At 38.1% G+C, this 115,343-nt stretch carries 85 protein-coding genes, 3 tRNA genes and 1 pseudogene (2 of these 89 cut by a window edge); 60 read left to right on the plus strand and 29 right to left on the minus strand.

Annotated elements, in window-relative coordinates; translation table 11 throughout:
- Both Q360_RS0117040 and Q360_RS0117045 read left to right on the plus strand, forming a co-directional pair.
- A protein-coding gene (locus tag Q360_RS0117040; RefSeq protein WP_027078149.1) for a MutS-related protein crosses the window boundary here: on the plus strand, positions 1 to 1,382 show its 3' portion. Its footprint begins 391 nt before the window's first position; the window shows 1,382 of its 1,773 coding nt (coding positions 392-1,773); its start codon lies beyond the left edge, outside the window; its stop codon occupies positions 1,380 to 1,382.
- Between the two features lie 50 nt (positions 1,383 to 1,432).
- Positions 1,433 to 2,434, plus strand: a complete 1,002-nt coding sequence (locus tag Q360_RS0117045; RefSeq protein ID WP_027078150.1) for a metal-dependent hydrolase — start codon at positions 1,433 to 1,435, stop codon at positions 2,432 to 2,434.
- 368 nt (positions 2,435 to 2,802) lie between these two features.
- Here Q360_RS0117045 and Q360_RS0117050 read toward each other — a convergent pair whose 3' ends face one another.
- The 4 genes from Q360_RS0117050 to Q360_RS0117065 all read right to left on the minus strand — a co-directional run bounded on the left by Q360_RS0117050 (position 2,803) and on the right by Q360_RS0117065 (position 7,013).
- The gene (locus tag Q360_RS0117050) at positions 2,803 to 3,906 is read right to left on the minus strand and encodes a DUF4407 domain-containing protein (RefSeq protein ID WP_027078151.1); all 1,104 of its coding nucleotides are present in this window, start codon (positions 3,904 to 3,906) and stop codon (positions 2,803 to 2,805) included.
- Between the two features lie 118 nt (positions 3,907 to 4,024).
- Positions 4,025 to 6,178 carry a M56 family metallopeptidase gene (locus Q360_RS0117055; RefSeq protein WP_027078152.1) on the minus strand — a complete coding sequence of 718 codons (2,154 nt, stop codon included), beginning with the start codon at positions 6,176 to 6,178 and terminating at the stop codon, positions 4,025 to 4,027.
- A gap of 83 nt (positions 6,179 to 6,261) precedes the next feature.
- The gene (locus tag Q360_RS0117060; protein ID WP_027078153.1) at positions 6,262 to 6,627 is read right to left on the minus strand and encodes a BlaI/MecI/CopY family transcriptional regulator; all 366 of its coding nucleotides are present in this window, start codon (positions 6,625 to 6,627) and stop codon (positions 6,262 to 6,264) included.
- A 164-nt stretch (positions 6,628 to 6,791) separates the two neighbouring features.
- Positions 6,792 to 7,013 carry a hypothetical protein gene (locus Q360_RS0117065; protein ID WP_027078154.1) on the minus strand — a complete coding sequence of 74 codons (222 nt, stop codon included), beginning with the start codon at positions 7,011 to 7,013 and terminating at the stop codon, positions 6,792 to 6,794.
- Positions 7,014 to 7,272: 259 nt separating this feature from the next.
- Here Q360_RS0117065 and Q360_RS0117070 point away from each other — a divergent pair, with 259 nt between their 5' ends.
- Positions 7,273 to 7,854 carry a PhnA domain-containing protein gene (locus Q360_RS0117070; RefSeq protein WP_027078155.1) on the plus strand — a complete coding sequence of 194 codons (582 nt, stop codon included), beginning with the start codon at positions 7,273 to 7,275 and terminating at the stop codon, positions 7,852 to 7,854.
- A 225-nt stretch (positions 7,855 to 8,079) separates the two neighbouring features.
- The gene (locus Q360_RS0117075; protein ID WP_027078156.1) at positions 8,080 to 8,454 is read left to right on the plus strand and encodes a response regulator; all 375 of its coding nucleotides are present in this window, start codon (positions 8,080 to 8,082) and stop codon (positions 8,452 to 8,454) included.
- A gap of 368 nt (positions 8,455 to 8,822) precedes the next feature.
- Here the strand turns inward: Q360_RS0117075 and Q360_RS0117080 are convergent, their stop codons facing one another.
- On the minus strand, positions 8,823 to 10,220 hold the full coding sequence (locus tag Q360_RS0117080) for a dipeptidase (protein ID WP_027078157.1): 1,398 nt from the start codon (positions 10,218 to 10,220) through the stop codon (positions 8,823 to 8,825).
- A 192-nt stretch (positions 10,221 to 10,412) separates the two neighbouring features.
- Here Q360_RS0117080 and Q360_RS0117085 point away from each other — a divergent pair, with 192 nt between their 5' ends.
- The 9 genes from Q360_RS0117085 (at position 10,413) to Q360_RS0117125 (ending at position 20,418) form a co-directional block, all read left to right on the plus strand.
- Positions 10,413 to 14,789, plus strand: coding sequence for a response regulator (locus Q360_RS0117085; protein WP_027078158.1), 4,377 nt, complete (start codon positions 10,413 to 10,415; stop codon positions 14,787 to 14,789).
- Between the two features lie 33 nt (positions 14,790 to 14,822).
- Positions 14,823 to 15,200 (plus strand): response regulator transcription factor, encoded by a 378-nt coding sequence (locus Q360_RS0117090; protein ID WP_027078159.1) that lies wholly within the window; start codon positions 14,823 to 14,825, stop codon positions 15,198 to 15,200.
- Positions 15,201 to 15,206: 6 nt separating this feature from the next.
- Positions 15,207 to 16,904 carry an adenylate/guanylate cyclase domain-containing protein gene (locus tag Q360_RS0117095; RefSeq protein WP_027078160.1) on the plus strand — a complete coding sequence of 566 codons (1,698 nt, stop codon included), beginning with the start codon at positions 15,207 to 15,209 and terminating at the stop codon, positions 16,902 to 16,904.
- A 113-nt stretch (positions 16,905 to 17,017) separates the two neighbouring features.
- Positions 17,018 to 17,099: transfer RNA gene (locus Q360_RS0117100), tRNA-Leu, on the plus strand.
- Between the two features lie 996 nt (positions 17,100 to 18,095).
- Entirely contained in the window at positions 18,096 to 18,290 is a 195-nt protein-coding gene (locus tag Q360_RS0117105) for an ABC transporter permease (protein ID WP_027078161.1), read from the plus strand.
- Positions 18,291 to 18,308: 18 nt separating this feature from the next.
- A complete protein-coding gene (locus tag Q360_RS0117110; RefSeq protein WP_156950155.1) occupies positions 18,309 to 18,830 on the plus strand; it encodes an ABC transporter permease in 522 nt (173 codons plus the stop codon).
- Positions 18,831 to 18,939: 109 nt separating this feature from the next.
- Entirely contained in the window at positions 18,940 to 19,431 is a 492-nt protein-coding gene (locus Q360_RS26200; protein WP_316931543.1) for an ABC transporter permease, read from the plus strand.
- A gap of 66 nt (positions 19,432 to 19,497) precedes the next feature.
- A complete protein-coding gene (locus tag Q360_RS0117120; RefSeq protein ID WP_169734669.1) occupies positions 19,498 to 19,932 on the plus strand; it encodes an ABC transporter permease in 435 nt (144 codons plus the stop codon).
- Between the two features lie 45 nt (positions 19,933 to 19,977).
- Positions 19,978 to 20,418, plus strand: coding sequence for an ABC transporter permease (locus Q360_RS0117125; protein ID WP_211251602.1), 441 nt, complete (start codon positions 19,978 to 19,980; stop codon positions 20,416 to 20,418).
- Between the two features lie 114 nt (positions 20,419 to 20,532).
- On the opposite strand, the gene Q360_RS0117130 is transcribed toward Q360_RS0117125, so the two are convergent.
- Complete coding sequence (locus Q360_RS0117130; RefSeq protein WP_027078166.1) at positions 20,533 to 21,177, minus strand: 4'-phosphopantetheinyl transferase family protein; 645 nt, start codon at positions 21,175 to 21,177, stop codon at positions 20,533 to 20,535.
- Between the two features lie 127 nt (positions 21,178 to 21,304).
- Here Q360_RS0117130 and Q360_RS0117135 point away from each other — a divergent pair, with 127 nt between their 5' ends.
- The 6 genes and pseudogenes from Q360_RS0117135 (at position 21,305) to Q360_RS25430 (ending at position 38,680) form a co-directional block, all read left to right on the plus strand.
- On the plus strand, positions 21,305 to 21,922 hold the full coding sequence (locus tag Q360_RS0117135; protein ID WP_027078167.1) for a TetR/AcrR family transcriptional regulator: 618 nt from the start codon (positions 21,305 to 21,307) through the stop codon (positions 21,920 to 21,922).
- A 5-nt stretch (positions 21,923 to 21,927) separates the two neighbouring features.
- The gene (locus Q360_RS23780) at positions 21,928 to 26,520 is read left to right on the plus strand and encodes a type I polyketide synthase (RefSeq protein ID WP_051554791.1); all 4,593 of its coding nucleotides are present in this window, start codon (positions 21,928 to 21,930) and stop codon (positions 26,518 to 26,520) included.
- A 56-nt stretch (positions 26,521 to 26,576) separates the two neighbouring features.
- On the plus strand, positions 26,577 to 29,015 hold the full coding sequence (locus Q360_RS23785) for an SDR family NAD(P)-dependent oxidoreductase (RefSeq protein WP_245603284.1): 2,439 nt from the start codon (positions 26,577 to 26,579) through the stop codon (positions 29,013 to 29,015).
- A 30-nt stretch (positions 29,016 to 29,045) separates the two neighbouring features.
- Positions 29,046 to 35,744 (plus strand): PfaB family protein, encoded by a 6,699-nt coding sequence (locus Q360_RS0117145; protein ID WP_027078168.1) that lies wholly within the window; start codon positions 29,046 to 29,048, stop codon positions 35,742 to 35,744.
- A gap of 85 nt (positions 35,745 to 35,829) precedes the next feature.
- Positions 35,830 to 37,428, plus strand: coding sequence for a PfaD family polyunsaturated fatty acid/polyketide biosynthesis protein (locus Q360_RS0117150; RefSeq protein ID WP_027078169.1), 1,599 nt, complete (start codon positions 35,830 to 35,832; stop codon positions 37,426 to 37,428).
- A gap of 353 nt (positions 37,429 to 37,781) precedes the next feature.
- Positions 37,782 to 38,680: pseudogene (locus Q360_RS25430) on the plus strand (IS1595 family transposase).
- A 242-nt stretch (positions 38,681 to 38,922) separates the two neighbouring features.
- On the opposite strand, the gene Q360_RS25930 reads toward Q360_RS25430, so the two are convergent.
- From Q360_RS25930 to Q360_RS0117165, 3 genes are all read right to left on the minus strand, one after another.
- The gene (locus Q360_RS25930; RefSeq protein WP_156950157.1) at positions 38,923 to 39,090 is read right to left on the minus strand and encodes a hypothetical protein; all 168 of its coding nucleotides are present in this window, start codon (positions 39,088 to 39,090) and stop codon (positions 38,923 to 38,925) included.
- A 521-nt stretch (positions 39,091 to 39,611) separates the two neighbouring features.
- Positions 39,612 to 39,734: a hypothetical protein gene (locus Q360_RS27025; protein WP_262493237.1), complete on the minus strand. Its 123-nt coding sequence runs from the start codon at positions 39,732 to 39,734 to the stop codon at positions 39,612 to 39,614.
- A 793-nt stretch (positions 39,735 to 40,527) separates the two neighbouring features.
- A complete protein-coding gene (locus Q360_RS0117165) occupies positions 40,528 to 41,763 on the minus strand; it encodes a 3-deoxy-D-manno-octulosonic acid transferase (RefSeq protein ID WP_027078170.1) in 1,236 nt (411 codons plus the stop codon).
- Between the two features lie 221 nt (positions 41,764 to 41,984).
- Between Q360_RS0117165 and Q360_RS0117170 the strand changes: the two genes are divergently transcribed.
- From Q360_RS0117170 to Q360_RS0117185, 4 genes are all read left to right on the plus strand, one after another.
- Complete coding sequence (locus tag Q360_RS0117170; RefSeq protein WP_027078171.1) at positions 41,985 to 43,115, plus strand: DegT/DnrJ/EryC1/StrS family aminotransferase; 1,131 nt, start codon at positions 41,985 to 41,987, stop codon at positions 43,113 to 43,115.
- Positions 43,116 to 43,164: 49 nt separating this feature from the next.
- The gene (gene galE / locus Q360_RS0117175; RefSeq protein ID WP_027078172.1) at positions 43,165 to 44,184 is read left to right on the plus strand and encodes a UDP-glucose 4-epimerase GalE; all 1,020 of its coding nucleotides are present in this window, start codon (positions 43,165 to 43,167) and stop codon (positions 44,182 to 44,184) included.
- A 204-nt stretch (positions 44,185 to 44,388) separates the two neighbouring features.
- The gene (locus Q360_RS0117180) at positions 44,389 to 45,666 is read left to right on the plus strand and encodes a metal-dependent hydrolase family protein (RefSeq protein WP_027078173.1); all 1,278 of its coding nucleotides are present in this window, start codon (positions 44,389 to 44,391) and stop codon (positions 45,664 to 45,666) included.
- 24 nt (positions 45,667 to 45,690) lie between these two features.
- Positions 45,691 to 46,056, plus strand: coding sequence for a hypothetical protein (locus tag Q360_RS0117185; protein WP_027078174.1), 366 nt, complete (start codon positions 45,691 to 45,693; stop codon positions 46,054 to 46,056).
- On the opposite strand, the gene Q360_RS0117190 is transcribed toward Q360_RS0117185, so the two are convergent.
- Positions 46,053 to 46,595, minus strand: coding sequence for a hypothetical protein (locus Q360_RS0117190; RefSeq protein ID WP_051554793.1), 543 nt, complete (start codon positions 46,593 to 46,595; stop codon positions 46,053 to 46,055). The genes Q360_RS0117185 and Q360_RS0117190 overlap by 4 nt on opposite strands.
- 84 nt (positions 46,596 to 46,679) lie before the next feature.
- Between Q360_RS0117190 and Q360_RS0117195 the strand changes: the two genes are divergently transcribed.
- Positions 46,680 to 49,481: a 2-oxoglutarate dehydrogenase E1 component gene (locus tag Q360_RS0117195; RefSeq protein ID WP_027078176.1), complete on the plus strand. Its 2,802-nt coding sequence runs from the start codon at positions 46,680 to 46,682 to the stop codon at positions 49,479 to 49,481.
- Between the two features lie 20 nt (positions 49,482 to 49,501).
- On the plus strand, positions 49,502 to 50,725 hold the full coding sequence (gene odhB / locus Q360_RS0117200; protein WP_027078177.1) for a 2-oxoglutarate dehydrogenase complex dihydrolipoyllysine-residue succinyltransferase: 1,224 nt from the start codon (positions 49,502 to 49,504) through the stop codon (positions 50,723 to 50,725).
- 79 nt (positions 50,726 to 50,804) lie between these two features.
- Here the strand turns inward: odhB and Q360_RS0117205 are convergent, their stop codons facing one another.
- The gene (locus tag Q360_RS0117205; RefSeq protein ID WP_027078178.1) at positions 50,805 to 52,142 is read right to left on the minus strand and encodes a cytochrome-c peroxidase; all 1,338 of its coding nucleotides are present in this window, start codon (positions 52,140 to 52,142) and stop codon (positions 50,805 to 50,807) included.
- Between the two features lie 102 nt (positions 52,143 to 52,244).
- On the minus strand, positions 52,245 to 52,706 hold the full coding sequence (locus Q360_RS0117210; protein WP_027078179.1) for an aspartyl protease family protein: 462 nt from the start codon (positions 52,704 to 52,706) through the stop codon (positions 52,245 to 52,247).
- Between the two features lie 107 nt (positions 52,707 to 52,813).
- Here Q360_RS0117210 and Q360_RS0117215 point away from each other — a divergent pair, with 107 nt between their 5' ends.
- From Q360_RS0117215 to Q360_RS0117250, 8 genes are all read left to right on the plus strand, one after another.
- Positions 52,814 to 53,581, plus strand: a complete 768-nt coding sequence (locus tag Q360_RS0117215; RefSeq protein WP_027078180.1) for a TatD family hydrolase — start codon at positions 52,814 to 52,816, stop codon at positions 53,579 to 53,581.
- A gap of 20 nt (positions 53,582 to 53,601) precedes the next feature.
- Positions 53,602 to 54,633 carry an asparaginase gene (locus tag Q360_RS0117220; RefSeq protein WP_027078181.1) on the plus strand — a complete coding sequence of 344 codons (1,032 nt, stop codon included), beginning with the start codon at positions 53,602 to 53,604 and terminating at the stop codon, positions 54,631 to 54,633.
- Between the two features lie 69 nt (positions 54,634 to 54,702).
- Positions 54,703 to 54,790, plus strand: a tRNA-Ser gene (locus Q360_RS0117225).
- A 79-nt stretch (positions 54,791 to 54,869) separates the two neighbouring features.
- On the plus strand, positions 54,870 to 55,619 hold the full coding sequence (locus tag Q360_RS0117230) for a MotA/TolQ/ExbB proton channel family protein (RefSeq protein WP_027078182.1): 750 nt from the start codon (positions 54,870 to 54,872) through the stop codon (positions 55,617 to 55,619).
- 27 nt (positions 55,620 to 55,646) lie between these two features.
- Positions 55,647 to 56,078, plus strand: a complete 432-nt coding sequence (locus Q360_RS0117235; protein WP_027078183.1) for a hypothetical protein — start codon at positions 55,647 to 55,649, stop codon at positions 56,076 to 56,078.
- A gap of 13 nt (positions 56,079 to 56,091) precedes the next feature.
- Positions 56,092 to 56,715 (plus strand): ExbD/TolR family protein, encoded by a 624-nt coding sequence (locus tag Q360_RS0117240; RefSeq protein ID WP_027078184.1) that lies wholly within the window; start codon positions 56,092 to 56,094, stop codon positions 56,713 to 56,715.
- Positions 56,716 to 56,735: 20 nt separating this feature from the next.
- Positions 56,736 to 57,215 (plus strand): ExbD/TolR family protein, encoded by a 480-nt coding sequence (locus Q360_RS0117245; protein ID WP_027078185.1) that lies wholly within the window; start codon positions 56,736 to 56,738, stop codon positions 57,213 to 57,215.
- Between the two features lie 83 nt (positions 57,216 to 57,298).
- Complete coding sequence (locus Q360_RS0117250) at positions 57,299 to 57,985, plus strand: porin family protein (protein ID WP_027078186.1); 687 nt, start codon at positions 57,299 to 57,301, stop codon at positions 57,983 to 57,985.
- Here the strand turns inward: Q360_RS0117250 and Q360_RS0117255 are convergent.
- The 6 genes from Q360_RS0117255 to pyrH form a co-directional block, all read right to left on the minus strand.
- Entirely contained in the window at positions 57,980 to 58,585 is a 606-nt protein-coding gene (locus Q360_RS0117255) for a hypothetical protein (protein WP_027078187.1), read from the minus strand. The two genes, Q360_RS0117250 and Q360_RS0117255, sit on opposite strands and share 6 nt — an antisense overlap.
- Positions 58,585 to 60,039, minus strand: a complete 1,455-nt coding sequence (gene rpoN / locus Q360_RS0117260; RefSeq protein WP_027078188.1) for an RNA polymerase factor sigma-54 — start codon at positions 60,037 to 60,039, stop codon at positions 58,585 to 58,587. Before rpoN ends, Q360_RS0117255 begins: the two co-directional genes overlap by 1 nt.
- A gap of 38 nt (positions 60,040 to 60,077) precedes the next feature.
- Positions 60,078 to 61,511 carry an asparagine--tRNA ligase gene (gene asnS / locus Q360_RS0117265; RefSeq protein WP_027078189.1) on the minus strand — a complete coding sequence of 478 codons (1,434 nt, stop codon included), beginning with the start codon at positions 61,509 to 61,511 and terminating at the stop codon, positions 60,078 to 60,080.
- A 98-nt stretch (positions 61,512 to 61,609) separates the two neighbouring features.
- A complete protein-coding gene (locus Q360_RS0117270) occupies positions 61,610 to 63,997 on the minus strand; it encodes an efflux RND transporter permease subunit (RefSeq protein WP_027078190.1) in 2,388 nt (795 codons plus the stop codon).
- 281 nt (positions 63,998 to 64,278) lie between these two features.
- Positions 64,279 to 64,833, minus strand: a complete 555-nt coding sequence (gene frr / locus Q360_RS0117275; RefSeq protein WP_027078191.1) for a ribosome recycling factor — start codon at positions 64,831 to 64,833, stop codon at positions 64,279 to 64,281.
- 40 nt (positions 64,834 to 64,873) lie between these two features.
- Positions 64,874 to 65,581 carry a UMP kinase gene (pyrH, locus tag Q360_RS0117280; protein WP_027078192.1) on the minus strand — a complete coding sequence of 236 codons (708 nt, stop codon included), beginning with the start codon at positions 65,579 to 65,581 and terminating at the stop codon, positions 64,874 to 64,876.
- 176 nt (positions 65,582 to 65,757) lie between these two features.
- Between pyrH and Q360_RS0117285 the strand changes: the two genes are divergently transcribed.
- Positions 65,758 to 67,629 (plus strand): M61 family metallopeptidase, encoded by a 1,872-nt coding sequence (locus tag Q360_RS0117285; protein ID WP_027078193.1) that lies wholly within the window; start codon positions 65,758 to 65,760, stop codon positions 67,627 to 67,629.
- A 76-nt stretch (positions 67,630 to 67,705) separates the two neighbouring features.
- On the opposite strand, the gene tsf is transcribed toward Q360_RS0117285, so the two are convergent.
- The 4 genes from tsf to rplM all read right to left on the minus strand — a co-directional run bounded on the left by tsf (position 67,706) and on the right by rplM (position 71,060).
- Positions 67,706 to 68,671 carry a translation elongation factor Ts gene (gene tsf / locus Q360_RS0117290; RefSeq protein WP_027078194.1) on the minus strand — a complete coding sequence of 322 codons (966 nt, stop codon included), beginning with the start codon at positions 68,669 to 68,671 and terminating at the stop codon, positions 67,706 to 67,708.
- A 145-nt stretch (positions 68,672 to 68,816) separates the two neighbouring features.
- Positions 68,817 to 69,962, minus strand: a complete 1,146-nt coding sequence (gene rpsB, locus Q360_RS0117295; RefSeq protein ID WP_027078195.1) for a 30S ribosomal protein S2 — start codon at positions 69,960 to 69,962, stop codon at positions 68,817 to 68,819.
- A 256-nt stretch (positions 69,963 to 70,218) separates the two neighbouring features.
- The gene (gene rpsI / locus Q360_RS0117300; protein ID WP_027078196.1) at positions 70,219 to 70,605 is read right to left on the minus strand and encodes a 30S ribosomal protein S9; all 387 of its coding nucleotides are present in this window, start codon (positions 70,603 to 70,605) and stop codon (positions 70,219 to 70,221) included.
- Positions 70,605 to 71,060, minus strand: coding sequence for a 50S ribosomal protein L13 (gene rplM, locus Q360_RS0117305; RefSeq protein ID WP_027078197.1), 456 nt, complete (start codon positions 71,058 to 71,060; stop codon positions 70,605 to 70,607). The genes rpsI and rplM overlap by 1 nt, the downstream gene beginning before the upstream one ends.
- A gap of 320 nt (positions 71,061 to 71,380) precedes the next feature.
- Here rplM and Q360_RS0117310 point away from each other — a divergent pair, with 320 nt between their 5' ends.
- The gene (locus tag Q360_RS0117310) at positions 71,381 to 71,875 is read left to right on the plus strand and encodes a hypothetical protein (RefSeq protein ID WP_027078198.1); all 495 of its coding nucleotides are present in this window, start codon (positions 71,381 to 71,383) and stop codon (positions 71,873 to 71,875) included.
- Positions 71,876 to 71,932: 57 nt separating this feature from the next.
- On the opposite strand, the gene Q360_RS0117315 is transcribed toward Q360_RS0117310, so the two are convergent.
- On the minus strand, positions 71,933 to 72,181 hold the full coding sequence (locus tag Q360_RS0117315; RefSeq protein WP_027078199.1) for a hypothetical protein: 249 nt from the start codon (positions 72,179 to 72,181) through the stop codon (positions 71,933 to 71,935).
- A 467-nt stretch (positions 72,182 to 72,648) separates the two neighbouring features.
- Between Q360_RS0117315 and Q360_RS0117320 the strand changes: the two genes are divergently transcribed.
- The gene (locus tag Q360_RS0117320; RefSeq protein WP_156950158.1) at positions 72,649 to 73,209 is read left to right on the plus strand and encodes a hypothetical protein; all 561 of its coding nucleotides are present in this window, start codon (positions 72,649 to 72,651) and stop codon (positions 73,207 to 73,209) included.
- 65 nt (positions 73,210 to 73,274) lie between these two features.
- Here the strand turns inward: Q360_RS0117320 and polA are convergent, their stop codons facing one another.
- On the minus strand, positions 73,275 to 76,109 hold the full coding sequence (polA, locus tag Q360_RS0117325; RefSeq protein ID WP_027078201.1) for a DNA polymerase I: 2,835 nt from the start codon (positions 76,107 to 76,109) through the stop codon (positions 73,275 to 73,277).
- A 283-nt stretch (positions 76,110 to 76,392) separates the two neighbouring features.
- Entirely contained in the window at positions 76,393 to 77,388 is a 996-nt protein-coding gene (locus Q360_RS0117330) for an isoaspartyl peptidase/L-asparaginase family protein (protein WP_027078202.1), read from the minus strand.
- A 40-nt stretch (positions 77,389 to 77,428) separates the two neighbouring features.
- Here Q360_RS0117330 and Q360_RS0117335 point away from each other — a divergent pair, with 40 nt between their 5' ends.
- From Q360_RS0117335 to Q360_RS0117345, 3 genes are all read left to right on the plus strand, one after another.
- Positions 77,429 to 78,151, plus strand: coding sequence for a copper homeostasis protein CutC (locus Q360_RS0117335; RefSeq protein WP_027078203.1), 723 nt, complete (start codon positions 77,429 to 77,431; stop codon positions 78,149 to 78,151).
- Positions 78,152 to 78,207: 56 nt separating this feature from the next.
- Positions 78,208 to 79,437, plus strand: a complete 1,230-nt coding sequence (locus Q360_RS0117340) for a metallophosphoesterase (protein ID WP_027078204.1) — start codon at positions 78,208 to 78,210, stop codon at positions 79,435 to 79,437.
- Between the two features lie 92 nt (positions 79,438 to 79,529).
- A complete protein-coding gene (locus Q360_RS0117345) occupies positions 79,530 to 79,826 on the plus strand; it encodes a thioredoxin family protein (protein ID WP_027078205.1) in 297 nt (98 codons plus the stop codon).
- Positions 79,827 to 80,093: 267 nt separating this feature from the next.
- Here the strand turns inward: Q360_RS0117345 and Q360_RS0117350 are convergent, their stop codons facing one another.
- Positions 80,094 to 83,432: a glycosyltransferase family 117 protein gene (locus tag Q360_RS0117350; protein WP_027078206.1), complete on the minus strand. Its 3,339-nt coding sequence runs from the start codon at positions 83,430 to 83,432 to the stop codon at positions 80,094 to 80,096.
- A 188-nt stretch (positions 83,433 to 83,620) separates the two neighbouring features.
- Here Q360_RS0117350 and Q360_RS0117355 point away from each other — a divergent pair.
- Both Q360_RS0117355 and Q360_RS23790 read left to right on the plus strand, forming a co-directional pair.
- Positions 83,621 to 83,692 (plus strand) — tRNA-Gln (locus Q360_RS0117355).
- A gap of 386 nt (positions 83,693 to 84,078) precedes the next feature.
- Complete coding sequence (locus Q360_RS23790) at positions 84,079 to 84,420, plus strand: hypothetical protein (protein ID WP_156950159.1); 342 nt, start codon at positions 84,079 to 84,081, stop codon at positions 84,418 to 84,420.
- A 35-nt stretch (positions 84,421 to 84,455) separates the two neighbouring features.
- On the opposite strand, the gene Q360_RS23795 is transcribed toward Q360_RS23790, so the two are convergent.
- Entirely contained in the window at positions 84,456 to 85,787 is a 1,332-nt protein-coding gene (locus Q360_RS23795; protein WP_036196379.1) for a cation:proton antiporter domain-containing protein, read from the minus strand.
- A 273-nt stretch (positions 85,788 to 86,060) separates the two neighbouring features.
- On the opposite strand from Q360_RS23795, the gene rimP reads away from it, so the two are divergent.
- From rimP to infB, 3 genes are read left to right on the plus strand one after another with little or no spacing between them, the layout of a single operon-like run.
- A complete protein-coding gene (rimP, locus tag Q360_RS0117370) occupies positions 86,061 to 86,522 on the plus strand; it encodes a ribosome assembly cofactor RimP (protein ID WP_027078207.1) in 462 nt (153 codons plus the stop codon).
- 13 nt (positions 86,523 to 86,535) lie between these two features.
- The gene (nusA, locus tag Q360_RS0117375) at positions 86,536 to 87,768 is read left to right on the plus strand and encodes a transcription termination factor NusA (protein WP_027078208.1); all 1,233 of its coding nucleotides are present in this window, start codon (positions 86,536 to 86,538) and stop codon (positions 87,766 to 87,768) included.
- 41 nt (positions 87,769 to 87,809) lie between these two features.
- Positions 87,810 to 90,653, plus strand: coding sequence for a translation initiation factor IF-2 (gene infB, locus Q360_RS0117380; RefSeq protein WP_027078209.1), 2,844 nt, complete (start codon positions 87,810 to 87,812; stop codon positions 90,651 to 90,653).
- Between the two features lie 28 nt (positions 90,654 to 90,681).
- On the opposite strand, the gene Q360_RS23800 is transcribed toward infB, so the two are convergent.
- Complete coding sequence (locus Q360_RS23800) at positions 90,682 to 91,053, minus strand: SPOR domain-containing protein (RefSeq protein WP_036196380.1); 372 nt, start codon at positions 91,051 to 91,053, stop codon at positions 90,682 to 90,684.
- Positions 91,054 to 91,289: 236 nt separating this feature from the next.
- Here Q360_RS23800 and Q360_RS0117390 point away from each other — a divergent pair, with 236 nt between their 5' ends.
- The 9 genes from Q360_RS0117390 to Q360_RS23815 all read left to right on the plus strand — a co-directional run bounded on the left by Q360_RS0117390 (position 91,290) and on the right by Q360_RS23815 (position 103,944).
- Entirely contained in the window at positions 91,290 to 92,630 is a 1,341-nt protein-coding gene (locus Q360_RS0117390) for a cytochrome c3 family protein (RefSeq protein WP_027078210.1), read from the plus strand.
- A 30-nt stretch (positions 92,631 to 92,660) separates the two neighbouring features.
- Positions 92,661 to 95,771, plus strand: coding sequence for a TAT-variant-translocated molybdopterin oxidoreductase (locus Q360_RS0117395; RefSeq protein ID WP_027078211.1), 3,111 nt, complete (start codon positions 92,661 to 92,663; stop codon positions 95,769 to 95,771).
- Between the two features lie 31 nt (positions 95,772 to 95,802).
- Positions 95,803 to 97,545, plus strand: coding sequence for an NrfD/PsrC family molybdoenzyme membrane anchor subunit (gene nrfD / locus Q360_RS23805; RefSeq protein ID WP_084273497.1), 1,743 nt, complete (start codon positions 95,803 to 95,805; stop codon positions 97,543 to 97,545).
- 2 nt (positions 97,546 to 97,547) lie between these two features.
- Positions 97,548 to 98,078: a DUF3341 domain-containing protein gene (locus Q360_RS0117405; protein ID WP_027078212.1), complete on the plus strand. Its 531-nt coding sequence runs from the start codon at positions 97,548 to 97,550 to the stop codon at positions 98,076 to 98,078.
- Positions 98,079 to 98,080: 2 nt separating this feature from the next.
- Complete coding sequence (locus tag Q360_RS0117410) at positions 98,081 to 98,641, plus strand: c-type cytochrome (RefSeq protein WP_027078213.1); 561 nt, start codon at positions 98,081 to 98,083, stop codon at positions 98,639 to 98,641.
- Positions 98,642 to 98,656: 15 nt separating this feature from the next.
- Positions 98,657 to 99,958 carry a hypothetical protein gene (locus tag Q360_RS0117415; RefSeq protein WP_027078214.1) on the plus strand — a complete coding sequence of 434 codons (1,302 nt, stop codon included), beginning with the start codon at positions 98,657 to 98,659 and terminating at the stop codon, positions 99,956 to 99,958.
- Between the two features lie 30 nt (positions 99,959 to 99,988).
- Positions 99,989 to 101,092: a cytochrome c oxidase subunit II gene (locus Q360_RS23810; RefSeq protein WP_036196267.1), complete on the plus strand. Its 1,104-nt coding sequence runs from the start codon at positions 99,989 to 99,991 to the stop codon at positions 101,090 to 101,092.
- A gap of 54 nt (positions 101,093 to 101,146) precedes the next feature.
- The gene (locus Q360_RS0117425) at positions 101,147 to 102,976 is read left to right on the plus strand and encodes a cytochrome c oxidase subunit I (RefSeq protein ID WP_036196270.1); all 1,830 of its coding nucleotides are present in this window, start codon (positions 101,147 to 101,149) and stop codon (positions 102,974 to 102,976) included.
- Positions 102,977 to 103,107: 131 nt separating this feature from the next.
- Positions 103,108 to 103,944: a GIN domain-containing protein gene (locus Q360_RS23815; RefSeq protein WP_036196272.1), complete on the plus strand. Its 837-nt coding sequence runs from the start codon at positions 103,108 to 103,110 to the stop codon at positions 103,942 to 103,944.
- 51 nt (positions 103,945 to 103,995) lie between these two features.
- Here Q360_RS23815 and Q360_RS0117435 read toward each other — a convergent pair whose 3' ends face one another.
- Positions 103,996 to 106,260 carry an acyl-CoA dehydrogenase family protein gene (locus Q360_RS0117435; protein ID WP_027078216.1) on the minus strand — a complete coding sequence of 755 codons (2,265 nt, stop codon included), beginning with the start codon at positions 106,258 to 106,260 and terminating at the stop codon, positions 103,996 to 103,998.
- A 95-nt stretch (positions 106,261 to 106,355) separates the two neighbouring features.
- Between Q360_RS0117435 and ruvB the strand changes: the two genes are divergently transcribed.
- From ruvB to sov, 7 genes are all read left to right on the plus strand, one after another.
- The gene (gene ruvB, locus Q360_RS0117440) at positions 106,356 to 107,378 is read left to right on the plus strand and encodes a Holliday junction branch migration DNA helicase RuvB (RefSeq protein ID WP_027078217.1); all 1,023 of its coding nucleotides are present in this window, start codon (positions 106,356 to 106,358) and stop codon (positions 107,376 to 107,378) included.
- Positions 107,378 to 108,703: a cytochrome P450 gene (locus Q360_RS0117445; RefSeq protein ID WP_027078218.1), complete on the plus strand. Its 1,326-nt coding sequence runs from the start codon at positions 107,378 to 107,380 to the stop codon at positions 108,701 to 108,703. The genes ruvB and Q360_RS0117445 overlap by 1 nt, the downstream gene beginning before the upstream one ends.
- On the plus strand, positions 108,700 to 109,617 hold the full coding sequence (queG, locus tag Q360_RS0117450; RefSeq protein WP_027078219.1) for a tRNA epoxyqueuosine(34) reductase QueG: 918 nt from the start codon (positions 108,700 to 108,702) through the stop codon (positions 109,615 to 109,617). Before Q360_RS0117445 ends, queG begins: the two co-directional genes overlap by 4 nt.
- 178 nt (positions 109,618 to 109,795) lie before the next feature.
- Complete coding sequence (locus Q360_RS0117455) at positions 109,796 to 111,097, plus strand: MFS transporter (protein ID WP_027078220.1); 1,302 nt, start codon at positions 109,796 to 109,798, stop codon at positions 111,095 to 111,097.
- 112 nt (positions 111,098 to 111,209) lie between these two features.
- Positions 111,210 to 113,507 carry an NADP-dependent malic enzyme gene (locus tag Q360_RS0117460; protein ID WP_027078221.1) on the plus strand — a complete coding sequence of 766 codons (2,298 nt, stop codon included), beginning with the start codon at positions 111,210 to 111,212 and terminating at the stop codon, positions 113,505 to 113,507.
- A 128-nt stretch (positions 113,508 to 113,635) separates the two neighbouring features.
- A complete protein-coding gene (gene ruvA / locus Q360_RS0117465; protein ID WP_027078222.1) occupies positions 113,636 to 114,217 on the plus strand; it encodes a Holliday junction branch migration protein RuvA in 582 nt (193 codons plus the stop codon).
- A gap of 5 nt (positions 114,218 to 114,222) precedes the next feature.
- Positions 114,223 to 115,343: the start of a T9SS outer membrane translocon Sov/SprA gene (gene sov, locus Q360_RS0117470; protein ID WP_027078223.1), read on the plus strand. Its footprint extends 6,043 nt past the window's final position; only the first 1,121 of its 7,164 coding nucleotides appear in the window; it begins with the start codon at positions 114,223 to 114,225; its stop codon lies off the right edge, out of view.

Here is a 115,343-nt window from a genome sequence, read left to right on the forward strand (position 1 = left end):
ACATAAATAGAACGGCATTACCACAGGGCAGCGATACATTGGCAGCTGCACTTACGGAGAACAGTATAGATGGCATAGCCCAAAAGCAGGAAAGTATTTCGGAATTGGCCAAATATGCTGAATGGAGACAAAATTTTTCAGCCACTGCTGCCTTAGCAAAAACAGAAACGAGTACGCAAACTATTGTTTCTTGGTTGAAAACGTATACGCCCTTTGTGCCTAAGTTGATGCGGTTTTTGCCTTGGATTTTTTCAGGGTTTTCCGTGGTCGTGTTAGTCTTATATTTTTTGGATATAATTTGGGAATCTATTTTAATATATTGGGTGTTTTTTGGGGTGTTTATTTCGGGTGTGTTTTTTAAAAAAATAATGAATTTAGGCCTGTCCACTGGTGAAATTCAATCTACGTTTAAGCAATACAATCAGGTATTGAAATTAATAGAGGAAAAGGACTTCACTTCGGAAATTTTGAGTGCTAAGAAGGAGCAAATATTAAGTCAAGGAAGAAAAACATCCTTGGTACTAGCCGATTTTTCAAAGCTCTTATCCAGTTTAGATCAGAATAATAACATTATCTACGCAATATTTGGAAACGGTTTGTTCCTTACTGGTCTTGCTACAAGTTTTAAGATTGAAAAATGGATTGCCGACCACGGCACATCTGTTGCAGCATGGTTTGATGTGATTGCCTTTTTCGATGCGCAGAACAGTCTTGGAAATTACGTATTTAACCATCCTAACTATACATTTCCGGAGATTGTAGCAGAAGGTACGACCATAAAAGCTGAAAATTCAGGGCATCCGCTTCTAGATCCACAAAAGAGCGTGTTGAATGATTTTGAAATTAAAAACGAGGAATTTTTTATTATTACTGGTGCGAATATGGCGGGGAAAAGCACTTTTTTACGCACGGTTTCCTTACAGATTGTTATGGCCAATGTGGGTCTGCCTGTTTGTGCAACTTCGGTCTGCTATGCCCCCATTAAATTAATAACCAGTATGCGGACCACAGATTCCCTTACAGATGATGAATCGTATTTCTTTTCGGAATTAAAAAGGTTAAAGTTTATTGTAGACGAAATTCAGCACGATCACTATTTTATTGTATTGGACGAAATTCTAAAAGGAACCAACAGCACCGATAAGGCCAAAGGCTCCCGAAAATTTGTAGAACGTTTAGTGGCCTCTAATGCTACAGGGATAATTGCAACGCATGACCTAAGTCTTTGTGAGGTGGCTAAAGAATTATCAGAGGTTAAAAATTACTATTTTGATGCCGAGATTATAGATGATGAATTGCATTTTGACTATACGTTTAAAGAGGGTATTTGTCAGAATATGAACGCTTCATTTTTACTAAAGAAGATGGGGATTGTAAATTAGTTTGTAGCGCGTATTAGAAGTACAGCGAGCATCAAAATTGAACTTTAAAAATGGATTCATTAACTCAAATTGTATTAGGAGCGGCGGTAGGAGAAGCCGTGTTAGGAAAGAAGGTCGGCAATAAAGCTATGCTGTACGGAGCCATTGCAGGGACCATTCCAGATTTAGATGTCATTGCACGCTATTTTGTAGATACCGTTACCGCTACGGAATGGCATCGAGGTTTTAGTCATTCCATTCTTTTTTCAGTACTGTTTGCTCCGTTGTTCGGTTACTTGGTTTGGAAACTACATCGCAAAGCAGAAGCTACATGGCGCGATTGGTCATTGTTGTTCTTTTTGGGTCTGTTTACCCATCCTATTCTAGATGCGTTTACGACGTGGGGCACGCAGCTATTCTGGCCCTTTACAACCAGATTGGCCTTTCAAAGTATTTTTGTAGTAGACCCTTTATATACGATCCCTTTTCTATTCTTATTGATTTTAGCCGCATTTCAAAAGCGAACTTCGGCCAAGCGTAGGCTTTACAATTGCCTGGGTCTAGTGATTAGTAGCGCGTACTTGATATTGACGCTGATACTGAAAGGAGTGGCTTACCAATCCTTTACCACAAGTTTAGATGCCCAAAAAATTGTGTATACCGATATCGACATAAGGCCCAGCCCTTTGAATACCATTTTGTGGACGGCCAATATCGATACAGAAGATGTTTATATGATTGGAAACTATTCTTTTTTTGATAGTCAGGAAATTGATTTTGAGGCCTACCCGAAGAACCACCAGTTGTTGGGTGATTTAAAAGAAGCAGATAAGGTAAAACGCCTTATTGCAATCAGTGAAGGATGGTATACCATAAGCGAGAATAAAGATATGCTTCATTTTAACGATTTACGCTTCGGTCTTATGAGTTTAGACCCTAAGGAAACACAGTTTGCTTTTAGTTATCAGCTGGATGGGACTAATAGTCAGTTAATGGTTAAGGAAACACCAAAATTTCGTGGAGATGCAGAAAAATTACTACCCCTGCTTTGGGAAAGAATTTGGGGCAATTAGCTAAGGTTATGCGCTTAACTATTCTTGTTGTATAAACGGATTATAAATTCTTTTCGTTCAGCTATACTTTTTTGCCATTCACCTATTCTTATTGCGGTACTCATCGAATCCTTAGTAACCTTCTTTGATTAAGGGGCTAACTTAGCGGTATAACTAAAACTAATAAGCGTACTACTAAACATAAAAACACCTAGGATATGTACAAAATAATGGTCCTAAAAAAGTATACCAGATAGGTGATGTGAGCATAACCGCAAATGAAATAACACGAAGTACACGGACGCCTATTGCATCATAAATGTACGATAAGAATTAAACGATAGTTCCCCCGTATCTGTCTTAAAGGCGGTATTCGTACTGCCTTTTTTTTATTTTAATCCTTTAACCTGAATATCATGAAAAGTATCTGCTTGGAGGCGCAGTAGCTCCTCGGCTCTTTTCTTTTTATACCCGTACAACTCTTCCTCTCCTTTTAAATCTTCGTAGATTTTCTGGTTGATGTCATTGTCTGTCGTCACGATAAGTGCGCGTTGTGCCATCTTTTGAGCAACCCAAGAAGCTAAAATACTTTCTTCTTCTTCCAATTTAATATCGTATTCCCCTTTTGGTGCCAGTAGTTTGGCGATTATTGGGGAAGTCTCAATGGCAAGAAATAGTAAAAAAATAAAGAAAGAAGGAAACCAAGGTAGTTCTCTGAGTGCTGTAATGCGTGCCATGAGTCCGTCGAAACCATCTATAATGGGTTGGGAGTTTTGGACTGCCGTTGCATATGCTGTGTCTAAATTCGTGATTTGAATCTCCAATCCACTGATTTTTTCAGCGTTGGTCGTTTTTAAGTTTTGGAGATCGGCCAATGCCGCATCATGTTTTTGTCGTTTTTCTTCATAAACAGGACCTTTACCCAATAATTTTGTACCGGCTGTGCCTTCTGCTTCGGAGATGTAGGTATTATATAGGGCATTTGTCTCTGCTTCCTTTGTAGCTATCTCGTTTTTTAAAAGGCGTATGTTTTGATTAAGTTCGTCTATTTTAGGGCTGTATTGCAAGGCCAACTGGTCTTTGTTTGCTAAGGTTAGCGCGTTCTTTTGTACTAGCAATACCTGAGTAATTTCTTTTTCGAATATTTTCATTTCTAGGGGTTTGGAAATGACGACAGCAATAATGATGGCCAAAATAATACGTGGCGTAGCTTGTAGTAGTTCGCTTTTTAAACGATCCCTTTTTTTAATGGTAGATACTATAAACCGGTCTAGATTAAAGATAAGTAGGCCCCAAATCGCACCAAAAAACACCGCTGCATATACATTATCAAAAACTGTAAATAAGGCATAACTGCTGGCAATAAGGGCCATGATAGCGGTAAAGAAAACGGTAGCGCCAATACCGGCATATTTGTTCTGTTCCCCTTTGGAACAGGTTTTTAATAGCTCGGAATCTGCTCCCGAGCAAAGGATGAAAAAGCGTTGTAACATGATGAATCGTTTTTTGATTGATGATTGACTTACCTGTTAGAACGTTGTTTCTACGGAATTGTTACACGAAAGCCCTGAAAATTGGGGCTCGGATTCTTAATGTTATACCTAGTGTTGCTTAATGGGGCATAGCTGTGGCGGATATGTTCACTACAGGTTGCTTTCCTTTGGACGTTCTACTATCTATATGTAAGTCCTTATTCGTTTTTATAAGGTCAATGGCCTTATCCGAACTAATCTCTTCACCCTCGTAAAGGAACTGCGCGTCTTTTTTCGCCATGGCTATTACATGGTCTAAAGGTATTATGGTTTTTGGTGGAGCAGGTATAGCACTGACTGTTCCTTTTAGCACTACTGGACTAGGTGGCGGTGGAATAGCGCTGACCTTTCCTTTGAGGACGTTTGGCCTGTGCGGTGGGTGCGGCGGCGGCGGAATAGACCCTCTGCTTTCTGATTTATAAATACGCACTTCGGGTTGCTTAGTTGTATGCGGTATAGTTTCAACTTTTATGTCTTTTTTATTTTTAATTATTTCTAAGCCTTGTTTGGACGAAACTTTCTTTCCTTCAAAATAGTATTGAGCGTTTTTTAGCTCTGGGCCGTTTAAATACGTCGTAAGTCCTGGTGAGTTGTTCGGACTCGTTCCTTTATTATATTGATATACCTTCGTGTTTTTAGGGAAAACTATTTTTTTACCCTTAGGGCTTATCCTAATAACGGAATTCACAACATCATAAGGGTCCCGCTCCTTAATTACTTTTTGAATGGTGTTTGTAGCTTCTTCTCTTTCATTTGGAGCATCAGGCGCTCTAGGTGGCGGAGGGGGTTCAGGAAAATCTGGAAAAGGTGCTGAAGTGGTCTTTTGGTTGTCAGACATTTTAGAGAAAAGATACTCCAGTCGCTTCACGTCTTTTTTATAAATCTTCATCTTGCTGCTAGACATACTATTGTAGTGCTTGGCCAGTTTGTTATATTCGGCTAGTTCTTTTGTAGTAGCACTATCTTGTTTGGTATTAGCAGCGTTTTGCGTTTTAGAGTTAACAGGATTTTCTTTGGTTGTAAACCCTAATACAGATGTGCCATCAGCTTGTTTTATTTGAAGGATGTCCCTAGCAATAAACGCTATTCCACTATAGTTCTCCAAGGTTTTATTCGTTCCTTTTATTACATCTGCAGTAACCTTTGTTAAGCTACTACCTTCCGTTGTTACTTGTTCTTTAATCAATTTCAGCAGCTGTATAGTAAGATTTCCTTTGGCCTCAATATGAACTTCCCGCACGGAATTTGGTTTGGTGCTAACTGATTTGATAATTTGAGATAATTTTTTCGAGATATCCTCGACCGCTATAATTTCTTCGGCGATAGTTATTTCTTGTTTTTCGGTGATATAGATTTTTATAGGAGGTAGTACTTCGTTTATTTGTTCGTTAATATGGGTGCTAGATTTGAGTTGCTTTTGAACCACCTTGGTTTCACTAAATCCAAGGAGGAGTAAACTGAATAGCGGCAGCACCAGAAGACTGCGGAGTAGGATTGCTTTTTTAGAGGTTTTTGTTTTCATGATGTTAAATCGTTTTTTGATTGATGAATAATTGATGGCGTTTGCAATACTGGTGGATTCCTGTTTTTCAAAGCTGTCATGTGATAAGTAAGACAGTAAGGTGTTTTTGTAGTTGGTCTGCGATATGCCTTTTTTAATAACCGCTTGGTCTGCCAAGAACTCATGATTGAGTTTTATAGATTTTTTTAGGAAGTAAATGAAAGGGTTTACCCAAAAAATGACTTGTAGCAACTCTACAAAAATGATATCATAGCTATGTTTTTGACTTGCGTGTGTTTGTTCGTGCAGTAGTACTTCTTTTGGGATTTCGTTCGTTTCAAATTTTGATTTATTCAGAAAAATATAGCTTAGAAACGTATGGGGTGGTAATGGTTCTTTTAATAATACATAGAAAAATTGTTGCCACCGCTGTTTTGGATTGCCGTATATTCTCCTAAGGATTTGAACTAGATTTGTAAGGAACTTAACTCCGAAGAATGCCAATCCAATAAAGTAAATGGCCCATAAGAGAGGTGCTATGTCCAACACCTCTTTCTTTAAGGCCATAGGTATGCTAATTAGTTCATGCAAGCTTGCTTGTGGTATTGTGTATTCTTGGTTTGATGTGTAGTTGATAAGAGGTGCCTCAACATATTCTGTAAATACGAGTGCAGGGATAATCAATGCTCCTACCAAGGATGCCAAAAGATAAATGCGTTTGAAGGTGTGCATATTCTCATTTTCTAAACATATTTTGTAGAAAAAGTAGAATAGTGCTAGGCAGGCCGTAAATTTTAAAAGGTAGATGACCATGATTATTTCTTTTGAATTTCGCTATCAATTAGGTTTTTTAATTCCTCTAATTCCGTTTTACTCAAATTGGTTTCTTGGGTAAAGAAAGATGCAAATTGTCCTGGACTGTCGTTAAAGAAATTTTTTATGAGTCCGTTTACATGTTTAGCGAAGTAGTCTTTTTTTTTTACTAGTGGAAAGTATTCCCTACTTCTACCTAAGCTTTCATAACCTACAAAACCCTTGTCTGTCATTCTTTTTAATAGGGTGGCTACTGTAGTGGTGGCGGGTTTTGGTTGTGGATGCGCGTCTAGAAGGTCTTTCATGAAAGCCTTTTTTAACTTCCAGATGATGTTCATGAGTTCTTCTTCAGATTTTGATAGCTGCATTTGGATATGTTTATATATTACTCTACAAACATAGAGTAAATATTTTAATTCTACAAATGTAGAGTATAAAAAGTAGCGTGTTGACAAAGGGATGACTACTTAAAACAGCTATTTGTAAAGGAAAAGGAAGAGCAGTACCGCTAAGGTTAGCCGTATCGGAGAGGCTATAATGGTGGTTGTGCGGTCTTTTTGTTCCGTTCGAGTAGCTGCTTTTTAAAAACTTCCATTTGTTCTTCGGAAAAGGTGGGTAAATTGTAGGGCGTAGTTTCATGAGTACCTACCGATAGGAGTATTTTTCTATTGGCGCCTTGGAACTTCTTTCTTTTCGAAAGCTTGTTCTGCTTTAGGCGATTTATCATATCGAATATGTGTCCTCCTCCGCTCATTACTAGCTTGAGATAATGTTTATCTGTTTATAAAACTAGGTTGAATTATTTTTGTGCTTTGTAGCGGTATGTTATAGCGTGTAAATTTTAATTTTTCTACTGTCTTTTAACACCTTAGGGATAGGAATGAAAAGCCCGCATTTGCTTTTTTAGGCAAAGCGTACTTGTAATGTATAGCCCGACCCCTTTTTTAGGGGTAACGTCCTGCTGTTTCAATTCTTTTTAAAAGGCTAAGTTTGCAAGTGTAAAAGAGAGAAACATGGATGTAGCGGAACAGTTGAAAGATAGAAGTGGCGGGATATGTGAATTATGTACGGCAAGTACAGATTTGAAGGTATACGAAGTGCCACCAAAATCTACCGGAGGTGTAGATGGTAGTATGCTAATCTGTGAAACATGTAGCGGCCAAGTAGCCGATGCAGAAACCATGGATGCTAACCATTGGAGGTGTTTAAACGATAGTATGTGGAGCGAACATGACGCGGTAAAAGCTGTGGTTTGGAGAATGCTATCTCGCCTAAAGGGCGAGGGCTGGCCCAAAGATTTGTTAGAGATGATGTATTTAGATGATGCAACCTTAGAATGGGCAAAAGCCACAGGAGAGGGTGAGGATGAGTCTGAAAGAATAATTCATAGAGATGTTAACGGTGTTATCTTACAAAATGGGGATAATGTGGTACTTATAAAAGACCTCAAAATAAAAGGGTCGAGTCAAATTGCCAAGCAAGGTACAGCGGTACGCAGAATTTCTGTCGATAGAGAGAACGCGGAATATATTGAGGGTAAAGTAGGGCCCACACTCACGGTGATTATTACGAAATATGTAAAGAAGACTTCCTAGTCGCTATTTAATTCAAGGTTATTTTTTTAATGGGCTGTATTCCCTAGGTTTATGTACTTCGGTTATCTTTTTGTTCTATTCGATGAACGGATACAATAAAGGTGTCTTTTTTTTAGTTATAAGTAAGAATTAACCTACATTTTTATTATCAAATACCTTTTAGGAAACCGAGGTTAGGTAAAAAATGCAATTAAGTTATGTTGAACCCCCCAATTAGCGACATATATGAAAATATTGACCATAGACGATCAGTTTTTAGCAACCTATTTTGTACAGCGTATACTAAGTAATAGAGGGTATACGGTTAAAACCGCATCTGACGGTTTGGAAGGTGTTAAAATGTTTGAGCAATTTAAGCCAGATCTTGTAATCGTGGATTATCATATGCCTATAATGAATGGGGTTGAGGTTATAGAGTACATTAGAACTAAGAAAAACTCTAATATTCCAATTCTTATCATGTCCGGTAGTACGGATATAAACATAAAAGAAAAGGGATTTGAATTAGGTATTGCTGATTATTTGGAGAAACCAGTAGATCTAGACAAACTGGTGAGAGTCGTTTCTAGTCTTTTTGAACGCGCTAGTATTGCTATTTAGTTGTATTGTTATTCGTTCAAATGTGTTTTGTTGATTTGCTAAAAACTACCAGGTTTTAAACTAAAACAACTTAAAATGCCATACTTAATGGCGATTTCCCACGTTAGCCAATCCGCTTCGATTACGTTTAGCCAATATTTTTTATTGGCCTGATGAAATTATCATTTAAGTAAGGTGTGGTCTCCAGTCCCTTTTATTCCCTTCCAAATCTGGAATACATCCTTGCAATCCCCCTTTTTGAGTGGAATCAATCTGTTGCCTAGGAAGACCTAGTCAAAAGAGTACTTCGTTGGCTTTATTCTTTTAGGTAACTTAAACGATAGATTACCTTCTCGCAAAGACAATCGCTATAATAGCGCTTAGCCAGCTTAATTTTCATCTTTCATCAATTCCGTAAAATAGGTATAGAAATAAGGTATGGTCTCAATACCTTTTAAGTAGTTCCACACCCCAAAATGTTCGTTGGGAGAGTGTATCGCATCGCTATCCAAACCAAAGCCCATTAGAATAGTTTTACTGCCCAATTCTTGCTCGAAAAGAGCAACAATGGGAATACTACCGCCGCTGCGCTGGGGAATAGGTTTTTTGCCAAAGGTAGTTTGGTACGCTTTTGAGGCTGCTTTGTAGCCAATGGTATCTATTGGCGTTACATACCCCTGGCCGCCATGATGCGGTGTTACTTTTACGGTTACCCCTACTGGCGCGATACTTTCGAAATGTGTTTTAAACAGTTCCGTAATTTCTCTCCAATCTTGATGTGGTACCAATCGCATGGAAATTTTTGCATAGGCTTTACTGGCAATAACAGTTTTTGCACCTTCGCCTGTGTAGCCGCCCCATATACCGTTTACATCTAGTGTAGGCCTTATGGAATTCCGTTCATTCGTAGTATATCCTTTTTCCCCATAAACCGACTCAATATCCAAGGCTTTTTGATAGGCACCTAAGGAGAAAGGTGCTTTGGCCATTTCCGCACGTTCTTCCTTGGATAGTTCTTCTACTTTATCGTAAAAACCGGGAATAGTAATATGATTGTCCTCATCTTGCAATGACGTAATCATTTTGGTGAGGATATTAATGGGATTGGCCACCGCCCCGCCATAGAGTCCAGAATGCAAGTCCCTATTCGGACCTGTAACTTCTACTTCTACATAGCTCAATCCTCTTAGGCCAGTGGTTATACTGGGCACTTCATTAGCAATCATTCCGGTGTCAGAAATAAGGATGATATCGTTGGCTAGTTTTTCCTTGTTTTCGGCAACATAAACTGCTAAGTTATTGCTCCCAACTTCCTCCTCACCCTCAATCATGAATTTTACGTTACACGGAAGCTGATTTGTGTTGACCATAAGCTCCATGGCTTTTACGTGCATGTACATCTGCCCCTTGTCATCACAAGCACCTCTTGCAAATATCGCGCCTTCTGGATGTAATTCTGTTTTTTGAATAACCGGTTCAAATGGTGGTGAGTTCCAAAGATCTATGGGGTCTGGTGGTTGCACATCATAGTGCCCGTAGACCAAAATGGTAGGAAGGTCTTTATCGATAAATTTTTCTCCGTAGACAATGGGGTATCCTTTTGTTTCGTGAACCTCTACAGTGTCGCATCCTGCTTTTTCTAAGGATAATTTCACAAAGTTGGCTGCATCTAATACATTTTTCGAGTAGGCAGGGTCTGCACTTATGGACGGGATTTTAAGAAGGGATATGAGTTCGTTTAAAAAACGTTGTTTATGATTTGTAATGTAATCTGTAATTTGCTTCATAGAATATTTTAGAAAGTTTTAAAAGTACGAAAAAGAAGCTTTTTAACTAATTCTGTTTAAATAGTAATTGTAAATGGTATCGAATACTGTAGTTGCATTCTTTTTTTATTAAACAAATAAAGTCGGTTATTCTTTATTTTGTATATTTAAGTACTTCATTCCCCTCCATTATTTTTAATAATACCGACCAACATGCAAAAGAACTGTTACAGTATTGCTATGGGCAATTTTCCTTGTCTAGCTTTTATCTTCATTTTTTCATTTTTTACTTCTGCACTAGCCCAAGAACAGGTGGGCAGGCCATTGATAAACCATTATACGTACCAAGAGTATGATGGCGCACCTATAAATTGGTGGGCAATCGAAGGGGAAAACGGGTTTATGTACTTTGCCAATCAAGACAAAGTATTACAATTTGATGGCGTCAACTGGGAGTCCGTTGAAATTCCCGGTAGTTCGGTAAGATGTTTGGTGAAGGATGATAACGGGGTAATCCATGTTGGGGGTTCAAGTGAGCTCGGTTATTTGGAACCTTCCGATACAGGCATCCTAAAATTTGTATCACTACTTGATAAAATTCCAGAAGAGCATAGAAATATTACCGAGGTATGGGAAGTTAATTATTATAAGGGAAGGGTAATTTTTAGAACCGAATTCAAGCTTTATGCATGGGACGGGGAAGTTATGAAAGTAATAACCTCGGAGAATGGGCTGCATGTTGGTGACGTTGTTAATGGTGTTTATTATTTGAGAATTTGGGATGTGGGCCTCACAAGACTTACGGACGATGATACGTTTGAGCTGGTGCCCAATGGGGATAAATTTACAAGTGAACGAATCTATACGGTGCTACCTTATGATGACAAGGTGCTCGTAGGAACTAGGACCCAAGGTTTTTTTCTGTATGATGGCGTTGATTTTATCCCCTTCAAAACAGAGATAGATGAATATGTAAGAGGACAACTATATCTACCTGGATTTGCTTTGGATGACGGGCGTTACGTTTTTAACACCTTTGGAAACGGGGCCTATCTTATGGGTCATGACGGTAAGCTGTTACAGAAATATACAAAGGCAAATGGCCTACCTGACAATAGCGTTAATTATGCCTATGTGGATTCTAGGGGAGTATTATGGATGATGCACTTTAATGGGATATCGAGCACCAACTTAAATTCTAAGCTAACCTTGTTAGATGATACGGTTGGCATTTCTACTTTTGTTCGTGAAGTAAAAAGAAATGATGGGGTACTTTATTTTGCTACTAACAACGGTGTTGCGTATTTGGATGAAACTGAAAATAAGATAAAAGAGATTGCAGGGACTTTTGGCCAATTCACTAAATTTCTAAAATTCCGAAACCGGTTGTACGCTGTTAGCAACGGCATGGGGTTAGTAGAAATAAAGGACAAAGCTTGGGAGTATGTAAGGGAAAGTATCAATTATGATTTTAGGGCAGGATGGATGGCCCAATCAAAAATTGACAGTAGCAGGGTGTTTATATGGCACCAGCAAGGATTGATGAGTTTATATTTTAATGAAAATACCCGGCAGTTTGAGGAAGAATCAAATACGGGCAAGCTGAATAATTTGAATGGTTATTTTGAGAAAAAAGATGGTACGCTATGGATTAGTAATTCCGTAGCTGGCGAAGTTTTTAAAATTTTACCCAAGTATATAGATGGTCGGCTTGATTTAGACGAATCAGAATATATACCCTTTGGTGAAAACGCCGGGCTCCCAACATCTGGTGTAAGTATAAGAGGCGACGAAGAGGAAGATGAAGTATGGGTTTTTGCCTGGACTGAAAAGGAGACTTATGCATTTAATGAAGAAAACCAGCGCTTTGAGAAAAAGAAGTTCTTTTTTGATGAATTTTTAGATTGGGATAAACAAGATACCCGTGGAGACAAAACAAAAGATGGTAAAATTTGGTTTAATGCGGGATCCGGGATAATGATTGCCGAAAAAAATAAAAACGGGGAGTATGCATTTAATACAGATACGTTTAGGGAACTAAAGAATACGGTTATAGTTGCTATTAACCCAGAAGACCCTAAGCCCGACGGGTCAAGGGTTGTCTGGTTACCTGGCCCAGATGGTGTCTTTAGATATGAAGGCAAGTTGGAAAAGCCTAGTTTTCCAAAGTTTCAAGTGGCCATTAGAAAAATAACTATTGCCGGGGACTCCTTGGTTTATGGCGGTAATATTGATCTTCCTGAAAATCTTAATATTCCCTTTGATAAGAATTCAGTAACCCTAAACTATGCGGCACCCTTATTTATCGGTCAAAAGGATATAAAATACAGCACACAATTAAGCGGTTTGGACGACAAATGGTCTGAGTGGACTGCGCAAACCACACGGGAATACATAAACCTACCTGCTGGGTACTATACGTTTAAAACAAAGGCCCAAAATACTTATGGGGATATTACCGATGAAGCATCGGTTTCTTTTTCCATAAAGGCTCCTTGGTACGCAACTTGGTGGGCCTTGCTCTTATACGGATTAGCGTTTTTGGGAACAATATACCTAATTGTAAAGGCCCGCACTAGTATACTTCTAAACCAACAAAAGGTATTGGAAGATACGGTGAAAGAGCGCACCAAAGAAGCGAATCAACGTTTGAAAGAATTAGCAACTGTAAATCAGGTAAGTCAAGCTCTTACCGAAAAATTACAGCTGAACGATTTAATTCAACTGGTAGGCGATGAAATGAAAAAGCTCTTTAAATCGGACATTACCTATTTGGCCATTTTAGACCCTGATACAAACATTATTAACTTCCCGTACCAAGATGGTGATGTAATGGAACCCATGACCTACGGGCAGGGTCTGACTTCCCAAATTATTAAAACAAGGCAGCCTTTATTGCATAACAAGGATGCGGATATTAATGCGGAGTTTGATAAAATAGGGGTGAAGAACACCGGAAAGCAGGCAGTTTCCTATTTGGGTGTTCCCATTCCTGTAGAAGATTCGGTCATTGGGGTCTTAAGCGTACAGAGTATTCAACAAGAAAGTAGGTTTAACGAGCAAGATAAAAACCTCCTAAAAACCATAGCCATAAATGTAGGTATTGCACTGCATAATGCGGAATTATACGAAGAGGCTAAAGAAGCAAAGGCGAAGGCAGAGGATGCCAACGAGGCAAAAAGTGCCTTCCTATCTACCGTAAGTCACGAGCTTAGAACGCCCCTGACATCCGTTCTCGGTTTTGCTAAAATTATACGTAAACGTTTGGATGATAAGATATTTCCCGCGGTTACCGTTCAAAATCAAAAAATCAAACGAACCATGAAACAGGTTAGCGAAAACCTAAATGTGGTGGTATCTGAAGGGGAACGCCTTACCAATCTTATCAATGATGTGCTAGATCTCGCAAAAATAGAATCTGGCAAGATGGAGTGGAATATGCGGCCCGTATTTCTGCAAGATGTTATACACCGTGGCATAGCGGCTACGTCAGCATTGTTCGAGCAAAAAGGGCTGAAGCTAAAGAAGAATATTCCCGAAGATTTACCTATTATAAAAGCGGATGAAGATAAATTAATTCAAGTAATCATCAACCTTTTATCCAATGCCGTAAAGTTTACGGAGAAAGGAACCGTGATGCTTGAAGCCTATCAAGAGAAAGGACAACTTATTTTTGAGGTTCAGGATACCGGTATTGGGGTTGCTGAAGAAGACAGACACAAGATATTTGAACGTTTTAGGCAGGCTGGCGATACCTTAACAGATAAGCCACAGGGAACCGGGCTAGGGCTTCCTATTTGTAGAGAAATTATTGAGCACCATGGTGGTATCATCTGGATGAAGAGTGAGTTTAACGTAGGCAGTACCTTTTTCTTTTCCATACCTATGTTGGGAGAAGCGGCCGCGCAAGAACCCATACAATTAGATCGAATTCTTAGAAGTCTTAAGAAACAGATCAGCCATACATCAAAGAAAAAGGCAGATGGCAAGGCCACTATTTTGGTTGTGGACGACGATACGCCCATACGATCCCTATTGCGCCAAGAACTGACGGATACTGGCTACAGAGTTCGTGAGGCTGCAAATGGCAAAGCGGCTTTGGATATGGTACGATTAGAGAAGCCCGATCTGATAATTCTAGATGTTATGATGCCGGAAATCAATGGTTTTGATGTAGCGGCTGTATTAAAGAACGATCCAGCTACCATGGATATTCCTATTATTATTCTATCTATTGTTCAAGACAAGGAACGTGGTTTTAGAATTGGGGTAGACCGCTATTTAACCAAGCCTATAGATACCGAAAAACTGTTTCGCGAAGTAGATGAATTATTGGAGCAAGGGGTGTCTAAAAAGAAAGTGCTTGTGGTTGATGAGGATGCCTCTGCCGTAAAGTCATTGACAGATGTGCTTAGCGCAAGGGGCTACAAAGTAATGGAGGCGAGTTCGAAAAACTTGTTGGAGACCGCCAGTGAATCTAGACCAGATATTATTATGTTGAATTCCGTTTACAATGGCGATAAAAACTTTATAAAGGATCTAAAGATTCAAAAAGGGATGGAGAATGTGATGTTCTTTGTTTATGAATAAAGGACCAAACCACAACGGCTAAAAAAACAATCTATGAATAAAAAAGTATTAATTGTTGACGATGAACCCCATATTAGAATGCTTATTGAGCAAACGTTAGAGGATTTGGAAGATGAGGGCGTAGAGCTGTTGATGGCTGAAAACGGAGAACAAGCGCTACAAATTATTGAAAAGGAAAGGCCCAATTTAGTTTTTCTAGATGTGATGATGCCTAAAATGAACGGTATGGAAGTATGCCAAAAGGTAAAGAAAGAGTTACATCTAACGGAAGTTTATATTATCCTCTTAACGGCAAAAGGGCAAGAAGTAGATCGACAAAAGGGCTTAGATATGGGAGCAGATAAATATATGACGAAGCCCTTTGATCCGGACGAGATGTTGGCCATTGCAGAAGAAATTATAAATAGCTAATGCGGTATGAATCAAAAATCAAACTCCTTGTGGACTAGGGCATTGAAAAATGTGCTTCAAAAAGACAAAGAATCCATATCCTTGTTAGCGCAATCAGCTGCTTTGTTAAAGGTAGATTTTTTAGTGGTAGACGCAACGAATAGGGTGCTTTGGGGTACGGTTAGTAAAGAGCACACGTACAGTGTTGAAATCATCTGTGATTCTTTATCCTTAGGTATATTCAAGTCCACTACGAAAGCAGGGAAATATATTTTTGATTTAATAAAAATTTTTCTATCCAAAGAGTTTGAAAAGAAAAGTATTGGTAAGGAAGTACTGAGTTTGTACCGAGAAATAAATATGATTTACGATTTATCAGAGATGATTTCCGAAAAAATCGATACGATTTCAATTGCAGAGATTGCTTTGCGAGAATCTTCACAGATTATAGGGTCTACCCATGGTCTATTTCTTATGTATGATCCTGATGAAGATAAAGTAACGGAGTTGGCATCGTTTGGGGATAACCCCAATAGCCAAAAAAATATAAAAGACCAGAACGAAGTGCTGAAAGCACTTATTTTAAGAGGTAGCGCTGCCATAGTGCCAGAGAATAGGATTAAGGATAATCTTCCCATTCAACACCTAAAGGCAGTTATGTATGCCCCGTTAAAGGTGAAGCATAGAACCTTAGGTATGGTAATTTTAGGCCATGAGGAGAAAAAAGAATTTACTGCAGCAGAGCTTAAATTACTAACTACAATTACCTTGCAATCGGCATCTGCTATAGAAAGTGCCCATCTTTATCAAAAAGGACTAAAAGAGGCAAATGACAGGGAGGAAGCTATACGCGAGATACATGAGGTAAGTCAGAAATTTGTGCCTTCCGAATTTTTAAAATCCCTAGGCAAGGATAATATTACGGAGGTGCGCTTGGGCGATTTGGTAGAAAGAGAAGTAACGGTGGTGTTTGCAGATATTAGGGAATTTACTGCGGTATCGGAGAAGATGAGCCCCAAGGAAAATTTTTTGTTCGTCAATGCATTCAACAATAAAATGGGCCCCATTATCAGAAAGAATAATGGGTTTATATTGCAATATTTGGGAGATGGCTTTATGGCGCTCTTTCCTAAGGGGTCTCAAAATGCAATTACGGCTTCAGTTGAAATGCAAAAGGAGTTGCATGACTATAATACAGAGCGCAAAGCAAAAAGCAGGCTACCCATTAAAGTTGGTGTGGGCATGCAGAACGGCAAGCTGATTATGGGGATTACAGGAGATATAAAGCGTTTAGATGCCGCGATTATTTCCGATACGGTGAATACCGCTGCAAGGGTCGAAGGTCTTTCCAAACATTACGGAACCTCTATTTTATTGACAAAAGAGTGCAAGGATGATCTTACCCATCCAGATGAATTTGATTTTAGATATTTAGGACCTGTGCAGCTAAAGGGAAAACAAAACTCCATAGACCTTTATGAATGTATAAATGGGGACACTGAACTACTATTTAACCACAAGCTGAATACCCTGTCTACATTTAATGAGGCCATGAACTTGTTTTTTAATAAGGAGTTTGCCATGGCGGCCGTTACGTTTCAGCAGATATTTAAAATGAATACTGACGACCAGACTTCAAAATTATTTCTTAATAAATCGGCACATCTTATCACACAGGAAATAGAGGAGAATTGGAAAGGTGTAGAACTGATGAATACCAAATAATTTCTAATTTATTGTTTGGATTCTTACTATGAATTCTCTTCAAAAGTTTTTATCTATACGTTTTAAAACTGAAAAATTACTTTATATTTGCACTCCGTTAATAAAACGGAAATGCAGGCGTGGTGGAATTGGTAGACACGCTAGACTTAGGATCTAGTGCCGCAAGGTGTGAGAGTTCGAGTCTCTCCGCCTGTACAAAGGGAAAGCCGACTTTTAGGAGTTGGCTTTTTTAGTTCTGGGTACAACATTTTGATAATTGGTTACCCATAATTAAAGAAGAGTGAAGTAGTAGTTTGAAAATGAAGTGAATCAAAACACGACTTATAATCAGGGAGTTCATAGTCCAATCCTATGTCTGACTTATTAAGTACCAATCGGTTAAAGTAAAATGTAACTGCTTTTTTAATTCAATGGCGTGCTTATTGTGTGCTTTTTTAAATTTGAACATCCGCGTTTTCTTATCATAATCCAATTCTGGCAGGCAAGAGCTCACCGGTTCGACTCCTGTATTCTCCATCAAGTATAACAGGGCTCCCAAGAAATTGGAAGTTTTTTTGTTTTAGCGTTGCACGCAGATTGCACGCGGATTTTTAAGTATTCCTTTGATCATTCAAGTCTATCTGAAATAAAACCAATTAAGTCTTCTTGATAATTATTGGTACCAAAACCAACAGTTGGGATTCTTTGAATATTTTAAATTTCGGGTGTTCAATACAGTGTTTATAGAAAAAAATGAGAATTAGTCATAAAGAAACCGTCTTTTTAAGAGAACATATATCTTTTATTATCGCTAACCGTAGAATAAAGATGATAGAAAGAAATCGAATAACGATTAGAGGGAACTTCGCAACTATTGATCAAACCGATAAGCATAATTTAAAGTTATTCTGTCCTAGTGAATAATCATCTTTTATAGCCTTTTAAGTCACCTGAAAAATGCTAGCTTTTTACGGAAGATGTATTCTGTAAAGAGTAACTTCATCATACGTGTCGTAACAATTGTAACTGCACGGCTTTTCTGAACCCTATGAAAATTCATGGTTCAGAAAAGCCGTGCGTAAACAAATTAGACAACTGTTGTAAAATATTTTAACGACATTATATATGCTGTAAAAGTAGTGTCCTGATTATCAATAGGTTGTTTTATGGTATGATATTGGCCCCAATATTTTAAAATACGGATGCAAATTTATGAACAAACTTTTTCTAAAAATTGCTGTGCGGTATTTATTAAAGAATAAATGCTACTCCTTCATTAATATTTTTGGATTGGCTATCGGCATAGCCACTTTTTTGTTCATTATATTCTATGTGAATTATGAACAGAGCTATGACAAATTTGAGGGTTCTGGGAATGTTTATAGCACCTATCTTGATAATTTGTAGGGCGACACTTTTATGCCAATGGCACAAACCTATAATTCATCCGGACCTACCTTAAAACAGAAATTCCCAGAAGTCTTGGATTATGTTCGTTTCTTTTATTTTAAAAAAATGACTTTTAAAGTTGGAGATATGATACTGGAACAATCCTTAGGTTCATTGGCTGATCCATCTTACTTTAATATTTTTAATTATCCGCTTTTAAAGGGTGAAAAGAAGTCCACGCTAATTGAACCTTATACTATTCTCCTTTCTGAATCCTTTGCTAAAAAAATTTTTGGTGAGCAGAATCCAATGCAAAAAACAATTACAGCATATAGGGATGGGGTAGAAGCACTACTCCCTGTTACTGGGGTTATAAAAGATGTGCCTGAAAATGCACACTACAGAAATACATTCCTGATTTCTTATGAAATAGAGAAAACATGGATATACTATGGCCAAGAGATACACAAACTTAATTGGAATTTTGAGAACTATTGTACGTACATCAAATTAGCTAACAATACCAGCCCAGCCCTTTTACGTCAAAAAAATACTTGATAGTATATTAAAAAAAAATGTCCAACGGCATATCATAGAGGCAATTGAAGAGATATATTTAAACTCTGATAAAAGATATGAAGTTTTAGTAAATGGCAGTGTTGCCAGAGTGAAGTTGCTGCAGGCCATAGCCTTTATCATTCTTATTCTTTCCTGGCTGGACTTTGTCAATTTATCTGCCACAAAATCAATGGAACGAGCCAAAGAAACCGGAATCATAAAAGTGGCAGGAGCTCAGAAATCACAACGTATCATCCAATCCCTTGTAGAATCAACTCTAATTAATTTAATTTCTATTTCTATTGCTCTAATTTTAGTTGTAATATTTTTGCCGCTATACAATAGCACTACAGGAAAAGAGCTGAGCTTTGAGCTTATAAATATCACCTCTATTTTGCCCTATTTTCTGTTAGTTCTCTTTGGAATAATTGTGGCTGGTATTTATCCTGCCCTATTGCTAAGTAGTTATGCACCCGTAAAAGCATTGAAAGGTAAAATACAGACTTCTTCACAAGGTTTAAATATCAGGAAAGGTCTAATTATCACTCAATTTTCAGCAACAATCATTTTATTGATAGGAACCATAGTGGTGACCAAATAGATTAATTTTTTAGAGAACCAGCCTATCGGTACCAATATTAATCCAGTTATTGCCTTAAAAGGAGACGTGTTAACGGGCGTGTCGGATTCGTTGATTTTCAATGACTTTAAAGTGTTGGAGGATGAGCTAAATAACGTAGCTTTTATAGACAAAATAGCCATCACACAAACCTATCCTGGTGATAGTTTTGATAATCTACCGTCATTCAAGGGTATCGTACTTCCGAATGGTTTAGAGAACAAAACCTTTTATACGTACCATGCGCAACCAGATTATTTTGATTTAGTTGGCATCTCTTTTGTAGCAGGCAAAACTTTTATACCGTCAGCGAGTGGCAGTAGTAATCAAGTTGTGGTGAATGAAACTTTTCTAAAAGAGATGGGAATTACATCTGGTGAGGAAATAATTGGTAAAACATTGGCATTTTGGGGGAATGACGAATGGATAGTAACCGGAGTATTGAAAGACCATCACCATTTTGGACTAAAAAATAAGATTTAACCTATGTTGATACGGCATACAAAACAAGTTATTAAGCTTAACCTTTTGGTTAAACTTACCGTATCCAAGGCATCGGTTACCGGATTAAATAATTCAATAGCTCAGATTCAAGGAAAATGGAATCAGATTTTTCCAGAAAGCACCTTCAATTATACTTTTTTAGACCAGAATTTTGAAGCACAGTACAAGAAAGATATGGCTTTTGGAGCTGCCTTTCAGATTTTTACCGCTTTAGCTATACTGATTGCAGCCATGGGGCTTTTTGGGCTTACTTCTTACACAGTAGTGCAACGAAAAAAGGAAATAGGCATGCCTAAGGTAAACGGAGGGACAATACCACAAGTGCTTGCACTTTTAAATAAGGATTTTATAAAATGGGTGGGCGTTGCTTTTGTTATTGCAGTTCCTATTTCTTGGTATGCCATGAACCAATGGTTAGAAGGTTTTGGTAACTATATAAGTAGTGAGTCTTCCCATAGATTCTAGCAGTTGCTTTACTGCACAGCTTCTGAAGAAATTATTTCAATGAGTAAAGCTGCAACTTTATCCAATCAAAACGTAGAAGTATTTAGAAAAGAGTGTATTGCTATATGGGAATAATTACTCCTCCAATAAATCCTTTATTTCAACAAATTCCACATCAATAGCAGTTTTAGTCTCCATCGCGACTATTCCATTAAAATTAGAATCAAAATCAAAGGATTTAAAATAAAAACGTTTATTATAATACATACCGTATTCTTCAAAAACTTTTAGTTGTTTCAAGTCTATCAAAGTACAGCCAGCTGCTTTTAACAACGCTTCTTTACGTACCCAAAACCAATAAAACCGCTCTAAAGAATCTGTAGCATCTAAAATAGAATTCCACTCAACTTCTGTAAATAAATAGTTGAATAATTTTAAATCAACAGTCTTTTTTCTCTCAATATCAATACCTACAGAAAAATCGGTACTAAATATTATAGCAACGTACCCATTACTATGAGAAATAGAGAAATTATGATGAATAAAACTCGGTTTTCCTTGTTCAGAATAGCGTATTTCTTCTAACAAAGAGGCTGGAAGTCCGTTTTCAAACAATACTTTTCTTAACAAGAGGCGCCCAGTACTATAACTCAATGAACTCTCTTCGTCTAAATACCTCTGTGCCCTTTCTTGATAAGCCTTTGGAAGGTTTTTAAGTAACAGTTCCTTCGTGATAACAGCTCTGTTTTTAGGTATCTTAACGATTTTTACTTTTTGCATTTGCTAGGTATTAAGAAATATTTATAATAAAACATAAAGCACTTTGATTTATAATTTATTTCTTTGTTACCTAGACGGTACCATTATTAAAAAAACAGTACCATTTAAACAAATTTAGGGAAATTATATGATTACGAAAGAATATATCGTAGCGATAACCACTCAATTATACTTAAAAAATGGTGTAAAAGCGGTCACTATTGCAGACATCACTAAAGAATTGAGTACTTCTAAACGGACGATATATAATCATTTTATAGATAAAACTGATTTAATGCAAACCTGTATAGAACAATATTTGGCTGGTATTAGGAGTAATAACGATGAAATTATAAACACCTGTAATTCTGCTATTGAAGCGTTGGGAATGATTCATCAACAGATTTTAAAAAGAGCGGATTATAGCAATGCCAACTTTTACAAGGAGATACTAAAGTATTTTCCTAGTGTCCTAAAAGATTCTTATGAAAAGAATTCAAAATTCGCCTTTCGCGAATTACTTTATTTAGCAAAATGGGGCGTAAAAGAGGGTTTATTTAGAAAAGATTTAGATCCTGAAGTTACAATGGCTACGGTTCAAACATTGCTGAAATTATGTAACAATTCAAAAGTATTTTCGTCAGGACAATTTTCTAAAGCCAGGCTTACTGAAGGCATTATGGTCGTTTACCTAAGAGGCTTGTGTACCGAAAAAGGCCTTTTAGAAGTTGAAAAACAGAAACATCTATACTTAACAATAGACTAAAAATTATGGACACTATTAACAGTTCACTTAAAAAAACACCAGTAGCAATTATTGGTCTGTCGGCAATGTTTGCTGATGCCAGCAATGTAGAAGAATATTGGAATAATATTATCAATCAGAAAGATAGTATTGTCGATGTTCCAGAATCGCGTTGGAAAATAGAGGATTACTACGATGCAGACCCTACAACAGCAGATAAAACCTATTGTAAAAGAGGAGGGTTTATTCCTGATGTTAACTTTAATCCAATGGAATTTGGTTTACCCCCCAATATTTTAGAAGTTACGGATGTGTCTCAATTATTGTCCTTAATAGGGGCTAGAGATGCATTTGAAGATGCTGGTTATGGCAGGGAATCGGCCAAGTTTACAGCGTTGTTAAAAGAAAAAACCGGCGTGATTTTAGGTGTTGGTGGTGGTCAAAAATTAATTACGCCGCTGACCTCAAGATTACAAGCTCCTATTTGGGAAAAAGCCCTAAAAAGTAGTGGCATCAGCGATGCTGATATTCCACATATTATAGAAAAAATGAAGAAAGCATATGTTGGATGGAATGAAAATTCCTTTCCTGGTATGTTAGGGAATGTTATCTCTGGTCGAATTACAAATCGTTTTGACTTAGGGGGCATTAATTCTGTTGTGGATGCAGCTTGTGCGGCCTCACTTTCTGCTATAAAAATGGCGGTCTCGGAATTGATTGAAGGACGATGTGATATGATGCTTACTGGAGGTGTCGATACAGATAACTCTCCTTTTATGTATATGTCCTTCTCAAAAACTCCGGCGTTTTCTCAAAAAGGAAGTATTCGTCCTTTTGATACCGACTCTGACGGCATGTTGATTGGAGAAGGAATTGGAATGTTAGTCTTAAAAAGATTAGAAGATGCAGAACGTGATGGGGATCGAATTTACGGTTTACTTACTGGAGTAGGTTCTTCTAGTGATGGCCGCTATAAATCGGTTTATGCGCCACGTCCTCACGGTCAGGCTTTGGCGATGCAACGTGCTTATGACGAGGCAGGCTACGATGCTTCTACGGTAAAATTAATTGAAGGTCACGGCACTGCAACAGGAGCCGGAGATGCTGCTGAGTTTGAGTCAATGTCTATGGTTTTTGGCAAAAGTGACACGACAAAAAATCATATTGCCATTGGTTCTGTAAAATCGCAAATAGGGCATACAAAATCGGCTGCAGGTGCTGCTGGAATGATAAAAGCGGCTTTAGCTTTATATCATAAAGTGTTGCCAGGTACCATAAACGTTACCAAGCCTCATGAAAAATTCGGGATTGAAAATTCTCCTTTTTATGTCAATGCAGAAACCAGACCTTGGTTTAAAAACGGTGTACCTCGTAGAGCTGGGATATCCGCTTTTGGATTTGGTGGTGTGAACGTCCATTTTGCTATGGAAGAATATGAAAACAAAACGTCCTTTACAGATAGAATACATCAAACATTTCACAGTATTTACTTAAAAGCGTCTGACGCTAGTGGTTTATTAACGCATCTGAAAAACACAATTGTTGGGTTGAATTCGAATGAAGCAACTACGGCGTTTTATAAGTTAAAAGAGAGTTCTAAGCAAGGCACTGCAAAACAAAACGAAGCGCGTTTAGGTTTTGTTGCAGAATCTTTAGAGGATTGTATTTCTAAACTAGAAATTGCAGTCAAACAATTAGAAAATAATAAGGACGCTTGGTCGCACCCAAAGGAAATATTCTTTAGACCAAACGGAGTTTCAAGCAGCATAAAAGTGGCTTCATTATTCTCTGGTCAGGGTTCTCAATATGCTAATATGGCAAAAGAGGCGACGAGTAGTTTTGAAACACTACAACAAACAATTGCTGCTTTTGATGCTAAAAAAGGATACGATTTAGCAACTAAAATATATCCAAAACCTGTGTTTACAGCGGAGGATAAAGAGAGCTTAGAAAAAAATATTACAAATACAGAGTTTGCGCAACCTGCAATAGGTGCCATAAGTTTAGGGTACTACAAAATCTTTAAAAATGCAGGTCTTGTAAGTGATATGATGGCCGGGCATAGTTTTGGTGAGCTTACGGCACTTTGTGCATCGGGCGCACTCAGCGAAAGTGATTATATGACACTAGCGATTGCTCGTGGTAAGGCTATGGCAGGTAAAAATGCAAGTGGAGATGCTGGTATGATGTTAGCTGTTAAAGCTGCTACTTCTGAAATTCAGCCATTAATTGCTGGTAATCCGGGGGTTTCTATTGCAAATATTAATGCCTCAAACCAACTCGTTTTAGGCGGAACAACAGAAGGTATAACGAAAGCAAAAACGCTGTTAGATACTAGAAACTACCGTTCTGTTATATTACCTGTTTCTGCAGCTTTTCATACGGACTGTGTTGGTCATGCACAACAGCCTTTTGAAAAAAGCATACAGGCTATAGAATTCTCAAGCCCAGTGATTCCTGTGTATTCAAATTCGACAGGAAATGCCTACCCAACGGAGACTCCTGAAATTAAAAATATCTTAGCGCAACATATTTTAAATACGGTCGATTTTAAAACTGAAATTGAAAATATGTACGCTGCTGGTGCGCGCGTTTTTGTTGAATTTGGGCCTAAGTCTATTTTGACTAATCTCGTAAAAGACATCTTAGCTGATAAAGAACATTTCGTGGTGGCAACAAATGCAAAAGCAACTAAAAACAGTGATTTACAAATTAGAGAGGCTGCCGTACAATTACAAGTTTTAGGATGTGAATTAGGTGCCATTGACAGTAATGCACGTCGGGTAGCAATACCTTTAGTACAACCAAAAATGGCGGTGAAAATAGCGGGTAATAATTATGTGAGTCCTGCAACGCAAAAAGTGTATAATGACGTTTTAAACAACGGATTTAAAGTGAGCGGCGCTACAGAAATTATTAGAACCGTAGAAGTGATTAAGGAAGTGATAAAAGAGGTTCCTGTCGCTATAAATAAAATCAGTACAGACCAAGTTACAGAAGAAGATATGACGGCAACGATTATTAAAAGCGCTATTGATGGCATTAAGGAAAATCAATCTAAAACATTAGATATGTTCCAAACCATTTTGACGGAACAGAACAAACAAACGGCGCAATTATTAGCCCTTTTATCAGATAATTTTGGAGGGGAACAAAACCCTGAAAATACTGCTGCAGTTGCTATTAAAACACCCGCTGCCGCTAGTCCTTCAGCTCCTCCAGCTACAGCTACAGCTCAAATAGTTGAACCTATTAAGCCTGCTGCGATACCCGTAATTGAATCCACCTTACCACCCCAAGGGAATTCAGAAATGTTAGACCTTATGTTAAGCGTCGTTGCGGACAAAACAGGCTATCCTGCTGAAATGTTAGAATTGAGTATGGATATGGAAGCGGATTTAGGAATCGATTCTATCAAACGTGTGGAGATTTTTGGCGCGATCACTGAGCAATCAGATAAATTATCAGACATCAACCCTAACGACTTAACAGAACTAAGGACGCTACAAGAAATTGTGGATTATATTTCTGCTAAAGCAGGAATTAGCGCTACCACAAGCACTGCTGCTCCTAGTGTTGTTCCAGTAGCTCAAACAGATGAAACCACCAAGCCTATTGCAACACCAGTCGTTGAACACGTTGTATCTACTGAAGGAAATTCAGAAATGCTCGACCTTATGTTAACCGTCGTTGCCGATAAAACAGGCTACCCCGCTGAAATGTTAGAACTAAGTATGGATATGGAGGCCGATTTAGGAATCGACTCTATCAAACGTGTGGAGATTTTTGGTGCGATTACTGAGCAATCAGATAAATTAACAGACATCAACCCTAACGATTTAACAGAGCTTAGAACATTGCAAGAAATTGTGGATTATATTTCTACAAAAGCTGGAATTAGTACTACTACTAGAACTGCTGCACCTAGTGTTGCTCCAGTAAATCAAATAGTTGAAGCAATGAATTCTGTGGCCACGCCAGTCGTTGAACACGTGGTGCCTACGGAAGGAAATTCGGAAATGTTAAACCTTATGCTAAGCGTTGTTGCTGACAAAACAGGCTACCCTGCTGAAATGTTAGAATTAAGTATGGATATGGAAGCCGATTTAGGAATCGATTCTATCAAACGTGTGGAGATTTTTGGTGCGATTACTGAGCAATCAGATAAATTAACCGATATCAACCCTAACGACCTAACAGAATTAAGAACGTTACAAGAAATTGTGGATTATATTTCTACAAAGGCCGGAATTAGCCCTACTTCTGCACCTGTTGCTGAACCTCTTGTAAATACAGATTCTATTGCAATACCGATCGTAGAAACAGCCGTGCCGACTGAAGGAAACTCCGAAATGCTAGACCTTATGCTAAGCGTCGTTGCTGACAAAACAGGCTACCCTGCTGAAATGTTAGAGCTAAGTATGGATATGGAAGCAGATTTAGGAATCGACTCTATCAAACGTGTGGAGATTTTTGGCGCGATTACTGAGCAATCAGATAAATTAACAGACATCAACCCGAATGACCTCACAGAACTTAGAACATTACAAGAGATTGTGGATTACATTTCTGCCAAAGCAGGAGGGGTTATTAAAAAAAAAAATCTCAGCCTAGCTTAAGTGTAGAGCAAAACAATACGGTAATCAAGGAGACTACCTCAAAACAGGAATTCTCCTTGCCTACCAAATTCTACAATGTGCCTCGGAAATCTATCGGCTTAAAATTTATTCCTAAAGTAGATCTTCTAGTACAGGACATTTCGGCATTAAAACCTGTTGTAATTACAGACGAAGGAAGCGATTTGACTTTGGCTGTAAAAGCAAAATTAGAAAGCGAAGGCCATACCGTTATTGTCATTCAATTTGACGCTTTTAAAAAGAATCCTACTCTAAAAAATGGGATTTCTATTTCAGAAATAAACGACCAAAATATAAAAACGGCTATCGATACAATCTTAGCTAAAAATGACATTGGTTCTTTTATTTATTTACACCCACATTTCACTTTTTCAGGATCTAATTTCACGCAACATTTTGATACGGAGCGTGCATTGCTAAAAGCCACTTTCTTGCTGGCAAAACAGCTACAAGCACCATTAAATGCCAACAGCAAAACACAACGAACTGCTTTTATGACCGTGTCTCGTTTAGACGGAAAATTTGGAATGGACAAACGTTCTAATATGTCTATCATTGCTGGTGGATTATCTGGATTAACGAAATGTATGAATCTAGAATGGTCTCCTGTATTTTGCAGAGCAATCGATGCAAAACCTGAATTAGCGGCAAAGGAAATTGCAGCTGCTTTATTCTTAGAATTACACGATGCAGATGTACGCTATGTCGATGTCGCCATCACTGAAAATGGACGGATGACTTATGAGGTTACAACGAATGAAGTAAGTGCTGCAGAAGACTACCAACAAACGGTTACAGATAAAGACGTTTTTTTAGTTGCTGGAGGTGGTAGAGGGGTTACCGCGACCTGTATCAAAGAAATGAACATTGCTTTTAAATCTAAATTTATCCTTTTAGGGAGATCCGCTTTAGATTTTGAATTACCAGCTTTTGCATTAAATGGAGTGAGCCCTGCAGCTCTTAAAAATGAGATTATGCAGGAGATGAAATCTAGTGGAGAAAAAGTTTCAATTAAAGGTCTAAACAGTAGGTTTAATAAATACGTTGCTAAAAAGGAAATTGAAGAAACTATTGCGCACATCAAAGCAAATGGAGGCGATGCTATTTATGTGGCGGGTGATGTTACGAAGTTAACCATCAAACCCGAATTACTTGAGATTGAAAAAAAATGGGGTAAAATTACTGGTATCATTCACGGTGCTGGTCGGTTAGCGGATAAGCTCATTCAAGATAAAACTGAACAGATTTTTGATGATGTGACTTCCGTGAAATTAGATGGTTTAACTAGCCTTTTAAAAATGGTAAACGTGAACGAATTAAGGCATTTAATTATGTTTTCTTCCGTGGCGGGTTTCTACGGAAATGTTGGCCAATCAGATTATGCGATGGCCAACGAAATTTTAAGTGCCGCGGCACATTTGTTTAGTACCAACCATCCTAACACTAAAGTTACCTCAATTAATTGGGGCGCTTGGGAAGGCGGTATGGTGAGTCCTGAGTTGCAAAAAATGTTTGAAGAAGCAGGTGTTTCTTTGGTCAACCATCCTGGTGGCGCTGCTCGTTTTGTTCAAGAATTAAACGGAGCGTATCACCACCAACCCCAAGTTATAATTGGAGGCACATTACCTGCAGGTATTTCGGATATTTCTGGCCCTTTAAAAACCTATACTATTCAACGACATTTAAGTTTAAAAGACAATGCGTTTTTAAAGGATCACGTTATTCAAGGTAGTTCTGTTTTACCAATGGTAAACGCCACAGCGTGGATGGCAGATTCTTGTGTAAAACTATTTCCAGATTATAAATTGGCGCGGATAGCACATGTAAAACTGTTTAAAGGGATTGTTTTTGATGGCACTGAAAAAGAAGTTTATTTTACAGAAATTAAAGAACAAAGTAAAACAGCAGACCATATTGTTTGTGATGTCACTGTGTATAGTAAAGGGGTGAAGCTATCGTTAAATCATTACCGTTCAACCATTACGCTTTCGCGAAAAAGAAGCGATAAACCTAAATTTCAAACCCCTATACTAAAAGAGAACAAAATAGATGGCGCTACTTTTTATAAAGACGGTTCTTTATTTCAAGGTCCTTTTTACCAAGGTATAGAAGCGGTTTTGTCGATAGATAAAGATCAAGTTTTACTAAAATGTAAAGCACCAGTAGTTTCTTTTGAAACACAAGGGCAGTTTCCTAGCACGAGTTTAAACGCATTTTTCTTAGATATACAATATCAAGGTATGATTCTATGGGTGCAAAAGTATCATAACGGTGCTAATAGTTTGCCTTTACAAACAATAGAAGGACTGGTTTATGGGGAGATTCCTGCAAATAAAAGTTTCTATGTACATATGAAAATACAAGAAAATTCAGCCACAAAAATGATCGCAGACATTACCGTATACGACGAAAATAGAGCTGTTTTTTTATTCACAGAAGGCGCTGGATTAACCGTTTCAGAAGGGTTAACCTGGTAGTATGCTTAACGCCCCAATCAACACTAAAGAATGAAAGAAAAAATAGCAATCATCGGCATGTCGTCTCTTTTTCCTGGGTCTAAAACGGTACAAGAGTTTTGGAATAACCTTATGGATAAAAAGGACTTGACTGGTATGGCAACAAAAGAAGATTTTGGTGCCGACCCCGAACTCTTCTATAAAAAAGATAAAGGAACTATAGATCGCTGTTATTCCTTACGTGGAGGCTATATCCGTGATTATAATTTTAACAGCGCAGACTTTGGCTCTGAAGACTTAAATGATTTAGACCAAATGTATCAGTGGGGCTTGCAAGTAACAAAAGATGCTTTAATGCACGGCGGTTACTGGAATAAAACTGAAGCTTTAGACCACTGTGGCGTCATCTTTGGAAATTTATCTTTTCCAACAAAATCGTCCCATAAAATTATGGCGCCTATTTATACAAAAACGCTTGAAAAAGGAATTAAGACTCTTTTAAAAGATGACAGTTTTGAAATTCCAGCAACAACATATGAAATTCCAAAAAACAATCCTCTTGAAGGTGATGTCTCGGAATTGGTTAAAAATGTAATTGGTTTAAAAGGCACAAATTTTGACTTAGACGCCGCTTGTGCTTCTTCGCTCTATGCTATAAAAATGGCTTGTGACGAATTGTTAATCGGCAAGGCCGATATGATGTTAGCAGGAGCCGTTTGCTCGTCAGACCAATTGTTTATCCACATGGGATTTTCAATTTTACATGCCTATGCAGGTCATGATCATAAATACTCGCCATTAGATAAGGACTCTGCTGGATTAGTATCGTCGGAAGGCGCCGGTATGATTCTTATGAAACGCTTATCAGATGCGGAAAAAGATGGCGATAATATCATCGGTGTTATTTCAGGAATTGGTTTATCTAATGACGGCGGTGGTAAATACTTATTAAGTCCTAATCCAAAAGGCCAAACATTAGCTTATGAAAGAGCGTATAATGGAACTGTTTCTAAAGAAAACACCTCTTATATAGAATGCCACGCAACAGGCACGCCTCTTGGCGACGTTACTGAAATCAATTCTCTCGAAACTTTCTTTGGGGACAATCCAGACAAATTACGTTTAGGTTCTGTAAAATCAAATATTGGGCATATGCTCACGGCAGCAGGAATGCCTAGTTTAATGAAAGTGTTACTTTCTATGGAGCATCATAAGATTCCACCCGGAATTAATTTGTCCACCGCAATTCAATCTAAAAAAGGCTGGTTTACGCAAGAGCAAATCATAGAAGAGCCCTTAAAATGGGAAACAAACGATAAGCAAGCAGCAGTAAATTCTTTTGGCTTTGGAGGTACCAATGCCCATTTAGTTGTGGAAAGCCATTATAAAGAAAAAAGTAAGAAACACACAGGCGTCAAACTCAAGGAAATGGCCATCACAAGTATGGAAGTTCATTTTGGTGATTGCGTTAACCTAGATGCTTTTTACCAATCTATTTTTGAAGGAACTCAGCATTTTTCTGAGATGCCAATTGATAGATGGAAGGGTTTTGAAAAAAATAATGACTTATTATCCAGTTTTGGTTTAGATACAAAAAAGCCACCTAGAGGCAACTTTATAGCTGATTTTGACATGGATTTAATGCGCTATAAAATCCAGCCGAACGAAGTTGGCACTATGGAACCACAGCAAGCTTTAATCTTAAAGGTTGCCGATCAAGCCATCCAAAAATCAAGCTTAAAAAAAGGGGAAAACGTAGCGGTTTTAATTGCGATGAATCCCGAACTTGCGATACATCATTACTTAGCGCGTTGGGACAGCCAGTGGCAATTAGATAAAGCATTAGATCGTGCCGGAATTGATTTAGAAGCCACACAAAAAGCAACACTTTTAGGCGAATGTCGTAATATATTGTACACGATAGGGAACGCACAGACTCCGAGTCAGCATACGAGTTTTGTTGGTAATATTATGTCGAGTCGTATTTCGGCTTTATGGGATTTTAACGGCCCCTCATTTACAATTACCAATGGAAATAACGGAACAACAAGAGCCTTAGAAGTCGCTCAGAATATGTTGTCTTTAGGCGAAGTTGATGCTGTTGTTGTGGGAGCAGTTGAGTTCTCGGGAGGTATGGAAGCCGTTCTTTTACGGAATCTGATTGCCACCGTAAACCAAAATAAACAACCAAGTTTGTCCTTTAATGCAGACGATTATGGTTGGTTGATTGGCGAAGGGGCATCGGTTATTGTTTTAAAGGCTGATGACAAGATAACAGAAAAAGACACTGTTTATGCTACTATTGATGCTATCGGAGATTTGTCAACAGGTAAAAATATCGCCTTACAAGAATTAGTAGCTTCTGGATTTAAGCAAGAAGATGACTTAGAAAAAGCCCAATTATTAGCGCAAAAAGCGGATCATAAAATTGCATTAGGGTCTGTAAAAACGAATATCGGACATACGTTTTCGGCAGCGGGATTAGCTTCTGTTGTAAAAACAGCCCTTTGTTTGTACCATCAATTTATTCCGGGCATTCCAAATTGGAAATCTGTAAAAAATGAGGCTCTAAAAAATAGCAATTACTATTTTCCAAGCCAATCAAGACCTTGGATTAATGAGACGGATTACCCGAGAGAGGCACTCGTAAATTTGAGTCCATATTCTCGTGTAAAACTATCAGAAGTTACACATCCTAAGCACCCTAAAATTGATAATTTCTTAAAAAAGCATCTGTTTATTTTAAAAGGAAATACGCAAAATGAGCTTAGAGAAGACCTAAGCCTAATTAGCAAAGATATTCTTGTTGATGACTTGGGATTTATAGCACAGGGCTATTATGACAAAACAGCCAAAACCAAAGCAATATATAGCATTGTTTTAGTTGCTTCTAGTCAGAAATCGCTACTACAAGATATCGGGTTTATAGAAAAAAAATTAGCGGTAGCCTTTGATAAAAAGACAGATATCAAACTCCCTAGTGGTTCTTTCTTTAGTCCAAACCCAAGCGCAGCTAAAGGTGATTTAGCATTTGTATATCCAGGCTCCGCAACGAGTTATGAGGGATTAGGACACGATTTATTTCAGTTTTTTCCAAACCTTTTAAGCGATTTTGAAAACAAAATTCCAAACCTTAAAGAGTTCTTTGGCTTAGACTATTTATTTCCTAAGAAGCAAGACCGTGCAACAGCGTCTCCAAACATTCAGACTGATGCTATTTCTATGATGTCTGCCGGGGTGCTATATTCGACCTTGTACACGCACATATTAAGAGCATATTTTGGCGTAAAGCCAAAGGCAGCTATGGGTTATTCTATGGGGGAGTGCAGCTCTATGTGGTATTCATTTGGCATTTGGAATCCCGGTGAGGGGACGAAAATATTCCGCAACTCTCCAATTTTTAAAAATAAATTTTCTGGCGATTTGGAATTATTAGCCGAAGAATGGAATATTAGTACAAAAGAAGCAAAAGCCAGATGGCAAAGCTGGATTTTATTAGACACAAGGGAGAGGGTAGAAGCCCATATCTCGAAATTTGATAAGGTCTTCATCACTTTTGTAAACTCTGAAAAGGAGTTGATAATTTCTGGTGATAAAAGTCAGTGTGAAGGGTTGATTAAGGCCTTGAATTGTCCATCAGTACTAGTGCCTTTCCAAAATGTTATCCATAACGAGTTCTGTAAAAAGGAATGCGATGGATTGATCGAAATGCATAATTTCCCATTAGAAAACCATCCAGAAGTTGACTTTTATTCTAGTTTAACAGGTGAAAAAATTCCTATGGAGTCGTTAAGAATAGCCGAGAATTCCACAAAAGTGTGCTATAAAACAGTTGACTTTCCCGCTTTTGCAAAAAAAATGTCAACAAATGGATTTAGTACGTTTGTAGAACTCGGTCCTAATAGCACCTGTACCAATTGGCTTAAAGATACGCTGAACTTACAGCAACATGTTGCTTGTGCTATTGATAAAAAAGGCACGAGTTCTATTCAGTCCCTATACGAATGTTTGGCGCAATTAATTTCTAACGGAATTGATATTGATTTAGGTTTATTATATCCGAATACCAATCAGAAACAACTCAAAAAGCACTTTACTAAAAAGGTAAAAACAGGGGGGAGTCCTGTGTATGATGTGTTACTATCTGAGGATATTCAACGCCAGTTTGCTACCGTAAAAAGAAAAGAGAAATTACAAAACACAACAAAAAACAAAGGGGCTAGTCAGCCTATTACAACAAAACATACCTTAGAAAAAATAGCTAGTATGATAGATACTTCAATACGAAAAAAGGATCCTAAAACGACTGTTAAAATTGCAGAAAATGGTTTAAAATTACAGGATTATAATGACCCAAATCACTTAAAAGATAAGAACGTCATTTACACGAAAGAAGATTTAATTGAATTTTCAGAAGGAAAAATCGGCAATGTGTTTGGCGCAGAATACAATGTTATTGACCAATACAAACGCAGGGTGATGTTGCCAATGGATCCTTATTTATTGGTGAGTAGAGTTACTGGTTTAGATGCGAAACTCGGCGAATACAAACCCTCTACCATGCAAACCGAATACGACATTCCGTATAACTCAGGGTATGCAACCGATACACAAATTCCTTGGGCAGTGTCTGTAGAATCTGGACAATGCGATTTAATGTTGATTTCTTATTTGGGAATCGATTTAGAAAACAAAGGAGATTATGTGTATCGTTTATTGGATTGCACCTTAGAATTTATCGACGATTTACCTTTTGAAGGGCAAACTTTGCGCTATGATATTTCTATTAATTCATTCGTTAGAAACGGACGTAATTTATTGTTTTTCTTTAGCTACGAGTGTTTTGTAGAAGACCGTATGGTTTTAAAAATGACCAATGGCGTTGCTGGTTTCTTTACTGATGAAGAATTGAGTAAAGGAAATGGGGTGGTTTATACAGACAGTGAAAAGAAAGTTTTGGCAGAGGTAGAAAAGAAAAAATTTATTCCTTTTTTAACCACAAAAAAGACTGCTTTTGATATTGAGGATTTAAGACATCTGATCAATGGAGATGCCCATAAATGTTTTGAAGATATTTCTTATTTCCCTAATGGAAAAAATAAATCGATACGATTAGCTCCAGAAAAAATGCTGATGTTAGATCGTATTGTTAAGGCAGATGTCAATGGGGGTGCTTATGGTTTGGGAGAAGTTATAGCAGAAAAAGACTTGAGTCCAGACGATTGGTATTTTCCTTGTCATTTTAGAGATGACCAAGTATTGGCAGGTTCTTTACAAGCAGAAGGTGGCGGAAATCTACTGCGTTTCTTTATGATGATGCTCGGTTTGCAGCGCCTTAAAAAAGATGCGCGTTTCCAACCCATTTATGGACTCCAACAAAAGGTAAGATGTAGAAAAGAAGTCACTCCTAACGATAAAATATTAACCTATCGCCTTGTCATTAAAGAAATCGGCTTATTGCCTGACCCTTATGTGATCGGTGATTTAGAAATTATTGTAGATGGTGTTATTACCGTTCATTTTGCTAATTTAGGATTGCAATTAAGAGAAAAAGACAATCCAAAATACTTGGAGCAACCTAAGAAGGTGACTGAAAATGTTTTGTTAAATGAAACTGACATCGAAATATTTGCTTTGGGAAGATTAGCCGACTGTTTTGGGCCAGAGTATGCCGTTTATGACAATAGAGCCTTATCGCGTCAACCAAACACAGATTTACAAGTCGTAAGCCGCGTGATTAAAATTGACGGAGAGCGTTTTGATTTCTCAAAACCAACAAATATCTGGACAGAGTACGACGTGCCTCAAGATGTTTGGTATTACAAACAAAATGCGTCCATGACAATGCCTTATACGATATTGATGGAAATTGCACTACAACCTTGTGGACTATTGGGTGCTTATTTAGGAAGTACCTTATTATTTCCTGACAAAGATTTATACCTTAGAAATCTAGATGGTGACGGTGAATTATTAGAACTTCCTGTAGGCACAGATTTTAGAGGGAAAGTGATTAAAAATAAATCAACCTTAACGTCTTCTACGTCATTAGGTGGTTTTGTAATTCAGAAATATCTGTTCGAAGTCTCGGTCGATGGGCACGTTTTTTATAAAGGATTTTCTTCATTTGGATTTTTCCCTAAGGAAGCCTTAGCGCAACAAGTAGGTTTAGATAAAGGAGAGGATATCCCAGCTTGGTATGTGCAAAACAACTTGACGACCAAAGATTATTTCCAAATAAAACTAGATTCTTTATACGCAAAAATGAAATTGTATAAAGAAAATGATAAAGCAAACAACTTCCGCTTGGCAGAAGACCAGCTTAATTTACTAGACAGGGGTGTCGTTGTGAAAAACGGAGGTGAATTTGGTAAAGGCTATATCCATTGTTCCAAAGCAATTCATACCTATGACTGGTTCTTTACCTGCCATTTTTATTCTGATCCCGTAATGCCAGGGTCTTTAGGTGTCGAAGCTATTTCGCAGGCCATGCAGTTATTTGCATTACAACAAGATTTAGGGAAAGACTTTAATAAACCACGATTTGTACAAGTTGAAAACAATAAAACCGAATGGAAATACCGTGGACAAATAAGAGTAAATGTAGAAAACATGCATCTAGAAGTCCATTTTAAAACCATAGAAAAACGAGGCGCCATTTTGGTTTTGATAGCTAATGCCTACCTCTGGAACGAAGGCACAAGAATTTACCAAGTCACAGATTTGGCATTGGGTATTCAAGAAGCATAAACGGAGGTCGCAACAAAAAAAACAGGCTTAATTAAACGGGCAGTAGTGTTGTTTGTCTGGATTAAATTTATAAAAAATATTAAAAATGATTGACTTAAAATGGATAGGATCTCCCAGAGAGATTTCATTTGATATCACAGGAATGTTTGATAAACTAAAAAACACCGCCGTACCTTGTTATGTGGTGAAAGATTTGTCAGGTCGCATTGGAATTACCAATACGGGAACCATTCAATCAGAAGGAAAGGGCTTATTTTTAAAAGCTATAGTGCCTGCGTTCACAGCAGAAGATTTAGGGGATGCCTCGTTTAAAGAAGACTACAAATTAAAATATGCCTATAAAGCAGGTGCCATGGCAAACGGAATTGCCTCTACAGACCTGGTCATTGCTTTAGGGAAAAACCAAATGATGGGATCTTTTGGCGCTGCGGGGATGATTCCATCGCGCGTTAAAGAAGCCATTGCCACGATTCAAAAAGCATTGCCGACTCAAGCTTATGCTTGCAATCTTATCCATAGTCCCATTGAAAAAGCCTTAGAAGAAGGTGCCGTTAACTTGTTTATAGAACACGGTGTAAAAGTGGTAGAAGCTTCCGCTTATATGAACCTGTCAGAGCAAATTGTAAAATATAGGGCTGTAGGATTGAGTTTAGATGCGCAAGGCGAAATTATCATTGCCAATAAAGTGATTGGTAAAATTTCTAGAAAAGAAGTGGCTGAACGTTTTATGTCACCTGCACCTATACAATTTTTAGACAAATTATTGGCTGCTGGAAAAATTACCCAGCAACAGTACGAATTGGCTCAAAAAGTTCCCATGGCAGATGATATTACTGTGGAAGCAGATTCTGGCGGACATACAGACAACCGTCCTATGGTCGTTGTATTGCCTATCATTTTACAATTGAGAGACGAAATTCAGAAAAAATACCAGTACAAAAAACAAATTAGAGTGGGTGCCGCTGGAGGAATAGGGACTCCTGCTTCTGCCTTAGCAGCTTTTGCTATGGGAGCTGCCTATGTGGTAACGGGTTCTGTCAACCAAGCCTGTGTAGAATCTGGGACTTCAGAAGCTGTGAAGGACTTACTTGCCAAAGTAACCTCTACAGATATCACCATGGCTCCTGCTTCAGATATGTTTGAATTAGGCGTAGAACTGCAAGTCTTAAAACGAGGGACTTTATTTGGTGCCAGAGCAAAGAAATTATACGAAATCTATAACCGCTATCAGGGCATTGATGCCATTCCTAAAGACGAAAGACTAAAGTTAGAAACAAAAACGTTTAGAATGCCTTTAGAAGAGGTATGGGATGGTTGTGTCAGTTTCTTTGAAGAACGAGATCCAGAGCAAATAAAAAATGCCCAAGGAAATCCAAAACGTAAGATGGCTTTGATTTTTCGTTGGTATTTAGGGCTTTCCTCTAATTGGGCCAATGCAGGTGATATAGACAGAGTGATGGATTATCAAATTTGGTGTGGCCCTGCGATGGGCGCTTTTAACGAATGGACTAAAAATTCCTATTTAAGCGAAACAAAAAACAGAAAAGTTGCCGATGTAGCTACCCACTTATTAGAAGCTGCTGCGTATTTACATAGGATCAATACCATCAAAAATCAAGGTGTGGATTTGCCGCTTGAGGTGATGCACTTAGGTATTGAAGATAAACATTTTGCCATGGTTTAGTTGGTGTCTTGATTTATTGAAAACAGAATCTGTTTGTAAAAAACAGGAAAAGTAAATTTAGTTTTGCAAATTCGTTGTGGTCTATATATGGGCGAAAATATCAATTCCTGCCTAGTTAAATTCTCGTTTGTAAGAAAAGTAGAGTACCGTTTTCTGATTTTAGAAGTTCAAGTACTTGTTTCCTATTAAAAACAATGACTTTAAAAATAGAAGATGGTTTTTATTTGTGTAGGCTTACACTAGGTGTTTTGAGAATAAAAGTTTACAACGAAAAGAAAGCGTAAAATATTAAACAACCTTTTAGAGGTCAGTAGTTAAGTTCGTCTCTTAACTGTTGGTAAGTGTATAATAGTATGGATGTATTTAAACGTTAAAAGCTTCTAGAGTTCTCTGGTCGCTTAAAAACGGACAACGATAGTAAGGAATATCCAGTTTCAATCAAGGCCAGAACGGCATTCAAATGTTTAAGATGTAATCATATACGGCTTGTCAGACACGGGGCGGCTTTTCCAGATAATGTGACATCTGTAGACATATCGAATCAGCAACTGCTGATACACTTTTTCACAAGGTTAAGTTTGGTGTTCTTAAAGCATTCTTTACCTGTTTTGAAATGGCTACATCGACCAAGGCTCTATCGGCCTGTTACACGGTAGTTCGTTATGGAGTACCCAAAAAGACGTCTCGATTGTTCATGCTTAAGGTGCCGGAGGCAATAGCCTTGTGGAGGGAGAGGTTCACGTTGATGAGTTCGTTCTGGGTGGTCACGAGAAAGGTAAAATAGGAAGAAGCTACCACGGTAAGAAAAAAATAGGTGATTACAGCGGTCCACCTTAATAAGGTAGGAAATATTTAAAGGAGGTATGCCATGAAGAGAGAAGACTTCTCCGCTGAATTATTATAATTTATATGTACCGGCTACATAAGTCGAGAATCCAAGGTAACGACCGACAAATGGAGAGGTTACAGACCTATAGCAAAGGCGTACGATATAAAATAGACAGAAAGTAATAAAGTATTGAACTTCAAGATGCTCCATACTATGATACATCAAGTTAAATCTTGGATAAGAACTACCTATTCTTGGGTCAGTGATGATACCCTAAATAGGTATTTTAATGAATTCTGTTTTAGAATAAACCGCTCACAAAGTAAGTCAATAATTTTCTGTAACCTGATTACTAGAATGGTTAGCGTTGATAAAATAGATTCATCAGAAATAATAAGTAACAAACTACTAACCTCTATATAATTAATTAAAACTTAACTCAATAGTTTAGAATTGATTAGTCCTCTTTTTTGGCTAACATTTGCCTTCTTTAATGTGAAAATAGTATTAAATGCTTCGTTATATGATGTTAGATATTTAATTTTAAAAAAGGTTTTTTTTATTTAATACCAATTCTCCAAAATTTGGAGATACTCCTTGTGACTAAGATAATATGCCTGTGTTAACTCCTATCTTTGTTTCTTTGAATTTTATGTCCTTTATGGTTAACTGTATCTTTTGTACTTAACTTCCACTTCCACTTCCACTTCCACTTCGACAAAGGTTGTAATTGGGTTATAGTAAGAACCACCTTTAATAGTTTTTACCCTTAATTCATTCGAATAACCCGTAAATAGTGTTTCATCTATTGAAAGTCCTTTAGTAAAATCCATATTCAAAAATATTTTTCGACTGCTTTGACCGACTCGGTTTCGTTTAAATCTGAGTCAATTTTTTTTTGTCAAACAACTATATTATTTTCATTTATAGAAAAACTAGGAGCTACTTCTTTGTGCTTTTGAGTAGAAGCAATAGTACTAAATAATAAGGCAAAGAGTAGTTTTATAATGATTTAAAATAATGACATTTTTTTTAGTTTCATCAATTTAGTAGAAAAAATAGTTGAGTTGTGATAAAACTTAATTAATCAAAGTTTACTACGACCGTTTCTCGACCCTTTGTAGTCGTTTTTACCTCTAAAATAGAGCCTATTAAAATCAAGGGATTAGGAAAGAAGAATATGATATAAGAAATTGAATCTTTTAACACAACCCTATTAGCTATAGAGGTAATTGATGGTTTTAATGAAGCAAATCACAAACGTTGCGAGCACCTTTTTTAAAAAAATAGAGCCCCTTAAAAAAGGGGCTTTATTATAATGCAAAGTCTAACCTATAAAAATGGTTTTTAAAGTTTAGATAGCCCCAATGAGGGACAACAAAGTTCCAACTGCAACTACAGCCAAAAAGGCATGCATTGCAATTACAAGTACAGATAGATAAGAATCTACCCCAGATTTAAATGATAAATGGTTCATAACATTACCTACTTTAAAGTTATATAGCTCAATTTATAAATTGTAGTCGCTATTAAAATAATAATGTTGTAAACTCTTATATATTCGATGTTTAGTGTAGAAAATTTGTGGTTTGAATTTTGCGAAAAACGTATTTCATCCTTGAAATCAATCCTTATGACTGATTTTTAACATTTCAACGTGTATTATTAACGAACAATGACCCCCAAGTATAAAGTCAACCATATGGAATTAAACCATTTTGATTTTAACACGGTTTCTCTATGATAAAATCATTTAAAGTATTCCAATGATATCTAATAGTAATGCCAACGGAATTGCTATTAAAATAACAACTAGGCATGCGACCATAATTCTCAAAAAACCATTTAATATTTTTACTCCTGTTGTAAGTTCTTGTTCCATCATCATAATAGTGTTTCTTTTATCAATGTATATAATATTGTATAAAGCAGTATCAAAAGGGTATATAAATCGATGAAAAACCAAAAACACCCTCTTAAGGAGAAACTTATGTTCATTTTGTCGGCTGACATTATGAATAAAACATCCTTAAAATAAGAAATTATGCTATGATTTTCAAATTTTCGAACAGAAATTTAATCTATCAGGTAAATTAAAAAGTAATTGAACTATATTTTTAATTAAATTTTTGATATATGTAGCTATCGAAGAACAAGAGACTACTACTGTTTTTGTTGAAGTAGTGTACACGATTCTTTTGTGTGGCTTTCGAATAAAGCGCAAACCCCATCACGGGCAGGTGGGCACTTTAGTGTGCAGTAACACCTTACTATAGCAACTTAGATACACCTTCCATAATTTTGGTGCTTGCACCTTTATTTTCGTTAATATACGCGGCGTTTATTCTTCCTACCTTATTCCTAAAATCCTTGTTCGACTGCATCTTGTCTATATACTGGGTTAATTCTGTTTTTGTATGAATAGAAATAACACCGCCAAGCAATACTAATTCTTCTGCCTCTTTGAAGCCTTTGAATGCAGGACCTATAACAACGGGTATTCCAAAAACTGCGGGTTCCGCCGTATTGTGCAATCCTGTGGCGAAACCGCCCCCTACATAGGCTATGGTAGCGTAACTGTAAAGTTTAGTCAATATGCCAATGGTGTCGATAATCAGAACATGTATGTTTTCTAGACTTTGGCATTCAATTTCAGAATATAGCAGTGTTGGCTTGTCTATAGATTTTTTGAGTTCGCGACTATGTTCTTTTTTGATGTTATGAGGAGCAATAACAAATTTCATATCTGAGGGAGTACGATTTATGTAATCAACAAGAATTTTTTCATCTTCTGGCCATGTGCTTCCAGCAATTAGGCAATTTTCAGCAGTATTAAAAGCATCCATAAAATCTAAGCTATTGTCCGAATCCAAAATTTTAGAGACCCTATCTATACGGGTATCACCACTGACAGTACATTTTTCAAGTCCAATCGAATTTAGTAGCGATTTAGAATTCTCATCCTGTACGTAGAAATGGTCAAATGATGTTAGTGCTTTGCGCATAAAACCTCCATAGGGTTTAAAAAACACATGGTCTTCCCTGAAAACTCCAGAGACTAATAATGTTTTAATGTTTTGGCGTTTTAATTCTATTAAGTATTGCGGCCAAAACTCATATTTCACAAAAAACACAAGTGATGGGTGTAAGGCATCAATAAACTTTTTTGCGTTTTTCTTTGTATCCATTGGGAGGTATACAACCACATCTGCTACTTTGGTGTTTTTTTTATTTTCAAAGCCAGAGGGAGAAAAAAAACTTACTACCATTTTATGGTTTGGATATTCTTTTTTAACGGCCTCCATAATAGGGAGGCCTTGCTCAAACTCACCTAAAGAAGCACAATGAAACCATATGGTTTTATCTGTGGGTGTAATCTTTTGCCTTATTATTTGAAAAGTTTGTTTTCTGCCAGAGATAAACAGCCTCAGTTTTTCACTAAAAAGCTTGGCAATAGATAGTATGCCAATAGTAAGATAAATAACTATGTTATAAAGAAAAATCATAATCTGCTAAAGTACAAAATTGAAGTTTTAGAAAATAGGGCTGTTATATATTTTAAAAACCTTTGTTTGATTTTCTCAATAGCGGTATTGTATTGATTTTAATTTCGAGCATTTTCGTATTTTTGTACTTTAGGTTGTTGTCTAGAAATCATCATTTATTTTTTGCAGGTTTGACATTTTAAAAAATACATTAAAGAACTCCATAATATTAAGAGCAGTTTATGAGAAAAATACAAATGGTTGACCTTAAAGGTCAACACGCAGCAATAAAAGATAGGGTAAATACCTCTATCCAAGAGGTGATTGATACTACTGCATTTATAAATGGACCAGAAGTAAAAGAGTTTCAAAAAGAATTAGAAGCTTATTTAGGAGTAAAACATGTCATCCCTTGTGCCAACGGTACAGATGCTTTGCAAATTGCTATGATGGGCTTAGGTTTGCAACCTGGAGATGAAGTTATCACAGCAGATTTTACGTATGTGGCAACTGCAGAGGTTATTGCACTATTAAATTTAACCCCAGTATTGGTAGATGTTTTGCCAGATACGTTTGATATTGATATTAATGCCATAGAGAACGCAATTACGTCAAAGACGAGGGCTATTGTTCCAGTTCATTTATTTGGTCAATGTGCCAATATGGAGGCAATATTAAAATTAGCAAAAAAACATAATTTATTTGTAATTGAAGATACAGCTCAAGCTATTGGGTCGCATTACAGGTTTAATGATGGTTCAACTAAAAAAGCTGGCACTATTGGTAATGTTGGGTGCACCTCTTTTTTCCCTGCCAAAAACTTGGGGTGTTATGGAGACGGTGGTGCAATTTTTACCAATGATGATGACCTGGCTTCCAAAATTAGAAAAGTTGCAAACCATGGACAATCGGTACAGTATATACATGATGAAGTTGGTGTTAACTCAAGATTAGATAGCATTCAAGCTGCAATTTTGAGAATAAAATTAAGGCAGTTGGATGTCTATAACAAGGCTAGAATTTTGGCTGCTCAAAAATACGATGCTAAATTTAAGGCACATCCAAGATTAACTATTCCTGTTAGAGCAGATCATTCGAATCATGTTTTCCATCAATATACACTCAAACTAAATGGTGTAGATAGAGATGCGCTTCGAGCACATCTTACTCAAAACAATATTCCAAGCGGTATTTATTATCCAATTCCCTTACACCTACAAAAAGCATATTTGGACCCTAGATATAAGAAAGGTGATTTTCCTGTAACGGAAGATTTGTGTAGATCTGTTATTTCGCTCCCTATGCATACAGAATTAGATGACGAACAAATCAACTATATAACGACTATGATCATCGAATTTATAAACGTCTAATCTATAGATTGCAGTAGCTTTGAGTAAACGCAATCTAAAATACAAATACATGAAAAAAATTCTCGTTACCGGAGGTCTTGGTTTTATCGGTTCGCATACCGTAGTAGAATTACAACAAAAGGGTTTTGATGTTGTTATTATTGATGATTGTTCCAATTCAGATGAAAAAGTGCTTAATGGTATTGAAGCGATTAGTGGGAAAAGACCTGTTTTTGAAAAACTAGATTTAAAGGAACGGAATAAGGTAGAAGATTTTTTCAAAAGAAATGCCGATGTAGTAGGAGTGATACATTTTGCTGCGTCAAAAGCAGTTGGGGAAAGTGTAGAGAATCCTTTGTTATACTACGAGAATAACATAGGAACCTTGGTGTATATCTTGAAGGAGTTGTGTAAAAAGAATACGGCAAATTTCATATTCAGTTCTTCATGTACGGTTTACGGTCAAGCCGATAAAATGCCAATTACAGAAGATGCTCCTATAAAAGTGGCGGAGTCGCCCTATGGTAATACCAAACAGATGGGTGAGGAAATTATTACAGATACGTGTAAAGTGACACCAACATTGAATGCGATTGCGTTGCGTTATTTTAATCCCATGGGTGCACATCCTAGTGGTGAAATAGGAGAACTTCCTGTAGGTGTTCCACAAAATCTGGTACCTTTTATTACGCAGACCGGTATTGGTCTTAGAGATTCGCTTTCTGTTTTTGGGAATGATTACCCTACGCCTGACGGTACGTGTATTCGTGACTATATTTATGTGGTAGATTTAGCGAAAGCGCACGTGGTTGCATTGGAACGACTTCTAGAAGGAAAGAATGCCGAAAATTATGAGGTGTTTAATGTAGGTACTGGAACAGGTAGTTCTGTTTTAGAAGCGATACAGAGTTTTGAAAAAGTATCTGGAAGAAAGCTTAACTATAAAATAGTAACAAGACGACCTGGTGATATTACTTCGGCCTATGCGGATACGACTAAGGCCAATACCGTTTTAGGATGGAAGTCGGAATATACCTTGGACGAGGCTATGAAATCTGCATGGGTCTGGGAGCAGAAAATCAGGGATTAGATACAGAATAATTTAATAGAGAAAGAGGAGGAAATAGCGTATATTAATTTCTTTTTTAGTTGTTACCGATAATCAATTACGTGGTCTTAGCGATGTATGATAAAAAAAGACAACTCAAATGTACAAGGCTACTGTTCAGCATAGGTATTGCCTTGGGAGCTGTATGAAATCGAACAATAACCAGTAGAAAATAAATAAACTCAGATGAAAGCTAGAATTACTTTTTTTATAGTTATGATTTGCACTTTGCAAACCTTCGCTCAGGATATGTATTTGCAATGCGGCGAAATCTTTGATTCTGAAAGTGGAACATTTTTAACCGAGCGTACGATTGTGGTGTCGGGAAATAAAATAAAAAGTATTGAAAAGGGATTTGTCTCAGGGAAAGATATGGACAACATCGTAGACCTGCAATCCAAAACGGTACTGCCAGGATTTATAGATATGCACGTGCATATAGAAGGAGAATCGAGTCCATCCCAATATTTAGATCGCTTTACGAAGAATGATGTAGATGTCGCTTTTCAGTCAACAGTGTATGCTAAACGCACCCTCATGGCGGGTTTTACAACGGTACGTGACCTCGGTGGGTCTGGGGTGAATATTGCATTGGGAAAAGCCATTAGTAAAGGTATTGTCATAGGGCCTCGAATATTTACCGCCGGAAAGGCCATTGCCACTACGGGAGGCCATGCAGACCCTACCAATGGAGTAAGAAAAGAACTGATGCATGATCCGGGTCCAAAAGAAGGCGTTGTGAATTCGCCCGAAGACGCTAGGAAAGCAGTGCGTCAGCGCTATAAAAACGGCGCGGACGTAATTAAAATAACGGCAACGGGTGGGGTTATGAGCGTTGCAAAAAATGGTCAAAATCCTCAGTTTACTGCAGCCGAATTAAAGGCTATTGTAGAAACGGCAAAGGACTATGGGATGCTTACTGCAGCTCATGCGCATGGAGATGAAGGTATGCGAAGGGCTATTGTAGCCGGCATACAAACCATAGAACATGGCACATTAATGGAGGAGTCTACCATGGAATTGATGATTCAATACAATACCTATTTAGTTCCTACCATTTCTGCGGGTAAGGCAGCAGCAGCAATGGCAGATATCCCTAATTTTCTACCGGCTGTAGTAGCTAAAAAGGCAAAAGAAATAGGTCCTATAAGCGAAAAGAATTTTAAAAGAGCTTACGAAAAAGGCGTACCAATAGCCTTTGGAACGGATGCAGGAGTTTCACCACATGGAGATAATGGTAAGGAGTTCACGTATATGCACGAAGCGGGCATGCCTGTGGTGTTAGCACTACAATCAGCAATGACTGCGCCAGCTAAGCTATTAGGTATGGACAAGGAGCTAGGAATCTTAAAGGCTGGTTATTTGGCTGATATCGTAGCGGTAGATGAGAATCCAGTCAATAATGTGAGGACATTGGAATCTGTAAGTTTTGTAATGAAAGAAGGAAAGGTGTATAAAGAATAAAAACGGAAACTTGAACGGTATGTTATGAATAGCCCTATTTTTTTGGACAGTGAAAGTGTTATGAAATATACCCAGAGCCGAGGGTTGTATAATGCATTGGTGGCTCAAGTCAATAGAGATTTCACTCGTGTTAATCTTAAACTTGCTTTCGGTTTAAATCCGCAACCTAAAGAACTTCAAACAGTAATTAGGGAGAAAATATACTTGTTGTTGATGGAACGTTTCTCGGAGTATTTGAATGTAATGTATGCGGTGGATATTCCAGAACGAGCCTTTAAAAATTTAGAAATAAAAGATACGGTAGACGTTGCAGAGCAAGTCACCTTTCTTATCCTGAAGCGAGAATTGCAAAAATTAGAACTAAAAGAAAAATATAAGTCCAAGGATTAAAAAAAGAAACGGATGAAGGGAATTAGCGCATCGGCATAAATGCTATTATTTTCATCAAATAGGACATTGTATCTGAGTCCTATCGAAGCATTTCTAGTAGTATATCCCAGTCCAAAAAATAAGGCTGGAGACCAATAATTATCTTCTGGACCGCTGCCGCCTAAATTAAAAGTTTGGTTGACACGAAGTTGCTCTAGCTCCGCTGATAGTTGTATCTGTGGGATGGGGTTGTAAAGAGACAATAAACTACCTCCGTATGCCAAAAATTTAGCCTCGTTAAACTTGGCATAATTCACATTTAAGCTTATGCCAGCCGCAAAAGTATCGCTTACAGGGTAAATAGCACTTGGAGATAGTGCTACGTTAAATCCTCCATTAGTAAACCCTAGGCCAAAACTACCACCATAGCGCACTTGACTCCAAAAATCACTTTGGCCAGGAGTGTACTGTGCTTGGGAATAATAAATACATAGGAGGCTTAGAAGAAGGAAAAATGAATTTTTAAGATAATTCTGAGTGATTTTACGAGAAACTTTCATTTTTATTAGATAAGAACTTTCCTTTAAATATTGTAAATGTTGTATTTTTGATGAAATTTATTCTAAAGATACAGAAAGTAATTCATGGATAAATATTCCTTTTTAAATACAGCGCATACCGCTTTTTTTTCAGAGCTATATGACAAGTATCTAGTAAATCCCGATAGTGTTGAGCCCAGTTGGAGGGCCTTTTTTCAAGGTTTTGACTTTGGTATGGAAAGCGCTGGGGGCGAATTAGACGTAACTGATGAACGCGTAACCTCAATGGTGAACGGGAATCGGGTAGAAATGCCGGAGTCCCTTCAAAAAGAATTTCAGGTGATACGTTTAATAGATGGGTACCGAAGTAGGGGTCATTTGTTTACAGAAACAAACCCCGTACGGGATAGAAGACAATACGTTCCTAATCTAGAAATAGAGAATTTTGGGCTAACTCAGGCAGATTTAGAAACGGTATTCAATGCCGGAGACATTATAGGTATAGGTCCAAGTTCGCTTCAACAAATCATTACGCACCTTACGAGTATCTATTGCGATGCTATAGGGGTGGAGTACATGTATATTAGAAAGCCAGAACGTATAAAATGGATACAGGATTGGATTAATATAAACGATAATCATCCCAGTTTTGATGCAGAGCGAAAGAAACATATTCTTAAAAAGTTAAATCAAGCCGTTTCGTTTGAAGGTTTTTTACATACAAAATATGTCGGTCAAAAACGTTTTTCTTTGGAAGGCAATGAGTCCTTAATACCTGGATTGGATGCCATTGTTGAGCGTGCTGCAGAAATGGGTGTGAAGCAGTTTGTGATGGGGATGGCCCACAGGGGAAGATTAAGCGTGCTTACCAATATTTTTGGTAAGTCGGCAAAAGATATTTTTAGTGAGTTCGATGGCAAGGATTATGAGCAAGAGATTTTTGATGGAGATGTTAAATATCACTTGGGTTGGACTTCTGACCGCATGTCGGATAACGGCAATAAAATAAAAATGAACATAGCACCAAACCCTTCCCACTTAGAAGCGGTAGGTGCTGTGGTTGAGGGTATCGCTAGAGCAAAACAGGATGCGCATTTTCAAGAAGATTTTTCAAAGGTGCTCCCTATTGTTGTTCATGGAGATGCTGCTATCGCTGGTCAGGGCATGGTCTACGAAGTAGTTCAAATGGCTAATTTGGATGGTTACAAAACCGGAGGCACCATACATATTGTAGTAAATAATCAAATAGGTTTTACTACCAACTATTTAGATGCAAGGACATCTACGTATTGTACAGATGTGGCAAAGGTTACTTTGAGTCCGGTATTGCATGTGAATGCAGATGATGCAGAGGCTGTAGTTCATGCCTCACTTTTTGCTTTGGAGTATCGCATGCGATTTGAGCGAGATGTATTTATAGATTTGTTGGGTTATAGAAAATACGGGCATAATGAAGGGGATGAACCTAGATTTACGCAGCCTAAATTATATAAAGCAATAGCAAAACATAAGAACCCTAGGGATATTTATGCGGAGCAATTGATTTCCGAAGGAATTATAAACGAAGGTTATGTTGCAGAATTAGAGCGTGAATACAAAGACGCTTTAGAGGAGAAATTAGAAGACTCTAGAAAAGAGGATAAAACCGAGATTACTCCATTTATGGCAGACGAGTGGAAAGGTTTTTCCACTGTACGCGAGTGGGAGATGATGGAAAAAGTGGATACCACTTACGATACGGATAAGCTTACAGCTATCGCTAAAGTGATAACAAAGCTTCCAGAGGGAAAAAAATTCCTTCGTAAAGTGGAGAAGTTAGTCAACGACCGAAGAAAAATGTTCTTCGAGACCGATACCTTGGATTGGGCTATGGGCGAACTTTTGGCCTATGGTACTTTATTGGAAGAAGGATATGGTGTTAGAATGTCTGGACAAGACGTTGAAAGAGGTACTTTTTCTCACCGTCATGCAGTAATGAAGGTAGAAGAAAGTGAAGAAGAAGTATTGTTGTTGAACCATGTTTCCGAAAACCAAGGAAAATTTCAGATTTATAATTCACTATTGTCTGAGTATGCGGTTGTAGGTTTTGATTACGGATACGCAATGGCTAGTCCGAATACTCTAACGATATGGGAAGCACAGTTTGGAGACTTTAGCAATGGAGCCCAAATTATGATTGACCAGTATATTTCTGCCGCCGAAGATAAATGGAAGTTGCAGAACGGTCTGGTTATGTTATTGCCACACGGTTATGAAGGTCAGGGAGCGGAGCATTCATCGGCAAGGATGGAGCGTTATTTACAGCTTTGTGCAAGGGATAACATGTTTATTGCCGATGTTACAACACCTGCACAGATGTTCCATATTCTAAGAAGGCAGATGAGGGTTAATTTTAGAAAACCACTCATTATTTTTACACCTAAAAGTTTGCTAAGACATCCAAAAGCGGTGTCTACGGTAGACGATTTTGCAAATGGAAGCTTCCAAGAAGTATTGGACGATACTTCTGCAGATGTAAAGAAGGTGAAAAGCTTGGTATTCTGTACCGGAAAATTCTACTATGACTTACTAGCGCAACGTGAGAGTTTGGAACGAGATGATGTCGCTTTGGTGCGTGTAGAGCAATTATTCCCAGTGCCGGAGAACCAAATGTTAGCGGCGATGAAGAAATATAAAAATGCGGATGACCTTGTATGGGCTCAAGAAGAACCAAGGAACATGGGGCCTTGGAGTCACATGTTAATGCATTTTAGTGAAGCACAAAAATTTAGGATAGCATCTAGGAGGTTCTATGCGGCACCTGCGGCGGGTAGCTCTGTGCGTTCTAAAGCACGACATCAGCAAGTAATAGATTTTGTCTTTGATAAGTCCAAGGCTAATATGACCAGAAAAAAAAGTAAGAAGTAAAATATCAAACTATAGAAAGAATGATTCTAGAAATGAAAGTCCCTTCACCGGGAGAATCCATTACAGAGGTAGAGATAGCGGAATGGTTAGTTGAAGATGGTGATTATGTAGAAAAGGATCAAGCTATAGCCGAAGTAGATTCGGATAAGGCAACCTTGGAATTACCCGCAGAGGCTGCAGGTATCGTTACTTTAAAAGCTGAAGTAGGGGATGCTGTGGCAGTAGGCGGTGTTGTATGTTTGATTGATACAAGTGCTGCAAAGCCAGAAGGTGGCTCTGATACTAAGACAGAAGCTCCAAAAGAGGAGACCCCCACAGCTAAAGAAATAAAGGAGGTAAAAGCACCTGAAGTGAAAACATCTTATGCAACTGGAAGCGCTTCTCCAGCTGCAAAGAAAATATTAGAAGAAAAAGGCGTTTCGGCGTCAGTTGTAAAAGGAACCGGCAGAGATGGTCGAATTACAAAAGACGACGCTGTAAAAGCAAATCCTTCTATGGGTTCTCCTAGTACAGGAGGGAACCGTGGCGAGAGCAGGACAAAGCTTTCTATGCTTCGGAGAAAAGTGGCAGAACGTTTGGTAATGGTTAAGAACGAAACGGCGATGCTTACCACGTTTAACGAAGTAGACATGTCGCCAATTTTTGCTCTTAGAAGTGAGTATAAAGAAACATTTAAAGAAAAACATAGTGTTGGTTTAGGATTTATGTCCTTTTTCACATTGGCAGTTGTAAGAGCTTTGGAAATGTATCCTTCGGTGAATTCTATGATTGATGGAAAAGAAATGCTTTCTTATGACTTTTGTGACATCAGTATTGCCGTGTCCGGTCCAAAAGGACTTATGGTTCCTGTTATCCGAAATGCTGAAAATTTAAGCTTTAGAGGTGTTGAAGCAGAAGTGAAACGTTTGGCTATAAGAGCTAGGGACGGGGAGATTACCGTAGATGAAATGACTGGCGGTACTTTTACCATTACCAATGGCGGTGTTTTTGGTTCTATGTTATCAACGCCTATAATCAACCCACCCCAGAGTGCTATTTTGGGAATGCATAATATTGTAGAGCGTCCAATCGCAAGAGACGGAGCCATTGCTATTGCGCCCATTATGTATGTTGCACTCTCATATGACCACCGTATTATCGATGGCAAGGAGTCTGTAGGATTTTTGGTAGCCGTAAAAGAGGCTCTGGAGAATCCAGAAGAATTACTCATGGATGGAAATATAAAGAAAGCCTTGGAATTATAAGCATCAAGGATATAAAAATAAAAAAATGCGAGAAGTTGAACTTTTCGCATTTTTTTGTTTGTAACATTTTGTTTTCCTTTTAAAGACAATCCATATCTTCTCTGGATTGCTCATCTGCATTAGGAAAACAAGCTCCGGTGGGCAAGATTTCTGGTACAAAGCGAGCCAAATCATCATCATAAAGACTTATTTCTACGAAGTTGGTAAGTTGGTCAATTTCCGTCTCCGTTAGTCCAAGTGGCATAAATTGGGAATCTAATTTTTCTTCGGGAACATCTGTATTCTCTGCGACCGCTTTGTTTTTGTATTCAATGATTTCCCTAACGGAACTAAAGCTACCTCCGTGCCCTAGAAAGCTAAGACCTTTTAAGTTGTAGAGTGTAGGGGTCTTAAACGCGAAATCATCATCAGGATTTTTAGTGAACGCACCACGTCCTAATTTGTCGTTCATAGTAGGTTCCAGATGAATATCTGAACCACTTAGGTCATTCATTCCAAGCGAATGAAAACTCATGCCGTTCATTCCAGGGCCGGAATGGCAGGTATAACATTTCCCTTTACCGTAGAATATCATGGCGCCTTTCTTTTCATCATCATCCATGGCATTTGAATCTCCTCTTAGCCATTTTTGAAATGGTGCCTCCGATGCTATGACCGTTCTTTCGTATGCGGCAATTGCTAACCCTGCGTTTAATTTAGAGTAGCGCTCTTCCAATGTAATTTTTGGAAATGCGTTATCGAAAAGTCTTTTATATGGTCCGTTACTAATCATTTTCGTATCTATTTTTAATCTATGTACTCCGAGCCCAGCAATTGCTTGGGTTTCTACACCTTCAAAACCAAGTGTGTTTGTTTCTTTTGGTGTTCCCGCTGTCCATTCCGATTCTGTTCCGGTATTGGTTTTTGTTGCCCCAAACTGGCCGTTCCAGAGCATCACATCCTGGTAGGCGGAATTTAATATGGTTGGGCTTCTTATGGCTTGCACATCAATCATCTTAGGGTCGTAGTCTGCGTCTATCTTTCTCGTTTCGCCCATAAGGCCAAATCCAGACCCTCCTTCTCCTATCCCTTGCTTCATTCCGCTTTGAAATCCTGCTTTTACATGGTGACAGCTTGCACAAGAATAGGTTTTGCTTCCTTTTTCCTTTTTTGGAGCCAATGCAATACCGGTTTCGTGAAACAATAATTTACCTAGTATTACCTTTTCTTCGGTTATTGGGTTTTTTGGGTCGCTAGGAATATTTGAAATAGAATTTTCGGCAAGTAAAAGTTCCGTAATAGTTGCTACGGTCTCGATCTGATTCCTTAATGGCTCTTCTTGGGTGATACCCTCGTAAAGATCATTGTCCGGACCACAGGAAAAAAAAACCGATACTGCACAGAGTATTAGTGCAGATGCAGGTTTAAAAAATTTCATTGGGGAAATTATTTTTACAAACTGAGTGTTATTCCGTCTATGTTCTAATTTTAGTCGTTAACAACAAGATAAAACTCGTTGAAACTATTTTTAATGTGTTAATTAGAATCTGTTTTTGATTTTTCTAGTACTTAAATAGATTCGTTTTTTATCATAATCGATAATTGCCTTGGTCTGTTTTAGTATGTCTGCACCTATAATACCGTCCACCTGAGTAACATTGTGTGCTTCCAGTGCTTGGTTAACGTGGGTGAGGTCAAATAGGATAATTTTTATTTTTTTATTTTTCCATTTTCCTATTTTAATCCTATTTTTTGAAGAAATGTGGGTTTCCATACCTATGGCTCCCGCTCCGGCAGCTTTTATTTTAGAGGCTTTAGAGGTAAGTTTAAAATGAGTTTGCTTGTCAAAACCAACACAGGTATTCGAGGCGCCAGTGTCCAATATAAAAACTCCTTTCACCCCATTTATTTTTGCTTTGATTTCTAAATGATCTGTAGCGGTTAGTTTTATAGGGACGGTAATATACTTCCCTTTTTTTAGGTTGTTTTTGAGTTTTGACATAAATAAAATAGCTGGTAGATTTTAAATAGATTTCACAAATTCAGTAGACTGGAAAATAGCACCCCAAGATGGATTTTAGTTTACAAAGATAAGCCTATTTTTGCCCTATGAATATTACCGATACACATACGCATTTGTACAGTGAGGCATTTGACAAGGATAGGTCAACGGTTATAGCCGAAGCAATGGCAAACGGGGTTCAACGATTCTTTATACCTGCAATAGACTCTTCCTACACGGAGCGCATGTTAGAGTTGAAAAATTCACATCCAGAGCATATGTTTCTAATGATGGGTTTGCATCCCACACATGTAAAGGAGAATTATAAGGAGGAGTTGTTACATGTAGCGGACATGTTACGTGAACATCCTTTTGTTGCTATTGGAGAAATAGGTATTGATTTGTATTGGGATAAGACTTTTTTAAAGGAGCAACAGGAGGCTTTTAGAACTCAGATTAAGCTGGCCAAAAAACACAAATTGCCTATTGTTATCCATTGCAGAGAAGCTTTTGATGCAGTTTTTGAAATTTTAGAGGAAGAGAAGGGAGCTAATCTATTTGGTATTTTCCATTGTTTTACAGGGAGTTTCGAACAAGCGAAAAGCGCTATTTCCTACAATATGAAACTAGGTATTGGAGGTGTAGTTACTTTTAAGAATGGCAAAATAGATACCTTTCTTAATAAAATAGATTTGAAACATCTTGTTTTGGAGACTGATTCACCCTATTTAGCACCAGTTCCCTACAGAGGTAAGCGGAACGAAAGTCTCTATATTTTAAAGGTTTTAGAGAAGGTGGCGTCAATTTATGGGAAAACTACTGCGGAAGTAGCAGAAATAACAACCCAAAACTCAAAAGTAGTTTTTGGCGTTTAATTAAAACGTATAGATAGGATATGACTTTAGTAAAGACCAAAATACTGTTGATTTATACGGGAGGCACCATAGGTATGGTGAAGGATTATGATTCTGGTGTTTTGAAGGCTTTTGACTTTACGGAGCTTCTAAAAAGTATACCTGAGCTATATCAGTTGGAGTGTGCTATTGATACCATGACTTTTGATACACCGATAGATTCTTCGGATATGCACCCACGGGACTGGGTGAAGATTGCATCTATTATTGAGGAACACTACGATTCTTATGATGGTTTTGTAGTGCTACATGGTAGCGACACTATGAGTTACACGGCTTCTGCGTTGAGTTTTTTATTGGAAAATCTGGATAAACCAGTAATTCTAACAGGTTCACAATTGCCTATTGGAGACTTAAGGACCGATGCTAAAGAAAATTTAATTACCTCTATTCAAATTGCTTCTTTAAGGGTTAATTCGAAACCAGCGGTGCGCGAAGTAGGGCTTTATTTTGAGTACAAGTTGTACAGGGGGAATAGGACAACCAAGATAAATGCAGAACATTTTCAAGCTTTTGCTTCCCTAAATTATCCTCATTTGGTAGAATCGGGTGTTTATTTAAATATTTATGAGGAATATTTATGGCCTAAAAAGCGAGTAAAAAAACTAATTGTTCATAAACAGATGGATGAGAATGTAGCTATTTTGAAATTATTTCCAGGAATTAGTTTAAAAGTATTGGAAAGTGTCTTGTGTATAAAAGGGCTTAAAGCTTTAGTTTTGGAAACCTATGGATCAGGAAATGCACCAACCGATAAAAAGTTTTTGAATTTATTAAAAAAAGCTATCGACAACGGAATTCATATAATTAACGTAACACAGTGCTCTGGGGGGAGTGTTATTATGGGACAGTATGAAACAAGTACGGCGCTCAAGAAAATGCAAGTAATTAACGGTAAGGATATTACAACAGAAGCTGCAATTACAAAGCTAATGTACATGTTGGGTAGTGAAGTGTCCGCTAAATTATTCAAAACTGTTTTTGAGACTTCTTTGCGTGGAGAAATGAATTAAAATTAACCTGTTTAATTTTAATAAGTAACATTTTTTTTGTTATTTGCTCAACCTTTGAAACAAGAGATTAGAGAGGTGGCCGAGTGGTCGAAGGCGCACGCTTGGAAAGCGTGTATACCCCAAAAGGGTATCGAGGGTTCGAATCCCTTCCTCTCTGCAATTTATGTTTTACTTTTTTTATATTGTTTTTTTTTTATCTTTAACCCAATTAACTAACTAATTTAAGTTTGAAAAAAATGAAAAATTTATTCCCAACCCTAGCAATCGCCGGGGCATTTGTAGCAGGTACAAATATGGTAAGTGCAAAAGTGACAGCGGTAGCGTTGGTAGTTCAAGATGCACCCGCAGAAGCAGAGAGAGGTTTTACTCAAATGTTAAAAGAAATGTTCATCACCGGTGGAGCTGGTTTTATGGGTATTGTACTTTTATGTTTGATATTAGGTTTAGCCGTTGCGATTGAAAGAATTATCTTTTTGAACATGGCAAGCACCAATAGTTCAAAGCTTAAACAACAAGTCGAGGATGCTTTAGCCTCCGGAGGAGTAGAGGCAGCTAAAGAGGTTTGTAGAAATACAAAAGGACCCGTAGCTTCAATTTACTACCAAGGTTTGGATAGAGCAGGTGAAAGTGTTGAGTCCGCAGAAAAAGCAGTCGTTGCTTACGGAGGTGTACAAATGGGTCAATTAGAAAAGAATGTCTCTTGGTTGTCCTTATTTATCGCTATTGCACCAATGCTTGGTTTCATGGGTACAGTAATCGGTATGATTCAGGCCTTCCAAAAGATTGCGGCAGTTGGTAATTTAAGTGCATCACTTATTGCTGGAGATATCCAAGTAGCACTTTTAACAACGGTATTTGGTCTTATTACTGCAATTATTCTTCAGATTTTTTACAATTACATCATTGCAAAAATCGACAGTATTGTAAACGATATGGAAGATTCTTCTATCACGTTAATAGATATGTTGGTAGATCACAAAAAATAAGTATCACTTTTTAATACCTAAATTATTATGCAAAAAATTGTAAAAATAGCATTGATAGCAATAGGCTTAATTGGTGCGGTACTTTGGTTCATGCTTCCTGAGAGGGATATGCCAGCCGATGAAGCAGCGCAAAGCGGAGCTATGAACGCGATGTTCATCATTACCTACATCCTACTTGGTGTTGCTGTAGTGGTAAGCGTGCTGTTTACTTTGAAGAATTTGTTTTCAAATCCGCAGGGTTTAAAGAAAACATTGTTCGTGGTAGGTGGGTTTGTTTTAGTCGTTATCGTTTCCTATATTTTGTCTAGTGGAACTGATGTTGCTCCAGAATTCATGGCAATGTCAGATGAAGGAACAGTAAAAAATATCGGAATGGGATTGAATGTATTTTTTATCCTAACGATTATTGCGGTAGCTTCCTTGATTATACCAGCGGTTAAAAATATGTTCAGTAAATAAAAAATAGATAATTATGGCTAGAAGAGCAGGAGCACCAGAAGTAAGTGCCGGTTCCATGGCGGATATAGCGTTCTTATTGCTTATCTTTTTCTTGGTGACAACTACTATTGAAACAGATGCAGGATTGGATCGTATGTTACCACCTTGGGAACCGCCAACGGAAGACCCACCAATTATCAAACAGAAGAATATATTTACTGTAAATATTAACAGAAATGGACAACTTTTGGTTGAGGAAGAACTTGTTGAAATAAAGAACTTGAGAGAAAAGGCAATGGCTTTTCTTGATAATGGTGGAGCACCATCAGGAAGCCCTGAATACTGTAATTATTGTCAAGGCGCAAAAGATGGTTCTTCTTCAGATAATCCTAATAAAGCGATTATTTCTTTAAAGAACGATAGAGAGACACAGTACAGTACCTACATTACTGTTCAAAATGAATTAGTAGGGGCCTACAACGATCTTAGGAATAGAGAGGCAATGCGTTTATTCAAGAAGAATTTTGTTGATATGGAGGCAGAGTATCTAAATCCTGAAACATCTGATGAAGTGAAAGAGGAATTAAAGGAAAAGGTAAGACGGATTCAAGGATTATTTCCTCAAAAGTTATCAGAAGCAGAGACTTCAGCTAATTAACGAAACATAAAATAAACACTATGTCAAAATTTGCAAAGAAAAAAGATGGTGAAATACCAGCGGTGTCTACAGCTTCGCTGCCGGACATTGTATTTATGCTTTTGTTTTTCTTTATGACTGTTACGGTCATGAAGGATAGTTCTTTAAAGGTAGTTAACATTCTTCCTAATGCTAGTGAAATTAAAAAGCTAGAAAAAAAGGACAGGGTAATTTATATTTACGTTGGCAAACCAAATAAGGAATATGAGAAGGTTTTTGGTACAGAACCAAAAATTCAGTTGAATGACAAATTTTCTAGTCCTTCCGAAGTTGGTGATTACATTTTAATGGAGCGTGCAAAGAAATCGCAGGAGCTTCAGAATGTACTAACTACTGCCTTAAAGGTGGATAAGAATGCCAGTATGGGTATTATATCAGATATCAAGCAAGAACTAAGAAAGGTAAATGCATTAAAAGTAAACTATACCACGTACGAAGGAGACGCTTTTAGAAATCTCTAGTAGGCAGTTTATAATTTTCAAACTTTAAAAGACGCTCCAATACTATATTGGAGCGTCTTTTATTTTAGTAACTTTATACGTGTATGAGAAAGTGGTTGTTGTTCGTTTTTCTAGGCGCTATTTTGCAAGCCGTTGGTCAGGGGGAAGTAACTTCCGATAGCAACGACAATCGGTATTATGAGGATCAATTTTATTTTGGTCTTACTTATAATTTCCTACGAAATAAGCCTGATGTTGTAACGCAAAGAAATTTATCTTATGGTATGCAACTAGGTATTATCAAAGACATCCCGTTAAATGCTACAGGAACAATGGCGTTAGGTATAGGTATCGGCTTGGGGTTAAACACCTACTACTCCAATCTAATAGCTACAGAGACAGCTGATGGTATATCCTATTCTCTAGGCGATAATATATTAGGTTTAAAACGAAGTAAGCTCGAAACTCATTTGGTCGAATTCCCACTGGAATTTAGGTGGCGTAATTCCACCCTAGAAGAGTATAGATTTTGGCGGTTATATGCAGGAGTAAAAGCAGCTTATGTTTTAGGGGCAAGATCTACTTCCGTAATAGAGGGGAAGAAGAGCGGATTTTATAATACAGCTGTAGAACGATTCCAATACGGACTTACGTTAAATATGGGCTATAATACCTTTAATTTACACATGTATTATGCGCTAAGCGATTTATTTAGGGATAATGCGGTAATAGAAAGTCAAGCGCTAGGATTTAGTCCATTGCAAATTGGGGTTATCTTCTATATTCTATAACCAATACTTTATAGTTAATAGCTGAGAAAGTAGTCCAATACATAGTCCTATAACCAGTTCTGGTTTTGTATGTGCTTTTAGGTATAGTCTGGAAGAGGCTACCAACCCTGCGAAACATATGAACAGACTGATTGCGATAATAATATTCATTTCAAAATGAACACTTAGGGTAATAAGGTACATAAGTAGTCCCCCGATGCCAGCAAGGTGCATACTTGCCTTTACATTAAAAAAGAGCAACATAAGGCATGTTAATGAGGCTCCTGCTAGTCCTGCGAAGTAAAAATAGAGTTCGACAATATAATTGTTCGGGATAACCTTATAGAGTATCATTAATAAGAGTATAGTTTGTATAGCTATAGGATATTTTCTCTCTTTTATTGTAGTCATGGATATAGTACGAACAACACCTATATTTTTCAAAATAAGATAGGTGACTATTGGAATAATAACAGTTAAGATGAATATGGGTAAAATATTCCCTCCTTGCACTTCAATAGGCGTGTGTTTTGGGGTGATAATAAAATATGCGATTGTTCCCCCAACAGGAATTAAAATAGGGTGGAACAGGTAGGCTACAATGGTAAGGAGAACTTTCATTAAATCTCTTTTCGTAAACGCGCAACAGGAATACCTAGTTGTTCACGATATTTTGCTACGGTCCTCCTGGCAATCGGGTAGCCTTTCTCTTTTAGAATGGCCGCAAGTCTGTCATCGGTAAGTGGCTTGCGCTTTACTTCATCCTTTATAACCGTCTCTAAAATTTTCTTGATTTCTTTTGTAGAAACATCTTCTCCTTGTTCGTTCTTCATAGACTCGGAAAAGTATTGCTTTATCAATTTAGTTCCATAAGGTGTGTCAACATACTTGCTGTTGGCAACTCTAGATACAGTTGAAACATCCATTTTTATTTCGTCTGCAATATCCTTTAAGATCATAGGCCTTAAATTGCGTTCGTCACCTGAAAGAAAATACTCTTTTTGATACTGCATTATAGAATTCATGGTAATGAACAAGGTCTGCTGTCGCTGTCTAATGGCGTCTATGAACCACTTTGCTGCATCTAGTTTTTGTTTGATAAACATTACGGTATCCTTTTGGGATTTTGATTTGTCGTGGGATTCTTTATATCCTTTTAGCATGTTGTTGTACTCTCTCGAGACATGGAGTTCCGGAGCATTTCTGCCGTTAAGACTTAGTTCCAGTTCTCCTTCGACGATGCGTATGGAAAAATCTGGCACTACATGTTCAACAATTCTATTGTTACCGGAGTAGGAGCCTCCTGGTTTGGGATTTAATTTTTCTATCTCCGAAATAGCCTCCTTGAGCTCAGCCTCGGTAACGTTATATTTTTGAATTAGCTTCTGATAGTGCTTTTTTGAGAACTGATCAAAAGACTTTTTTAGGATTTGAATGGCGAGTTCAATAGATGATGTAAGTCCCTTTCGTTCCAATTGAATAACCAGACTTTCTTCCAATGAACGTGCACCTACACCTGGCGGGTCTAACGTTTGAACAATGGAAAGAATATGCATTATGATTTTTTCTTCCGTGTAAATATTTTGGGTAAAGGCGAGGTCGTCCAAAATGTCTGTAATAGGTCTACGTATATAGCCACTTTCATCAATGCTACCTACCAAAAATTCTGCGATTGCCCATTCCTCGTCATTGAGATAAACCGTGTTCATTTGGTTTAGTAGGTACTGATTAAACGAAGTACCTGCTGCGTAAGGAACGCTTTTTTCTTCATCGTCTGAACTGTAATTGTTCGCTTGGGTTCTGTAATCCGGTATTTCGTCGTCACTTAGATAATCATCTATATTTATATCCTCGGCTTCTATAGTTTCGCTATCCTCAAGCTCATAATCGTCCTCAAATTCATCATCTGGACTTTCTGACTCTTCCTTGCCACTTTCTAACGCAGGATTTTCTTCCAACTCCTGTTTCAACCGCTGTTCAAATGCTTGTGTTGGCAGTTGTATCAGCTTCATCAACTGTATTTGCTGAGGCGATAGCTTTTGCGATAGTTTAAACTGTAAGTGTTGTTTTAGCATAGTTTTTTTCTACTCACTATAAAAATAACGAAATGCATTTAAAATTCGGCATTTTGTGGTGTTCTAGGAAACGGTATAACATCACGGATATTTCCCATACCAGTCGAGAACAGCACAAGTCTTTCAAATCCAAGTCCAAAACCGCTATGTTCGGCAGTTCCAAACTTACGTAGATCTAGGTACCACCAAAGTTCTTTTTCATCGAGACCCAAGTCTGCAATCTTTTGTTTTAGCACATCTAAGCGCTCTTCCCGTTGAGACCCACCTACGATTTCTCCAATTCCAGGGAATAGAATATCCATGGCGCGAACGGTTTTGCCATCTTCGTTCAACCGCATATAGAATGCCTTTATCTTGGCAGGATAATCAAAAAGGATTACCGGACAATTAAAGTGTTTTTCAACAAGGTAACGTTCGTGTTCGCTTTGCAGATCTGTACCCCATTCTTCTATGGGATATTGAAATTTTTTCTTTTTATTAGGTTTGCTATTTTTTAAAATAGCAATAGCTTCTGTATAGCTTACTCTTTTGAAGTTGTTTTCTGCTACAAATCTCAACTTTTCTATTAGTGGCATAGCACTTCGTTCTGTTTGAGGTTTGCTTTTTTCTTCTTCTAAAAGACGCTTTTCTAAAAATTCTAAATCCTCGGTACAGTGTTCCAATATGTAAAGAATAACATTTTTTATAAAATCCTCAGCAAGGTCCATATTGTCATCCAGATTAAAGAATGCCATTTCTGGTTCTATCATCCAAAATTCAGCCAAGTGTCTAGAAGTGTTAGAGTTTTCAGCTCTAAAGGTTGGGCCAAATGTATATACTTTTCCTAAGGCCATTGCGTAAGCTTCCGCTTCCAGTTGTCCTGAAACTGTTAGGTTGGTTTCCTTACCAAAAAAATCTTTTTTGTAATCAACAGCACCTTCTTTTGTTAGGGGTGGGTTTTTATTGTCTAAAGTGGTTACACGAAACATTTCGCCAGCGCCTTCTGCATCGGAGCCTGTTATAATAGGGGCGTGGAAATAATAAAAGCCGTTGTCTCTAAAATACTGGTGTATGGCAAAGGAGAGTGCTGATCTTACCCGCATTACGGCAGCGAAGGTATTGGTGCGTATTCTTAGGTGGGCTTTTTCCCTAAGAAACTCTAACGAATGTTTTTTTGGTTGTATTGGGTAGGTTTCTGGATCAGCTGTACCATGAACATGAATGTTATTCACCTTAATTTCTACAGATTGTCCACGACCTTGACTCTCTACTAAGGTTCCGGTAATTTTTAGTGCAGCGCCAGTATTGATTTGCTTAAGAAGGTTTTCATCAAATTTTTCAAAATCTACCACACATTGTATCGTGTTTAGCGTTGATCCATCGTTCAAGGCAATAAATCGATTACTTCTGAAAGAGCGTACCCATCCGTTTACGGTAATTTCTTGTAGTAATTGTTTTCCTTGAAGTACTTCCTTTATCGTTGCTGAGTGCATGTCTAATCAATTGAAAATTAAAAGTCCAAAGATAGCTTTTTGATAAAAAAGAATGAATCTATAGCCATCTTAAAATGCGATAGCTTTTGAAAAGAGCATCAGTCGTGATCCTCTCCTTTAGGAAGTATATCTATTTGTGGTTCCTTCAGTACTGTTTTGTTAGAAATACTACGTTGCAAGGAAATTAATAGAGAAGGCAAAAGGATAAGATTGGCTAACATGGCAAAAAGTAAGGTTGCCGAAACTAAGGCGCCCAAGGCCACTGTACCCCCAAAATTGGAAATGACAAAAACGGAGAACCCGAAAAATAGCACAATAGAAGTATAGAACATACTTACTCCTGTTTCCCTTAAGGCTGCATAAACAGATTTTTCTATATGCCATTTACTCGCCGTCAGTTCTTGACGGTATTTTGCAAGGAAGTGTATGGTGTCATCCACGGATATTCCAAAAGCGATACTGAATACCAAAATGGTCGATGGTTTGATAGGAACACCCACAAAACCCATAATACCTGCTGTTACAATCAGTGGGAGTAGATTTGGAATCAGTGATATGATAATCATTCTAAAAGAGCGAAATAAATATGCCATGAACAAGGCAATGAGCCCAATAGCGAGCGCCAAGGACATGATAAGGTTTTTTACCAGATACTTCGTTCCTTTCAAAAAAATAAGGGCACTACCCGTCATGTATACAGTATAGCGTTCTTTCGGAAAAATTTTAGTGATATTGTCCAGTAAACTTCGCTCTATTTCCTCCATGCGTTCTGTGTTTACATCGCGCATAAAGGTGGTCATTCTAGCCGTCTGTCCAGTACTGTCCACAAAACTTTTAAGGAGGTCACTGTTATCTGACGATTTGCGAGCAACATCCATGATAAAAGTATTTTCTTGACTTGTGGGAAGCTGGTAGTATTTGGGAATACCGTTATAAAAGGCCTGTTTGGAATACTTGACTAAATTTACAACCGAAACAGGCTTGGAAAGCTCCGGTATTTCGTCTACCACTTGTCCAAGGCGATCTATGCGTTTTAGCGTAACAGGTTTAAGTACTCCTTTCGGAGTTTTTGTGTCTATTACAATTTCTACGGGCATAATGCCATCGAATTCTTCTTCAAAAAAGCGGATGTCCTTAAAAAAATCTGCATTCTTTGGCATATCCTCTATTGGACTTCCAGAAATATCTATCTGATAAATACCAATAATGCTTAATACGAGTAATGTAATGGATACAATATAGACCGATATTCTTTGTTTTCTCACGATTCCTTCCATCCAATTTACGAAAGCATCAATCCATTTTTTGTTCAAATGCTTTAAGTGCTTTGTCTTGGGGAGCGACATAAAACTGTACACGATGGGTATGATAAGTAGAGAGATTATAAAGATACCTATGATGTTGATTGACGCAACAATTCCAAATTCTTTCAATAATTTACTATCAGTTATGATAAAGGTTGCGAACCCGGACGCCGTTGTTACATTTGTCATTAGGGTAGCGTTTCCAATTTTAGAAATAACACGCTGCAAGGAAAGTGCTTGATTGCCATGTTTCTTTACCTCTTGCTGGTACTTGTTGATAAGAAAAATACAGTTGGGAATACCGATTACAATGATTAATGGTGGAATCAAGGCGGTAAGTACAGTAATTTCATACTGCAGCAGGCCGAGTATCCCAAAAGCCCACATGACCCCGATAATTACGACACACATAGATATAAAGGTGGCGCGTACACTTCTGAAGAAGAAGAAAAAGATAAGCGAAGTCACCCCTAGGGCAGCTAGGATAAACTTTCCGATTTCGTCTATGATATTTTGGGAATTCATGGTACGCACATAGGGCATACCTGAGATGCGCACATCTAGTCCGGTTTCTTTCTCAAAGCGATTTACCAAGTGTATCATATCCTTTAAGACAAAATCTTTGCGGACACTGGTGTTTATGATGTCCTTGTCCATATACATGACCGTCCGTATAGTACTGCTCTTCTTGTTATAAATAAGATTGTCGTAAAAGGGAAGGTCGTTGAATAAGTGTTGAACGATGCTGTCTACCTCTTGGATGGTTTCCGGTTGCTTTTTTATCAAAGGTTGCATGACAAATTCTTGCTTATCATTATCCTTAATCAATTCTTGTAGATTGTCTGTAGAAAGTACAAAATCTACTTCGGGGAAGGCTTCTAATTGTTTACTGAATTTGTTCCAACGATTAAAATTTGTAGGATTGAACAAGGCACTATCGCGTACAGCAAAAACCACGGCATTACCCTCTTCGCCAAATTGACTCAGAAACGAACGGTATTCTTGGTTAACGGGATGGTCGTCTGGTAAAAGGTTGGCTGAAGAGTTGGAAAACTGCATGTTTTGCCATTGCATGCCTAAAAAGACCGTAACGGCAGCAATACATAATAGAATAAGAATACGATTCCTAAGAATGATTCTTGCAGTTTTTGCCCAAAATCCTTGTGTGAGTTTTGCTACCATAGCTATTTTTAGCAGGGTGCAAAGGTAACTAATGTGTTTAAGTGTTCCTAGATTGAGGGATTTAAAATAACGTCTTTGGTAATATTATTATTTAGTAATTACGTACACCGTAATAAATCATTCTTTTTCCTTTCTACTTTATTAGAAAAGGAATCCCTATTTAAGTATTCTTTGTTTAACTCAGGTAAACAAAAAGGTATTGTTTAGTAATCTAATTCATAATCGGCACAAAAAGAAAAAACGGCTCATTGGCCGTTTTTCTATCATTAAATTTCGGTTACTTATACTTTCATAATTTCGGCTTCTTTCATTCCTAAGAAATCATCAATTTTTTTAACGTATTTATCTGTAAGTTCCTGAATATCTGCAGTAGCATTTTCCTGAACGTCTTCCGATGCATCCGAGTCTTTAATTTCTTTGTTTGCATCTTGCCTTGCACTTCTAATACCTACTTTAGCATGCTCTGCCTCAGCTTTAGCTTGCTTGGTAAGTTGTATTCGTCTTTCTTCCGTTAGTGGTGGTACGTTAATGATAATCATGTCTCCGTTGTTCATAGGATTAAATCCAAGGTTAGAATTCATAATTGCTTTTTCGATTTCTTGAAGCATTTTTTTCTCCCATGGCTGAACCGAAATGGTGCGACCATCAGGCGTATTAATGTTCGCTACTTGCGACAACGGCGTTTGCGAGCCATAATAATCTACCATAACAGAGGATAACATTGTTGGACTTGCTTTCCCTGCACGTATTTTGATAAATTCGCGCTCTAAGTGGGAGAGAGCTGCATCCATACCTTCCTTTGCGGCATCCAAAATAAAATCTATCTCTTCGTTCATAGTACTATTTTCTAAAGTATGATTATAAACTATACCAAAACTACATATTAACTGTTGTTCCAATATGCTCTCCGTTAACAATTTTAAGCAAATTACCCTTTTTGTTCATATCAAAAACAACAATAGGTAACTCATTTTCTTGACTTAAGGTGAACGCCGTCGTATCCATTATCTTTAAGCCTTTTTTAAGAACATCTTGGAAGGTTATGGTGTCGAATTTTGTGGCGTTTTTATCTTTTTCTGGGTCAGATGTATAAATTCCATCTACGCGGGTACCTTTAAGAATTACATCAGCTTCTATTTCTATTGCACGAAGCACTGCGGCAGAATCTGTTGTGAAGTATGGGTTTCCAGTACCTCCACCAAAAATAACTACACGTCCCTTTTCTAAATGTCGCATGGCTCTTCGTCTAATAAAAGGTTCTGCGACTTCGTTTATTTGTATTGCGGACTGTAACCTAGTCTCCACATCCTGCATTTCTAGCGCGCTTTGAAGAGCCAGACCGTTAATGACCGTTGCCAGCATCCCCATATGGTCGGCTTGAACACGATCCATTCCTGTAGCTGCTCCTGCAAGACCACGAAAGATATTCCCACCCCCTATTACGATGGCAACTTGTATGCCTTGACCTACCACTTCCTTAATCTCTTTGGCATATTCGTTAAGCCTATCGGAGTCGATTCCGTATTGCTTTTCGCCCATCAAAGCTTCGCCGCTTAATTTTAGAAGTATTCTTTTGTATTGCATGGTTATGTTATTTCAAAACAAAAATAATGAAAATTATCTATGGGAGCGTTAGAGAGGTGTCGGTGTTCAAAACATAATTATTTCCTAATATTTAAAAACACAACTTTGGGTTTAATATTCTTTTGTAGTATTGGTGACTGAGTATAAATGATTATGTTTTCAGTTAATTGGATTTTATGAGAAAAGTATTGATTTTGTTAGGGGTGCTCGGTATGGTTTATGGCTGTGGAGTAGGAAAGTCTTTGATGACTATAGATAAAGTTCCAATTTTGGCTTCTTTGGATTTGGTCAATATTAAATATGATAAGGTAGAAGTTTCTATAGATCCGGGTGCTTTTTCGAGTGATGTGGTTTCTTTTAAGATTCCAAAAACTATTCCAGGCACATATAGTTCAGATAACTATGGTACCTATGTTCAGGATTTTCTTGCCTTGGATTACAGTGGTAAGGTAATGAAAGTAGTAAAAGAGGGTGACAATTCTTGGCGTATTTCTAATGCAAAGCGTTTGGATAAGATTACTTATTGGGTAAACGACACTTATGATATTGAAAATGTAATGGCGAATCCAGTATTTTCACCTGCTGGCACAAACATATTGGAGGGTGAGAATTTTATGCTGAATCTACATGGGTTTGTCGGTTATTTTGATGGGTATAAAGAAGTGCCGTATACTATTTTGGTGCGAAAACCATTAGATATTGTAGCTACCACTACTTTGCGACAGTCGCCAAACAGAAAGCCAGATCTAGCATGGGATAGTTTTGTAGCCAACCGTTATTTTGAGGTGATTGATAACCCTATATTATATGCGCGGCCAAATATAGCAACCTTTGCTGTTAATGATATTCTGGTAACGTTAAGCGTGTATTCTCCCAATGGGGTATATAGTGCTGTTGATTTTAGGGAACGCATAGAGGAAATGATGAGGGCACAAAAAGCATTTCTCGGGGAGGTTGATAGTACACAGGAATATGCAATCCTACTTTATTTATCGGAATTAGATGTGCCGGATGCCCAAGGTTTTGGAGCTTTGGAACATCACACATCTACGGTAGTAGTTCTACCCGAAGCGATGTCAAAAGAGCGACTAGAACAGGTCATGGTCGATGTAGTCTCACATGAATTTTTTCATATTGTAACACCTTTGTCTATACACTCTAAAGAAATACAGTTTTTTGATTTTAATAATCCTAAAATGTCCAAACACTTATGGATGTATGAAGGCACAACGGAGTACTTCGCTAATTTATTTCAAATACATCAGGGACTTATAAACGAAGATGAGTTTTATGACCGTATCATAGGTAAGTTTGGGAATGCTAAAGCTTACGACGATACGATGTCGTTTACAGTAATGAGTAAGAATATATTAGAGGAGCCTTATGCAAGCAATTATCAGAATGTGTATGAAAAGGGCGCTTTGATTAATATGGCACTTGATATTTTAATTAGAGAGAAAAGTAGTGGGGAAAAAGGTGTGCTGTGGCTCATGAAGGAGTTGTCTAAAAGGTATGGTAAGGAAATACCCTTTGAAGATGATTTGTTGATAGATGAAATTGTGGCCATGACCTATCCAGAAGTTCGCACCTTTTTTAATGACCATGTGATAGGGAATGAGCCTATAGATTATGATAGGTACCTTGCTAAGGTAGGTCTTGCTATGGTGAAGGCGGAACGGCAGACTGGGTACTTTTTAGATGGGGAGAATCCTTTTATTGATGTAGATATAGAGGATGACAATACTATTTTTATTCGCGAGAATATACCTCTGAGCTCCTTTTATAAAAATATTGGTTTGCAAGCGGGCGATATAATTAAAAGTATTAATGGTACTGATATAAGCTTGGAATCTCTTCGTTCAATCATTGCTTCAAGCTATGGTTGGTCTCCGGATACAGAAATTAAGATTGAGCTACTTCGACAAGAGGAGGTGATTATAGTGGAGGGTGCTGTAGGTTTATCGGTATTGTTAGATAATAAAATAGTTATTTTAGAAGGGGTTTTAAATGATTTTTCAAGGTTAAGGAATGCTTGGTTAAGGCAATAGTGATTTTTAAATAAATAAAAAAAAACCTAAGCTTTTGCTTAGGTTTTTTTTTGATAAGATTATACGGCATTTAGTTTTAACCTACAGTAGCACGTTTAAAACCGGTAACGGAAACATCGCCATAGGATCCAACGTATTTGGCAACACTCATTTTTTCGTCCTTGATAAAATTCTGATCCAAAAGGCATTGCTCTTGATCTAACGTAGTATTATCAGATACGAATCGATCCATTTTACCAGGAAGAATTTTACCCCAGATTTGCTCTGGTTTACCTTCAGCTTTTAATTGGGCTTTTGCATCATCTTCTGCCTTAGTCATAACTTCAGGGGTTAATTGAGCCATGGAAATATAATTGGGAACATTTTTTAGTGTTTTTCCTAAACGCACTAATTCTTCATTTTCCTTTTCTATTACTGCAATTCTAGCTTCAGTTTCAGATGCTACAAAAGAAGCGTCAAAATCTTTATAAGACAATGTAGTGGCTCCCATAGAAGCTACTTGCATAGCTAAGTCTTTTACTAAAACTTCACCATTGTCAACTTTAGAGGAAAGTCCTACTAATGCTGCTATTTTATTGATGTGAACATAGAAACCAATGTACGGTGCTTCCAATTTGTCAAAAGCAGTAATTTCAAGTTTTTCTCCAATAACACCAGTTTGCTCAATCAACTTTTCCGCAACGGTCATGCCTCCAAAATCAGCCTCTAAAAAGGCTTCTTTGGTATCGTTGTTTAACGCTATTTCTGCAAGTTGATTTGCTAAGGCTACGAAATTTTCGTTTTTACCTACAAAATCTGTCTCACAACCTAATACGATGGCAACACCTGCAGTATTATCTTCATTGACTTTTGCTATAGCAGCACCCTCAGAAGAATCCCTGTCGGCTCTTTTAGCAGCAACTTTTTGTCCTTTTTTACGAAGTACTTCGATTGCTTTGTCAAAATCTCCTTCAGCTTCTACCAAGGCATTTTTACAATCCATCATTCCGGCACCGGTAGCTTTTCTTAATTTATTTACTTCTGCGGCGGTAATTTTTGCCATAATTAAAAGTTTTTATTGTTATTCCCGCCCTTAAAATACTTGGATACTTCTGGGAATTTTAAGGGCGGGAATCTTTATAATTAGTAATTGTTTTTACTCCTCTTGTGGAGAAGACAGACTTGTTTTTTAAATCTGGACGATGTTTTTATTCAACTCCGCCTTTTGCATTATCTTGCCATACCTTTAGTTCGTCCCATTTGCCATCAGCAGCCATTTGTGCCTGCTTTGGCCATGAAGCTGTATCTAAATGAGCCATTCTTGAGCTGGCTTCTGTTAAGACTTCCTTTATTTTATTAGCATCGCCTTTAGCAAGGTCAGCATAGGTGCCCATTCCAGCGTTAGCCAATGCTTCTGCTGCTTTAGGTCCTACTCCTTCAATTTTTGTAAGGTCGTCAGATTCAGTTTCCGCTTTTTTAGGAGCTGCTTTTTCTTTCTTTACTTCTTCTTTTATTGGTTCAGCCTCCACGGTTGGTTGTGGTGCTTTTTCCACTACGGGTGCAGCTTTAGTTTCAGTATTTTCTGGAGTTGGTTCAGCTTCTGCTTTCGGAGCTTCCTTTTTTGCTTCTTTTTCTTTTTTTGCTTCTTCGCCAGCAGTCTTCTCTGACTTACGTTCCGCAAGACCTTCTGCTACCGCATTTGTTACTTGTGTCATGATGATGTCAATAGATTTTGAAGCATCGTCATTAGAAGGAATAAGATAGTCAACATCTCTAGGATCAGAATTGGTGTCTACCATGGCAAAAATTGGAATATTTAATTTTTGTGCCTCTTTAACAGCAATGTGCTCACGCATCGTATCAACGATGAATAAGGCTCCTGGTAAACGTGTCATTTCAGAAATAGAACCTAAGTTCTTTTCTAGTTTAGCACGCAAACGGTCTACTTGTAAACGTTCTTTTTTAGATAAGGTAAGGAATGTTCCATCCTTTTTCATCCTATCAATCATTGCCATTTTCTTTACCGCCTTACGTATGGTAACGAAGTTTGTTAGCATTCCACCTGGCCATCTTTCTGTAATGTAAGGCATGTTCACGTTTGCTGCTTTTTCAGCAACAATGTCTTTTGCTTGTTTTTTTGTAGCTACGAAAAGTATTTTTCTTCCAGATGCTGCAATTTTGCCCAAAGCCTCATTGGCTTCGTCCATTTTAGCAACCGTTTTGTAAAGATTGATAACGTGTATTCCGTTACGCTCCATGTAGATGTAAGGAGCCATGTTCGGATTCCACTTTCTGGTAAGGTGTCCAAAATGTACACCTGCTTCTAATAATTGTTTTACTTCGACTTTCGCCATTTTAAATTTAGTTTACGTTCTTATGAATTAGCAATAATGAAGTGGTATTTCGCCAAGCGAAAAGCCTCCGTTATTTAGATGCTAAACTAATTTATCCTAAAACCTGTTTCAGGATAGTCTTTTAACTACCTAAGTAGTTTAAAGGTTTTTAATTGTCCTTGTAAAAGAACTTTCAATGAACTTGTTAGTGAAAATATAATAATGTAAGGCGCTAATTACATAGTATAATAAGCGCCTTGAAAATTTGTAATTGATATTAACGTTTAGAGAATTGGAATTTCTTACGAGCTTTCTTCTGTCCAAATTTCTTACGTTCAACCATTCTTGGATCTCTGGTTAAAAGACCTTCTGGCTTCAATGCTATTCTGTTTTCGGCATCTATTTCACATAGTGCCCTGGCAATAGCTAAACGAATTGCTTCTGCTTGACCAGTTATACCACCACCATAAACATTTACTTTAACATCGTACGTACCTTCCGTTCCTGTTAAAGCAAAAGCTTGGTTTACTTTGTATTGTAGTGTGGCTGTTGGGAAATATATAGCTAAATCTTTATTGTTAATTGTTACTTTTCCATCTCCTGTAGAAAGGTATAAACGTGCTACTGCAGTTTTTCTTCTACCTATTTTGTGAATTACTTCCATTACTTAAGATCTTTTATGTTTACTGCTGTTGGTTTTTGAGCTTCCTGTCCGTGTTCGGAACCAGCATATACTTTTAGGTTTCTGAAAAGCTCAGCTCCTAAACGGTTTTTAGGCAACATTCCCTTAACAGCTCTCTCAACAATACTAGCAGGATTTTTTTCCAACAACTGTATTGCAGTGGTTGCGCGTTGGCCACCCGGGTATCCTGTATAACGTAAGTATGTTTTTTCTGCCCATTTGTTTCCGCTAAGGGTAACTTTTTCGGCGTTTATAATTACGACGTTGTCACCGCAATCTACATGAGGTGTAAAGCTTGGCTTGTGCTTTCCTCTTAATAAATTAGCTACTTTGGAGGATAAACGACCTAGCGTTTGTCCCTCGGCATCAACCAACAACCATGCTTTACTTACGGTTGCCTTATTGGCAGATATGGTCTTATAACTTAATGTATCCACTACAAATATTTTTAACTATTAATCCTCATCAATCCAGATAAATGGGGTGCAAATGTACAATTATAAACTTGAATTCCAAATAGTTGTTTCTTTTTATTTTAGGGTCTAGGAATTCTTGTTGTCCATACGGTTTTTTCGCCTTAAAAACTTGATTTATTAGTTTCAAATGTGATATTCTATTGTGTTGTTTTACGAAAGGAATATTTTTTATGTTAGTAAAATGGGGGGATTACATATGCTTCTGATGAGACGGATTACATGTTGAAATATATTTTTTAAAATTACGTTATATTTCAATAAGTAAGCAAAATACATATAAAATGAAATCAAAATTATGTACTTTAATAGTCGTGTCTGTTTTTATTTGGTCATGTAGTTCCGATAATAAAGATAGTTCTGGTTCAAAAAATGACATTGTAGGAACTTGGGATGCCACAGCCTTGAATGTTGATATGAGCACAGCAAGTGATGAAGCTCAGCTGGGACAGCAGGTATTGAATTTTTTATCGAATAACAATTGCTTCATTATTACGCTACAATTCAATGAAGATTTAACCGCCGAAGCAAGAAATGCTGTTGCTGATTTAGACGTAAGTATTGGTGCGAGTGGTTTTACGATTCCCTGCCCAACGGAATTTGAAATAGAGACTAATACGTACACCTATAGCGATGGAGTAGTCAGTTTTTTGAACGAAGATGGTAAGACAGTTAATGCTTTGGTGTCTATAAGTGGGGACATAATGACCGTAAATGCTTCAAGTTTAGAAATTCCTGATTTTGACGAAACGGGCGAGTTGGTTTTTAAAAGACAATAAAAAAATAGATTATACCAAACATTAAAAACCCTCAAGTTGAGAAGGTTTTTCTTGTTCTTATATTATCCAATCAATGTATTTTGCTGCGCTTTTAGTTTGAATTAAACACCATTGTTTGTAGAACTTTGCCGCTACGCGCTGCACCTGTGATTTGATAGTGAGCGTGTACACTCTTTTTTCAAAGTCTGCAATAGGAATGTTGATGGCGTTATTTTTGACCTTCCATTCGTGTTGCAACACTGTATTGTGATAGATATCGAATACTATGATATAGGCTATTTCGGTGTCCTTTACCCCCCAATACATTTAGAACCTTAACAACAGGGTTTGGATGAATCGTGATCTTTTTTTCCTTTTGGCGTGTTGAGGCCGTTATACCGGATTGCGCCATGTTGTAATTTATGCAGCCAAAAACTACTAAAGCTAGCGATAGACACTTTTCAATAGTTTTCATTTTTAGGTCATTTTAAGGAGATTCTTTTAAAAGCAGTGTTTAAAAACCTATTCTCTTATGTTTTTTTGAAATGTTTAACACTCAAACGAAAAGCTTTCTAAGAAGATTTGCATAAAAAGTAATTCTGTTAGTTTATTGTCTATTTTGACAGTGTTTCCAATGTGTGTTTCTAAGAAATTATGTCCAATATTACCGCAAATTTACGAATAGTCTTACAATTTAGATAATACAGCATATAAAATGGATAATTTTACAGTACTTCTAATTTTAGGAATCGTAGTAATTTTGTAGTGTAATTTTTTTGATACTTTATATGCTTATGAATAAAGCAAGGTTCTATCCAAGTATTTGGACGACCATACCCTATTCTTTTCAAGTCTGGAGCGATTGGTACAGTTCCCAAAAAGCGGCTCCAGAAGTTATCCTGAGTAACGCTGTTCTGGATAGTCAATTTGTTTCTGAAATAGACGTACCCCTTTTAAAGATAACTGCAATTGATTTAGAAGGAAAAGAGCATGCGTTAATAGAATTTAGTGAATTAGAGCCTGTTAGAATCAAGGGTTTGGTATCGGGCGATTTCCTAAAGCTGTCTAATACGATTCCAATGCAAATGGGCAGATATACTTGTTTGCGATTTTATATTGGGAATGGTGCTAACAGGTTTGTTTACAGTAATGGGGAGATAGATACAGCTAACCTCTTATCGCATTTAGATTTTATAATACAGGATAACTTAGAAGTAAAGACAAGTCAACAAGTAGAACTAAAGCTTTGGTTTCAATTGGCACCTTATACGTTTGGGAGTTATATTAGACCGTTTAGTAATTGGTTTAAAAAAATAAAAGAGCAATTGCCAAGATTGGCCGGTACTATTGGCTAGAGAATAGGAATAAAAACAAAAAGCGTTCAGATTTTATTCTGAACGCTTTTTGTTTTTACAGCATTTTAATGCGCCTCTAACCAATTTTCACCAAGTCCAACCTCCACATCCAAAGGCACTACTATGGTATATGCATTTTCCATTTCTAATTTAATCATGGCTTTTAGTTCCTCCAGTTCAGGTTTATAGATGTCAAATACTAATTCATCATGCACCTGCAAAAGCATTTTGGATTTGAACTTGCCCTCAGCTAGCTTTTGATGAATATTGATCATCGCAATTTTGATGATATCTGCTGCCGAACCTTGTATAGGTGCATTTACTGCGTTACGTTCAGCTGCGCCCCTTACTATGGCATTACTTCCATTAATATCCTTAAGATAGCGTCTACGACCTAAAACCGTTTGCACATAACCGTGGTCACGCGCAAAATTTACCTGCTCGTTCATGTAGCTCTTGAGCTTAGGATAGGTTTTGTAATAGGTCTCTATGAGTTCTTTTGCTTCGGAACGAGATAAATCTGTTTGGTTGCTCAATCCAAAAGCTGAAACTCCATAGATAATGCCAAAATTTACCGTTTTAGCATTTCCGCGCTGTTCTCGAGTCACTTCATCAATTGGAACACTGAAAACTTTTGATGCGGTAGAGGCGTGTATATCTTCTCCGTTTTTGAATGCCTCTATCATAGTGGTTTCCTCGCTAAGAGCTGCTATGATTCGTAGTTCTATTTGAGAGTAATCCGCTGCTAATAACGTATGTTCTGCATCTCTGGGTACAAAGGCTTTTCGCACTTGCCGTCCGCGTTCCGTTCTAATCGGGATATTTTGCAAATTAGGATTGTTACTGCTCAATCGTCCTGTGGCGGCAACTGTCTGCATATAATCTGTATGTACCCTTCCTGTGCTTTCTTCCACTTGTAAAGGGAGTGCATCCACGTAGGTGCTTTTTAGTTTAGCAAGTCCGCGATAATCCAAAACATTTTGAATGATTTCATGATCTTTAGCTAGGTAGGATAGCACATCTTCTGCGGTGGAATACTGTCCAGTTTTGGTTTTCTTCGGCTTCTCTACCAATTTCATTTTATCAAAAAGGATTTCCCCTAATTGTTTGGGTGAGCCTATATTAAATTCTTGTTCTGCGGATTCGTAAATCTTTTTTTCTAAGCTAGCGATGTCATTGTTGAGGTCTTCTGAGAGTGAATTAAGAAATGCCTCATCTAGATTGATACCTTCCAATTCCATATCTGCTAGCACACGCAATAAGGGTATTTCTATATCCTTAAAAAGTCCGTCTGTTTTTGCTTCAGCCAGTTCAGGTCTAAACTGTTGTGCTAATTGAAACGTTATATCCGCATCCTCAACGGCATATTCCGTTATTTTGTCAAGTGGAACATCGCGCATAGACAATTGGTTCTTGCCTTTCTTACCAATAAGTTCCGTAATGGAAACGGGACTGTAATTCAAATAGGTTTCTGCCAACACATCCATATTATGTCGCATATCTGGATTGATAAGGTAGTGGGCCAGCATGGTGTCAAAATACTCACCTCTAACCTTGAGGTTATACTTGTCTAGGACTTTAATATCATACTTAAGATTTTGCCCAACTTTTTCAATACTTTCCGATTCAAAGAATGGTCTCAGCTCTTCGATAAGTTTTTGGGCTTCGTCCTTATCCTCAGGAAAAGGAATATAAAACCCTTTGGTAGCTTCCCAACTAAAAGCGATACCTACAAGTTCTGCTGTTAGTGGATTAAGGCCAGTAGTTTCCGTATCAAAACAAACAGAGGTTTGTTTTATTAGATTCTGAAGAAATAGCTTCATAGCCATGCCTGGCGCTATACTTTGGTAGGAATGGGGAATGTCTTTGATGGTTTTTCTGCTAGAGCTGTCCTTTATAGTAGCCGGTGAAGCACCGTCGCCGCCAAAAAGCGAGAACTGTCCAGTTCCGGCAGAGGAAGAAGCTTTTTTTACTGTTTCCGTGCTGGTAACTTCCCCTGTGGTTGTAGCTTCTTCTCCTGAAAATATTTTTATAAATTGGTCTTTTAATCTTCTGAATTCTAGCTCTTCGAAGATTTCTTGTACTTTTTCATTATCAGGAATAGACATTTCGTAGTCCTTAGCGTTAAAGGATACCTCAACTTCTAAACAAATAGTGGCTAATTTTTTAGAAAGTAGTCCCAACTCTTTATTGGCTTCAATCTTAACCTTCATGGCGCCTTTAAGCTTATCTGTATTTTCTAAAAGCCCTTCCATAGTGCCATATTCGGCAATAAATTTTCTAGCCGTCTTGTCGCCTACGCCCGGTAATCCTGGAATATTGTCACTGGCATCTCCCATCATGCCTAGGTAATCTATGACCTGTTCTGGTCGTTCTACACCAAAACGTTTTTGTATTTCTGGGATGCCCCAAATTTCTATACCATTTCCCATTCGAGCCGGGCGGTACATAAAGATATTCTCCGATACCAATTGTCCAAAATCTTTATCTGGTGTTACCATAAAAACCTTGTAATCCTCTTTTTCTGCTTGTTTGGCCAAGGTGCCAATAATGTCATCGGCCTCCCAGCCTTCTAAAACAACAGAGGGGATATGCATTGCCTTTAGGATACTTTGAATGTAAGGCACCGCAATTTTTATAGCGTCCGGGGTTGCATCACGGTTCGCTTTATACTCTGGGAATAATTCGGTACGCTCTGCGCTTCCTCCCTTATCAAAACACACTGCCAAATGGTCTGGTTTCTCACGCTTTATTACATCGAACAAAGAGTTCATAAAACCCATTATTGCGCTGGTGTCCATACCTTTGGAATTAATTCTAGGGTTCTTTATTAAGGCGTAGTAGCCTCTAAAAATTAAGGCGTATGCGTCTAGTAGAAATAGTCTTTTTTGATCTGCCATGGTGGGAATTTAGAAGTACGAATTTAGAGGTACGAAATTGAATTTGCTAAAGTTTTTAAAAAGGATTGTTACTCGGGCGAATAATAGAAGGGGTGCAGGTCAATATTTTTCTTCAAATAGCCCAAAATATTAATATATCACTCATTAAGCCAGCCGATTGTAAGCAAAGGGGTTAGAGAGATTGTGAATGGGCATAGTAGATAACAAGAACGTTGCTTTCTAGCTGTGTCTTTAAGTTTTTCTGGTCATGTTAGATAATTTGCTTTTCTAGTATCTTAGCCTGTTACGAAACATAGCTTTCTGAAGGATTGTTTATATGCCCCTCTTCTGAATAAGTTCTATATGTAAACCCAGGCTGAATGCAATACCCGCCTATTTCGCCTTTTTTATTGATGGCGATAAAACCAATCTGGAAGTCGTTGCGTCCTTCGTTTTTCGCCATGATGCGTTTTACGCCTTCTTCACAAGCTTCTTGTGGTGATTTCCCTTGTCGCATTAATTCTACGATTAAAAAACTTCCTACAGTGCGTACTACTTCTTCACCCATGCCTGTGGCTGTTGCGCCACCAATCTCATTATCTACAAACAGACCTGCGCCAATAATGGGGGAGTCGCCAACACGGCCTGCCATTTTGTAACCCATTCCGCTGGTGGTGCATCCACCGGCAATATCTCCGTTTTTATCAATGGCTAACATGCCAATGGTGTCGTGGTTTTCTATATTGATAATCGGTTTGTATTCCGATGTTTTTTTCCATTCCCACCATTCCAATCGAGACTGTTCGGTAAGTAGATTCACTTTTTTAAATCCTTTTTCGTACGCAAATTGTTCAGCACCCTGCCCCGCCAACATAACGTGTGGCGTATCTTCCATAACTTTTCTGGCAACGGAAATAGGATTGGCTATGTTTTCCATGGCTAATACCGCACCGCAATTGCCATCCTTGTCCATAATACAGGCGTCTAAAGTTACGGTTCCATCCCTGTCTGGGCGGCCTCCTGTGCCCACAGTTTGGTTAGTTACATCATCCTCTTCTACTTTTACACCTTGTTCAATGGCGTCCAAGGCATTTCCACCACTGCTAAGTACCTCCCAAGCTTTTGTCGAAGCATTCAAAAAATCCCAAGTACAGATAACAATGGGGTAGATGGCTTTTGTGTTCGCAGCTACGCCCGCTTTTGATGGATTGACCTCCTCTTTACACGAAGTTAAAAATGGAGTAGCTACCAAGGCTGCCGTTGCGGTACTTGAGTTTTTGAGAAACTTTCTTCTTTTCATTGTTTGGGTTGTTTACTTTTAGGGGTCTAAATATAACAATATGCTTGTAGAAGTTTGTGCCAATTCCTTGCAATCTGCCTTAAATACCCAAGAAGCAGGCGCTGACCGTATTGAGCTATGTTCAGAATTAGCCGTCGGTGGTATAACGCCATCCTATGGATTGTTAAAGGCGGTTCGGGATAAAATAAAAATCCCTGTCAATGTCCTGATACGCCCTAGGAGTGGAGATTTTACTTTTTCTAGTGATGAATTTGAAATTATGAAAACCAATATTGAGCTATGTAGGGAATTGGGGTTTAATGGAATTGTATCAGGAGTACTCCATCCTGATTGTTCTTTGGATGTAGATCGCACACGTGAATTAATTGCTGCCTCCGGCGATTTAACGTTCACCTTTCACAGGGCTTTTGATTGGGTAAACGATCCTGTTCTTGCTGTAGAGCAGTTAGCCGATTTGGGTGTAGCCACTATTTTGAGTTCAGGTCAACAAACTTCGGCAGTGTTAGGAATGGAATTATTAATAAAACTTCAAATGCAAACCCAAAATGTTGTGATTATGCCTGGCTCTGGAATCAACCAAAATAATGCACCCAAATTTAAACGAAAAGGCTTTAAGGCCCTACACTTATCTGCGGCTAGATTTTGTAAAACCTTGGAGGTTGAGCCGAAAGTTCCTATGAATTCTTCTTCTTTTTTATTTGATAACGGAATAGCGGTCTCCAATTTGGAAATCTTGACAGCTGTAGTTAAAGCCGTAAAATAAAACAGAAAATAGCAGTTGTTTGGGTTTCTAAAAATACCTTTGTAAAAAAAAGCGCTATGCTACGTTGGATATTATTTGTTATTATTTACGCAATCCTTAGCGTCTACGTGCTTCAGGCTTTAAAAACAGTGGCGCGGCAACCATGGGTTTACTATCTCTATATGGCCATTGCTGCTGCGGTTGCCTTTAATTTTATCTATCAGTTCACTGCAGGCGAAGAGGAAGGAAGAGTACTTAGTGTTCCTAAAAGTTACGCCTTTGGATTTTTACTTACCATACTCACATTTAAGCTGATCACTATTATTTTTCTTTTTTCCGAGGATATTTTTAGAATTTTTTCTGGTGGATATGAAAAGATGTTTGGTTCGTCTAGAGCGTTTTCACTGCCGCAGCGTAGGCGTTTTCTGAGTGCTATTGCCCTTGGTTTGGCAGCTATTCCATTTGGTGCATTGTTGTACGGGATGTATAAAGGAAAATATAATTTTAAAGTATTAAAGTATACTCTTGAATTTGATGATCTTCCTGATGCTTTTGATGGCTATCGAATTACGCAAATATCCGATATTCATAGTGGAAGCTTTGATAATCGAAAGATGATAGAATACGGAGTGTCGTTGATAAATCAACAGAAAAGTGACACCATTTTATTTACGGGGGATATGGTCAATAATATGACGGAAGAAATGAAACCTTGGGCGGATTTGTTTACTACTTTAGAAGCAAAAGATGGAAAATACTCCGTGTTGGGTAATCATGATTATGGCGATTATATTCCATGGGAAACACCGGAGCTTAAAAATCAAAACTTACAGGATTTAAAGGACTTACAAAAAGAGATGGGCTTTGATTTATTGCTGAACGAGCATAGGTACTTAACCAAGGGCGAAGATAAAATTGCACTTGTAGGTGTCGAGAACTGGGGTAAGGGAGGTTTTAAGAAAGCGGGAGATTTACAAAAGGCTGTTTCCAATATATCGGAACAAGATTTTAAGATATTAATGAGTCACGATCCATCACACTGGGAAGCGGAAGTCGTGCCAGATGAAAAACACTTTCATTTGACCCTAAGTGGACATACCCATGGGATGCAGTTCGGTATCGAAATACCTGGATGGATAAAATGGAGTCCTGTGAAATGGCGTTATAAGCAGTGGGCGGGAATTTACAAGGAACAAGGACAATTTATTAACGTGAACAGAGGTTTTGGGTTTTTAGGATACCCTGGCAGGGTAGGTATTTGGCCTGAAATAACGGTGATTACCTTAAAAAAAAAGTCGTTAACATGATTTTAACCTGGTGACAAGTGTACTAAAAGGTAGTAAGCAATTCTATTTTAACATTTTTTACTACATTTGATTCTTAAAGTAAAGCTTGTCATATGTCTAAATTTGGGGAACTCATAGATTTGAATATTCCTGTTCTGTTGGATTTCTATGCGGAATGGAACGAACAGTCTACTGCAATGCATCCTGTTTTAAGAGAGGTAGCTGCGGCTTTGGGTGACAAGGGTAAAGTGATAAAAATTGATGTTGATAAAAATAAAGAGCTTGCCCAAGCGCTTCGCGTGAAGGGATTGCCAACATTAATGATTTACAAAAAAGGAGAGATGGTTTGGCGCCAAAGTGGGGAGCAAGATGCCAATACGCTCATAGGGATTTTGAGCGAATACGCGTAACTACAGAAATCAACGTACGCTTACTACACTATGTATTTATATGTGACATGCTCTAAACAAGACAGATTATAGGCGTCTAATCTCATGATTTCAATACACCTACTCCCAAAGAAAACAAACGATAAATAAGAATGCATTGTCAAGTATGTTGCATTTTGTTTCGTGTTTCAGCTAGCATAAAATCTGGGCTAATGTCTAAATAGTGTATCTGTAATTTATTGTGAGTACTGGTCTTTGTAATTACCCTAGGGCTCTAAAATTATATTTTTAGTTTGCTGGAGCGGTTCCTGCAGTGTCCTCTAAGGCATCTGTTTTTGTGGCATCCAATTTAATGGTGTCTTGTTTGATATCAGGATTAGCCTCCGAAGTAGTTTCAGGCATTTCAAAGTCGTCTTCATCTTTATAAAAGTGTTGGAACTTATCAATATACTCATTGAATATGAGTGTTTCTTTTTCGGCCACTTCGCGATCGTTATTGTTTATTAGGTTGTCTATGTTGCGTCTATAGGCTTCCATGTCAGCAATAATCTCATCAATGTTACTGTACTGCTCGTCCAGATTTGTACCAGCATAGTATTCTAAACGTTCTTGGTACACTGTTTTTAACTTATCAAACAGATTCCGTGCCTTTTCCGTTTCGCCTACTTTGTAGTAGCCATCTACAAAAGGCTCCACAAGGGTATAGTAACCAAACTGATCTACCGGCATATTGTTCAAGGAGATTTCAATCACCTCTTTTGCCTTATCTATATTATTTTCTCTGATCAGCGCTTCCATCAACCGCGCTAAATTAGACCTGTAGGATACACTTTGAATGCGGGTTTGCGTGTCGTGATAAATATCGGTGCTTCCAGAATTCCCCCAGTCCCATTTAGTAACTATATCGTACATTAAATCAGTATCAATCCTACCCATTTCAAAGGAATTGGGGCGTTCCGTTCTAATGGGAACCAGTTTGTAGGCCATGCCATCTAATTGAAGGTAGTCTTTCATCCACAAGAATTCGGCATCGTCAAAGCTTCCACCGGAGAAATAAAGAGGTCTTTTCCAATCATTGTTGGCAAGAATATCCAACATCATCATATTTTTCTTGGTAATAGCACCTGGGAGGTCAATATCTATAAAATCTACGATAAGGGCAGAATCCTTGACTTTCACTAGTCCACTTTCCATAACGTTTTTTTTGTTTACGGGCACCCTGATTTTATCGGTAGGGTAGTAGACCATGTTTTGCGTATTTTCATCGTAGTTGTTCGCGTCTTGTCCGTTTTGCTCAAATAGGTACTTAAGCTTGGTCCGTGGTTTGTCACTATCGATCCAGTTCATAAAGTCCTTAATAGCCCATCTGTTATCGGTCGCTTTTTGAAAATAGAGTACGTCCCTGTTTCCTTGGCGGTATTTTTTATGTTCTATTTGCGAAGGGATAGGGTCACTCTCATAAGCTTTGTGCTTCATTTGGTCTACGTACCAATCCGTCTCGAACAAACTAGTACAGACAATACGCACATCCGTGCGGTAGCCTTCTATTTCTTGGGCGTACCAGAGCGGAAATGTATCATTGTCACCTATGGTGAATAAAATGGCACCTGCATCTTCTTGGCACGAATCCAAATATGCCTTTGCAGATGCATTTGCAGTAAATCTTCCAGAGCGGTCATGGTCGTCCCAGTTTTGCACCGCCATTACTGTGGGTACGGCTAATAAGCAAATAACAACGACTGCTGGCGCCAGTATCTTTGGCTTCAACCAGTCCTTAAACCCATCAAAAAGTCCGTAGACTCCTAAGCCAATCCAAATAGCGAACACATAAAAAGAACCCACTAAGGAATAGTCACGCTCCCTAGGTTGAAAGATATAGGGGTTGGTATAGAACTGAATGGCAAGTCCCGTAAATAGAAAGAAAATCAACAGAACCCAAAATTGCTTCGGATTTTTTGAAATTTGAAAAACCAGACCAATAATACCTAGTAGTAATGGTAAAAAGAAATAGGTATTTCTACTTTTATTATTTTCAATTTCGCTGGGGAGATTGTATTGACTTCCCAAACGCCAGCTATCGATAAACTTAATACCGCTTAGCCAGTTTCCATTGTTATTGTATCGACCTTGAACATCATTCTGCTTTCCGACAAAATTCCACATGAAGTAGCGCAGGTACATATAATTGAACTGAAATTCAAACATGTATTTTACATTGTCCCAAACCGATGGTGGTTCTACTTCAATAAAATCTTCAAAACGTTTTAGAAAGCTAATGTACTGGTCCGCGTCTATTTCTCCGTTTGCGAAACCTGTTTTAATCTGGTTTACTGCATTTCTAAGTTCCTCATTAGGTTTAGTAATTCTGAAGTCCAGTGGGCCAAAGTGGCGCATGTAGTTTTCGGCATGTTGGGAGCTCCACATTCTTGGTAGAATGCCTTGGTGTTCCGGGTTTGGTCCTATATCGGCGTTTTTGTACTTATTTACAATGATATATTTATTTAAGGTATGGTCTTTTTCGTATTTGGGTTTTCCATCACGTTCTTCACCTTGGGAAGCGAACATCTCTGAGTAGTAACTTCCGTAAATGGGACTATCCACACCAGGGTATTGCTCCCTGTTGTAATAGGCCAAAAGCGCCCTTGCATCAGACGGGTTGTTCTCATTGATGACTACTTTGGCGTTCGCACGTATGGGTAGCATGATCCAGGAAGAGAATCCAAGAAAAAGGAACATTAGGCATAAAACTATGGTATTGCCCGTTTTGTAATTGTGCTTTCTAGTGTAGCGAAGGCCTAAATAAAAGGCCGTAATAAATAGAACACCAATAAAGATAGAACCCGAGTTAAACGGGAGCCCCATGCTGTTAATGAAGAACACTTCTCCCCAACCAAATAGTACTAAGACGTAGGTTAAAGAAAATTTATAAACCAACATTAGTATGCCAATGACAATGAGATTGGCAAGCAGAAAATTCTTTACTGTTGTGGTTTTGTACGTTTTAAAGTAATAAAGTAGTCCTATGGAAGGAATGGCTAAAAAGCCCATAAATTGAATTCCAAAAGTGAGTCCCACAACATAGGAGATTAAGATAATCCATCTATTCCCTCTTGGGTCTTCTAAGTTGTCTGTCCATTTAAGCCCTAGCCAGAGCAGTAGCGCCATAATACAACTGGCCATGGCGTACACTTCTGTTTCAGTAGCATTAAACCAGAAACTGTCTGTATAGGTAAATGCTAGAGACCCTATTAGCCCACTTCCTAAAACGGCTATCGCTTTACTATTGGTGAGTTGTTCGTCGGTATCCATTAATTTCTGGGTGATATTAGTAATGGTCCAGAACATAAATAATATGGTAAAAGCGCTTGATATACCTGAAACCAAATTCACCATCATGGCTACTTGACTAGGCTCAAAAGCGAACATAGCAAAGAAGGCACCAATCATCTGTAGCAAAGGAGCTCCCGGTGGGTGCCCGACTTGTAACTTAGCTGCCGTAGAAATATATTCCCCCGCATCCCAAAAACTGTTAGTCGGTTCTACGGTAATGAAATAAGTAATAAATGCAATAAAAAATACGGCCCACCCGAGGAGGGTGTCCCACTTCTGAAAGTTCTTTGAAAACATGTAACCCTAATTAAAGCTAAGGGCGAATTTACTAATTAAAATAGATAACAGACTACAATTTTTATAAACCTTTAACAGGCCTGCTAATCGGTTTTTTAGATTATTGTATTAAAAAAAGTTTGTGCAAACCAAACTTTGTTTTAAATTTGCACCCTCGAATGCAAAACTTGTGTTTCGCATCCAGAGATTGGCCCATGGTGTAATTGGTAACACACCGGTTTTTGGTACCGACATTCAAGGTTCGAGTCCTTGTGGGCCAACAGAAGTTTTAAAGTAAATCCCAATGTCATTTTGATATTGGGATTTTTGCTTTTTTAAAGGTATTATTGCGAGGAGGTTAGCACGTCAAATTGAAAAGTTGAAGTGTTTTGTCTTGATAAATGCAGCTATAAGATTGAATTACTCATTTATTGACTTGGATTTACTTTTTTTGTAATTACGTATCACTTGTAACCGAAATAAATTAGTTTTTAGAACTTTTTGTAAGTTTTTAACGACATAATGTGTACTGTTGCCGTGAATCTTGTCGGTCAAATTAGATATTTTGTATATTGCCTTTTGTAACTGAGCTAAAGATTGAACGGAACGGAAGCTTTTTTAATTAAAGTAACTATTAGCTTTATTGCTATTTAAAAAGATACTACTTATGAAATTGACTGCAAAGCATCTCAAAATTTTACTAGCATTAGTAGTAGTAGGTTTTGTGGTAGGTATTTATCTCCAAGACAAAGAGCACCAAAAAAGCACCAAACATGCGTGGAAGGCGAACAGATATAATTTGGAACGTTTTAATAAAATAACTGAGTTCAATAAATCTATGAGCGCTGCAAATTGGCAGCTGATACAGGACAGTATTGAAAGAGAGTTGGATACGCTCATGATTTTAAGGTTTAGAAAAGAAGTGGACAGTATTAGTAGCACCAAAGTAGGTCTTAATGAACTTACAAAGCAGTCAAATACAGGAGTTGTTTCTACTGCGACAAACTAATTATTTAGCCTGTTATAGCGAACTTAAGAGTATGGTTACTGCAAGGAGTCGTTTTCATTAGCGGAGTCCTTATCAGTAAAGAGTTCGTCAGGTAAGTTTTCAGACACTTGTTGCGCCCGTAATACATCTTCTGCTTCATTCTTTTTCGCATATTCTTCGTCAATTTCATCCAAAAGAGTATTCATTTTTTTCTTATCTTTAATCATTGCCCATGTCATAATTAGACTGGTAGAAATAATCACGAACAATAAAATTCCCGATTCAAAATTAGCCACTTGTGCCGCTTCGGGTATGGCGTAAAACAATAGAACGGTTATAAGGCCCCTTGGCGCTACAAATAGCTGTGGTAGAATATCTGAACCTATAAACACCTTAAGGATTACAAAGCGTATCGCATAGATAGATGCGATAATCAATAAGCTAATTAGGGCAACATTAAAGTTGAAAAGCGATGTAATGACGATACTTAATCCAAAAACTACAAAGAAAAACGTGCGCACTACAAAAGCGGTTTCTAAAGTAATAATATGAAGTTCATGATAAATTTGATTGATTTTCTCGTGCTTTAGGAAAACGGCCATTTTACCAGGAAAAAATAATTTAACATTCGCTATCACCAGCCCAAAAATTAATATGATAATCAACGAGGAGAGGTGGAGTTTTTTGCCGATTGCATAAAGTAAAAGAAGGACGGCAATTAATAAGAATAGTTTAGCCTGACTCTTTATTTGTTGGAAAATTAGGATAATAGCGTAACTGGCAATGAGTCCTATGACGAGGGTTAAGACCAAATTGCCAGCAAAACCTGCAATGCCACCGTCTTCTGCTGGGTCTAGGCCGCCAATTAAGTAATAAAACATCATAATTCCCATAATATCGGAAAACGTACTCTCGTAAATATGGAACTCTTTTTTAGGCTCGGATAGACCGCTTACACTAGGAATGATAATCGCACTTGAAAGTATAGATAGGGGTGTGGCGTATAGCCATGCAGATTGCATGCTCATTTCTGGGATGAAGTAATTTAGAATAAGGGCTGCCGCGTAAGCGGAACCTAAAAGCCCTAATAATGCTACAGCCATTGATTTTAAGATGGGCACCAGTTTTTCGCGTTTGAGTTCTAGCTCTAATGCCGCTTCTAGTACAATCATTATCAACCCAATGATGCCCAAAAGTTCTAGTCCTCCAGAGAAATCTAACGCTTCTGGCACAAAGTATTTTAAGACATATTGCAAGATGATGCCTAAAACGATAAGCATTAGTACGGATGGTATATTAGTTTTTTTGGAAATACCGTTAAACCAAAAAGAAAGAATAATAATTACAGATGCTTCAATGATTAGGTTGTAAGACGATAGAATGTCCATTTGATTCATTTTAAAAAAGGTTATCGTGTTTAAAAATAGGTCTAAAAGATGTAAAAGTTGGTTGCAGTGCGGTTAAAAATAAACGGAAGAATTTAATCGTATTGTTAAATCATTTAATTGTGAGAGTATACGCTATTGTAGAAATCAAATTTATTGTATATTTGCACCACTGAAAGAATATTGAAGTATTCATGAGGGGGCAATTTGTCCCCTCTTTTATTAGAAAAAATTTACTTTATCAGTATTCATGTTGTTGATGTAGAAACTATTTTTATGTTACAGAGTAAGGTTAAATCTTTATTGGATGCAGGATTGGAAGAAGATGATTCTCTTTTTTTAATAGATTTTGTAGTGGGTACAGACAATAAGATAAAAGTTGTTATAGATGGTGATAACGGCGTTACAGTGACCGATTGTATTAAAATAAGCCGTGCCATAGAGCATAATTTAGATAGGGAAGAAGAAGATTTTGCCTTGGAGGTGGCATCTGCAGGTGCTTCGTCGCCGATAATATTGCCGAGGCAGTATAGGAAAAATATTGGTAGAAAGTTAGAGGTTCAAACGGAAACTACTACCTATGAAGGCAGTCTTATAGCGGTGGAGGAAGGGCATATTGTTCTGGAGTGGAAGGCAAGGGAGCCCAAGCCTATTGGTAAGGGCAAGGTTACCGTGCAAAAAAGGCAAGAAATTAATTTTTCTGAAATCAATAAAGCAAAAGTTGTATTAAAATTTTAATTTCAAAGTATAAATGGAAAATATTGCGTTAATAGAATCTTTCTCGGAATTTAAGGATGATAAATTTATAGACCGGGTAACGCTTATGGCGATTTTGGAAGATGTTTTCAGAAATGCGTTAAAAAAGAAGTTTGGTTCGGATGATAATTTCGATATTATCATAAATCCGGATAAGGGGGATTTGGAGATTTGGCGTAATCGAACTGTTGTGGAGGATGGTGAAGTTGAGGATGAAAACGAAGAGATTTCATTGATTGAAGCCCAAAAAATAGAGCCAGATTTTGAAGTAGGTGAGGATGTTTCTGAGGAGGTAAAGCTTATAGATTTAGGGAGGAGAGCTATTTTAGCGCTACGTCAGAATTTGATTTCTAAAATCCATGAACATGATAATACCACCATTTACAAACATTTCAAAGAGTTAGAAGGTGAAATATACACGGCTGAGGTTCATCACATACGGCATAAAGCGATTATCTTATTAGATGACGAAGGGAACGAGATTATTTTACCTAAAGACAGACAAATTCCTTCTGATTTTTTCCGAAAAGGTGATAATGTCCGCGGTATTATAGAAAGTGTAGAGTTAAAAGGTGCCAAGCCTTCAATTATTATGTCTAGAAGTTCTCCAAAGTTTTTGGAACAATTGTTTTTTCAAGAAATACCAGAGGTGTTTGATGGTTTAATTACGGTCAAGAAAGTAGTTCGTATTCCTGGTGAGAAAGCTAAGGTAGCGGTTGATTCTTATGATGATCGTATTGATCCTGTTGGTGCTTGTGTGGGAATGAAAGGTTCGCGTATTCATGGTATTGTAAGGGAGTTGGGTAATGAGAATATAGATGTAATCAACTGGACGGCAAATCCGCAATTATTAGTAACTAGAGCCTTGAGTCCGGCAAGGGTTTCCTCCGTAAAGTTGAACGATGAGAAAATGACTGCTCAAGTGTATCTTAAGCCTGAAGAGGTTTCTAAGGCTATAGGTAGAGGAGGTCATAATATTAGATTGGCTGGTCAGTTGACTGGATATGAGATAGATGTATTCCGAGAAGGCGTTGAAGAAGATGTAGAATTGACTGAGTTTAAGGATGAAATCGATGCTTGGATTATAGAGGAGTTCAAAAAAATTGGTATGGACACAGCCAGAAGCGTCTTGGAACAAGATGTGAACGATTTGGTAAAGCGTACCGATTTAGAGGAAGAGACAATTGTAGAAGTTGTGCGTATCCTCAAAGAAGAATTAGAAGATTAGCTATATATTAGCACAAGAATAAAGAACGGGAATCAGTATTTATGGCAGACAATGCAACAATAAGACTTAATAAAGTTCTGCGTGAACTTAATATTTCCTTGGACAGGGCCGTGGAATTTCTTAGTAGTAAAGGACATGAGATAGATGCTAGGCCTACAACTAAGATATCCGATGAGGTTTATCAGGTTTTACTTGATGGCTTTCAGACGGATATGAGTAAGAAAGTGGCATCCAAAGAAGTAGGAGAGGAAAAGCGTAAGGAAAAGGAGGCTATACGGGTTCAGCTCGAGCAAGAGCAGGATGCCAGAAGACTTGTCCGTGAAAAACGAAATGCCGAATCTGAGAGGGTTATCAATACAAAGGTAGAGCTTCCGGGACCGAAAATGGTCGGCAAAATTGACCTCAATCCTAAGAAGAAGAAGGCAGAAGAAGCACCAAAGGAAAAAACTATAGAGCCAATTAAAGCAGCGAAGGTTGTTAAAGAGGAAGTAGTTGTCCCTGATGTAAAGGAGGAAGTTCCTGTGAAAAAGGAGGTTCCTGCAAAAGAGGAAGTTCTTGCGAAAGAGAAAATTCCTGCGAAAAAAGAGGTCATAGAAAAAGAGGATGTTCCTGTAAAAGAGGAGGTCGAGGTTAAAACCCCTGAAGTGACTGCAGAAAAATCAAAGCCTGTTGAGGTAGCTAAGGAGGAATCTGATGTGGTAGCAGAGGAAAGTCCCGATGAGCCAAAAACCTTGCAGACACAATATCAAAAATTGTCAGGTCCAAAAATAACGGGCGATAAGATTGACTTGTCCAAGTTTAAAAAGCCTAAGAAAAAAGAGGACAGGAAAACGGATAGCACGGATCGAAAGAAACGTAGAAAACGTATTGTAAGTAAAAACACGAAGACAAGTCCTGGAGCTAGACCATCTACTGGTACTGGCGATAGGAGGCCTGTCGTTAGACGTTTAGCAACTGTAAGTAAAGTAGAGCCTACTGAGGAAGATGTTCAAAAGCAAGTACGTGAAACTCTTGAAAAGCTACAAGGTAAGTCCAAGAAAGGTAAAGGTGCCAAATATAGAAGGAGTAAGAGAGATCAGCATAGGGAGCAAACAGAAAAGGACCTAGAGCAACAAGAATTAGAAAACAAGGTCCTTAAGGTGACAGAGTTTGTTACTGCTAGCGAGGTTGCTACCATGATGGATGTTTCCACTACCGAAATTATTTCTGCTTGCATGTCTTTGGGAATCATGGTGACTTTGAACCAGCGTCTGGATGCCGAAACTTTGGCCATTGTCGCAGAGGAGTTTGGTTACGAGGTTGATTTTGTTACTGCTGATATCGAAGAAAGTATCGTTGAAGAAGAGGATGCACCAGAGGATTTGAAACCTAGGGCTCCAATTGTTACTGTAATGGGACACGTGGATCACGGTAAGACATCACTACTAGATTATATTAGACAGGAAAATGTTATTGCCGGAGAAAGCGGTGGTATAACACAGCACATAGGGGCATATGGTGTTACCTTAGAAAATGGTGAAAGTATGTCATTTTTAGACACACCTGGTCACGAAGCGTTTACCGCTATGCGTGCAAGGGGAGCACAAGTAACTGATATTGCTATTATCGTTATTGCTGCAGATGATGACATTATGCCCCAGACTAAGGAGGCTATTAGTCATGCACAGGCTGCGGGTGTACCAATTGTATTCGCTATAAATAAGATTGATAAACCTACGGCAAATGCTGAAAAGGTTAAAGAAGGCTTAGCGCAGATGAACTTATTGGTAGAAGATTGGGGTGGTAAAATACAGTCCCATGATATCTCTGCTAAAACTGGTACAGGTGTTAAAGAACTTTTGGAAAAAGTACTTTTAGAGGCTGAGTTGTTAGAATTGAAGGCGAATCCTGACAAACCGGCCACAGGAACGGTTGTTGAAGCGTTTTTGGATAAAGGTAAGGGGTATGTTTCTACCATTCTTGTACAGGCAGGAACTTTAAAAATAGGGGATTATGTACTGGCAGGTACTACAAGCGGTAAGATAAAGGCCATGCAAGATGAGCGAGGGCAATCTGTTTCTGAAGTAGGACCATCCAAACCAATTTCTATTCTAGGATTGGATAGTGCGCCACAAGCAGGGGATAAGTTCTATGTCTTGGAAGATGAGCGCGAAGCGAAGCAAATAGCAGCAAGAAGATCGCAACTGCAACGTGAGCAATCGGTAAGAACCCAACGTCATATTACCTTAGATGAAATCGGAAGACGTATTGCTTTAGGGGAGTTCAAGGAATTGAATATTATACTTAAAGGTGATGTAGATGGTTCCGTAGAAGCGTTGACTGATTCTTTCCAGAAACTCTCTACAGACGAGATTCAGGTAAATATTATATACAAAGCGGTTGGACCTATTACGGAGTCTGATGTACTATTGGCGTCTGCTTCGGATGCTGTTATCATCGGATTTAATGTTAGGCCAATGGGTAACGCTAAATCTATTGCTGAGAAGGAAGAAATCGATATCCGTATGTATTCTATAATTTACGATGCGATAAACGACCTTAAAGATGCTATGGAAGGCATGCTATCTCCTGAAATGAAGGAGGAGATTACGGGTACCGCGGAAATAAGAGAGACATTTAAGATTTCCAAGATAGGAACTATTGCAGGATGTATGGTGACTACAGGTAAGTTGTTTAGAAATTCCAATATTCGTTTGATTAGGGATAGTGTCGTAATCTACACGGGGGAATTCAGTTCTTTAAAACGATTCAAAGACGACGCTAAGGAAGTTGCTAAAGGTTATGATTGTGGACTTCAAGTGAAGAACTATAATGATATACAAGTTGGTGATGTGATTGAAGGTTTCCAAGAAGTAGCTGTAAAGAAAAAACTGAAATCAAAATAAATAGAAGAAACGAATAATAAAAATCGGCCTAATTGGCCGATTTTTTTGGTTTAAGTAACATTGCATTCGGATATTTCATCCGTACCTCGTTGAATTTACGTTCGGCTTCCATCTTGGTTTTGAACTTGCCAACTCTAACGCGATAGGTAGGCGAGTCAAAATCAATTTTAGAAGCAAGGCTCGGGAAATCTTCTTCTACATTCGCTTTAATGCGTTCCGCTTGTGCATGTGATCCAAATCCAACTTGAATCCTGTAATAATCCGAAGTTTTTAACGCAGACCTATACAAATCTAATAACGCTTCTATTTTTTTGTCTTGTTCTATAGTTACTTGAGCTTCTTGTGCAGAACTTAAATAAGTGACTGCAAAACAAAAAGAGATGTAAATTATTTTTTTCATAAGGGTAATAATATGGTTATCTGCATGTTGCAAATGTAATTTTTTTGAGCTGCAAATCCAGTGCGTTCGCTTTTATTTAGAATAATTATAAATTATAAGTTATAAATAGATTAAGGTTTTTTCAAATAAAGTCTATGTCGTATTTTTGTATCCAGTTCAGGCATTAGGTTGGTTGTTGTTATTATATTTATAATTGCCTATAACCGTGCCAAGAATTTGAGTGAAATATTTTATATATGAAAAAGGTTATATACCTAAATCAGTTTTCTAAAATTTTAGGCTTCAGTATAGTATTTTTTCTGCTTTTTTCGGTTGCGTCAAGCGCTCAGGAAGAGGTTGCTGAAGGTTCTGGAGATCCTGTCGCCGGAAAAGCTTTGTTTAAACAAAATTGTGCTGCATGTCATGCCTTGAATCGTAAGATGACGGGTCCAGCCTTAGCAAATGTGGAAGCGCGTTTAGCTGAAGAGGAAGGTCTGGAAAAGGAATGGTTGTATGCCTGGATTAAGAACCCTGCGGGTATGATTAAATCTGGTGATGCTTACGCAAATAAGATTTATGCAGAGTACAACCAAGCGGCAATGACGGCGTTTCCTACCTTTTCAAATGCAGATATTGATAATATATTGGCCTATACTGCCGCTCCACCGCCGGCGCCCGTTGCTGTTGCCGCTACTGCTGTTGTTCCTTCTGCTGGTGCTGCCTCTGGGGGTATTTCTAATGAAATTGTATTAGGTGCCTTAGTTCTTGTTTTTGGACTATTGGTAATGATGTTGGTTTTAGTGAATATTACACTGCGACGTATTGCGGAGGCAAACGGCGTGGTTGTGGAAAAGAAGAAAGCGGTAAAGCGAACTCCAATTTGGAAGGCATTTGCTCAAAATCAATTCCTGGTTCTGGTTACCGCAATATTGTTTTTGTTGGGTAGTGCTTATTTCGCGTACGGGTGGATGATGCAGATTGGTATAGATCAAGGATATGCTCCGATTCAACCCATACACTATTCACATAAGATACACGCGGGTACCAATAAGATAGAATGTCAATATTGCCACTCTTCCGCTAGGGTTTCTAAACATTCGGGGATTCCTTCATTGAATGTATGTATGAATTGTCATAAATCCATATATGAGTATAGCGGGACCGCAGAGGGTCCTACAGCAGATGATTTAGCAAATGGTTACACTAATGAGTTTTATACGAAAGAGATAAAGAAGTTATATAAAGCTGTTGGATGGGATGAAGAGAATCAGACGTATACAGGGGAAAGTCAGCCAGTTGAATGGGTGCGTATACATAATCTTCCCGATTTTGCTTATTTCAATCACTCACAACACGTTTCCGTTGGTGGCGTAGACTGTACGACATGTCACGGCCCTGTTCAGGAGATGGAAATTATGTACCAGTACTCTCCATTAACTATGGGTTGGTGTATCGATTGTCACCGTGAAACTAATGTAAAGGTTGAAGGGAACGAGTATTACGAAAAAATTCATGCTGAGCTTTCCAAGAAGTATGGTGTAGATAATTTAACGGTTGCTCAAATGGGTGGTCTGGAATGTGGAAAGTGTCACTATTAATAATTTAAGAAGCTAATTACAGATATACCTATGTCATCAAACAAAAAGTATTGGAAAAGCGAAGCGGAGTTAGATCCTAATGATTCCGTTGTTGAAGCGCTAAGACAGAACGAGTTTGTAGAGGAGATTCCTGTTGGAGAGTTCTTAGGGGATAAGGAAACCTTGTCTACAACAAATACAAACCGAAGAGATTTTCTAAAATACGTTGGGTTTAGCACCGCTGCTGCTTCGTTGGCAGCTTGCGAAGGTCCGGTCATAAAGTCTATTCCTTATGTAGTACAACCAGAGAATATTGTTCCTGGGGTTTCCAATTTCTACGCAACTACCATTGCAAATGGGTTCGATTTTGCTAGTATTTTAATAAAAACAAGGGAAGGTCGCCCCATTAAGATAGAGAATAACACCTTAGCAAAGGTCAATGGCAGTGCTAATGCTAGAATACAGGCATCTGTACTTTCCTTATATGACAGTACTAGGTTGCAAGGGCCAATGGCTAATGGTGAGCCTGTTGAATGGGATGCTTTGGATACTGCTGTGAAGGGTAAAATGAGTGGGCTAGGCAATGGTAAAAAGCTAGTCTTTTTAACGCAAACCTATGCTAGTCCTTCTACCAATAGATTGATGTCTGAATTAAAGTCTAGTAATGAAAATATAAGTCACGTAACCTACGACGCTATTTCTGAAGATGCGGCGCTAACTGCATTTGAAAATGCATATGGGGAGAGAGCTTTGGCTGATTATGATTTTGAAAAAGCACATCTTATAGTTTCCTTCGGTGCAGACTTCCTTTCTGATTGGCAGGGTGGTGGATTTGATAGTGGTTATGCAAGAGGCAGGGTTCCAAAGAAAGGAAAGATGTCCCGTCATGTTCAGTTAGAAGCAAATATGAGCTTGACTGGAGCGAATGCAGATAAGAGAATACCATTAAAACCTACGGCACAAAAAGTAATATTGGCTAAGTTGTATGGGAAACTTAGTGGCGTATCCGTAGGTGGTAATACTTCTGAATATGAAGCGATAGTTGATCAGTTGGCAATGGAGGTTAAGAAAGCCGGTGCAAATGCCACAGTAGTAACTGGACTTGATGACGTAAATGCACAGGCGGTTGTTCTGGCGATAAATAAAATGTTAGGAAGTACTGCCTTTGATGCTGCTGCTCCTAGATATATCAGGCAAGGTAATGTAAAAGCGGTAAATGCTTTGATTGCTGATATGAAGGCTGGTAAGGTTAGTGCTTTGATAATGGATGGAGTTAATCCTATATATTCTTTGCCAAATGCGATGGATTTTAAGGAAGGTCTGGATAAGGTAGATTTATCGGTTTCCTTTTCAACGAACTGGAACGAAACTACAGAGAATGTTGATTATGTAGCGGCCTCTAACCACTATCTAGAATCATGGGGAGATGTTGAGATAAAGAAAGGTCATTATTCGTTAATGCAGCCCACGATTCAAGAACTTTTCGATACAAAACAATTGCAAACCGCTATTTTGAGTTGGACGGGAAGTGATAAAACATATTACGATTATATTAAGGAGACATGGTCTAGTACTGTTTTAAACGGTGCCGACTGGGGCCAAACATTACAAGACGGTGTGTTTAGTGATTCAACCCTAACTGTTGGTGATGCTACTGCTTTAATGGGAGCTGTTGTGGAAAAGGATGGGGCAGTTGAAGCCTTGCCTACGACTTCTGCATTGCGTAGTTTGGCGAACGCTACCACTGATGGTGTGGAGCTTACGTTATATTCTAAAGTGGGTATGGGTGATGGTCAACAAGCGAATAATCCTTGGTTGCAAGAGTTTCCAGATCCTATTACAAGGGTTGCATGGGATAATTATGTAACTGTTTCTAAGACTGATGCAGAAGCGCTTGACGTAGCCAACGTGAATGTTGCGGATGGTGGAATGGATGGTAATTATGTGAACTTATCGGTAAACGGTGTTACATTGCAGCGCGTTCCTGTAATTGTTCAGCCAGGTCAGGCTAATGGTTCTGTAGGTTTGTCTTTTGGGTATGGTAAGAAGGTTGGAATGAAGGAAGATATGCAAACAGGTGTAAACGCCTTTTTGTTGTACGATGGAATGAGTGCCAATCAAACAGTTAAGATTGAGAAAGCTGCTGGAAATCACGAGTTTGCATGCGTTCAGCTGCATAAGACGCTTATGGGGCGTAACGATATTATTAAAGAAACTACACTTGAAATTTTCAATACAAAGGACCATTCAGAGTGGAACGAAGTTCCTCAGGTATCCTTGGATCACCAAGAGGTTCCTGCTTCTTCCGTAGATCTTTGGGATAGTTTTGATAGGTCTATAGGGCATCATTTTAATATGTCCATTGATTTAAACTCCTGTACTGGGTGTGGTGCTTGCGTTATCGCTTGTCACGCAGAAAATAATGTTCCTGTAGTAGGGAAGGCAGAGGTGCGGAAGTCTAGGGATATGCATTGGTTGCGTATCGATAGGTATTATTCTTCTGAAGATACATTTGAAGAAGATGTAAACAAAAAAGAAGGTTTTGACGGTCTTATAGGGGATAACGGTTCTCTTGGTGGGTTTGGTGAGTTGGAAGATCCTGCGAATAATCCACAAGTAGTTTTTCAGCCTGTAATGTGTCAACATTGTAATCACGCTCCTTGTGAAACGGTCTGTCCTGTTGCGGCAACGGCGCATGGTAAACAAGGTCAGAATCAAATGGCATATAATAGATGTGTTGGTACACGATATTGTGCCAACAACTGTCCGTATAAAGTGAGAAGGTTTAACTGGTTCTTGTATAATAACAATGACGAGTTCGATTTTCATATGAACAATGATCTTGGGAAAATGGTATTGAATCCAGATGTAAACGTACGTTCCAGAGGGGTTATAGAAAAATGTTCTATGTGTATTCAAAAAACGCAAAAGACTATTTTAGATGCCAAGCGAGATGGTCGTGTTATAGAAGATGGTGAGTTTCAAACCGCTTGTTCTATGGCATGTAGCAGTGGTGCTATTGTTTTTGGAGACATCAACGACAAGGAAAGTGAAATTGCGGAGCTCAAGGAGAGTGATAGGATGTACCATCTTTTGGAATATGTAGGTACAAAACCTAACGTATTCTATCATGTAAAAGTTAGAAATACCAACGAAGCATAATAATACTAGAAAGTAATTATAACAAAAGTCTATGGCGTCGCATTACGAAGCTCCTATACGAAAACCACTTGTACTCGGTAACAAAGGCTACCACGATGTAACCGTCGATATTGCTGCTCCTGTCGAGGGAAGAGCTAACAAGCATTGGTGGATAGTTTTTTCCATTGCACTGATTGCATTTATATGGGGAGTAGGATGTATTATTTACACAGTTTCCACAGGTATTGGTACTTGGGGATTGAACAAAACGGTTAACTGGGCCTGGGATATTACTAACTTTGTATGGTGGGTAGGTATTGGGCATGCCGGTACCTTGATTTCTGCGGTTTTACTATTGTTCCGTCAAAAGTGGAGAATGGCCATTAACCGCTCGGCAGAAGCAATGACCATATTCTCAGTTATCCAAGCGGGCTTGTTTCCAATTATTCACATGGGTAGACCATGGTTAGCGTATTGGGTATTACCTATTCCTAATCAATTTGGTTCGTTGTGGGTAAACTTTAACTCGCCGCTGCTCTGGGATGTATTCGCAATATCAACATATCTATCTGTTTCATTGGTGTTCTGGTGGACAGGTTTGTTACCTGATTTTGCAATGATTCGTGATAGAGCGGTACTGCCTTTCCAAAAGAAAATTTACGGTCTACTGAGTTTTGGTTGGAGTGGTAGAGCTAAGGATTGGCAACGTTTTGAAGAGGTGTCATTGGTTTTGGCAGGTTTAGCTACACCTTTGGTGCTCTCAGTACATACTATTGTATCTTTTGACTTTGCTACCTCGGTAATTCCTGGATGGCATACAACAATTTTTCCTCCCTATTTTGTTGCAGGTGCTATTTTCTCAGGGTTTGCGATGGTGAATACCTTGTTGATTATCATGAGAAAAGTGTGTCATTTGGAAGCATACATTACCGTACAGCATATAGAATTAATGAATATCGTAATCATGCTTACAGGTTCCATAGTAGGGTGTGCTTATATTACGGAATTGTTTATGGCGTGGTATTCAGGAGTAGAATACGAACAGTACGCATTTTTGAATAGAGCCACAGGTCCATACTGGTGGGCTTATTGGTCAATGATGACTTGTAATGTGTTTTCTCCACAGTTTATGTGGTTTAAAAAATTAAGAACTAGCATTATGTTTTCTTTCTTTATCTCCATTGTGGTGAATATAGGAATGTGGTTTGAGCGTTTTGTAATCATTGTAACTTCGTTGCATAGAGATTATTTACCATCTTCTTGGACTATGTTTTCACCAACATTTGTAGATATTGGTATTTTCATTGGAACGATAGGGTTTTTCTTTGTATTATTCTTGTTGTATGCTAGAACTTTCCCAGTAATCGCGCAGGCAGAGGTGAAGTCTATATTGAAGGCATCTGGAGGAAAATATAAAGCTTTAAGAGATGCAGGACAGCCTTTGTATCAAATATCGCACGATAAAACGGTAGTCAATGAGATTGTTAAGGAAGCAACAAAGGGAGAGGTTGCTTCAGAAAAGGATGACAACCAAGTCCTCTCCGAACTGCTAAGTAGTATTGGAACATTCGATGCAACTAAAGGCACAGCAGATGACCTTAAAAAGGTTAAGGGTATAGGGCCACAGATGGAAGCAACATTGAATCAAATAGGAATTTACACGTTCTCCCAAGTAGCTAAGATGACTGAGAGAGAATATAACTTATTGGATTCTATTACAGGGACGTTCCCCGGAAGGGCGCAGCGCGATGATTGGGCAGGTCAGGCAATACTATTATTAAATAATAATAAATAATTATGGCATCTAAAGTTATACATGCTTTTTACGATGATGACGATGTATTGATGCTTGCCGTTAAAAAGGTGAAAGCAGCTAAATTTCGTATAGAAGAGGTCTATTGTCCTTTTCCAGTGCATGGCTTGGATAAAGCAATGGGATTGGCACCAACACGGCTTGCCGTAACTTCCTTTCTATACGGATGTGTGGGACTTGCGGTTGCTACTGTAATGATGAATTATATCATGATAGAAGATTGGCCACAGGACATTGGAGGTAAGCCCAGCTTTAGTTATATAGAAAATATGCCAGCTTTTGTTCCAATTATGTTTGAGCTTACCATATTCTTTGCAGCACATTTAATGGTAATTACTTTTTATTTAAGAAGTAGGTTATGGCCATTTAAAAAAGCGGAGAATCCAGATGTGAGAACTACCGACGACCATTTTTTAATGGAGATAGAAATTCAGGGTAATGAACAGGACCTTAAAGATTTATTAGCCAATACTGGAGCTGTAGAGATAAATATATTAGAAAAAAACAGTCATTAAATATGAACAGTTTTAAGAAAATAGGAATTTTAACATTTTTGATATTAGCTTTTGCGGCGTGTAAAAACAATACTCAGCGTAATTACCAGTACATGCCTAACATGTACGAGCCTGTAGGGTACGAAACGTACCAAGAGGTGGATTTTTTACCCAAAGGTGCACAAGCTATGTTGCCACCAGCCAATACAATAAATAGGGGTTGGCTACCTTACGGTATTGAAAATACAATGGAGGGGAAGGAGCTGTCTAGATTGAATTTAAGTCCACTTGATACTATCATCGTAGTGGATAATTTAGAAATAGGTAAAGAATTATATAATGTGTATTGTGCAATTTGTCACGGATCTAAAGGTAAAGGGCAGGGGACATTGGTGAAAATGGAAAAAATATTAGGAGTTCCAAGTTATGCTGATGCAGCGCGTAATATCAACGTTGGGTCAACATATCATACCCTTCAGTATGGTCTAAATTCTATGGGTTCTTATGCATCGCAGATGAATACAACAGAGATGTGGCAGGTTTCTGAATACGTGATGAAGCTAAAACAAGACTTAACCAAATAATAGCTAAGAAATACTATGTACACGTTTTCAAACAGACTAAAAATTGGTTCCATAATTCTGATGGCTGTAGGCCTATTAGGAATTGTTGGTGGATTTGTAATGGCCCCTTCCACCGTGGAAGAAGCAAAAGCAATGGTTGCGGCGCATGACGACGAAGGTTATGCTGAGGATGTATCACATGCAGCGGGAACGCATGATGAAGGTCATGATGCATCGCACGACGAACACTTGCTTCATCAGCTTCAAAACAAACCTTGGGCGGCATTATACATAGCTGCTTTCTTTTTCATGATGATCTCACTTGGGGTACTGGCTTTTTATGCTATTCAACGTGCCGCTCAGGCGGGTTGGTCTCCACTATTGTTTAGAGTGATGGAAGGCATTACCGCGTATTTGGTTCCAGGAGGGATTGTGGTATTTGTAATTTTGTTGCTTTCGACATTGCACATGAACCATTTATTTATTTGGATGGATGCCGAGGTGGTTGCACACGATGAAATAATCCAGGCTAAATCTGGATACCTTAACCCAACGTTCTTTTTAATTAGGGCTGTTTTTTTCTTAACAGGTTGGATTGCATACCGTGAGTATTCTAGAAAGCTGTCGCTAAGACAAGATGAATCTAGCGATGATTCTAACTTTAAGATGAACTTTAGAATTTCAGCAGGTTTCTTGGTATTCTATTTGATAACAGAATCCATTATGTCTTGGGATTGGATTATGAGCGTTGACCCTCATTGGTTCAGTACCTTATTTGGATGGTATATTTTTGCGAGTATGTTTGTTTCCGGGATTACGGTAATTGCAATGGTTACTATATACTTAAAATCCAAAGGATATCTTCAAGATGTAAATGATAGTCACATACATGACTTAGCAAAATTCATGTTTGGTATTAGCATCTTTTGGACCTATTTATGGTTCTCCCAGTATATGCTTATTTGGTACTCTAATATTCCAGAAGAGGTAACATATTACGTAACAAGGATAAATGATTATAAATTACCGTTTTTCGGAATGGTTGTTATGAACTTTTTATTCCCGTTGTTATTACTTATGAATAGTGATTTCAAACGCGTAAATTGGTTTGTTGTGATGGCAGGTGTTGTTATACTTGCAGGACATTATTTGGATATATTTGTGGCAATCATGCCTGCAACAGTCGGCGACCAGTGGTATATTGGTATTCCCGAGATTAGTTCGGTATTGTTTTTTGCAGGATTTTTTATCTTTTGGGTCTTTAGAGCGCTTACTAAAGCACCGTTGCAGCCAAAGAGAAATCCGTTTATAGAAGAAAGTAAGCACTTTCATTATTAGTAAGTTTAAAGTAAAATATTAAATCATACAATGTCTACATTATTAATTTTAGTTGTTTTAGTACTCGTGGCAATTGCTGTTTGGCAACTGACCAAAATATTTGAGCTGTCTCAGGTTAAAAAGGTTAATACTCAAATTGCCACAGATAAGGACAATAAGTATAACGGCTATATGCTCTTTGCTTTTCTTGTATTTATTTACGGTATTACAATATTTAGTTTTGCTAAATACGCAAAGTTTTTGCTACCGACAGCCGGTTCTGAACATGGGGCTGAAGTGGATAATCTGATGTTGGTATCCATGATTATCATCTTTATTGTTCAAACGATTACACAAGCGTTGTTATATTATTTTGGATATAAGTATAAGGGTGAGAAAGGAAAAAAAGCGTTGTTCTATGCAGATAACGACAGGTTAGAATTTATTTGGACAATCATTCCGGTAATTGTGCTTGCAGGATTAATCCTTTGGGGTTTGTATACATGGACAAATATTATGGATATTAATGATGAAGACGATCCGTTGATTGTAGAGCTATACGCACAGCAATTTAATTGGACGGCGAGATATGCAGGGGATGATAATGTTTTGGGAGGCGCTAATGTAAGATTGATTGATATTGACCGTGTAAATGTTATGGGTCTGGATGAAGCGGATTCCTACGCCTTTGATGATGTAATCGTAAAAGAGTTACACCTGCCTGTAGGTAGAAAAGTGAACTTTAAGATGCGATCTCAAGATGTCTTGCATTCTGCTTACATGCCGCACTTTAGGGCGCAAATGAATTGTGTTCCAGGGATGACTACGGAGTTTTCTTTTACGCCTATTTACACTACAGAGGAGATGCGCCAAAATTCGGATGTTGTAGATAAGGTGAAGAGAACGAATATTATACGGGCTGAAAAATCGTTAAGGACAGGCGAGGTACTTGACCCATGGGAATTTGATTATATATTGCTATGTAATAAAATCTGCGGAAGATCCCATTATAATATGCAGATGAAAATAATAGTAGAAACTGAGGAGGAATACACTAAATGGATTTCTGAGCAGACTACTTTTGCAGAAACTGTTTTTAAGGACGATGAACAACCAACATTCAACACGGTTGATGACGTCTCTATGACGGAGTAAGCAAGAAGAATAAAAAAAAAGAAGCTAGAAAAGAGAATTAAAAAGAAAAAGATTATGTCATCATTAACAGCACAAGTAGATGATCATGCTCATGATGAGCAGGAACACCACCATCACAAAGATACCTTTGTAACGAAGTATATATTTAGTCAAGATCATAAAATGATTGCCAAACAATACCTAATTATAGGTGTCTTGGTTATGGGTTTTATAGGAATTGCAATGTCCTTGTTGATGAGGATGCAATTGGCATGGCCCGGAGAGGCATTCTTAGTTTTTGACACCTTTTTAGGTAAATGGGCTCCTGACGGAATAATGGATGCAGATGTGTATTTGGCTTTGGTTACAATGCACGGAACTATTATGGTGTTTTTTGTGTTAACAGCAGGATTGAGCGGTACGTTTAGTAACTTACTAATTCCGCTTCAAATAGGTGCTCGCGATATGGCATCAGGTTTTCTTAACATGGTTTCCTTTTGGCTGTTTTTTGTTGCTAGCGTCATCATGATTATTTCTCTTTTTGTGGAAGCAGGACCTGCTGCTGCTGGATGGACAATATATCCACCCTTGAGTGCATTGCCTATGGCACAACCAGGATCTGGTTTAGGAATGACCTTATGGTTGTCTTCAATGGCTATATTTATTGCATCTTCCTTGTTGGGTTCTTTGAATTATATAGTAACGGTAATCAATCTCAGGACTAAGGGTATGTCTATGACAAGATTGCCTCTGACCATTTGGGCGTTTTTTGTAACAGCTATAATAGGAGTTATTTCTTTTCCTGTTTTACTCTCAGCGGCGTTGATGTTAATTATGGATAGAAGTTTTGGCACTTCTTTTTTCCTTTCGGACATATTTATTCAAGGAGAAGTTTTGCATTACCAGGGAGGTTCTCCTGTTCTATACGAGCACTTGTTCTGGTTCTTAGGACACCCAGAAGTTTATATTGTGCTATTACCAGCGTTAGGTATAACATCTGAAGTCATGTCTACGAACGCTAGGAAACCAATATTTGGTTATCGGGCCATGGTGGCATCTATTTTAGCCATTGCTTTCTTATCAACAATTGTTTGGGGTCATCATATGTTTATTTCGGGTATGAATCCTTTCTTGGGTTCGGTATTTACCTTCACTACATTGTTAATCGCCATACCATCAGCAGTTAAAGCTTTTAATTATATAACAACACTCTGGAAGGGTAACCTCCAGCTTAATCCTGCAATGTTGTTCTCAATAGGGTTGGTTTCGACTTTTATCACAGGGGGTCTTACAGGTATAATTTTGGGAGACAGTACTTTGGATATAAACGTACATGACACGTATTTTGTCGTAGCACACTTTCATTTAGTAATGGGTATATCTGCACTTTATGGTTTGTTTGCCGGTGTGTATCATTGGTTCCCTATAATGTTTGAAGGAAAGATGTTGAATAAGAACATGGGTTATATCCATTTTTGGGTAACTGCGATTTGTGCTTATGGTGTCTTTTTTCCAATGCATTTTGTAGGTATGGCAGGGGTGCCAAGGAGGTATTATCAAAATACTGCTTTTCCAATGTTTGATGAGTTAGCTGATGTACAGATATTGATGACTGTGTTTGCGCTGATTGCTGGGGCCGCACAATTGGTATTTGTTGCAAATTTTATTTACAGTATTTTTTACGGAAAAATAGGGCCTCAAAACCCATGGAGTTCAAATACATTGGAGTGGACTACGCCTCAGAAACATGTTCATGGAAATTGGCCAGGTGCTATTCCAGAAGTGCACCGATGGGCTTATGATTACAGTAAGGTAGATGGTGATGGCGAGTATATTATACCAGATCAAGATTTTGTACCGCAACATATACCATTGCAACAGGATGAAGAGGAATTAAATCATTAAATATCTTTTAAAAAGTATTTGGAATGCCCAACCTTAAAGTTGGGCATTTTTTTTGCTTGTATCTTAATAGAATGCAGATTGTATTTTTTATAATACCTTTAGGATGTTATTTTTTTAACTAGAATGATAGTATGGATATTAAAAGAATTCTGAGTGTAGTTTTTGTGTTTTGTATTTGTCTTCAAACGTTCGCTCAAAGAAAGCCTAAAATAAAGGGTAATAGGAATGTGGTTGTATCTACTGAAGATCTAGCCCGTTTTACAGAGATAAAGCTTGACGATGATTTAGATATCTCGATTCAGAAAGGTTCTGTAGAACGTGTTACTGTCGAAGCGGATGATAACTTGATAGACGTTTTAAAGTTTATCGTGTCGGACGGTACCTTGTATATTTCTTCGTTTTATAATATTACTTCTAAAAAGAAATTGAACATTACCGTGTTCTATACAGAATTAACTGGGTTAACCTTAAGTAACGGCTTGATAACTATGAATGACGTAATCACCGCTGATTATTTAGATGTTAAGGCCTCGGGTGCAGCAAGGCTGATATTAAATGCATCAGCCGATGTGATCAACGTACAAATGAAGGAAAATAGCTCAGGAGATTTTAATGTCGCTAGCGATTCTCTAAATCTTACTTTTAAGGATAGGATAGATGCAAAGGTTTATGCCACAGGGCAAAATAATACTTTATTCATGTATGAAAATGCTTCGGTAAAGATGGAGGGTAAGACAGCATTGTTTACAGCAAAATTGTATGGTAATAGTGCACTTAAAGCAGTTGAATTTAAGGCAGAAACTATGCTGCTCAATATTGAGGATTCCCCCGAGGCTAGCATCTACGTTATAGATAAGTTTGAATTATCTTCCAAGGGCACAGCCAAGACCAGTCTGTACGGTAATCCAAAGATTACAATTACGGAGTTTCTGGATACATCGCAGCTGCACAAAGAAAACAACCAATAAGGAAAGTGAAATAGCTTTCTTAGACCTTAAATTTCCTTCTCAATATACCCTTTATTGGGCTATAGGAGCCGACATGCAGTGTGTCGGTATGCCAAACCCATCTACCAAGCTGTTTAAATGAGGTCTTAGTTCCGTGCAGAGTCTTTCAGTACGGCGTCGGATTGCTTTTGATTTTATGCTTCCAATATACCCTTGTTCTAAATACCAAGAGGCATCCTTCGTAATTTCGGAAAGGGCATATAAGCTTCCAAGTTTTTGAAACAATTCCCGATTCTTTTCGTCCGCTATGCTATCGGTAAAGGTGCTGTATGTTTCATAGGCTAACTCGATACTGTATGCTTTTCCTAAGGTGAGTAAATGGGTTTGAACTTTTAAGAACGCTTGATAGGATGGCACCCCCTTTTTTATATATCCTCTTATCCGCATAGCCAAGGTATATGTAAGTCTTCTAGTCCTGTGGTTAAAGGCGTGTTTATGGAATTTTGGATTGTATAAGTGTTCCTTATCTGTCTTATTGGAGTACAGCGGGTTTACTGTAGCTAATTTATCACTTAGCTGTTGGCTTAATAATTTTAATACCGCAGTAAAGCCTGCACTGTTAAATTCTTCCTTAAAATCTGATAATACGCCCTTGGCAGCCAATTGCAACAATACATTATTATCTCCCTCGAATGTGGTAAAAATATCTACGTCGCCTTTTAGGTCGGCAATTCTATTTTCCAATAAATATCCTTTGCCGCCACAAGCTTCTCTACACTCCTGTATGGTGCTGTTAGCATACCAAGTAATCATTGATTTTAATCCGGCTACCTGGGTTTCTACCTTGCGCTTGTCAGGTTGGGTGTCATCGGAGTATATTTCCATCATTTTATCCAACGTAACGTGGTACACATAGGCACTTGCTACCAAGGGCGTAAGTCGTAATTGATGTGTTGGGTAATCCATTAATAAATCCTCTTGCACCTTTATACTGTCATTGAACTGTCTTCTTTTTAATGCATGTTTTATAGCTACTACTAGCGCCATTTTGGCTCCGCCAAGACTGGCTCTAGCGACACAAATACGACCACCAACAAGCGTTCCTAACATCGTAAAAAACCGTTTATTCGGGTTTTTAATATCAGATTTGTATGTGCCTTGAGATGTGATATCACCGTATTTATTGAGGAGGTTTTTCCTGGGAACCTGTACTTGATGAAACCAAATTTTTCCGTTATCAACTCCGTTTAATCCCAATTTATATCCATTATCTTCAATAGTAATACCAGGTAAGGTATTGTGATTGGTATCCCTCAAAGGAACTAGGATGGCATGTACCCCTTCATTTTTTCCATTTACGATTAATTGAGCAAAAACCGATGCCATTGTAGCATGCAGGGCGTTCCCTATGTACTCTTTATTATCATTTTTTCCAGGAGTGTGGATAATTAGCCTATCCGTACTTCGATCATAAGTAGCGGTAGTCTTTATACCTCTAACGTTGGAGCCATGGCCTGTTTCCGTCATTGCAAAACAGCCTAGTAATCTGCCTTTTCCAGTTTGGGATAAATAGCTATTGTGGTGCTGTTGTGTGCCTAGTTTTTGAATACTGCCGCCAAAGAGTCCAAATTGCACTCCGAATTTAATGGTAAGACTTCCGTCAACATACATCATATTCTCAAAAATAGTGGCATAACCTTCCATATCACCCGTTCCTCCATAAGCTTCTGGATAGGCTAGAGCTCCGTAACCTTTTTCAGCCAAGTGGACCACCTGTTCTAAAACCTTGGACCTGAACTCCTCCTTATTTCTATGAACTTCCCATTTAAAAACAGGGTGTTCTAAGGTTTTCCTGAAATCATCTACCACCTTTGCGTTTCTTCCTTTTAAAATACCATCAATTTCTGAGGCCTTGTAATAGTCGGACGAAACTTCATGTTGTACTGCTACATCAAAAAGGTGGTTGTAGTGGTTGGGCTGTATGCCCAAGTTTATTTCTATGTCCTTTAAGTTATCGTTGAAGGGGTAGGTGTCATAGTAATGGCATACGACTTTTTGACTGAATGTTGCCAGCGGATAGGTCTCGCTTTCAATCAATTGAACCTGAGAATTGGAAATCGTTTGCTTCCATAGTTTAAATGTTTCATCTTTTGGCGGTTTGGATACCTGTAACCAAGAAAGCAAGGAAGTTTTCTCATTTGTTTTTAAACTGATATCGTTACGTATTGCCCTTTCAACCACGTTAATTTCTGAGGCTGAAATCAGGTCGTCTGACCAGATAACATAAAAAAAAGGAATGTACTGAAGGATTCCTGAGGGATATAGGTTCTTTTCCATGCCTTAAAATTACGAATTTCTATATTAAATCATTCGAAATAAAGGAGGCTCGACTTGAAAAAACTTCATGTCGGTTTACGTATCTTTGTTAGCATATGAACGAGTACTTAGACCCCTCCTCTGAGGGTTTTTCCGATGCGGAATTGGACATTGAAAAGGCCCTGAGGCCTATAAATTTTGATGATTTTACAGGTCAGGAACAGGTTTTAGAAAATCTAAAGGTTTTTGTAGAGGCTGCAAATCAGCGGGGAGAAGCTTTAGATCACACACTTTTTCACGGCCCTCCTGGACTTGGTAAGACTACATTAGCAAATATTTTAGCAAACGAATTAGGCGTAGGTATTAAAATCACCTCTGGTCCTGTTTTGGATAAGCCTGGGGATTTGGCCGGGCTACTGACCAATTTGGATGAGCGTGATGTGCTATTCATCGATGAAATACATAGACTAAGTCCTATTGTAGAGGAATATCTGTATTCAGCGATGGAAGATTACAGAATTGATATTATGATCGAAAGCGGTCCTAATGCAAGATCGGTGCAAATCAATTTGAGTCCGTTTACGCTTATCGGTGCTACTACGCGTTCTGGGTTGCTAACGGCTCCTATGCGGGCTCGTTTTGGTATTCAGAGTCGGTTACAATACTATTCTACAGAATTGTTATCTACGATCGTGGAGCGAAGTGCAGAAATACTTAAGGTTCCGATTACCCAAGATGCAGCCATTGAGATTGCAGGTCGAAGCAGGGGAACACCAAGAATTTGTAATGCCTTATTACGTAGGGTTCGTGATTTTGCCCAAATAAAAGGCAATGGAAGTATAGATATGGAAATATCTAAATTTAGTTTGAAGGCGTTGAACGTAGATGCCCACGGACTTGACGAAATGGATAATAAGATTTTAACTACCCTTATAGATAAGTTTAAAGGAGGTCCTGTAGGGATTACAACTATAGCTACTGCTGTTTCTGAAAGTGCGGAAACCATAGAGGAAGTATATGAGCCCTTTTTGATACAACAGGGATTTATTATGAGAACACCCCGTGGACGGGAAGTAACAGAGTTAGCCTACAAACATTTGGGCAGAATAAAAAATAATATTCAAGGCGGTCTATTTTAATGAAAAAACTACCCCGAGTTTCGCGCTCCCATGTATTTAAGAATAGAAAACAGATACTGAGCAATCCACTTCCTTTTCACCATGATAATTTTAGTAGATTAGGTGATATTTTTGAGGTGGAAGTTGGTTTTAGAAAACGTATTGTCTTTACAAGGAATGCCCGGTTTATAAAACAAGTACTTCAAACCGAGCAAAAAAAATATCAAAAATCTTCCTTACAGACGGTCGATTTGGCTAAATATATAGGGCATGGTTTATTGACGTCTAATGGGGAGCATTGGCGCACGCATCGTCGTATGGTCCAGCCCGCTTTCCATAAGAAAAAACTTCAAGGATTGATTAGTATTATGCATACTGCTATAAAAGGGGAGTTGACCAAAATCCGTCCGAACGAGCTGCAAGATGTGTATCCTTTAATGGGAGATTTGGCTTTTCAAGTCGTGGCAACTTCGTTGTTCAGTCGAGATGACATTAAAAAACAAATGTCAGACTTAAAGGATATTACCGAGGCCAATCAACGGATGCTTATCAAAGAAATGCGACAACCCTATTTAAACTGGTGGTACAAGCTCTCGGGGAAAATTGGTCACCATTTAAAAATATCCAAGAAGGCAAGGTTGATATTGAGCCAGATAATTACAGAAAGGATTTCGGAAAATTCGGACAAGGACGATTTATTGGATATGCTTTTAAAAGCACGTTACGAGGATGGTAGGTCTATGTCTCAAGAGCAGCTCATAGATGAGGTACTGATTTTATTCGCGGCTGGTCATGAAACCTCCGCGAATGCACTAGGTTTTACCTTGCACCTTTTAGCCAAACATCCAGAGGTACAAGAAAAAGCGTTTGAAGAGATTTCGAAAATAGATTGGGAAAAAAACCTTGAAATGGAAGATTTTAGAAACCTTGGTTATGTAAAACTATGCATTGAAGAGGGAATGCGTTTGTATCCACCAGCGTATTACATAGATAGGGAGTCAATAGCCGAAGATGAGATTGACGGATTCCAAATCCCAAAAAACACCATGCTACTGTTGGCTATTTACGAGCTACATAGGGATGAACAATTCTGGGATGCGCCTCAAAACTATGTTCCAGAGCGATTTGATGTTAGGAACAAAAAAGATTTTTCTGACTATTACTTTCCATTTGGTGGTGGCCCACGAATGTGCGTCGGAAATAATTTTGCCATGCAGGAAATGATTCTTACTGTTGCGGAAATACTTCGTAAGTACAGGCTAGAGTCTGATATTGATGAAATTCCTATAGATCCACTTATTTCCTTAAAACCCGTAGCAGTTAACCTTCATTTTAAGCTTCGATGAATCGATTAAAGACATCTGAAATGATAAAGGCTGAGGCCAAACGTCTAGGATTTCTATCTTGTGGTATTTCTAAGGCAGACTTTCTTGAGGAAGATGCACCTCGTTTAGAGAAATGGTTGAAGAAGAATATGCACGGGGAGATGGCCTATATGGAAAATCATTTTGATAAACGATTAGATCCGAGGCTTTTGGTAGAAGGTTCAAAATCGGTTATTTCCTTGTTGCTGAATTACTACCCAGAGGAAAAGCAAATGCCAAATACCTATAAGATTTCCAAATATGCCTATGGGCATGATTACCATCACGTAATCAAATCTAAACTCCGCGAGTTACAGCACTTTATTTCAGAAGAAATAGGGGAGGTTCACGGAAGGGCTTTTGTAGATTCTGCACCGGTTTTGGATAAAGCTTGGGCTGCTAAAAGCGGATTAGGTTGGATAGGGAAACACAGCAACCTTCTTACACAGCGTGTAGGTTCTTTTTATTTTATAGCTGAGCTTATTGTCGATCTGGATTTGGAATACGACACACCGGTAACAGACCATTGCGGTACCTGCACCGCATGTATAGATGCCTGCCCAACCGAGGCTATCGTTGAGCCTTATGTTGTAGATGGCAGTAAGTGTATTTCTTATGTAACCATAGAGTTGAAGAACGAGATTCCGAACGAGTTTCATGGCCAGTTTGACGATTGGGCTTTTGGATGTGATGTGTGCCAAGATGTTTGTCCTTGGAATAAATTTTCAAAACCACATAACGAACCCTTGTTCAACCCACATCCAGAGTTGCTCTCCATGTCTAAAAAGGATTGGGAGGAAATTACTGAAGATGTGTTTAAAAAAGTATTTCAAAAGTCGGCAGTAAAGCGGACTAAATTTTCAGGATTACAGCGAAACATTAAATTCTTGAAGTAAGGTCTTATCAATGCTATCGTTTCCGTGGCGTAAATAGCATTCTTTTTATATCCCACTTTGTTAACCGTACATTAAAAATACTATCTTGGATACTATGTTAAATTGAGAAATATGAATTTATTTTATCAAATTAGTATCTTATTCATATAAAGGGCCAATAGAACTAAAAGTGAGACCAATGAAATTAACGAAACCAAGTTTAAATTTTTGGCAGATTTTTAATATGAATGTTGGGTTTTTGGGAATTCAATATAGTTTTGGATTACAACAGACAGCTATCAATCCTATGTTTTTGTATTTGGGTGCGTCTGAGGAAATGTTACCTATTTTAAATATTGCAGGACCCGTTACTGGCTTAGTAATTCAACCTATCGTCGGAGCTATGTCAGATAAAACGTGGTCTACAAAATGGGGGAGACGTAAACCCTATTTCTTGATAGGTGCATTAATCGGTAGTTTGTGCCTTTTTGCCTTTCCGCATAGTCCTGTATTATGGTTTGCTGTTGGGTTGCTCTGGATTTTAGATGTTGGAAATAACATGGCTATGGAGCCATATAGAGCATTTATCGGTGATAAATTACCCGAAAAGCAGTTGAGTTTAGGCTTTCAAATGCAAAGTTTATTTTGTGGATTGGGAGTAGTACTTGCCACAGTTTCTATTATTTTGTTCAAAGATTTATTTGGAGAAGTAGTAGATGAAATAGGAGTTATACCGCAATGGATTTACTACTCTTTTTATATAGGTGCTTTCTTGTCATTAACTACAGTTTTATGGTCAGTTTTAAAAACCCCAGAAATTCCTCCTTTAGATGAAGAGCTCGCAGAAATCAACCATGATAAAGCACAGCTATTAAGAGTTCGCATCACAAAACCATTTAAAGAAATAGCAGACGCGATAAAAAAAATGCCACAATTTATGTGGAAAATAGGAGCCGTTTATTTGTTTCAGTGGTACGCTCTTTTTATCTATTGGCAGTATATCACACCATTGTTTATGCTTACTATGGACTATGGTATTTCTGAAGCAGCATCACAAACGGCACAAATGAGCTTAACTTATAATATTGTAACTATGGTTACAGCGCTAGCACTAGTTCCACTTACGTTAAAGTACGGCGGAAAAAAAATCTATACATTAAGTCTGGTGGGTACAGGTTTGGCTTTGTTTATTATTCCTTTCGTAGCTGATCCTTGGCTCGTGCTCGCTCCAATGGTGTTATTTGGTATTGGATGGGCAGCAATGATGGGAATTCCTTACACCATGGTTTCCAAGGTAGTTCCCCAAGATAGACGAGGTGTTTATATGGGTATTTTGAATATGATGATTGTGATTCCTATGGGAATAGAGACCCTAACCTTTGGGCCTATTTATAAATATGTTCTAGGAGGGAGTGCTATTAATGCAATCCTTTTTGCTGGAGCATTTTTTATTATCTCCGCTATATTGGCCATGAGGCTGAATGTTCCTAAAGAGGTTTAGCTATATTTTTCTTAGTTATTTTAGAGTATTCTTTTATTTTTTAGTTTAAACTATAAAGAGCTCACGATTTTTCAAAGAATACGTATAACTTTGTCGTTCTAAAGCACACTACATGAGCAAGCAAAAACTAAGAAGAGAAGCACTTATTTATCATGCTAAACCCCAGCCTGGTAAAATTAAAATAGTACCTACCAAGCCTTATAGTACGCAAAGAGATCTTGCTTTAGCTTATTCTCCAGGTGTTGCAGAGCCTTGTCTAGAAATAGCCAAAGACAAGGAAAATGTTTATAAATACACTTCAAAAGGGAACGTTGTAGCCATAATTTCTAATGGAACAGCAGTTTTAGGATTAGGTAATATTGGACCAGAGGCTTCTAAGCCTGTTATGGAGGGGAAAGCCTTACTTTTTAAAATTTTTGCAGATATAGATGGTATTGATATTGAAGTAGATACCGAAGATGTAGACAAGTTTGTAGAGACGGTTAAAATGATTGCTCCAACCTTCGGGGGAATCAACTTGGAGGATATAAAGGCACCTGAGGCCTTCGAAATAGAAAGACGCTTAAAGGAAGAATTGGATATTCCTGTAATGCATGATGATCAACATGGTACTGCAATTATTTCAGCAGCAGCCCTGTTGAATGCCTTGGAACTTACCGGAAAAAAGATGCAGGACGCTAAAATTGTAATTAGTGGTGCAGGTGCTGCTGCAGTTTCTTGTACACGATTATATAAGGCGTTTGGTGCAAGTCCGGAACATATAGTAATGCTAGATAGCAAAGGCGTTATTCGTAGCGATCGAGAAAGCTTATCCAAAGAAAAATTAGAATTTGCTTCGGATAGAAAAATAGATACTTTAGATGAAGCTATGGTAGGTGCTGATGTTTTTGTGGGACTATCCATTGCGGATATCGTAACCCCTCAAATGTTATTGTCCATGGCAGACGACCCCATCGTTTTTGCTATGGCAAATCCCGATCCGGAAATTAACTATGATGTGGCTATTGCTACCCGAAAGGATATCATCATGGCCACGGGCAGATCAGATCATCCTAATCAGGTCAATAATGTACTGGGTTTTCCTTTTATTTTTAGAGGTGCTTTAGATGTGCGTGCTACAGCTATAAACGAAGCAATGAAGATGGCAGCCGTAAAAGCTTTGGCAGAATTGACCAAAGAGCCCGTTCCTGAACAGGTGAATATTGCTTATGGTGAAACACGATTGACTTTTGGAAGGGAATATATAATCCCCAAACCTTTTGATCAGCGACTTATTGCCAAAATACCACCAGCAGTTGCAAAAGCGGCTATGGAAAGTGGTGTCGCAAGAGCTCCTATTGAAGATTGGGATAAATATGAGGAAGAGTTATTGCAACGTTCCGGAAACGATAATAAGGTAGTACGATTGTTGCACAGCCGTGCAAAATCTAATATTAAACGTATTGTATTTGCCGAGGCTGATCATTTGGATGTCTTAAAAGCTGCTCAAATTGTGTATGAAGAGGGTATTGCAGAACCTATTCTTTTGGGAAGAAAGGATGTTATTTTGGAGCTCAAAAAAGAACTTGAATTCGATGCTGACATTCCTATTGTAGACCCATTGGATAAAGAATTCGATGAGCGCCTAAATCAGTACGCCACTACGTATTGGGAAAGTAGAAGGCGCAGTGGTACAACGCTGTACAGTGCGAAAATAAAAATGAAAGAGCGTAATTATTTTGGCGCTATGATGGTATTGGAAGGGGATGCAGACGGTATGATTTCAGGATATTCTAGGGCCTACCCCACGGTAGTGAAACCTATTTTAGAAGTTATAGGAATGGCTGCTAATGTTAAAAAGGTATCTACGGTAAATATCATGATTACGGACAGAGGTCCATTGTTTTTAGCAGATACGTCCATAAATATAGACCCAAATTCAGAAGAAATTGCAGAAATAGCACAAATGACGGCAAATGTTGCCAGTACTTTCGGTTTTGAACCTGTAATGGCACTTTTGAGTTATGCTAATTTTGGTTCCTCATCGCATCCTAATGCTAAAAAAGTGCGAGAGGCCGTAAAAATTTTACACAAAAAAAATCCAGATTTAGTTGTAGACGGGGAAATACAAACAGATTTTGCCTTAAATAGAGAATTACTTGAAAGTAAATTCCCTTTCTCTAAACTTGCAGGCAGGAAGGTCAATACTTTGGTGTTTCCTAATTTGGAATCTGCCAACATTACATATAAACTTTTAAAAGAGCTTAATAAGTCAGACTCTATCGGTCCAATTATGGTTGGTCTAAGAAAGTCGGTACATATTATGCAATTGGGGGCTAGTGTTGATGAGATTGTTAACATGACCGCAGTAGCCGTTATCGATGCCCAAGAAAGGGAAAAGCGTAAAAAAGCGAAGTCCAGTAAACAGTAGAAAGTACTATAAAGTGCAAAATAAATCAGAGGGAAGTAGCAGATAATCAGCGGTAAGAGTTATGTTTTTAGCTATAGGTTTCTGACTAAGTATTTTGCCTTTTACTTTTAATTTGAAGTTGTAAAATAATGATCCATCATTTAAAAGGAAGGTTAGCAGAGAAAAACCCAACCTATGTTATAATAGAATGTGGTGGGGTGGGTTATTTTGTTAATATATCCTTGCACACTTTTTCCAAGCTACCGGATGGGGAGTTGTTGAGTCTTTACACGCATTTACAAGTAAAGGAAGATTCGCATACTTTGTTTGGGTTTGCTGAAAAATCGGAACGTGAAATATTTCGTTTATTATTATCGGTTTCCGGTATTGGTTCCAGTACGGCCAGAACCATGTTATCTTCAATGTCTCCAGCACAAATTAGAGATGCCATTGCCAATGGGGATGCTCCTGCCATACAAGCCATAAAGGGTATCGGCGTCAAAACCGCACAAATGGTCATTTTAGACCTTAGGGACAAGATTTTGAAAGTGTACGATATAGACGAACTTTCCACAACTTCAAACAATACAAATAAAGATGAAGCGTTATCTGCTTTAGAGGTTCTGGGATTTGCTAGAAGACAAGCCGAAAAGGTAGTTGATAAAGTAATTTCCCAAGATGCTTCACTAAGCGCTGAGAACATTATAAAACTCGCGCTCAAAAATTTGTAACAAGTTTGAAATCAGGGGCAATCAATAATCTTAAAACATTTTTTAAGTATCTTTTTCTAATCTTATTTGTTTTTGGATCCATAGAAGCATCTATGGCCCAAGAAACAGATGAACAGGAAGTAGATTCTGTGAAAACCGGATATGAACTAGGGCGTATTGCTCTGGAAAATCCTGAGAGTATCGTTTCTAGATACCTTTATGATGCTAAGTTAGATCGGTACGTCTACAATGAAAAAATTGGAAATTTCGATATAGGATATCCAATTATCCTCACACCAGAACAATATTATGATCTGATTAAAAAAGAGGGTATCAAATCTTACTTTAAGGAAAAGTCAGATGCCTACTCCGGGAAAAAGCAAGGAAGCGAGGAAGCACGACGAAATTTACTACCCAATTTTTATGTAAATAATGATTTCTTCCAATCCGTATTCGGAGGGAATACCATAGAGGTGATACCGCAGGGTTCCGTAGCTATGGATTTGGGCGTTATTTGGCAAAAGAATGATAACCCATCACTTTCACCAAGGAACAGAACCAACTTATCTTTTGATTTTGATCAGCGCATAAGTTTAAGTATGCTTGGAAAAATAGGCGAGCGTTTGCAGGTAAATGCCAACTATGATACTGAGGCTACTTTCGATTTTCAGAATATCGTAAAGTTGGATTATACCCCTACCGAGGACGATATTCTTCAAAAAATTGAAGTAGGTAACGTAAATATGCCTTTAAATAGTTCACTTATACAAGGTGCACAGAGCTTGTTTGGGGTAAAGACGCAACTCCAATTTGGTAAAACAATGGTCACCGCAGTTTTCTCCGAACAGCGTTCCCAGAATAATACGGTAGTGGCACAAGGTGGTGGTACATTAAATGAATTTAATATTACCGCTTTAGATTATGATGAGGACAAACACTTTTTCTTAGCGCATTATTTTAGGGATAATTACGATAGGGCGCTGGAAACCTACCCTTACATACAAAGCCAGGTGCAGATTACTAGATTAGAGGTTTGGGTAACCAATAGGAGCCAACAAACGCTAAACGTTCGTAATGTAGTGGCTTTTCAAGATTTAGGTGAAGTATTCCAGGAAAAAACAAGGGTAGGGCAAAATGGTGCAGATGC

Source organism: Maribacter antarcticus DSM 21422, assembly GCF_000621125.1.
Taxonomy (GTDB): domain Bacteria; phylum Bacteroidota; class Bacteroidia; order Flavobacteriales; family Flavobacteriaceae; genus Maribacter; species Maribacter antarcticus.

Coding starts and splice junctions, on each gene's coding strand:
- Q360_RS0117045 (WP_027078150.1), top strand. CDS start 1,433: ATGGATTCATTAACTCAAATTGTATTAGGAGCGGCGGTAGGAGAAGCC.
- Q360_RS0117050 (WP_027078151.1), bottom strand. CDS start 3,906: ATGTTACAACGCTTTTTCATCCTTTGCTCGGGAGCAGATTCCGAGCTA.
- Q360_RS0117055 (WP_027078152.1), bottom strand. CDS start 6,178: ATGCACACCTTCAAACGCATTTATCTTTTGGCATCCTTGGTAGGAGCA.
- Q360_RS0117060 (WP_027078153.1), bottom strand. CDS start 6,627: ATGCAGCTATCAAAATCTGAAGAAGAACTCATGAACATCATCTGGAAG.
- Q360_RS0117065 (WP_027078154.1), bottom strand. CDS start 7,013: ATGAGCGGAGGAGGACACATATTCGATATGATAAATCGCCTAAAGCAG.
- Q360_RS0117070 (WP_027078155.1), top strand. CDS start 7,273: ATGGATGTAGCGGAACAGTTGAAAGATAGAAGTGGCGGGATATGTGAA.
- Q360_RS0117075 (WP_027078156.1), top strand. CDS start 8,080: ATGAAAATATTGACCATAGACGATCAGTTTTTAGCAACCTATTTTGTA.
- Q360_RS0117080 (WP_027078157.1), bottom strand. CDS start 10,220: ATGAAGCAAATTACAGATTACATTACAAATCATAAACAACGTTTTTTA.
- Q360_RS0117085 (WP_027078158.1), top strand. CDS start 10,413: ATGCAAAAGAACTGTTACAGTATTGCTATGGGCAATTTTCCTTGTCTA.
- Q360_RS0117090 (WP_027078159.1), top strand. CDS start 14,823: ATGAATAAAAAAGTATTAATTGTTGACGATGAACCCCATATTAGAATG.
- Q360_RS0117095 (WP_027078160.1), top strand. CDS start 15,207: ATGAATCAAAAATCAAACTCCTTGTGGACTAGGGCATTGAAAAATGTG.
- Q360_RS0117105 (WP_027078161.1), top strand. CDS start 18,096: ATGAACAAACTTTTTCTAAAAATTGCTGTGCGGTATTTATTAAAGAAT.
- Q360_RS0117110 (WP_156950155.1), top strand. CDS start 18,309: ATGGCACAAACCTATAATTCATCCGGACCTACCTTAAAACAGAAATTC.
- Q360_RS0117130 (WP_027078166.1), bottom strand. CDS start 21,177: ATGCAAAAAGTAAAAATCGTTAAGATACCTAAAAACAGAGCTGTTATC.
- Q360_RS0117135 (WP_027078167.1), top strand. CDS start 21,305: ATGATTACGAAAGAATATATCGTAGCGATAACCACTCAATTATACTTA.
- Q360_RS23780 (WP_051554791.1), top strand. CDS start 21,928: ATGGACACTATTAACAGTTCACTTAAAAAAACACCAGTAGCAATTATT.
- Q360_RS0117145 (WP_027078168.1), top strand. CDS start 29,046: ATGAAAGAAAAAATAGCAATCATCGGCATGTCGTCTCTTTTTCCTGGG.
- Q360_RS0117150 (WP_027078169.1), top strand. CDS start 35,830: ATGATTGACTTAAAATGGATAGGATCTCCCAGAGAGATTTCATTTGAT.
- Q360_RS25930 (WP_156950157.1), bottom strand. CDS start 39,090: ATGGATTTTACTAAAGGACTTTCAATAGATGAAACACTATTTACGGGT.
- Q360_RS27025 (WP_262493237.1), bottom strand. CDS start 39,734: ATGAACCATTTATCATTTAAATCTGGGGTAGATTCTTATCTATCTGTA.
- Q360_RS0117165 (WP_027078170.1), bottom strand. CDS start 41,763: ATGATTTTTCTTTATAACATAGTTATTTATCTTACTATTGGCATACTA.
- Q360_RS0117170 (WP_027078171.1), top strand. CDS start 41,985: ATGAGAAAAATACAAATGGTTGACCTTAAAGGTCAACACGCAGCAATA.
- galE (WP_027078172.1), top strand. CDS start 43,165: ATGAAAAAAATTCTCGTTACCGGAGGTCTTGGTTTTATCGGTTCGCAT.
- Q360_RS0117180 (WP_027078173.1), top strand. CDS start 44,389: ATGAAAGCTAGAATTACTTTTTTTATAGTTATGATTTGCACTTTGCAA.
- Q360_RS0117185 (WP_027078174.1), top strand. CDS start 45,691: ATGAATAGCCCTATTTTTTTGGACAGTGAAAGTGTTATGAAATATACC.
- Q360_RS0117190 (WP_051554793.1), bottom strand. CDS start 46,595: ATGAAAGTTTCTCGTAAAATCACTCAGAATTATCTTAAAAATTCATTT.
- Q360_RS0117195 (WP_027078176.1), top strand. CDS start 46,680: ATGGATAAATATTCCTTTTTAAATACAGCGCATACCGCTTTTTTTTCA.
- odhB (WP_027078177.1), top strand. CDS start 49,502: ATGATTCTAGAAATGAAAGTCCCTTCACCGGGAGAATCCATTACAGAG.
- Q360_RS0117205 (WP_027078178.1), bottom strand. CDS start 52,142: ATGAAATTTTTTAAACCTGCATCTGCACTAATACTCTGTGCAGTATCG.
- Q360_RS0117210 (WP_027078179.1), bottom strand. CDS start 52,706: ATGTCAAAACTCAAAAACAACCTAAAAAAAGGGAAGTATATTACCGTC.
- Q360_RS0117215 (WP_027078180.1), top strand. CDS start 52,814: ATGAATATTACCGATACACATACGCATTTGTACAGTGAGGCATTTGAC.
- Q360_RS0117220 (WP_027078181.1), top strand. CDS start 53,602: ATGACTTTAGTAAAGACCAAAATACTGTTGATTTATACGGGAGGCACC.
- Q360_RS0117230 (WP_027078182.1), top strand. CDS start 54,870: ATGAAAAATTTATTCCCAACCCTAGCAATCGCCGGGGCATTTGTAGCA.
- Q360_RS0117235 (WP_027078183.1), top strand. CDS start 55,647: ATGCAAAAAATTGTAAAAATAGCATTGATAGCAATAGGCTTAATTGGT.
- Q360_RS0117240 (WP_027078184.1), top strand. CDS start 56,092: ATGGCTAGAAGAGCAGGAGCACCAGAAGTAAGTGCCGGTTCCATGGCG.
- Q360_RS0117245 (WP_027078185.1), top strand. CDS start 56,736: ATGTCAAAATTTGCAAAGAAAAAAGATGGTGAAATACCAGCGGTGTCT.
- Q360_RS0117250 (WP_027078186.1), top strand. CDS start 57,299: ATGAGAAAGTGGTTGTTGTTCGTTTTTCTAGGCGCTATTTTGCAAGCC.
- Q360_RS0117255 (WP_027078187.1), bottom strand. CDS start 58,585: ATGAAAGTTCTCCTTACCATTGTAGCCTACCTGTTCCACCCTATTTTA.
- rpoN (WP_027078188.1), bottom strand. CDS start 60,039: ATGCTAAAACAACACTTACAGTTTAAACTATCGCAAAAGCTATCGCCT.
- asnS (WP_027078189.1), bottom strand. CDS start 61,511: ATGCACTCAGCAACGATAAAGGAAGTACTTCAAGGAAAACAATTACTA.
- Q360_RS0117270 (WP_027078190.1), bottom strand. CDS start 63,997: ATGGTAGCAAAACTCACACAAGGATTTTGGGCAAAAACTGCAAGAATC.
- frr (WP_027078191.1), bottom strand. CDS start 64,833: ATGAACGAAGAGATAGATTTTATTTTGGATGCCGCAAAGGAAGGTATG.
- pyrH (WP_027078192.1), bottom strand. CDS start 65,581: ATGCAATACAAAAGAATACTTCTAAAATTAAGCGGCGAAGCTTTGATG.
- Q360_RS0117285 (WP_027078193.1), top strand. CDS start 65,758: ATGAGAAAAGTATTGATTTTGTTAGGGGTGCTCGGTATGGTTTATGGC.
- tsf (WP_027078194.1), bottom strand. CDS start 68,671: ATGGCAAAAATTACCGCCGCAGAAGTAAATAAATTAAGAAAAGCTACC.
- rpsB (WP_027078195.1), bottom strand. CDS start 69,962: ATGGCGAAAGTCGAAGTAAAACAATTATTAGAAGCAGGTGTACATTTT.
- rpsI (WP_027078196.1), bottom strand. CDS start 70,605: ATGGAAGTAATTCACAAAATAGGTAGAAGAAAAACTGCAGTAGCACGT.
- Q360_RS0117310 (WP_027078198.1), top strand. CDS start 71,381: ATGAAATCAAAATTATGTACTTTAATAGTCGTGTCTGTTTTTATTTGG.
- Q360_RS0117315 (WP_027078199.1), bottom strand. CDS start 72,181: ATGTATTGGGGGGTAAAGGACACCGAAATAGCCTATATCATAGTATTC.
- Q360_RS0117320 (WP_156950158.1), top strand. CDS start 72,649: ATGAATAAAGCAAGGTTCTATCCAAGTATTTGGACGACCATACCCTAT.
- polA (WP_027078201.1), bottom strand. CDS start 76,109: ATGGCAGATCAAAAAAGACTATTTCTACTAGACGCATACGCCTTAATT.
- Q360_RS0117330 (WP_027078202.1), bottom strand. CDS start 77,388: ATGAAAAGAAGAAAGTTTCTCAAAAACTCAAGTACCGCAACGGCAGCC.
- Q360_RS0117335 (WP_027078203.1), top strand. CDS start 77,429: ATGCTTGTAGAAGTTTGTGCCAATTCCTTGCAATCTGCCTTAAATACC.
- Q360_RS0117340 (WP_027078204.1), top strand. CDS start 78,208: ATGCTACGTTGGATATTATTTGTTATTATTTACGCAATCCTTAGCGTC.
- Q360_RS0117345 (WP_027078205.1), top strand. CDS start 79,530: ATGTCTAAATTTGGGGAACTCATAGATTTGAATATTCCTGTTCTGTTG.
- Q360_RS0117350 (WP_027078206.1), bottom strand. CDS start 83,432: ATGTTTTCAAAGAACTTTCAGAAGTGGGACACCCTCCTCGGGTGGGCC.
- Q360_RS23790 (WP_156950159.1), top strand. CDS start 84,079: ATGAAATTGACTGCAAAGCATCTCAAAATTTTACTAGCATTAGTAGTA.
- Q360_RS23795 (WP_036196379.1), bottom strand. CDS start 85,787: ATGGACATTCTATCGTCTTACAACCTAATCATTGAAGCATCTGTAATT.
- rimP (WP_027078207.1), top strand. CDS start 86,061: ATGTTACAGAGTAAGGTTAAATCTTTATTGGATGCAGGATTGGAAGAA.
- nusA (WP_027078208.1), top strand. CDS start 86,536: ATGGAAAATATTGCGTTAATAGAATCTTTCTCGGAATTTAAGGATGAT.
- infB (WP_027078209.1), top strand. CDS start 87,810: ATGGCAGACAATGCAACAATAAGACTTAATAAAGTTCTGCGTGAACTT.
- Q360_RS23800 (WP_036196380.1), bottom strand. CDS start 91,053: ATGAAAAAAATAATTTACATCTCTTTTTGTTTTGCAGTCACTTATTTA.
- Q360_RS0117390 (WP_027078210.1), top strand. CDS start 91,290: ATGAAAAAGGTTATATACCTAAATCAGTTTTCTAAAATTTTAGGCTTC.
- Q360_RS0117395 (WP_027078211.1), top strand. CDS start 92,661: ATGTCATCAAACAAAAAGTATTGGAAAAGCGAAGCGGAGTTAGATCCT.
- nrfD (WP_084273497.1), top strand. CDS start 95,803: ATGGCGTCGCATTACGAAGCTCCTATACGAAAACCACTTGTACTCGGT.
- Q360_RS0117405 (WP_027078212.1), top strand. CDS start 97,548: ATGGCATCTAAAGTTATACATGCTTTTTACGATGATGACGATGTATTG.
- Q360_RS0117410 (WP_027078213.1), top strand. CDS start 98,081: ATGAACAGTTTTAAGAAAATAGGAATTTTAACATTTTTGATATTAGCT.
- Q360_RS0117415 (WP_027078214.1), top strand. CDS start 98,657: ATGTACACGTTTTCAAACAGACTAAAAATTGGTTCCATAATTCTGATG.
- Q360_RS23810 (WP_036196267.1), top strand. CDS start 99,989: ATGTCTACATTATTAATTTTAGTTGTTTTAGTACTCGTGGCAATTGCT.
- Q360_RS0117425 (WP_036196270.1), top strand. CDS start 101,147: ATGTCATCATTAACAGCACAAGTAGATGATCATGCTCATGATGAGCAG.
- Q360_RS23815 (WP_036196272.1), top strand. CDS start 103,108: ATGGATATTAAAAGAATTCTGAGTGTAGTTTTTGTGTTTTGTATTTGT.
- Q360_RS0117435 (WP_027078216.1), bottom strand. CDS start 106,260: ATGGAAAAGAACCTATATCCCTCAGGAATCCTTCAGTACATTCCTTTT.
- ruvB (WP_027078217.1), top strand. CDS start 106,356: ATGAACGAGTACTTAGACCCCTCCTCTGAGGGTTTTTCCGATGCGGAA.
- Q360_RS0117445 (WP_027078218.1), top strand. CDS start 107,378: ATGAAAAAACTACCCCGAGTTTCGCGCTCCCATGTATTTAAGAATAGA.
- queG (WP_027078219.1), top strand. CDS start 108,700: ATGAATCGATTAAAGACATCTGAAATGATAAAGGCTGAGGCCAAACGT.
- Q360_RS0117455 (WP_027078220.1), top strand. CDS start 109,796: ATGAAATTAACGAAACCAAGTTTAAATTTTTGGCAGATTTTTAATATG.
- Q360_RS0117460 (WP_027078221.1), top strand. CDS start 111,210: ATGAGCAAGCAAAAACTAAGAAGAGAAGCACTTATTTATCATGCTAAA.
- ruvA (WP_027078222.1), top strand. CDS start 113,636: ATGATCCATCATTTAAAAGGAAGGTTAGCAGAGAAAAACCCAACCTAT.